Annotated in this window: 96 protein-coding genes (1 of these 96 running past the window's edge); 54 read left to right on the forward strand and 42 right to left on the reverse strand. The window is 73.0% G+C overall.

The genetic code is table 11. The annotated features are described in order from the left end of the window. From AB0F52_RS24870 to AB0F52_RS24895, 6 genes are all read right to left on the reverse strand, one after another. Positions 1-105 carry the start of a hypothetical protein gene (locus AB0F52_RS24870; RefSeq protein ID WP_360175895.1) on the reverse strand. Its footprint begins 441 nt before the window's first position, so only the first 105 of its 546 coding nucleotides appear in the window; it begins with the start codon at positions 103-105; its stop codon lies off the left edge, out of view. An 89-nt stretch (positions 106-194) separates the two neighbouring features. Next, the gene (locus AB0F52_RS24875) at positions 195-1,322 is read right to left on the reverse strand and encodes a hypothetical protein (protein WP_360175463.1); all 1,128 of its coding nucleotides are present in this window, start codon (positions 1,320-1,322) and stop codon (positions 195-197) included. Continuing rightward, entirely contained in the window at positions 1,319-1,654 is a 336-nt protein-coding gene (locus AB0F52_RS24880; RefSeq protein ID WP_360175466.1) for a hypothetical protein, read from the reverse strand. Before AB0F52_RS24880 ends, AB0F52_RS24875 begins: the two co-directional genes overlap by 4 nt. Before the next feature lie 9 nt (positions 1,655-1,663). Further along, complete coding sequence (locus AB0F52_RS24885; RefSeq protein WP_360175469.1) at positions 1,664-2,161, reverse strand: YbaB/EbfC family nucleoid-associated protein; 498 nt, start codon at positions 2,159-2,161, stop codon at positions 1,664-1,666. An 86-nt stretch (positions 2,162-2,247) separates the two neighbouring features. Beyond that, the gene (locus tag AB0F52_RS24890; protein WP_360175472.1) at positions 2,248-2,550 is read right to left on the reverse strand and encodes a DUF1905 domain-containing protein; all 303 of its coding nucleotides are present in this window, start codon (positions 2,548-2,550) and stop codon (positions 2,248-2,250) included. Positions 2,551-2,595: 45 nt separating this feature from the next. Further along, on the reverse strand, positions 2,596-3,201 hold the full coding sequence (locus AB0F52_RS24895) for a hypothetical protein (protein WP_360175475.1): 606 nt from the start codon (positions 3,199-3,201) through the stop codon (positions 2,596-2,598). Positions 3,202-3,337: 136 nt separating this feature from the next. Here AB0F52_RS24895 and AB0F52_RS24900 point away from each other — a divergent pair, with 136 nt between their 5' ends. Then, on the forward strand, positions 3,338-4,990 hold the full coding sequence (locus tag AB0F52_RS24900; protein WP_360175478.1) for a glutamate--tRNA ligase family protein: 1,653 nt from the start codon (positions 3,338-3,340) through the stop codon (positions 4,988-4,990). Between the two features lie 24 nt (positions 4,991-5,014). On the opposite strand, the gene AB0F52_RS24905 is transcribed toward AB0F52_RS24900, so the two are convergent. The 5 genes from AB0F52_RS24905 to AB0F52_RS24925 form a co-directional block, all read right to left on the reverse strand. Beyond that, positions 5,015-5,401 carry a hypothetical protein gene (locus tag AB0F52_RS24905; RefSeq protein ID WP_360175481.1) on the reverse strand — a complete coding sequence of 129 codons (387 nt, stop codon included), beginning with the start codon at positions 5,399-5,401 and terminating at the stop codon, positions 5,015-5,017. A 49-nt stretch (positions 5,402-5,450) separates the two neighbouring features. Then, positions 5,451-7,310, reverse strand: a complete 1,860-nt coding sequence (locus AB0F52_RS24910; protein WP_360175484.1) for a CheR family methyltransferase — start codon at positions 7,308-7,310, stop codon at positions 5,451-5,453. An 11-nt stretch (positions 7,311-7,321) separates the two neighbouring features. Next, the gene (locus AB0F52_RS24915) at positions 7,322-8,086 is read right to left on the reverse strand and encodes an ATP-binding protein (RefSeq protein WP_360175487.1); all 765 of its coding nucleotides are present in this window, start codon (positions 8,084-8,086) and stop codon (positions 7,322-7,324) included. Beyond that, on the reverse strand, positions 8,083-9,099 hold the full coding sequence (locus tag AB0F52_RS24920; RefSeq protein ID WP_360175490.1) for a chemotaxis protein CheB: 1,017 nt from the start codon (positions 9,097-9,099) through the stop codon (positions 8,083-8,085). Before AB0F52_RS24920 ends, AB0F52_RS24915 begins: the two co-directional genes overlap by 4 nt. 104 nt (positions 9,100-9,203) lie before the next feature. Further along, on the reverse strand, positions 9,204-9,839 hold the full coding sequence (locus AB0F52_RS24925) for a chemotaxis protein CheB (protein ID WP_360175493.1): 636 nt from the start codon (positions 9,837-9,839) through the stop codon (positions 9,204-9,206). 115 nt (positions 9,840-9,954) lie between these two features. Between AB0F52_RS24925 and AB0F52_RS24930 the strand changes: the two genes are divergently transcribed. After that, positions 9,955-10,347, forward strand: a complete 393-nt coding sequence (locus AB0F52_RS24930) for a hypothetical protein (protein ID WP_360175496.1) — start codon at positions 9,955-9,957, stop codon at positions 10,345-10,347. A gap of 43 nt (positions 10,348-10,390) precedes the next feature. Here the strand turns inward: AB0F52_RS24930 and AB0F52_RS24935 are convergent, their stop codons facing one another. After that, entirely contained in the window at positions 10,391-10,795 is a 405-nt protein-coding gene (locus AB0F52_RS24935) for a ChaB family protein (RefSeq protein ID WP_013225977.1), read from the reverse strand. A 433-nt stretch (positions 10,796-11,228) separates the two neighbouring features. On the opposite strand from AB0F52_RS24935, the gene AB0F52_RS24940 reads away from it, so the two are divergent. Further along, positions 11,229-13,211, forward strand: a complete 1,983-nt coding sequence (locus AB0F52_RS24940) for an amino acid transporter (RefSeq protein WP_360175499.1) — start codon at positions 11,229-11,231, stop codon at positions 13,209-13,211. A 525-nt stretch (positions 13,212-13,736) separates the two neighbouring features. On the opposite strand, the gene AB0F52_RS24945 is transcribed toward AB0F52_RS24940, so the two are convergent. Beyond that, complete coding sequence (locus AB0F52_RS24945; protein ID WP_360175502.1) at positions 13,737-14,102, reverse strand: hypothetical protein; 366 nt, start codon at positions 14,100-14,102, stop codon at positions 13,737-13,739. 215 nt (positions 14,103-14,317) lie between these two features. Here AB0F52_RS24945 and AB0F52_RS24950 point away from each other — a divergent pair, with 215 nt between their 5' ends. Beyond that, the gene (locus AB0F52_RS24950; RefSeq protein ID WP_360175505.1) at positions 14,318-16,354 is read left to right on the forward strand and encodes a glycosyl hydrolase family 65 protein; all 2,037 of its coding nucleotides are present in this window, start codon (positions 14,318-14,320) and stop codon (positions 16,352-16,354) included. Here the strand turns inward: AB0F52_RS24950 and AB0F52_RS24955 are convergent. Further along, complete coding sequence (locus AB0F52_RS24955; RefSeq protein WP_360175898.1) at positions 16,351-17,142, reverse strand: FkbM family methyltransferase; 792 nt, start codon at positions 17,140-17,142, stop codon at positions 16,351-16,353. The genes AB0F52_RS24950 and AB0F52_RS24955 overlap by 4 nt on opposite strands. A gap of 160 nt (positions 17,143-17,302) precedes the next feature. Then, positions 17,303-17,764, reverse strand: coding sequence for a hypothetical protein (locus tag AB0F52_RS24960; protein WP_360175508.1), 462 nt, complete (start codon positions 17,762-17,764; stop codon positions 17,303-17,305). 121 nt (positions 17,765-17,885) lie between these two features. On the opposite strand from AB0F52_RS24960, the gene AB0F52_RS24965 reads away from it, so the two are divergent. The 3 genes from AB0F52_RS24965 to AB0F52_RS24975 are packed head-to-tail and all read left to right on the forward strand — an operon-like array spanning position 17,886 to position 19,738. Next, positions 17,886-18,878 carry an SDR family oxidoreductase gene (locus AB0F52_RS24965; RefSeq protein WP_360175511.1) on the forward strand — a complete coding sequence of 331 codons (993 nt, stop codon included), beginning with the start codon at positions 17,886-17,888 and terminating at the stop codon, positions 18,876-18,878. Positions 18,879-18,914: 36 nt separating this feature from the next. Next, on the forward strand, positions 18,915-19,529 hold the full coding sequence (locus tag AB0F52_RS24970; RefSeq protein ID WP_360175514.1) for a DUF2231 domain-containing protein: 615 nt from the start codon (positions 18,915-18,917) through the stop codon (positions 19,527-19,529). 44 nt (positions 19,530-19,573) lie between these two features. Next, positions 19,574-19,738 (forward strand): hypothetical protein, encoded by a 165-nt coding sequence (locus AB0F52_RS24975; protein ID WP_158264138.1) that lies wholly within the window; start codon positions 19,574-19,576, stop codon positions 19,736-19,738. Here AB0F52_RS24975 and AB0F52_RS24980 read toward each other — a convergent pair. After that, positions 19,693-23,088: a TM0106 family RecB-like putative nuclease gene (locus AB0F52_RS24980; protein WP_360175901.1), complete on the reverse strand. Its 3,396-nt coding sequence runs from the start codon at positions 23,086-23,088 to the stop codon at positions 19,693-19,695. The two genes, AB0F52_RS24975 and AB0F52_RS24980, sit on opposite strands and share 46 nt — an antisense overlap. A 165-nt stretch (positions 23,089-23,253) precedes the next feature. Here AB0F52_RS24980 and AB0F52_RS24985 point away from each other — a divergent pair, with 165 nt between their 5' ends. The 7 genes from AB0F52_RS24985 to AB0F52_RS25015 all read left to right on the forward strand — a co-directional run bounded on the left by AB0F52_RS24985 (position 23,254) and on the right by AB0F52_RS25015 (position 31,780). Beyond that, positions 23,254-25,851 carry an alpha-glucuronidase family glycosyl hydrolase gene (locus tag AB0F52_RS24985; protein WP_360175517.1) on the forward strand — a complete coding sequence of 866 codons (2,598 nt, stop codon included), beginning with the start codon at positions 23,254-23,256 and terminating at the stop codon, positions 25,849-25,851. An 88-nt stretch (positions 25,852-25,939) separates the two neighbouring features. Further along, positions 25,940-26,881 carry an acyl-ACP desaturase gene (locus AB0F52_RS24990; RefSeq protein WP_360175520.1) on the forward strand — a complete coding sequence of 314 codons (942 nt, stop codon included), beginning with the start codon at positions 25,940-25,942 and terminating at the stop codon, positions 26,879-26,881. Positions 26,882-27,332: 451 nt separating this feature from the next. Next, positions 27,333-28,097: an IclR family transcriptional regulator gene (locus AB0F52_RS24995; RefSeq protein ID WP_360175523.1), complete on the forward strand. Its 765-nt coding sequence runs from the start codon at positions 27,333-27,335 to the stop codon at positions 28,095-28,097. 70 nt (positions 28,098-28,167) lie between these two features. Beyond that, positions 28,168-29,208, forward strand: coding sequence for an aromatic ring-hydroxylating dioxygenase subunit alpha (locus AB0F52_RS25000; RefSeq protein ID WP_360175526.1), 1,041 nt, complete (start codon positions 28,168-28,170; stop codon positions 29,206-29,208). Further along, positions 29,205-29,366, forward strand: coding sequence for a hypothetical protein (locus AB0F52_RS25005; RefSeq protein WP_103338827.1), 162 nt, complete (start codon positions 29,205-29,207; stop codon positions 29,364-29,366). Before AB0F52_RS25000 ends, AB0F52_RS25005 begins: the two co-directional genes overlap by 4 nt. After that, positions 29,363-30,280 (forward strand): PDR/VanB family oxidoreductase, encoded by a 918-nt coding sequence (locus AB0F52_RS25010; RefSeq protein WP_360175529.1) that lies wholly within the window; start codon positions 29,363-29,365, stop codon positions 30,278-30,280. Before AB0F52_RS25005 ends, AB0F52_RS25010 begins: the two co-directional genes overlap by 4 nt. Positions 30,281-30,322: 42 nt before the next feature. Then, positions 30,323-31,780 carry a phospholipase D-like domain-containing protein gene (locus tag AB0F52_RS25015; protein WP_360175532.1) on the forward strand — a complete coding sequence of 486 codons (1,458 nt, stop codon included), beginning with the start codon at positions 30,323-30,325 and terminating at the stop codon, positions 31,778-31,780. 3 nt (positions 31,781-31,783) lie between these two features. On the opposite strand, the gene AB0F52_RS25020 is transcribed toward AB0F52_RS25015, so the two are convergent. The 4 genes from AB0F52_RS25020 to AB0F52_RS25035 form a co-directional block, all read right to left on the reverse strand. After that, on the reverse strand, positions 31,784-33,358 hold the full coding sequence (locus AB0F52_RS25020) for a succinic semialdehyde dehydrogenase (RefSeq protein WP_360175535.1): 1,575 nt from the start codon (positions 33,356-33,358) through the stop codon (positions 31,784-31,786). Next, positions 33,355-34,983 carry a GMC family oxidoreductase N-terminal domain-containing protein gene (locus tag AB0F52_RS25025; RefSeq protein ID WP_360175538.1) on the reverse strand — a complete coding sequence of 543 codons (1,629 nt, stop codon included), beginning with the start codon at positions 34,981-34,983 and terminating at the stop codon, positions 33,355-33,357. The genes AB0F52_RS25020 and AB0F52_RS25025 overlap by 4 nt, the downstream gene beginning before the upstream one ends. 163 nt (positions 34,984-35,146) lie before the next feature. Then, positions 35,147-35,605 carry a dihydrofolate reductase gene (locus tag AB0F52_RS25030; protein ID WP_360175541.1) on the reverse strand — a complete coding sequence of 153 codons (459 nt, stop codon included), beginning with the start codon at positions 35,603-35,605 and terminating at the stop codon, positions 35,147-35,149. Next, positions 35,602-36,399 carry a thymidylate synthase gene (locus AB0F52_RS25035; RefSeq protein ID WP_360175544.1) on the reverse strand — a complete coding sequence of 266 codons (798 nt, stop codon included), beginning with the start codon at positions 36,397-36,399 and terminating at the stop codon, positions 35,602-35,604. The genes AB0F52_RS25030 and AB0F52_RS25035 overlap by 4 nt, the downstream gene beginning before the upstream one ends. Before the next feature lie 106 nt (positions 36,400-36,505). On the opposite strand from AB0F52_RS25035, the gene AB0F52_RS25040 reads away from it, so the two are divergent. The 3 genes from AB0F52_RS25040 (at position 36,506) to AB0F52_RS25050 (ending at position 40,172) form a co-directional block, all read left to right on the forward strand. Next, positions 36,506-36,958, forward strand: coding sequence for a Fur family transcriptional regulator (locus AB0F52_RS25040; RefSeq protein ID WP_360175547.1), 453 nt, complete (start codon positions 36,506-36,508; stop codon positions 36,956-36,958). Continuing rightward, positions 36,955-39,228: a catalase/peroxidase HPI gene (gene katG / locus AB0F52_RS25045; RefSeq protein ID WP_360175550.1), complete on the forward strand. Its 2,274-nt coding sequence runs from the start codon at positions 36,955-36,957 to the stop codon at positions 39,226-39,228. Before AB0F52_RS25040 ends, katG begins: the two co-directional genes overlap by 4 nt. Positions 39,229-39,407: 179 nt before the next feature. Continuing rightward, positions 39,408-40,172, forward strand: a complete 765-nt coding sequence (locus tag AB0F52_RS25050; RefSeq protein WP_360175553.1) for a polysaccharide lyase family 7 protein — start codon at positions 39,408-39,410, stop codon at positions 40,170-40,172. 37 nt (positions 40,173-40,209) lie between these two features. Here AB0F52_RS25050 and AB0F52_RS25055 read toward each other — a convergent pair whose 3' ends face one another. After that, entirely contained in the window at positions 40,210-41,232 is a 1,023-nt protein-coding gene (locus tag AB0F52_RS25055) for an LLM class flavin-dependent oxidoreductase (protein ID WP_360175556.1), read from the reverse strand. A gap of 128 nt (positions 41,233-41,360) precedes the next feature. Here AB0F52_RS25055 and AB0F52_RS25060 point away from each other — a divergent pair, with 128 nt between their 5' ends. Together AB0F52_RS25060 and AB0F52_RS25065 are read left to right on the forward strand one after the other, a co-directional pair. Continuing rightward, positions 41,361-41,879 carry a hypothetical protein gene (locus AB0F52_RS25060; protein ID WP_103338815.1) on the forward strand — a complete coding sequence of 173 codons (519 nt, stop codon included), beginning with the start codon at positions 41,361-41,363 and terminating at the stop codon, positions 41,877-41,879. Positions 41,880-42,001: 122 nt separating this feature from the next. Continuing rightward, on the forward strand, positions 42,002-43,702 hold the full coding sequence (locus AB0F52_RS25065) for an alpha/beta fold hydrolase (RefSeq protein WP_360175560.1): 1,701 nt from the start codon (positions 42,002-42,004) through the stop codon (positions 43,700-43,702). 78 nt (positions 43,703-43,780) lie between these two features. On the opposite strand, the gene AB0F52_RS25070 is transcribed toward AB0F52_RS25065, so the two are convergent. After that, positions 43,781-46,498 carry a SpoIIE family protein phosphatase gene (locus AB0F52_RS25070; RefSeq protein ID WP_360175563.1) on the reverse strand — a complete coding sequence of 906 codons (2,718 nt, stop codon included), beginning with the start codon at positions 46,496-46,498 and terminating at the stop codon, positions 43,781-43,783. A 146-nt stretch (positions 46,499-46,644) separates the two neighbouring features. Next, a complete protein-coding gene (locus AB0F52_RS25075) occupies positions 46,645-47,484 on the reverse strand; it encodes an NAD-dependent epimerase/dehydratase family protein (protein WP_360175566.1) in 840 nt (279 codons plus the stop codon). A gap of 192 nt (positions 47,485-47,676) precedes the next feature. On the opposite strand from AB0F52_RS25075, the gene AB0F52_RS25080 reads away from it, so the two are divergent. From AB0F52_RS25080 to AB0F52_RS25095, 4 genes are all read left to right on the forward strand, one after another. Next, on the forward strand, positions 47,677-49,089 hold the full coding sequence (locus AB0F52_RS25080) for a cellulase family glycosylhydrolase (protein ID WP_360175569.1): 1,413 nt from the start codon (positions 47,677-47,679) through the stop codon (positions 49,087-49,089). A 113-nt stretch (positions 49,090-49,202) separates the two neighbouring features. Further along, a complete protein-coding gene (locus AB0F52_RS25085; RefSeq protein ID WP_360175572.1) occupies positions 49,203-49,562 on the forward strand; it encodes a metalloregulator ArsR/SmtB family transcription factor in 360 nt (119 codons plus the stop codon). Then, complete coding sequence (locus AB0F52_RS25090) at positions 49,559-50,047, forward strand: SRPBCC family protein (protein ID WP_360175575.1); 489 nt, start codon at positions 49,559-49,561, stop codon at positions 50,045-50,047. The genes AB0F52_RS25085 and AB0F52_RS25090 overlap by 4 nt, the downstream gene beginning before the upstream one ends. A 1-nt stretch (position 50,048) precedes the next feature. Next, entirely contained in the window at positions 50,049-50,609 is a 561-nt protein-coding gene (locus tag AB0F52_RS25095; protein ID WP_360175578.1) for a maleylpyruvate isomerase family mycothiol-dependent enzyme, read from the forward strand. A 5-nt stretch (positions 50,610-50,614) separates the two neighbouring features. Here the strand turns inward: AB0F52_RS25095 and AB0F52_RS25100 are convergent, their stop codons facing one another. Continuing rightward, positions 50,615-50,995, reverse strand: coding sequence for a VOC family protein (locus AB0F52_RS25100; protein ID WP_360175581.1), 381 nt, complete (start codon positions 50,993-50,995; stop codon positions 50,615-50,617). A gap of 119 nt (positions 50,996-51,114) precedes the next feature. Here AB0F52_RS25100 and AB0F52_RS25105 point away from each other — a divergent pair, with 119 nt between their 5' ends. Further along, positions 51,115-54,144 (forward strand): discoidin domain-containing protein, encoded by a 3,030-nt coding sequence (locus AB0F52_RS25105; protein ID WP_360175584.1) that lies wholly within the window; start codon positions 51,115-51,117, stop codon positions 54,142-54,144. 119 nt (positions 54,145-54,263) lie between these two features. Then, positions 54,264-55,583: a cellulose binding domain-containing protein gene (locus tag AB0F52_RS25110; RefSeq protein WP_360175587.1), complete on the forward strand. Its 1,320-nt coding sequence runs from the start codon at positions 54,264-54,266 to the stop codon at positions 55,581-55,583. Between the two features lie 3 nt (positions 55,584-55,586). On the opposite strand, the gene AB0F52_RS25115 is transcribed toward AB0F52_RS25110, so the two are convergent. Together AB0F52_RS25115 and AB0F52_RS25120 are read right to left on the reverse strand one after the other, a co-directional pair. Then, positions 55,587-56,339, reverse strand: a complete 753-nt coding sequence (locus tag AB0F52_RS25115) for an alpha/beta fold hydrolase (protein WP_360175590.1) — start codon at positions 56,337-56,339, stop codon at positions 55,587-55,589. Beyond that, positions 56,339-56,707 (reverse strand): DUF1330 domain-containing protein, encoded by a 369-nt coding sequence (locus tag AB0F52_RS25120; RefSeq protein ID WP_360175593.1) that lies wholly within the window; start codon positions 56,705-56,707, stop codon positions 56,339-56,341. The genes AB0F52_RS25115 and AB0F52_RS25120 overlap by 1 nt, the downstream gene beginning before the upstream one ends. Before the next feature lie 79 nt (positions 56,708-56,786). On the opposite strand from AB0F52_RS25120, the gene AB0F52_RS25125 reads away from it, so the two are divergent. The 7 genes from AB0F52_RS25125 to AB0F52_RS25155 all read left to right on the forward strand — a co-directional run bounded on the left by AB0F52_RS25125 (position 56,787) and on the right by AB0F52_RS25155 (position 63,670). After that, complete coding sequence (locus AB0F52_RS25125) at positions 56,787-57,386, forward strand: TetR/AcrR family transcriptional regulator (protein ID WP_360175596.1); 600 nt, start codon at positions 56,787-56,789, stop codon at positions 57,384-57,386. A 34-nt stretch (positions 57,387-57,420) separates the two neighbouring features. Beyond that, on the forward strand, positions 57,421-58,419 hold the full coding sequence (locus tag AB0F52_RS25130) for a LacI family DNA-binding transcriptional regulator (RefSeq protein ID WP_360175599.1): 999 nt from the start codon (positions 57,421-57,423) through the stop codon (positions 58,417-58,419). 410 nt (positions 58,420-58,829) lie between these two features. After that, positions 58,830-60,176 carry an extracellular solute-binding protein gene (locus tag AB0F52_RS25135; protein WP_360175602.1) on the forward strand — a complete coding sequence of 449 codons (1,347 nt, stop codon included), beginning with the start codon at positions 58,830-58,832 and terminating at the stop codon, positions 60,174-60,176. Between the two features lie 8 nt (positions 60,177-60,184). Next, positions 60,185-61,129, forward strand: a complete 945-nt coding sequence (locus AB0F52_RS25140) for a sugar ABC transporter permease (RefSeq protein WP_360175605.1) — start codon at positions 60,185-60,187, stop codon at positions 61,127-61,129. Between the two features lie 32 nt (positions 61,130-61,161). Continuing rightward, a complete protein-coding gene (locus AB0F52_RS25145) occupies positions 61,162-61,977 on the forward strand; it encodes a carbohydrate ABC transporter permease (RefSeq protein WP_360175904.1) in 816 nt (271 codons plus the stop codon). 23 nt (positions 61,978-62,000) lie between these two features. Further along, entirely contained in the window at positions 62,001-62,906 is a 906-nt protein-coding gene (locus tag AB0F52_RS25150; protein ID WP_360175608.1) for an ABC transporter ATP-binding protein, read from the forward strand. Beyond that, positions 62,903-63,670 (forward strand): ABC transporter permease, encoded by a 768-nt coding sequence (locus AB0F52_RS25155; RefSeq protein WP_360175611.1) that lies wholly within the window; start codon positions 62,903-62,905, stop codon positions 63,668-63,670. The genes AB0F52_RS25150 and AB0F52_RS25155 overlap by 4 nt, the downstream gene beginning before the upstream one ends. Positions 63,671-63,699: 29 nt before the next feature. Here the strand turns inward: AB0F52_RS25155 and AB0F52_RS25160 are convergent, their stop codons facing one another. From AB0F52_RS25160 to AB0F52_RS25175, 4 genes are all read right to left on the reverse strand, one after another. Beyond that, entirely contained in the window at positions 63,700-64,710 is a 1,011-nt protein-coding gene (locus AB0F52_RS25160; protein WP_360175614.1) for a DUF5914 domain-containing protein, read from the reverse strand. 108 nt (positions 64,711-64,818) lie between these two features. After that, a complete protein-coding gene (locus tag AB0F52_RS25165; protein WP_360175617.1) occupies positions 64,819-65,709 on the reverse strand; it encodes a MerR family transcriptional regulator in 891 nt (296 codons plus the stop codon). 182 nt (positions 65,710-65,891) lie between these two features. Then, positions 65,892-66,779: a MerR family transcriptional regulator gene (locus tag AB0F52_RS25170; protein WP_360175620.1), complete on the reverse strand. Its 888-nt coding sequence runs from the start codon at positions 66,777-66,779 to the stop codon at positions 65,892-65,894. 122 nt (positions 66,780-66,901) lie between these two features. After that, positions 66,902-67,789 carry a YhjD/YihY/BrkB family envelope integrity protein gene (locus tag AB0F52_RS25175; protein ID WP_360175623.1) on the reverse strand — a complete coding sequence of 296 codons (888 nt, stop codon included), beginning with the start codon at positions 67,787-67,789 and terminating at the stop codon, positions 66,902-66,904. Positions 67,790-67,840: 51 nt separating this feature from the next. Between AB0F52_RS25175 and AB0F52_RS25180 the strand changes: the two genes are divergently transcribed. Continuing rightward, positions 67,841-68,476 carry a CDP-alcohol phosphatidyltransferase family protein gene (locus AB0F52_RS25180; protein WP_360175626.1) on the forward strand — a complete coding sequence of 212 codons (636 nt, stop codon included), beginning with the start codon at positions 67,841-67,843 and terminating at the stop codon, positions 68,474-68,476. Positions 68,477-68,650: 174 nt separating this feature from the next. Here AB0F52_RS25180 and crtI (AB0F52_RS25185) read toward each other — a convergent pair whose 3' ends face one another. From crtI (AB0F52_RS25185) to AB0F52_RS25195, 3 genes are read right to left on the reverse strand one after another with little or no spacing between them, the layout of a single operon-like run. Further along, positions 68,651-70,162 carry a phytoene desaturase family protein gene (crtI, locus tag AB0F52_RS25185; RefSeq protein WP_360175629.1) on the reverse strand — a complete coding sequence of 504 codons (1,512 nt, stop codon included), beginning with the start codon at positions 70,160-70,162 and terminating at the stop codon, positions 68,651-68,653. Next, a complete protein-coding gene (locus AB0F52_RS25190) occupies positions 70,159-71,259 on the reverse strand; it encodes a glycosyltransferase (RefSeq protein WP_360175632.1) in 1,101 nt (366 codons plus the stop codon). The genes crtI (AB0F52_RS25185) and AB0F52_RS25190 overlap by 4 nt, the downstream gene beginning before the upstream one ends. Next, positions 71,238-72,056 (reverse strand): carotenoid biosynthesis protein, encoded by an 819-nt coding sequence (locus AB0F52_RS25195; RefSeq protein ID WP_360175907.1) that lies wholly within the window; start codon positions 72,054-72,056, stop codon positions 71,238-71,240. Before AB0F52_RS25195 ends, AB0F52_RS25190 begins: the two co-directional genes overlap by 22 nt. A gap of 383 nt (positions 72,057-72,439) precedes the next feature. Here AB0F52_RS25195 and AB0F52_RS25200 point away from each other — a divergent pair, with 383 nt between their 5' ends. The 9 genes from AB0F52_RS25200 to AB0F52_RS25240 all read left to right on the forward strand — a co-directional run bounded on the left by AB0F52_RS25200 (position 72,440) and on the right by AB0F52_RS25240 (position 82,589). Beyond that, positions 72,440-73,540 (forward strand): polyprenyl synthetase family protein, encoded by a 1,101-nt coding sequence (locus AB0F52_RS25200; RefSeq protein WP_360175635.1) that lies wholly within the window; start codon positions 72,440-72,442, stop codon positions 73,538-73,540. Between the two features lie 250 nt (positions 73,541-73,790). Further along, entirely contained in the window at positions 73,791-75,266 is a 1,476-nt protein-coding gene (gene crtI, locus AB0F52_RS25205; protein ID WP_360175638.1) for a phytoene desaturase family protein, read from the forward strand. After that, complete coding sequence (locus tag AB0F52_RS25210) at positions 75,263-76,225, forward strand: phytoene/squalene synthase family protein (RefSeq protein WP_360175641.1); 963 nt, start codon at positions 75,263-75,265, stop codon at positions 76,223-76,225. The genes crtI (AB0F52_RS25205) and AB0F52_RS25210 overlap by 4 nt, the downstream gene beginning before the upstream one ends. 1 nt (position 76,226) lies before the next feature. Beyond that, positions 76,227-76,568 carry a lycopene cyclase domain-containing protein gene (locus tag AB0F52_RS25215; RefSeq protein WP_103342234.1) on the forward strand — a complete coding sequence of 114 codons (342 nt, stop codon included), beginning with the start codon at positions 76,227-76,229 and terminating at the stop codon, positions 76,566-76,568. Continuing rightward, the gene (locus AB0F52_RS25220) at positions 76,565-76,885 is read left to right on the forward strand and encodes a lycopene cyclase domain-containing protein (protein ID WP_360175644.1); all 321 of its coding nucleotides are present in this window, start codon (positions 76,565-76,567) and stop codon (positions 76,883-76,885) included. The genes AB0F52_RS25215 and AB0F52_RS25220 overlap by 4 nt, the downstream gene beginning before the upstream one ends. After that, positions 76,882-77,613, forward strand: a complete 732-nt coding sequence (locus AB0F52_RS25225; RefSeq protein ID WP_360175647.1) for a class I SAM-dependent methyltransferase — start codon at positions 76,882-76,884, stop codon at positions 77,611-77,613. Before AB0F52_RS25220 ends, AB0F52_RS25225 begins: the two co-directional genes overlap by 4 nt. Continuing rightward, positions 77,610-79,151: an NAD(P)/FAD-dependent oxidoreductase gene (locus tag AB0F52_RS25230; protein WP_360175650.1), complete on the forward strand. Its 1,542-nt coding sequence runs from the start codon at positions 77,610-77,612 to the stop codon at positions 79,149-79,151. Before AB0F52_RS25225 ends, AB0F52_RS25230 begins: the two co-directional genes overlap by 4 nt. A gap of 5 nt (positions 79,152-79,156) precedes the next feature. Then, positions 79,157-80,395 carry an NAD(P)/FAD-dependent oxidoreductase gene (locus AB0F52_RS25235; RefSeq protein WP_360175653.1) on the forward strand — a complete coding sequence of 413 codons (1,239 nt, stop codon included), beginning with the start codon at positions 79,157-79,159 and terminating at the stop codon, positions 80,393-80,395. A gap of 319 nt (positions 80,396-80,714) precedes the next feature. Continuing rightward, positions 80,715-82,589 carry a Calx-beta domain-containing protein gene (locus tag AB0F52_RS25240; RefSeq protein ID WP_360175656.1) on the forward strand — a complete coding sequence of 625 codons (1,875 nt, stop codon included), beginning with the start codon at positions 80,715-80,717 and terminating at the stop codon, positions 82,587-82,589. A 45-nt stretch (positions 82,590-82,634) separates the two neighbouring features. Here AB0F52_RS25240 and AB0F52_RS25245 read toward each other — a convergent pair whose 3' ends face one another. From AB0F52_RS25245 to AB0F52_RS25255, 3 genes are read right to left on the reverse strand one after another with little or no spacing between them, the layout of a single operon-like run. After that, positions 82,635-83,621 carry a 3-oxoacyl-ACP synthase gene (locus AB0F52_RS25245; protein WP_360175659.1) on the reverse strand — a complete coding sequence of 329 codons (987 nt, stop codon included), beginning with the start codon at positions 83,619-83,621 and terminating at the stop codon, positions 82,635-82,637. Beyond that, positions 83,618-89,014, reverse strand: coding sequence for a condensation domain-containing protein (locus tag AB0F52_RS25250; protein ID WP_360175662.1), 5,397 nt, complete (start codon positions 89,012-89,014; stop codon positions 83,618-83,620). Before AB0F52_RS25250 ends, AB0F52_RS25245 begins: the two co-directional genes overlap by 4 nt. Before the next feature lie 13 nt (positions 89,015-89,027). After that, complete coding sequence (locus AB0F52_RS25255) at positions 89,028-96,821, reverse strand: amino acid adenylation domain-containing protein (protein ID WP_360175665.1); 7,794 nt, start codon at positions 96,819-96,821, stop codon at positions 89,028-89,030. Between the two features lie 264 nt (positions 96,822-97,085). On the opposite strand from AB0F52_RS25255, the gene AB0F52_RS25260 reads away from it, so the two are divergent. From AB0F52_RS25260 to AB0F52_RS25275, 4 genes are read left to right on the forward strand one after another with little or no spacing between them, the layout of a single operon-like run. Then, positions 97,086-97,370 carry an acyl carrier protein gene (locus tag AB0F52_RS25260; RefSeq protein ID WP_360175668.1) on the forward strand — a complete coding sequence of 95 codons (285 nt, stop codon included), beginning with the start codon at positions 97,086-97,088 and terminating at the stop codon, positions 97,368-97,370. A gap of 5 nt (positions 97,371-97,375) precedes the next feature. After that, positions 97,376-98,470: an acyl-CoA dehydrogenase family protein gene (locus AB0F52_RS25265; protein ID WP_360175910.1), complete on the forward strand. Its 1,095-nt coding sequence runs from the start codon at positions 97,376-97,378 to the stop codon at positions 98,468-98,470. Further along, positions 98,467-99,489, forward strand: coding sequence for an HAD-IIIC family phosphatase (locus AB0F52_RS25270; RefSeq protein ID WP_360175671.1), 1,023 nt, complete (start codon positions 98,467-98,469; stop codon positions 99,487-99,489). The genes AB0F52_RS25265 and AB0F52_RS25270 overlap by 4 nt, the downstream gene beginning before the upstream one ends. After that, entirely contained in the window at positions 99,486-100,325 is an 840-nt protein-coding gene (locus AB0F52_RS25275; RefSeq protein WP_360175674.1) for a 3-hydroxyacyl-CoA dehydrogenase family protein, read from the forward strand. Before AB0F52_RS25270 ends, AB0F52_RS25275 begins: the two co-directional genes overlap by 4 nt. Here AB0F52_RS25275 and AB0F52_RS25280 read toward each other — a convergent pair. Beyond that, positions 100,310-101,146 (reverse strand): PaaX family transcriptional regulator C-terminal domain-containing protein, encoded by an 837-nt coding sequence (locus tag AB0F52_RS25280; protein WP_360175677.1) that lies wholly within the window; start codon positions 101,144-101,146, stop codon positions 100,310-100,312. The genes AB0F52_RS25275 and AB0F52_RS25280 overlap by 16 nt on opposite strands. Before the next feature lie 153 nt (positions 101,147-101,299). Here AB0F52_RS25280 and AB0F52_RS25285 point away from each other — a divergent pair, with 153 nt between their 5' ends. The 3 genes from AB0F52_RS25285 to AB0F52_RS25295 all read left to right on the forward strand — a co-directional run bounded on the left by AB0F52_RS25285 (position 101,300) and on the right by AB0F52_RS25295 (position 104,666). Next, positions 101,300-102,613, forward strand: a complete 1,314-nt coding sequence (locus AB0F52_RS25285) for an MFS transporter (RefSeq protein WP_360175680.1) — start codon at positions 101,300-101,302, stop codon at positions 102,611-102,613. Beyond that, complete coding sequence (locus tag AB0F52_RS25290; RefSeq protein WP_360175683.1) at positions 102,610-103,959, forward strand: alpha/beta hydrolase; 1,350 nt, start codon at positions 102,610-102,612, stop codon at positions 103,957-103,959. Before AB0F52_RS25285 ends, AB0F52_RS25290 begins: the two co-directional genes overlap by 4 nt. 104 nt (positions 103,960-104,063) lie before the next feature. Beyond that, complete coding sequence (locus AB0F52_RS25295) at positions 104,064-104,666, forward strand: NAD(P)H-binding protein (protein ID WP_360175686.1); 603 nt, start codon at positions 104,064-104,066, stop codon at positions 104,664-104,666. 77 nt (positions 104,667-104,743) lie between these two features. Here AB0F52_RS25295 and AB0F52_RS25300 read toward each other — a convergent pair whose 3' ends face one another. Continuing rightward, positions 104,744-105,646, reverse strand: coding sequence for a LysR family transcriptional regulator (locus tag AB0F52_RS25300; protein WP_360175689.1), 903 nt, complete (start codon positions 105,644-105,646; stop codon positions 104,744-104,746). A 34-nt stretch (positions 105,647-105,680) separates the two neighbouring features. On the opposite strand from AB0F52_RS25300, the gene AB0F52_RS25305 reads away from it, so the two are divergent. After that, a complete protein-coding gene (locus AB0F52_RS25305; RefSeq protein WP_360175692.1) occupies positions 105,681-106,460 on the forward strand; it encodes an inositol monophosphatase in 780 nt (259 codons plus the stop codon). Positions 106,461-106,470: 10 nt separating this feature from the next. Here the strand turns inward: AB0F52_RS25305 and AB0F52_RS25310 are convergent, their stop codons facing one another. Further along, positions 106,471-107,637: a serine hydrolase domain-containing protein gene (locus AB0F52_RS25310; protein ID WP_360175695.1), complete on the reverse strand. Its 1,167-nt coding sequence runs from the start codon at positions 107,635-107,637 to the stop codon at positions 106,471-106,473. A gap of 86 nt (positions 107,638-107,723) precedes the next feature. On the opposite strand from AB0F52_RS25310, the gene AB0F52_RS25315 reads away from it, so the two are divergent. After that, positions 107,724-108,380: a response regulator transcription factor gene (locus tag AB0F52_RS25315; protein WP_360175698.1), complete on the forward strand. Its 657-nt coding sequence runs from the start codon at positions 107,724-107,726 to the stop codon at positions 108,378-108,380. Then, complete coding sequence (locus tag AB0F52_RS25320) at positions 108,377-109,483, forward strand: ATP-binding protein (protein WP_360175701.1); 1,107 nt, start codon at positions 108,377-108,379, stop codon at positions 109,481-109,483. Before AB0F52_RS25315 ends, AB0F52_RS25320 begins: the two co-directional genes overlap by 4 nt. Before the next feature lie 63 nt (positions 109,484-109,546). On the opposite strand, the gene AB0F52_RS25325 is transcribed toward AB0F52_RS25320, so the two are convergent. Next, complete coding sequence (locus AB0F52_RS25325; RefSeq protein WP_360175704.1) at positions 109,547-110,485, reverse strand: PHB depolymerase family esterase; 939 nt, start codon at positions 110,483-110,485, stop codon at positions 109,547-109,549. A 198-nt stretch (positions 110,486-110,683) separates the two neighbouring features. On the opposite strand from AB0F52_RS25325, the gene AB0F52_RS25330 reads away from it, so the two are divergent. Together AB0F52_RS25330 and AB0F52_RS25335 are read left to right on the forward strand one after the other, a co-directional pair. After that, positions 110,684-111,520, forward strand: coding sequence for a PaaX family transcriptional regulator C-terminal domain-containing protein (locus AB0F52_RS25330; protein ID WP_360175707.1), 837 nt, complete (start codon positions 110,684-110,686; stop codon positions 111,518-111,520). 74 nt (positions 111,521-111,594) lie between these two features. After that, a complete protein-coding gene (locus AB0F52_RS25335; protein ID WP_360175710.1) occupies positions 111,595-113,103 on the forward strand; it encodes a hypothetical protein in 1,509 nt (502 codons plus the stop codon). Here the strand turns inward: AB0F52_RS25335 and AB0F52_RS25340 are convergent. Next, positions 113,100-113,645 (reverse strand): 2'-5' RNA ligase family protein, encoded by a 546-nt coding sequence (locus AB0F52_RS25340; protein WP_360175713.1) that lies wholly within the window; start codon positions 113,643-113,645, stop codon positions 113,100-113,102. The genes AB0F52_RS25335 and AB0F52_RS25340 overlap by 4 nt on opposite strands. A gap of 237 nt (positions 113,646-113,882) precedes the next feature. Then, positions 113,883-114,128 (reverse strand): ATP F0F1 synthase subunit C, encoded by a 246-nt coding sequence (locus AB0F52_RS25345; protein WP_086849931.1) that lies wholly within the window; start codon positions 114,126-114,128, stop codon positions 113,883-113,885. Positions 114,129-115,343: the final 1,215 nt, after the last annotated feature.

Below are 115,343 nucleotides of genomic sequence, written 5' to 3' on the forward strand. Positions count from 1 at the left end.
CCCCACGACGGTGCCGTCCCGGCGGCGGCCGGGGACGTCGTAGCCCACGTCGGTGTCGCCGAAGTGCAGCACGATGACCGGTTCGCGCCACCGGTCCCGCGTCAGCGCCTCGACCCGCTCCCGGAACCCGGGCCGGACCCGGGTCTCCTGCGACCAGCTTTCGACGCGGTCGTGGAATTCGGCCGCGCGGACGTCTAGATGTCGAGATCCTTGCGCGTCTCCTCGGGGCTCCGGTCCCCGCCGATCTCGCTCTTGTCGAACCACGGTTCGTCCCCCTCGGGTGTGACGGCTTCCTTGCCTTCGGCGAAAGCACCCTTGCCCGCTCCGATGCCGGCCTTCACGCCCGCGCCGGCGAGGAACGGCTTGACGCCGGCCGAAGTGCCGAACATCGTCGTGAGCGCCCGGTTGCTCGGCTGCCAGCCCTCGGCGACCGCGCCGAAGCCGAACTTCGTCTCGCCGGGCATCACGCCGATGCGCAGCTTGCGGGTGAACACCTCGAGCTTCCCGGAGTACTTGACCAGGAACTCCATGAACTTGTCGAGCAGCTTGCCGAACTTGCCGAGGTAGCGCGTCACCTTCTGCAGCACGCTGGCCGCCTTGGCGATGGACGCGGTCATCGCGGCCGCGACCGAGCCGCCGAAGCTGATCACCGACGCGGCCAGCGCGGGCAGCCACAGCGTGATCAGCCAGGACACCAGCTCGGTGATGATCCCCTTGATCACCTCTTCGATGACCACCATGACCATCGACCACATCTGCAGCACCTCGGCCACCGAACCGGCGGCCGAGCCGATGCCGCGGATGCCGGAGGAGAAGTCGCCGAGGGCTTCCTTCGCCGCGTTGCCCGCCTCGTCCACCCACTCCGCCAGCGCGGTGTCGCCGGTGCGCTCGAAGTCGTCGGCGAGCGCGACGAAGCCCTGGGCGATCGTGACGAAGTTTTCCGAGGCGTGGCCGATGGCCGGGCCGTCGCCGGTGACCTGGTGCAGCGCGTCCTGCAGCGGCTGGACCAGCTCGAGCAGCATGTTCAGGCCGTGGCTGACCAGCCAGCCGATCGGGTCCATGGCGAAGGTGACCATGTCGCCGGCGGCGGCGCCGACGAACGCCGCGCCGTCGCCGACCAGCGCGGCCCCCGCGGACGCCAGCTCGCCCGGGCCGTCGGCCTCCGCGGCCTGCCGGGCGTGCTCGCCGATCTTCTTGCCGGCCTTGTAGGCGGTGCCGGCCACCGGCACGTACCCGGCGGCGCGGTCGAGGTTGGCGCCCGTGCTCTCGTCGTAGGCTTCGACGTTCAGCGCGTCGGCGATGCTCTTCTTCGGCTCGGTCATTCGCCCTGCCCGATCGCGTCGATTTCCGCTTCGTACCGCCCGAAGGCGACCTTGCCGGCGTCTTCGGTGCCCTGGTACATCTCCGCGGCCTTGGTGAGCTTGGTGGTGAACCCGTCCACGCCGTCCTTGAGGTCGGTCAGCAGCGAGCGCAGCTCGGCGAGGCGGTCGGTGTAGCCCTGCTTGGCGAAGAGGCCGACGAGCCCCCACGCTTCGTTCGTGACGTCGGCGGCGTCGATCTTCGCGCCGAACTTGTCCGCCTCCTGCTCGTAGAACGGCAGCTGCTTGGCGTAGGCGGAGATCGCGCCGACGTTCGTCTGGATTCCTTCTGTCATCGCGGGTTCCTAGGATCGGCGGAGGATGGGGCCCTGGTCGAAGTCGTCGTCGTCCGGTCGCCGGCTTGCCCGGCGGACGGGCCGCGACGGCTGCCGCGGCTCCTGCTCCGACGCGGGCTCGGCCGCCGCGGTTCCGAACGCCGCCGCCTGGGCTTCGCGCACCTGCGCCGAGACGTCCACGCCGAACGCGTCGCCGAAGGTCTCGTCCACGATGCCGGCCTGCTGCTGCGCGGCCCCGGCCGCCGCCCGGCGGATGGTCTGCATGATCGTCGCGGTCAGCTGGCCGGCCTCGACCCGGGTGGCCCCGGCCGTGAGCCGCAGGTCGGTGATGGTGCCGCCGGCGCCCGCGGTGACGGTCACGGTCCCGTCGGGCGAGGTGACGGTGGTCTCCAGCCGGGCGATCCGCTCCTGCATGTCGCCGACGCCGGCGAAGCGGGCCTCGGCCTGCCGCACCTTGCTCTGGAAGTGCTGGAACTGGGCGATCAGCTCGTCCATCTGGGCGGACATCGTGTCTCCCTTGCGCGGTTCGGGGCCTGTGTCCGCATCATGACAGATCCGTTCCGCGGCCGATCACGTTTCGCCGGATCGCCCGCTCAGAAGTCGACGAGCTCCACGGTCACGGTGCCGGTGTCCCCCACGCCGAGGCCTTCGGCGTCCCGGACCGCCCGTTTGAGGGGCAGGACGTAGGCCTCGCGCGAACCGTCCGGGAAGATCGAGGTCTGCCAGCTCGTGGCGCCGATCGTCACCCGGACGCGCACCGAACCGAAGCCGCGCCGCGGCTCGGCGGAGAGCTCGCGGATGTCCTCCGACGCGTCGGCGGGCAGGCTGACGAAGACCCAGCTGTCGGCGCGCCGGGCATCCCATTCCCACAGCTCGGCTTCGAAGACGATGATCACGCCCGCAGTGTCACACAGGGCACCGACAGTTTCCGCCGGCTCCCGTCAGAGGCAGGGCGGCCGGTAGCCGTCGATGCGCAGGCCACGGAACTCCAGCTCGTTCGGCGTCTTCCCGACGAACACCAGCCCCCGCGCCTCCCGCAGCGCCGAAGCGAACGAGTACGAGGGCGTCCCCAGCTCCGGCAGGGACGTCCACCGGCGCGGCGAGAAGCTGAAGAACCTCGTCACCAGCCGGCCGCCGGTCGACGGGACCGGCGTGAGCCACTTGTCGCCGCCGCTCCAGTGGGACGCCGGGCGCAGCTGGACGTACAGGTCGTCGGTCGCGCGGTAGGTCAGCAGGAATCCCGCCGACCGGGACAGGTCGGCCTGCGCTTCGAACCGGTTGCCCAGCCACACCACGGCCACGTGCCATTCCGCGTTCAGGAACGTCACCTCGGCCGCGTACCCGCGCCCCGCGGGCACGAGCAGGCTCCCGGTGGCCGGGACCGTCGTCCCTTCGCCGCTGGCCAGCCACTGCTGCAGCCGGTCGATCGACGGTGTGGCGCACTCGCGGCCCGGCGACGCGGAGGCCGCGGCCGGAGCGATCAGCGGGAGCACCAGCAGGGCCGCCAAGGCCGAAAGCGTTCTGGCGAAAGGAAACCGACCGCGCATTCCCGGCAAGTTAGCACCGCGGCCCGCCGAGCACCACCTGCCCGGGCGGGCCGGCGGGCCGCACGGCTAGGCTCGTCGTCGGCGAAAACGACCATTTTCGCCGAAGCAAGCGCACCACGACGCGGGAGAACAACCCATGCTGGACCGAGCGGTCATCGACGCACTCTTCCCTGCCGACCTGCCCGAACCCGAGCACTGGGAGCAGCAGTACCCCGCCCGCGACCTCCCCGAGGGCGCGCTGGTCACGCGCCTGGGCCCGTCGCCGACCGGGTTCGTGCACATCGGCGGCATCTACGTCGGCACCATCGACCAGGACGTCGCCCGCCGCTCCGGCGGCCGCTACCTCGTCCGGATCGAGGACACCGACCAGTCCCGCGAGGTCGAAGGCGCCCTCGAGCAGTTCGAGCGCGGCTTCCGCTACTTCCGCCTCGCCGCCGACGAAGACATCGACCGCGGCGGGGACTACGGCCCCTACCGGCAGTCGGCCCGGGAGCGCATCTACCTCACCTACGTCCGTGACCTGCTCCGCCAGGACAAGGCGTACCTCGACTTCGCCACCAAGGAAGAACTGGCCGCCATCACCCAGCGGCAGCAGGCCACCAAGCTGCCGACCGGCTACTACGGCAGCTGGGCCATCTGGCGTGACGCCGACCCGGCCGACGTCCAGGCCAAGCTCGACGCCGGCGCCCCGTACGTCGTGCGGTTCCGCGCCCCGGACGACACGGGTGCCCGCGCCCGCTTCACCGACGCGATCCGCGGGCCGCTGGAAGCCGAGGCCAACCGCAACGACGTCGTCATCCTCAAGAGCTCCGACCAGAGCCCCCGGCTGCCGACCTACCACTTCGCGCACGCCGTCGACGACCACCTCATGCGGGTGAACCTGGTGATCCGCGGCGACGAGTGGATCTCGTCGGTGCCGGTGCACCAGCAGCTGTTCGACGCGCTCGGCTTCGAGCCGATCACCTACGCGCACATCGCGCCGCTGATGAAGCAGGAGGGCGGCAGCAAGCGCAAGCTGTCCAAGCGCAAGGACCCGGAAGCGTCCGTCGACTTCTTCATCGAGGCCGGCTACCCCGCCGAGGCCGTCCTGTACTACCTGCGCGGCCTCGCCAACGGCCGGCTCGCGGAGATGCCGCTCGCGCAGGCCCTCACCGAGCCGATCAACCTCGACGAGTGCGGGGTCGCCGGCCCGCTGGTGGACCTGGTCAAGCTCGACGACATCGCCGCGGATCACATCGCCACCCTCCCCGGCGCCGAGATCCTCGACGCCGTCCGCGCCTGGGCCGAGCGGTTCGACCCCGAGCTGCGCCGGGTCCTCGACGAAGAGGCCGACCTCGCCCTGCGCGCGCTGGCCGTGGAGCGCGATGGTGCCGAGAACCCGCGCAAGGACCTGAAGAAGTGGAGCGAGTTCCGCGCGGTCTACGGCTTCTTCTTCCCGCAGCTCCACGCGGCCGTCACCGGGCCCGACGACGAGCGCATCGCGGCACTGGGCGTCGATCGCGCGGTCGTGCAGGCCGTGGCCCGCGACTTCGCCGCCGACTACCGCCAGCTCGACGACGGCCAGGAGTGGTTCGACCAGATCCGCGCGGTCGCGGCCAAGCACGGCTTCGCCCGCAACGCCAAGGAGTTCAAGAAGAACCCCGAGGGCTTCCCCGGTTCCATCCGCGAGGCCTCGCAGATCATCCGCATCGCCCTCACCGGCTCGACGCGCAGCCCCGACCTGCACGCGATCACGCAGGCGCTGGGTCAGGACGAGGTCCTCGCCCGGATCGCCGCGCTCACCAAGTAGCGCCGCGGGGCTCCGGCGGCCGCGTCAGCCGCCGGAGCCCTCGTCACCGTCCTCGAAGGGGCGGAAGGCGAAGCGCACCGCGCTCGCCGGCCCGGCCTTGGCCCCGCTGGCGGGCACGGCGGCGATCAGCCCGGCCGCGTCCTCGCGGTCCAGCCGGGCCAGGAGGCGGGCCAGCGCTTCCGGCGCCCCGACCGGTTCCGCCGGCGTCTGGATCAGCGTGCGGTGGAGGATACCGACGTCCCAGCCGTCCGCGCGGCCGCTGCCCGCCGGCACCCGGAGGGTGGCGTCGAGCAGCCAGCGCGGTGGTTTGCCGGTCAGCGCCGGTGTCGCGTGCGCCGTCAGGCCGACGACCTGGTCGGCGCGGACGAGACCGTCGCTGAGCGTCGCGATCCACACGTTCGTCAACCCCATGGATCAACGGATAACAGCCGCGCGCCGATGCCGCAATCCCCCGGCGGGTTCACTCGGCTTGGCCGGCCTTCGTCTCTTCCATCATCAGCAGCGCGCCGTGGCTTTCGCCGTTCGAGCTGCGCAGGGCACCGCAGAGCAGCCGGACGACCGTGGTCCGGCCGCGCCGGTTGACCGCTTCGAACATCTGCTCGGCGTAGTACCCGGCATCGGCCAGGGCCTCGCGCACCACGGGACGCAGGTCCCCGACCGGCAGGCCGATGTCCAGGTTCAGCAGGTGGGTGCCTTCGGCCTCTTCCCGCCGCACCCCCCACAGGTCCTCGGCACCGCGGTTCCACGCCTTGATCCGCATCTCGGAGTCGATCACGACGATCCCGGCGTGGATCGAAGTGAGCACCGATTCGAGGAACTCGTTCACCTCGTCGAGATCGAGACTGCGCTCACGCAGCGCGTCGTTGATCGTCTGCAGCTCGTCGTTGGTGGACTGCAGCTCCTCGTTCATCGTCTCCAGTTCCTCGTTGGTGGACTGGAGCTCCTCGTTGGTCGTCTCCAGTTCCTCCACAGTGGACTGGAGTTCCTCGTTGGTGGTCTCGAGTTCCTCGTTGGTCGACTGGAGTTCCTCGTAGGCGGACTCCAGTTGCCGGTTCGTGTGCTCGAGCTCGGTGAGCAGCTGGCGCGCCCAGCTCACGTCGTGGAACACCACCGAGACGCCGAGCAGCGTCTTGTCCTTGTTCACCAGCGGGTTGACGTGCACCTCGTACCACACGGTCTCGCCGGCCCGGCGCCACTCGACGTCCTTGATCCGCAGCGACCGGCGTTCCAGGCGGGCCTGCTCGACGTACGCGCGCAGCGCCACCGGCCGGTAGGAGACGTCCAGGTCGCGCAGCGGCCGGCCGATGTCGCGTTCGGACAACCCGAACGCCACCTCCGCCGGGGAGTTGATCAGGGCCGTCGTCTCTGCTTCGGTGACCACGATCTGGGCGACCGGGCTCGCCGAAAACGCGTGCTCGCGCAGTTCTTCCAGCCCGGAGATGTCCGGCGTGCGCCGCTGCGGGAAGCCGTGGGAAACCAAGTGGGCGAAACTTACGGGCCCGTTGACCGCCTTGTGGAAGACCCGGCGCTTGAGGTCCAGCGGCTCGAAGATCCGGGCGTGCGACAGCAGCATCTCGGCCTTGCCGAGGAACAGCACCCCGCGGGGCGCGAGGGCGAAGTGGAACCGCTCGAGGATCTTGGTCTGCGTCTCGGCGTTGAAGTACATCAACGTGTTGCGGCAGACGAGCAGGTCGATCCGGGAGATCGGCGCGTCCTGCACCAGGTCGTTGCGCCCGAAGATGATCGACCGGCGCAGGTCCTTGCGGAAGCAGTAGCGGCTGCCCGCCAGCTCGAAGTACTGCTCCAGCTGCGCCTCGGTGAGTCCTTCGACCTCCGCCGGGCTGTAGGCCGCGTGGCGGGCCTGCGCCAGTGCCTCGTCGTCGACGTCGGTGGCGTAGATCTTCACCCGCTGCCGGAACGCCTCGACGCCGAGCGCCTCGGCGAGCAGCATCGCCAGGCTGTAGGCCTCCTGGCCGGCCGCGCAGCCGGCGCTCCACACCCGGATCGGCTCTTCCGGCGTACGCTCGGCGAGCAGCGCGGGGAGTACCTCGTCCCGGAGGTAGTCCCACGCGTCCGGATCGCGGAAGAACCCCGTCACGTTGATCAGGATGGTGTTGAACAGCGCCACGAACTCGTCGGCGTTGACCTGCAGCTGGTCGATGTAGTCCGCGTAGCTGTCGATCTCCACCTGGCTCATCCGGCGGCGGACCCGCCGCATCAGGCTGCTCCGCTTGTACCCGGTGAAGTCGAAACCCCGCGACTCCTTCAAGTAGGCCAGCACCGACTCGAACTCGCCGTTGGGTTCCTTGGGCTGGGTCACGGTCCGACACGCTACTCGGCGGAACGGTGACCGACCGTGCGGGGACGGTGGACGAGAACGGCCCAGACGACCTTCCCGCCCGCCCACGACCGGCTGCAGCCCCACACCCGGGCGATCTGCGCGACCAGCTTCAGCCCCAGGCCGGGCTCGAACGGGGTCAGCCGTTCGAGCAGCATGGCCGGGCGCGTGTCCTGGTCGGCCACGGCCACCGTGCACACGCCACGGCGCAGGTCGAGCCGCAGCCGTGGCTCCGAAGTGGTGTGCTTCAGCACGTTCTCGACCAGTTCGGTGGCGATGTAGCGGGCGTCTTCGGCGAGGTCGGGCACCTCCCACTCGGCCAGCTTGCCGGTGACGAAGTGCCGGGCGCGGGCCGAAGCTCCGTCGAAGCGCGCGAAGGTGCGTTCGGCCCGCCGGCGCACCGGCTGGTCCAGTGCCGCGGTCGCCGCCGCCAGGTCGGCGCGGATCGGGACGTAGCGGTCGACGACGTGGCGGCCCAGCAGCAGCTGGTGCACGGGCGCGGCGGTCACGATCGTGAACGGGATCCCCGGCCAGTCGCCGATCCGCATGGCGACCAGGGGGAAGACGCTCACCAGCGACGAGTCGTCGATCACCAGCCCGCTGATGTCGGCCACCAGGCCGTCCGGGGCATCCGTCGCGATCTTGAGCAAGCCGTCGCGCAGGGAGGGGTACGAAACGAGGTTCAGGTCGCCGGTGACCGTGACGACGGTCGCCTTCTCGAGGCGGGCGATGGCGAGGTGGACCGGGTCGGTGTTCACCCCGACGCCGGCTCGGACGCGGCCTCGCGGTTCGCGTCGAGCAGGAATCGCCGCAGGGTCTCGGCGGCGTCGGCGGCTTCCCGGGCCGAGGCGGCGTAACGCTCCGCCAGCCCGCGCGGCTTCGTGGTGCCGGTCTGCGCGGCCAGTTTCCGGACGAGCGCCGCCTTTTCGTCCAGCGCGCGCAGCGCCTTCATCAGCGCGAGCTGGAACTCTCCGCTGTGGGCTTCGAGCAGGGCCGGAGCCGACCAGGCGTGCCCGATCCGGCACCGGTAGCGGCCCGGGTCGACTTCGGTGAGCGAACCCTGGCAGTCCGGGCAGGTGTAGCCCGACCCCGGGCTTCGTTCGGCGGGCGTGAGCGCGCCGAACCGCACCGGCTCACGGGCGATGCGGTCCTCCAGCAGCAGGGCGTCCGAAGGCGGCGGTACTTCGAAGGGCTCCACCGGCATCCGGACCAGCTTGTCGAGCACGGCGCCGATCTCGACGGCCCGCGCCACGTACTCGGTGTCCACGACGGACAGCGCGCTTTCCGGCATGCCGCTGTACAGCGCGTCGGCCGGGTCCTGGACCACGGCCAATCCGCCCCGGTCCACGATCGCCCGCAGCCCGGCGGCCCCGTCGTCCAGCGCGCCCGAAAGGACGACGCCGATGACGCGCGGCCCGCCGGTCAGCGCGGCCGACCGGAAGGTCGCGTTGACCGCCGGCCGATGCCCGTTCTCCGTCGGTCCCTGCGTCAGGACCAGCGTTCCGTCTTCGGTCAGCAGGTGGCGGTCGGGGGGCGCGACCTGCACCGTCCCCGGTTCGATGGCCGCTCCGTGGCGAGCGGTCGTGACCGGCAGCGGGCCCACGCGGTCGAGGATCCGGGCCAGCGCGCTGCGCGTCCCGGCGCCCAGGTGCATGGTGACCACGACGGTGGCCGGGAAGTCGGCGGGCAGCCCGGAGACCAGGGCCCGCAGGGCCTCGACCCCGCCGGCCGAGGCACCGACGACCACGAGGTCACGCCGGAAAGGCGGCACGGCGTCCACCTCCTCACCTTCGGCTCAACGGTAGCCGAGGCCGTCTGTCACGACGAGTAGCCCCCTTCGCGCGGGGTTAAACTCCGCCCGGCCGCCGGAGGGCCTCAGGCGTACCGGGCGACGTGGTCCAGGATGGCCGCGCCGATCCCGGACAGCGGGAGCACGGCGTGGACGAGCCCGGTGCCGATCGCGGCGCCCGGCATGCCGAAGTGCGCGGACGTCCCCTCGTCCTGGGCGAACACCGTGCCTCCGCAGTGCGCGATCGCCCGGATCCCGGCCTGGGCGTCGGTGCCCTTGCCGGTCAGGACGACCGCGAGCGCCCGGGGACCGCAGGTGACGGCGAGCGTGGCCAGCAGCAGGTCCGCCGACGGTCTCGCCGGCGGCAGATCACCGGTGTCCAGCAGCCCGATCCGCGCCGCCGAGGTGACCAGCAGATGCCGCCCGGCGGGGACGACCAGCGCCGCACCGGCCACGAGCACGTCTCCGTCCGCGGCCTCGCCGACCCGCAGCGCGGTGCGGGCGGCGAGGATTTCGGTGAGGTGGCTCGTCCGGGCCGGGTCAAGGTGCTGCGCGACGAGCACCGCCGCGGGGAAGTCCGCGGGCAACGGGGCGAGCACCCGGGTGAGCGCCTCGATGCCACCGGCCGACGTGACCAGGGCGACGACCGGGAACCGCAGCGGGAAATCCGGCGTCACCGGCTCCCCTCGCCGCCGGTCGCGGACTTCTCGGCGGCCGCGCATGAACGGCATCCTGTCACCGATCCGGCCGGGTCACCAGCCGGTCCTCGGTGCCGGCGCCGGGGCGGACGTGAGATGCTCGTCCGCGCAGGCAGGCCGAATGCGGGAGGCGTAGCGGGTGACCACCTGGATCGACGTGATCAACTTTGTCCGGACGCGGTACGAGGTCCTCGAGGAGTCGGAGGGCTGGCTGCGGTTCCGGCTGGAGGGCCCGCGGGACCGGTCCCAGCAGGTGACGGTGCACCACCTCGCCGAGCTCGACGGCGGCTCGTGGATCGAGATCTCCTCGCCGGTGGGCTGGGCCGACAAGGTCGACCTCCGGCGGCTGCTCGAGCTGGCCGGCGGCTCGGCCGTCGGCGGCGCGGCGGTGGTGGACGGCGTCGCGCTGCTCAAGCACACGGTGCCCTTGGAGGACCTCAGCATCCAGGAGGAGTTCGAGCGCCCGCTCAAGGCGGTCGTCGCCCGCGCGGACGCCTTCGAGCACGAACTCACCGACGCCGACGAGTTCTGACCGGCCAGACCGGCGGAACCGCCGACAGTCCACACCGGACGGTTCAACCGGACCGCCGGGCCCGGTCGGTCCGGCGCCGGTTCTCCTTCTCCAGCGCGGTGACGAGCTCCTCTTTGGACATTCGCGACCGCCCGGGGATGCCGAGCTGCTTGGCGCGCTCGTAGAGGTGCTGCCGGCTCGCGGTGGCGTTGACGCCGCCGCGGGTCGGCTTTTCGGGCTGCCCGGCTCCCCCGGCGGCCTGCTCGTCCGACGGGCCCGGTTCGGGCTTGGGTTCCCAGTGGTCGCCGACCTTCTCGAAGGTGTGCTTCAGGGCCGAGTAGGCGGTCTGCTGCGCCCGCCGGCCGGGGCCATAGGTGTTCAGCGCGGAGTCGTGCGCGGCGACCCACGTGTCCTGGGCTTTGCGCGGCGACCGCAGCAGGGTGCTGGGCAAGTCTTCGCGTCCGGGCATGTCGCCCCGGTTACCCGGGGCCGCGGGTGGTGAAACGGGCGGCGTGGAGCCGGCCCGGTCGGCTCGGTTGGTTCGGCGCCCCGCGCATGGCACGGCGGTACCGCAGGCCTGGAGGGACGACACGCGTACCTGGACGGACGACTCGCGTGCCCAGACGGACGACTTGCGCACCTAGAAGGTCGGCTGGCGTACCTCGACGGTCGACTCGCGTGACTGGAGGGTCGACTCGCGTGCTTGGAGGGACGACACGCGTACCTGGACGGACGACTCGCGTATCCGGAGAGTCGGCCGGAGGGGTGGGGCGCGGCAGCGGGCGGCCGGCGGCGTCCGAAGAGGACCGGAGCGGGCGGGTGGAACCTCCTGTGCGGCCGCACTCCCGGATCGGGCATGCTGATGACCGGTGTTGTCCGGGGCAGAGGGGACGAGAGGCAATATGGGTGCTTCACCCGATTTGACCATTCCGGCGAGCGTCGACAGCCCGGCGCCGCCGCAGGCGCCCGCCTCGCCCGTGGCGCGGTGGCTGCTGGAGCACCGGGTCGCGCCCGTCGGACGCGCCGGCGGCGAGGACCACGGCACGCCGCAGGCCTGGTGGAAGGTCATGTGCCTGACCGGCGTCGACTACTTCTCCACCCTCTCCTACCTGCCCGGCATCGCCGCGCTCGCCGCCGGGGCGCTCTCGCCGCTGGCGACCCTGCTGATCGTCGCGCTGACGCTGCTCGGGATGCTGCCCATGTACCGCCGGGTGGCCCGGGAAAGCCCGCACGGCCAGGGCTCGGTCGCGATGCTGGAGAACCTGCTGCCGTTCTGGCGCGGCAAGCTGTTCGTCCTCACCCTGCTCGGGTTCGTCGCCACGTCGTGGATCATCACGATCACGCTGTCCTCGGCGGACGCCACCGTGCACATGCTGGAGAACCCGTACCTGCCGGGCTTCCTGCACGGCCACGCGGTGCTGATCACCGTCGTGCTGCTGCTGATCCTCGGCGGGGTCTTCCTGCTCGGCTTCAGCGAGGCCGTCGGGGTCGCCATCCCGCTCGTCGCCGTCTTCCTCGTGCTCAACGCCGTGGTGACGGTCGCCGGGGTGATCGACCTGCTCGGCGATTCCGCCGCCCTCTCCCGCTGGACCGACGCGCTGACCGCGGGCGGTGGCGGGTTCACCGGCGTGATCGGCCCGGCCGTCCTCGCGTTCCCGCTGCTGGTACTGGGCCTTTCCGGGTTCGAGACGGGCGTCAGCATGATGCCGCTGGTCGCCGCCGAGGGGAAGACCGCCGAGGAGAAGCTGGAGTCCCGGATCCGCAACACGCGGAAGCTGCTCACCGCCGCCGCGCTCATCATGTCGGTGTTCCTGATCGCGACCAGCTTCGTCACCACGGTGCTGATCCCCGCCGACGCGTTCAAGGACGGCGGCGAGGCCAACGGCCGCGCCATGGCCTACCTCGCCCACCGCGAACTCGGGGAGATCTTCGGGACCGCCTACGACATCAGCAGCGTGCTGATCCTGTGGTTCGCCGGTGCCTCGGCGATGGCCGGGCTGATCAACATCGTCCCGCGGTACCTGCCGTCCTACGGCATGGCGCCGGAGTGGGGCCGCGCCGTCCGGCCGGTCGTCATCGTCTACACGGTGATCAGCATCCTCATCACGATCGCGTTCGGCGCCGACGTCAACGCCCAGGCCGGCGCCTACGCGACCGGCATCCTGGCGATGATGGTGTCCGGCGCGGTCGCGGTCAGCATCTCGGCGATCCGGCGGCGTCAGCGCGGCGCGGCCGCGGGCTTCGTCGTCCTCACGCTCGTCCTGTTGTACGCGCTCGTCGAGAACGTCATCGAAAAGCCCGACGGGATCGCCATTTCGGCCCTGTTCATCCTCGGGATCATCGTCGTCTCGCTGGTGTCCCGGGTTTCGCGGACGACGGAGCTGCGCGCCGACCGCATCGAGTTCGACGACGAGGCCCGCCGGTTCATCGCCGATTCGCTGACCCACGACGGCGCCCTGAACATCGTCGCCAACAAGCGGCAGGGCGGCGACGAGGCCGAGTACTCCGCGAAGGAAGCCGAACAGCGCGGGATGAACCCGGTGCCCGGCGCCGCCGACATCCTGTTCCTCGAGATCGACGTCGTGGACCCGTCGGAGTTCAGCAACGTGCTCCAGGTGCGCGGCGTGGAGATCGCCGGCTACCGGATCCTCCGCGCGAACAGCCCCGCGGCGCCCAACGCGATCGCCACGATCCTGCTCACCCTGCGCGATGTGACGGGTGTCCGGCCCCGCTGCTACTTCGAGTGGTCCGAAGGCAACCCGCTCGGGCACCTGTTCCGCTACCTGCTCCTCGGCCGCGGCGACACGGCACCGGTCGTCCGGGAGATCATCCGCAGCAGCGAGAAGGACCCGGCCCGCCGCCCGGGCATCCACGTCGGCGGCTGAGGGACCGGCCGGACTCCGCGCCGGCGGGTGTCCTCGAAGGACGACTGCCTCGGCGCGGAGCGGCCGGCGAACTCCGGGAAGGCCACGAGGCAGGCGGCGGTGCACCTGCCCGCGGCCCACCTGGTTCGGCCCGCCGGAGCACGGATTCCTGCCGCCCTCGGCGGCCGGTCCGGCCGGTGTGAGGTCACCCCACGGCGGGCAACGGGGCCTTCACTGTTCCGCGGGCAACTGAGCCTTCACCGCACGACGGGCATCCGGGACCTCCACCGATCCGCGGGCAGCCAGGCCTTCAGCGCACGGCGGGCAACCGGCCTTCACCGCTCCGCGGGCAGCAGCCAAGCCTTCACCGCACGGCGAGCAACCGGCCTTCACCGATCGGCGGGCAACCGGGCCTTCAGCACCCCACGAGCAAGCGGGCCTTCACCGATCCGCAGACAGCCAAGCCTTCACCGCACGGCGGGCAGCCAGCCCTTCGCCAATCCGCGGGCAGCCGGGCCTTCAGCACCCCGGGGGGCAACCGAACCTTCAGCGCCCCGCGGGCGGCGGACCCGCCCGCCGGACCGGGGCACGAGCCGGGCCGCGGCCGTCCTGGGGGCGGGGTGCCCGAGCCGGCGCCCGGGCCGGTGCTCGCGCGGGTCCGCGGGGCGGCGGCGGAGCCGCCGGGCGGGCCGGGCGAGCCGGCCGGTCCGACCGGGGAACCGGGCGGGGCCGGTTGACCCAGGAGTCGAACAAGAGGATCAAGCCCGCGAACACGGCGAAGCCGATGCCGAGCGCGATGTGGACGAGCGCGCCGAGAATCCCGGCGACGAGCAGGACCGGCAACACCGCCAACAGGCAGAACGGGTCGATCCGGCCGAATTTCGGGCGTCGGGTCTCGTCACGGGGACTCACCGTGCGGTCTCCGGGTTCCTGCGCGCCATTCCAGCAGTATGCAACGGCGGTGTCCGGCCCTGCCACCTGGATGGCGCAAGACCGGTTTTCGCCGGTCACCGGCGGTCACGACGCCGGACGCCCCGTGGTGGACAGAAACGGACAGGATCCGGGCGTATCCGGAGAAAGACCACCGTTTCCGTGATGCAATGGCCGGCGCCGAAAGGGGTACGCGCATGAGGAACGGCTTCCCGCAGCGGATCGGTTATGCGGTTCTCGCCCTGGTGACAGCGTGCGGCACCCTCGCCGGTGCCGCCCCGGCGACGGCGAGCCCGGCACCGCCGTCCCTCGAATTCGCCAACCCGGACAGTCAAGCCCTGTTCGGCAGCGCCTACGCCGCCGCTCTGCAGAACCTGTTGCACACCAACACGATCGGCTACGACGCGCGCTACGACCGGAGTGGCCTGCTGGATCCGGCGACCGGCATCGTCCGCGCGGGCGGCGGCTACGCCCAGCCGTGGACGCGCGACGCGTCGATCAACAGCTGGAACGCCACCAGCCTGCTCGACCCGGCCCTGGCGGAGAACACGCTCTGGGCGGTGGTCGACAAGGACGCCGGCGGCGCCCTGCGCGTGCAGCAGGACGACCAGCAGTGGGACCAGGTGGTCTGGGTCACGTCCGCCTGGCACCACTACCTCGTCACGGGCGACCGGGAGTTCCTCCAGAACGCCTACCGCACAGCGACGACCACGCTGACGATCCGCGAACACGCCACCACGGCCGGCTTCAACGCGACCTACGGCCTGTTCACCGGCGCTTCCTTCTTCAACGACGGCATCGCCGGCTACCCCGCGCCACCGGCCGACGCGACCGAGTCGGTCAGCACCGGGAGCATGCCCTGGCCCGGGGTGGCGAGCGGGATGTACCTCAGCACGAACGAGCTCTATTACGCCGCCTACGTCAACGCCGCGAACATGGCCGGGAAGCTGGGCCGTCCGGCCGCGGAGACCGCCGGGTACCGGGACAAGGCCGCCGCGCTGCGGGCCGCGATCAACCAGCGCTTCTGGAACCCCGCCACCGGCCGGTACGACTACCAACTCCTCGCCGACGGCTCCCGCGGCGCCTTCCAGGAAGGCACCGGGCTGGCGTTCGCGCTGATCTTCGGCGTCGCGAACCCGGCGCAGGCGCGGTCGATCGTCGACCACGCCCGGGAGCTGCCCTGGGGCATGCCCGACACCTTCCCGAACTGGGCGCGCTACAGCGACGCGCAGCCCGGTCGACACAACGCCATCGTCTGGCCGCTCGTCCTGGGTCTGTGGGCGAAAGCGCTGGCCGGGCAGGGCGAGCAGAACGCGTTCGCCGCGGAAACCGCGCGCCTGGCCAAGCTGGCCGGCAACAACAGCGGCTTCTGGGAGATCCACAACGGGACCACCGGGGTCGTCGACGGCGGCTGGCAGCGGCTGGGCGACACCGTGAAGTTCCACTGGGGTTCCGAACCCGACCAGACGTGGTCGGCCACCGCGTTCCTCGACATGGTCCACACCGGCCTGTTCGGGCTGACGTTCACCGATCGCGGGCTGTCCTTCGCACCCCACCTCCCGGCGGGCTGGGGTGACGTCACGCTCCGGCACCTGCGCTACCGCGGCGCGAACCTCACCATCGCCCTGCACGGCGCCGGCGCCGCGATCCGGTCGTTCCAGGTCGACGGCCGGGCGGCCCCGGCCGCGATCCCGGACACGCTCACCGGCGACCACACGATCGACATCACCCTCACCGGGGCACCCGCCGGCGATCGGGACGGCGACGGCGTGGCCGACGCCCAGGACCGCTGCGCGGACACCGCGGGCGCCGCCGCCCTGAGCGGCTGCCCCGACCCGGCGCACCTCGAGGCCGAGGACGCCCGCAACACCGGCGGCGTGAAGACGAACGTGAACCACACGGGCTATTCGGGCCGCGCGTTCCTCGACGGCCTCTGGGCGCAGGGCGCGTCGTCGTCCTTCACCGTGCACCGCACCACGACGGCGCCGGAACGCGCGGCCTTCACCGTGCGGTACGCCAACGCCAACGCCGACAGCCGGACGATGACCCTCTCGGTGGACGGGCAGCCGGTGCGGCAGGTCGCCTTCCCGAAGGTCTCCGACAGCTGGGACGCCTGGGACACCACGACCTTCGCCGACATCCCGCTCACCGGCCGGGACCCGGTGGTGACCCTCTCCTACGCGCCGGGCGACACCGGCGCGATCAACCTCGACTGGCTCGAATACCGCCGTTAGCGGACCGCGAACACCATCCCGATGTCGGCGGCCTCCTGGACCGGGTCCTGCACGGCCTCGACCGTGAAGCCGCGCGCGGCGAAGACCTCGCGCACGGTGTCGCGGTGGCGCCGCCACCCTTCGACCTCGACGACGGCCTGCCGGACCAGCGGCCAGTGCCGGTCTTCGAGCCCGCGCAGCACGTCGAGCTCGGCGCCTTCGACGTCGACCTTCAGCAGGTCGACGTGCTCGATGCCCTGCTCGTCGAGCACCGCCGACAACGGCCGGACCCGGACCCGGTGGGTTTCGAGCTCCCGCATCACCTTCAGCTTGCGCCCGACGATCCCCCGCAGGATCGGCGCGGGCACCCGGCGGAGCCCGGCGCCCAGCCCGCCGCGGCGGATCATCTCGACCACGCTGGCCGTGACCCGCCGCCGCTCGTCCTCGACGTTCTCCTCGTCGCGCCACGACGAGGAGAAGATGGTCGCCGCCGGGAAGTAGCTGAAGTCGAGCTCGTCTTCGCCGGCCGCCAGCCCGTAGGGCAGCGCGGTCAGCCGGCCGCCGAAGAAGTCGCGGCCGTTGCGCTCCAGCGTCGCGTGCAGCGGCGGGAGCGGCTCGAACGCGTAGATCCGCACGTCGCCGTCCAGCCGCTCGTACACGGCCGCGGAGAAGACGCCGACGTTGGCGCCGACGTCGAGGACGGTCGCCCCGGGGGCGAGTTCGACGCCGTGGGTGAAGTAGGCGCCGACCTCCTCGCGCAGGAAGGACACCTCCCACGGGTTGATGCTGTGCAGGTCGATCGTGTCCATGGTCACGCGCAGAGTGTTATCAGCATCGGGCGGCGCGGGGCACCCCCGTTCGGCGGCTACTCCGGATGTGCCGGTCCACGACGGCGAGCAGCACACCCGGCGGCGAGAGGTTCAGGCCGGCGCGGCGGCGCCGAGCAGAGCGCCGGCCCGGGGTGGCGGCTCAGCGTTCTTCTTCGACGTGCAAGGCGGCCTGCTCCGGTCCGGCGGCCACGGCCGAACCCGCGTCCACGGCCACCTCGTCCGCCTCCCGGTCGACCGGCGGGCCGTCGCCCTCGACCGGTTCGAGCTGGATCGGCTGCTCCGGCTCCGCGCCCGTGTCCGGGTCCTCCGGCGCGCCCACGCGGGAGTCGATGCCCGCCGGGATCTCGGCCGCCGGGTCCGGGACCTCCTCGCCGATGCGGTCCCCCAGTCCGCGCGGGTGGGCCTGCTCCCACGGGGTCATCCCGTACTTCGTCACGCCCGACCAGTGTTCCGGGGGATCCATGCCCTCCTCGAGCGGGTCGGCGCGGATCCGGTCCTCGTCGAGGTCCTCGGCGCTGTTCAGCGCGGCCGGGTCCGTCTCGACGGCGTCGGGCGCGCCGGTGTCCTGCGGCGGGTCGTAGCTCTGGTCGGGTTCGGTCATGTTCCCCGGGCTTCCCGCTGACGCGACGGCGAAACACCGCCCGGCGGCGGCCATCCCGCGTTTGTCCGCCGGCCGCGGCGGTATCCCGGGGCTTCCGGAACCCCGAACACGAGGAGGCGTCATGCCCCGACCGGTGGCCGGCCAGGTGGTCGTGCTCATGGGCGCGTCGAGCGGGATCGGCCGCGCGACGGCACTCGCCTTCGCCGCCCGGGGAGCGCGTGTCGTGTGCGCCGGGCGTACCGCGCGGGCGCTCGACACGCTGGTCGAACAGATCGCGAGCGCGGGCGGGACGGCCGTGGCCGTGCCCACCGACATCGCCGATCCGGACGCCGTGCGCGCGCTGGTGAGCACCGCCGAGGCGAAGTTCGGGCGGATCGACACCTGGGTGAACCTCGCCGGCGTTTCGGTGTTCGGCCGCGTCGAAGACATCACCGACGAAGAGTTCGAGCGCGTCCTGCGGGTGAACTTCCTGGGGCACGTCCACGGCGTGCGGGCGGTGCTGCCCGCCTTGCGCCGCGCGGGTGGCGGCTCGGTGATCGGCGTGGCCTCGGTCGAGGGCGTGCGGGCGGTGCCGCTGCACGCGCCCTACACCGCCAGCAAGTTCGCGCTGCGCGGCTTTTACGACTGCCTCCGCATCGAGCTCGCCCAGGAAGGCGCCCCGATCGCCGTCACCACCGTGCTCCCCGGCGCCATCGACACCCCGTTCTTCGAACACGCGCGCAGCAAGCTCGGCGCGCTGCCGAAGCCCCCGCCGCCGGTGTACGCGCCCGAGACGGTCGCCGACACCATCGTGTTCGCCTCGACGCACCCCCGCCGTGAGATCCCCGTCGGCGGCGCCGCGGCCGGGTTCTTCCTCGGGCAGCGGCTCTCCCCGGCGCTGACCGACGCCCTGCTTTCGCTGCGCCGGGTCGGTTCGCGCAGCTTCCGCAACACCTTGCCGGACAACGGAACCGACAACGTGGACTCCGCGGTGGACGAACCGGGCCGGGTCCACGGCAGCCACCCCGGCAAGGTGCTCCGGGGCAGCGCGTTCACCCGGCTGGCCGCCGCGCTGCCCCGGCCGGGCGACCTGCTCACCGCGGCGGTGTCCCGGCGGCACCGCACGACCGGCTGAGGGTTGACCGGCGCGCGGCGGGGTAGCCGCAGCGGTATGGATCCCTCGCGCGACGGTCACGCCCGGTCGAAGCCCGCGTGGGCGCACCGGATGCTGAGGAAAACCGAGGACGCCCAGGTGCTCGACACTCCGGCCACCGGGCTCAAGCGGTGGGTGGCCGGCTTCGCCGAAGGCGGCGTGGCGCGGCAGCTGCGCGGCCAGGGGCTCGGTCACCCGCTGCACCCGCTCGCGGTGACGGTTCCCCTCGGCGCCTGGCTGTGCTCGGCGGTGTTCGACGTGCTCCCGGACGGCCGTGACGCGGCGCGGCGCCTGATCGCGATCGGCCTGCTGGCCGCCCCGGCGGCGATGGTGCCGGGCCTGGCCGACTACTCGGGCCTGGACGTGCGGCAACGCCGGGTCGGCCTGGTGCACGCGGCCGCCAACGCCGCGGCGACGGCGCTGTTCGGCGCGTTCTACCTGGTCCGCCGCGGTGGCCACGACGGACGGCTCCTCAGCGCGCTGGGCCTGGCCGTGACGGGCGTGGGTGGCGCGCTCGGCGGGCACCTGGCCTACGCCCAGGGCGCCGGGGTGTTCCGCTGGGAGCCTCTGGACGACCTGGCCCCCGCCGAATTCGCGGGCGAAGACCCGGCCGCACCCCGCAACCCCGCCTGAGCGCACCGGGCTTCGACCACCGCCCGCCGGGGTAACCGCCTGCCATGAGCGAATCCGAGAACCGCCCCCTGACCCCCGACGCGCCGGCCCCGCCCGGCACCCCCGAGCTCGACCTCGACGTGGAAATCCCCGAAGCCGACCGGCGGCGGAAGCAGCCCGGCTCTCAGGACGTCGACGAAGACGCCGGCGAAATCGAACCACCCAGCTGACCCGCCGGCCACGGCCGCGCCGCCGTCATCAGGCCGATCATGCCCGCGACCAGGCGCAGCTGGTCCACCGTCCGGATGTCCGCCTCGACGAGCCGGGGTGAACACACCAGGACGGCCAGCGCCTGCGCCCGCGACAACGCCACGTTCAACCGGTTGCGCGACAACAGGAAGTCGAGGCCGCGCGGCAGGTCGACCGCCGACGACGACGTCATCGTCGCGATCACCACCGGTGCCTCCTGGCCCTGGAAGCGGTCGACCGTGCCCACCCGGACCCCCGGGAACCCGGCCTCCTCCAGCGCCCGGGTCACGGTCCGGGCCTGGAGGTTGTAGGGCGCGACGACGAGGATGTCGTGGTCGCCCAGTGGCCGCGCGGGCCCGTGGTCGGTCCACAAGCGACCGTGCACTTCGGACACGAGCCGCACCACCTCGGCGGCTTCGGCCACCGAGCGGGTCGTGTTGCCCTGGTGCTCCACCTCGGCCAGGTACAGCCCCGCCGCGACGCCGGCCAAGGCGCGGTCCGCGGCCGAGGGGTGGGCGTGCAGCCGGCCGGCGTAGGACAGGTTCGACACCGGTTCGCAGACGGCCGGGTGCATGCGCCGCGTCTCGTCGAGGAAGTACCCGAGCGACGCCGGCATGATGTCGGCATCCCCGATCAGGTGGCCCAGCGCCGACGCCTCGGCACCCGCCGGGTGCGTGCCCTGCACCACCTGGGGCAGCTGCTGCGGATCACCGAGCAGCAGGACGTTCTTCGCGCACATCGACACCGCGAGCGCGTCGGCGAGGGCGAACTGGCCGGCCTCGTCGATGATCAGCAGGTCGAAGGGCTCCTCGCGGACCGCGGCGTTGGCGAACGTCCACGCCGTCCCGCCGACCAGATGCCCGGTGTCGTGCTCTTCGCGCCACTTCACCAGCGCCGGGTTGCTCTTCGGCTGGTCCCAGGGCGCGGCCGGGTCCGGCGTCCTCTTCGCACGCTTGGCGCACGGCAGCTCCGGCGCGCTCTTCTTGGCCGCGCTCAGCACGTTCTCCACGGCCTTGTGGCTGGTCGAGGTGACCGCGACGGTCCGCCCGGCCCGCACGAGCCGGGCGATGAGCCGGCCGGCGAGGTAGGTCTTGCCCGCCCCCGGCGGCCCCTGGACGGCGAGCGCCGAACCGTCGAGCGCGTCGACCGCCTCGATCACCGTGGCGACCAGGTCCTCCCCCGGCCCGGGCAGCGCCGCGCCACCACGCAGCCGCGGCGGGGTGCGCCGGAGCAGGTCGACGCCGGGGTGCCGCGGCAGCTCCGGGAGCGTGTCGACGACCAGCCGCGCGAGGTCGGCGACCGCTTCGTCCTTGGGTGACGGCCGCACCGGGCTGCCCGGCAGCACCGCGCTCGGCCGGTCGTTCGTGGTCGCGTCCGGCGGGCTGCTCTCCTCCAGCGTCAGCTCGACGGCGGACGCGGCGACGACCTTCGCGTCGCGGGCGGTGTCGCCGTAACGCAGCCGCACGTCGTCGCCGGGGGCGAACGGGTGCGGCCGGTCGGGGTCGCACGCGAGCAGCAGCGTCCGCTTCGCGGTGCGCGCCCGCCCGGCCGGGGGCACCCACTCCCCCGCTTCCAGCGAGACCGGCACGGCGCAGGCGGTGTCCACTTCGAGGTCGCCGAGCGGGGCGGCGAGCTGGCGGAAGTACTCCCACCACGCCGGGTTCGTCTCGCGGCGGTGGTAGCCGACGGACGCCGCCAGCAGCGCGCGGGCCCGCTCGTCGGCGGTGAACCGGCCCGGGTCGTCCGGCAGCCCGTCGAGCAGGGGGTCGACCAATGCGGCCAGCTGGGCGGCCCGTTCGGCGCGCCGCTCGGCGGCGACGTCCTCCTCGGCCGCCCGCAGCAGCGCGTCTTCGGCGGATTCCTCGGCCGGCTCCGGGACGTCGATGCCCGCCTCGGCGCGGACCCGGTGCAGGAACTCGAACAGCCGCTGCGCGGAGACGCAGTCGTCCTCGGTGTTCTCGCCGATGCGGCGCAGGACCTCGTCGGCGCGTTGCGGCTCGCCGGACTGCGCCAGCGCCAGGTACTCCTCGTACGCCTCGACGTCGGACACGGCGGTCTTCCCGCGGGCGCCGGGCTGGTAGAGCGGCTCGAGGTGGCGGATCGAGTACGACCGCTGCGAGACCCGCAGCGCCTTGCGCACGACCGCGTGCAGGTCCACCACCGCGCCGCTGCGCAGCAGGTGGTCGACGGTCTCCTCGCGGGTGCCGTGCACCGCCGCGAGCCGCTTGATCGCGGTGACCTCGTACGGCGCGTAGTGGTAGACGTGCGAGCCCGGGTGTTCGGCGACGCGCGCCGCGGCGAAGTCGACGAATTCCTCGAACGCCCGCCGTTCCTGGGCTCGGCTGTGCGCCCAGAACGGCGTGAACTCCCGGTCGCCGACCGCGCCGAACAGGTACTCGAGGCCCTCGCCGGCGAGGGCGTGCGGATCGCCGGCCAGGTCGACGAACACGTCGCCCGGGGCGGGGGCCGGCAGGGCGGCCAGCTCGTCGGGGTCGACGACCTCGTAGGCGACCTCGCCGGTGGTGTCCTGCCGGACCTGCAGCGCGGCCTGGGCGCGCAGGGTCGCGAACGCCGTCACGGACAGGTCCCGCGGCCGGTCGGCCGGGCCGGCCGCGGCCAGTGCGTCGATCGAGCCGAGCCCGGCGGCGACCAGCTTGCGGCGCTGGTCGCCGCGCATCCCGGCCACCAGCGAGAGGTCCCGATCGGCTTCCCGCGCGGCCGCGCAGTGCCGGGCGAACCCGCAACCGGCGCAGGCCGGGCGTTCGTCGGCCCACAGCGGCACCGGCAGCCGCGGCGGCCGGCCGGCCAGCCGCGTCCGCAGCCGGTCCACCAGCGGCCGGAAGTCCTCGACGCGCAGCGTCCGGGTGCCGCCGTCGGTCAGCCGGAGGTGCAGGTGCGGCCCGGCGGGCCAGCCGGCGCGGGTGATCGCGTCGGCGCACGCCGTCAGCCGGACCACCGCGGCCGGCGTCGCCTGCCGGACCGGCGTCGCGTCGTAGACCTCGTAGCGGCCTTCGCCGTCCTGGACCAGGAAGTCCGCCTGCGCCGAGAACTCGCCGTCGAGGAAGACGGCCCGGTGGAGCACCGGGACCCCGGACCGCAACGCCTCTTCCGTCGCCTTCGCGGCGAGCGCGGTGTCCTGGACGTCGATCTCGGCGACCTCGCGCCCGCCGGCGCGGAATCCGGCGAGCATCGCCGTCGTGTGCCCGCGCCGCGGGTCCGGTTCGGCGGGCGCGGGCCGCGGCGCTCCCGGCAGGTCCGCGGCCAGGGCCTGGAGGAGGACGCTGCGGTGCTCACAATCGAGCAGGTCGGCGAGATCGGCTGGGGTGAGCATCGCCGCGAAGTCTGACACGGCCGCTCATCGGGGCCGGAGCACGCTGCCCCCGACACGCCGAAACTTTCGAGATTCCCTGGTATACAGCCAATTCTTGACAGCGTGGGACCCGCCCGCAATAGTGCGAGAACCGAACTGAATACTCGTGCACACGATGGGGGCACGGTGTCTCTCAGCGACGAGAACGAGCAGAGCCGGCTGCGCCGGCGTTCCTTCCTGATCGGCAGCGGAGCTGCCGTGGCCACCTCGATGCTCGGTGCCGCTCCGGCACAAGCGGCTCCGCCGGGCGCCTTCCCGGGCGATTACGACGGCTCGGACCTGTGGCTGCGCTACGAGCGGGTCGCCGATCCCGGCCTCCTCGCCCGGTACCGGGCCACGCTCGGCGCGATCGTCGTGGAGAACGCCGAGCACACCTTGGTCCACCGCCACACGGCGAACCTGAGCATGGCCCCCGGCTCCACCGAGCACCTGGTGCGGAGCACCTTGGCCGCGGCACGGGACGAGCTCGCCCGGGGCCTCGGCGGGCTGCTGGGGCGGCCGGTACCGGTGCAGGGCGGGTTCCCCGACCGCGCCGTGGTCGTCGGCACCCCGGAGAGCTCGCCCCTCGTGCGCCGGCTCGTTCCCCCGCGCGACCTGGCGCCCCTCGGCACCGACGGGTACCTCATCCGCTCGCTGTCGCGGGGCGGGCACCGGGCCGTCGTCATCGCCGGCAACACCGAGGTCGCCGCGCTCTACGGGACGTTCGCCTTCCTCCGGCGGCTCCAGGCACAGCAACCGATCATCGGCCTGGACCTCTCGTCGGTCCCCCGGATCAACCACCGGTACCTGAACTACTGGGAGACCGAACGCCTCTACGCCGGGAACAACCCGGCCGGCACCGGCGGGCTGAACGGCGAGAACGGGGCGATCTTCGACTTCACCGCCACCGGCGCCTCCGCCGGGCTGAACCTGCCGGTGATCCTCGACCGGTACCTGGTGGCGGCGCGGGCGATGGCTTCCGTCGGCATCAACGGCATCACGATCAACAACGTCAACGCCAACAGCTTCTACCTCACCTCGGCCGCCATCGAGCAGGAAGCCGCACTGGCGGACGCGCTGCGCCCGTACGGGATCAAGCTGGCCGTCTCCATCAACTACGCGGCCCCGACCGACGCCCGGTTCGCGCCGGACACCCTCACGCGGGAACAGCTGGATCCCTACAGCGCGGAGTTCCAGGGCTGGTGGACCCGCCGGGCGCGGCAGCTGCAGGCGGCGATCCCCGACTTCATGGGGTTCACCGTGAAGGCGAACTCCGAGGGCCAGCCGGGGCCCCAGGACCTGGGCTACGACCACGGCGACGGCGCCAACGGGATGGCGGCGGCGGTGGCGCCGCTCGGGATGCGGATCTTCTGGCGGACCTTCGTCTACAACGCCGACGTGGACGCGGACCGGCTGAAGCGCGCCTACCTGGAGTTCGGCCCGATCGACGAAGAGGTCCAGCCCGACGGCACGAAGGGCCGGTTCGCCGCGAACGTGTTCCTGCAGACCAAGAACGGCCCGCTCGACTACCAGGCCCGGGAGCCGGCCAACCCGCTCTTCGGCCGGATGGAACACACCAACCAGGCCATCGAACTGCAGGTCACCCAGGAGTACACCGGGCAGAACACGATGCTGTGCTACCTCGGCCCGCTCTGGGAAGAGGTCCTCAAGTCCGACACGTTCGCCACCGACGAGCACGGCCGGCTGCTGGCGAAGCGCCTGGTGGGGCACGTGGTGGACGGCACGGCCCAGGGCCACCCCGACAGCGCCATCGTCGGCGTGGCCAACTTCGGCAACGCCGACGACCTGACCGGGCACCACTTCGCGCAGGCGAACCTGTACGCCTTCGGCAGGCTGGCGTGGGACTGGACCCTGGACGCCCGCGGCATCGCCGAAGACTGGGTCCGGCTGACGTGGGGCAACCGCGACTTCGCCGTCCGGACCATCGTGACGATGATGATGGGCTCGCGGGAAGCGCTGGTGAGCTACCAGACCCCGCTCGGCGTCGCGCACCAGTTCCGCTCCAGCGACCACTACGGCCCCAACCCCGCCGAACGGCTGGCGCGGGACGACTGGAGCCCGGTGTACTACAACCGGGCCGACCGCACCGGGCTCGGCTACGACCGCTCCCCCACCGGCAGCGGCTTCACCGCGCAGTACTTCCCGGTGCTCGCGGCCCGGTACGCCGACATCGAGACCGTCCCCGAAAACCTGCTGATGTGGTTCCACCACGTGCCGTGGGACCGGCGGCTGCGCAACGGCCGGATCTTCTGGGACGAGCTGGTGTACCGCTACCAGACGGGCGTCCACTACGTGTCGTGGATGCGCCGGGCGTGGGACTCGCTCGAACCCCACGTCGACGCCCGGCGCTTCGCCGAGGTGCGGGCCAAGCTCGCCGCCCACGAGGCCGACGCGGGCACCTGGCGCGACACCTGCGTGCGCTACTGGCAGGAGTTCAATGGCCTGCCGGTCCCGACGGCCGGGCCGCTCTCGATCGCGATCGTGCTCGGCGGCCGGACGATCGGCGGCTTCGACGCCGGCGCGGCGTCCTACACCATCCCGGTGGCGGCCGGTACGTCCCCGAAAATCACGAAGGTGGTGCCGGCCGATCCGGCCGCGAAGTGCGAGATCATCGGCCAGGCTCGCGGGGTTCCCGGGCGCGCTGTGGTGCGAATCACCGGGAACAGTTTCTTCGGGCCCCTCCTCAAGGACTACGTCTTCGACCTGGTGCCCGCTGCGCATTGAGCTCCGGGAACCACCCGGCGCCAGCGTCCGTTGTCGTATCCTACGACACCGTAAGTTACGGTTGCGTAGGTACGGAAGGACGTTCCCTATGCCGGTCCCCGAAACGACCCGCTTGCTGCACGAACTGGAAGGCACGGTCGAAGAGAACCTGAACCGGCACCTCGCCGCCGCCCAGGAGTGGATGCCGCACGAGTACGTCCCCTGGAGCCAGGGGCGCGACTTCGCCGAGCTCGGCGGGGAGGCGTGGGACCCGGAGCAGTCCCGGGTGACCCCGATCGCGCGCACGGCCCTCGAGGTCAACCTCCTCACCGAGGACAACCTGCCCAGCTACCACCGCGAGATCGAGCGCGCGTTCGGCCGCGACGGCGCGTGGGGCACCTGGGTCCACCGGTGGACGGCCGAAGAGGGCCGCCACGGCATCTGCATCCGCGACTACCTGCTGGTCACCCGCGCCGTCGACCCCGTCGAGCTGGAGCGGATGCGGATGGAGACCATGCAGGCGGGGTACGACACCGGCGACAAGCCGCTGCTGAACGTCTGCGCGTACGTCTCGTTCCAGGAGCTGGCGACCCGGCTTTCGCACCGCAACACCGGCCGCTACACCCAGGACCCCCTGGCCGAGCGGCTGCTGGCCCGGGTGTCCACCGACGAGAACCTCCACATGGTCTTCTACCGCAACCTCGTCAAGGCGGCGCTGGAGATCTCGCCCGACGCGATGATGCGCGCGATCACCGACGAGGTGGTGAACTTCGCGATGCCGGGCGCGGTGATCCCGAGCTTCCAGCGCAAGGCGGCGCTGATGGCCAAGGCCGGCATCTACGACCTGCGCATCCACCACGACGACGTCGTCCAGCCGCTGCTGCGGTATTGGAAGGTCTTCGACCTGACCGGCCTCGGCGCGGTCGGCGAGGCCGCGCGGGAGGAACTGGCCACGTTCATCAAGGGCCTCGACAGCCAGGCGTCCCGGTTCGAGGAACGCCGCGACGCCACCGCCGCGCGCCGGGCGGCGCGGGGCATCGTGGACCTCTGAGCCGTCGCCGCCGGAGGTCGCTGTGCCGGTCTGGGCCGGTGCTGGCGCGGTGCGGATTCCGGTGGGGTTCTCGCAGACCGGCCGGCTTTGGGGCTGGGGGCGGTCGCGGTTCCCGCTCAGCGGGTCACTCCTACGCAGTGAATGACTCATTCCTGGCGTCAGACGCCAGGAATGAGTCATTCACTGCACGTCAGCCTGCCGTCACCGGGCCTGGTGCCACCGGGGCCTGAACCAGGGCGCGCGCAACCGGCCCTGGAGACCCTCTCGGCAGCCCGGCGGGACCTCCGGACTCAGCGAGATCGCACCCAGCGCCACCGGGACCAGTACCAGGGCGCACTGCGAGCCCTGAGGCGTTCTCCCCCGGCCAGCCAGGCGGGGCGGCCGAGCGAGATCGTGCACCGGCGCCGCGCGGGGCATAGTGGACGCCCGAACCCATCCGCCGGAGGTCGCCGTGCCGCACCGAGGTCGTCTGCCCGGAGCCACCGGGCCGGTGCTGGGGCGCGCGCTGCGAGTGCTCGAGGCGTTCTCGCCCGACCGGCCGGCGCTGCGGCTGAGCGAGGTCGCGCGCCGGACCGGGCTGCCGGCCGCGACCGCGCACCGGCTGCTGCGGGAATTCTGCGAGTGGGGTGCGCTGGAGCGCGACGAGACCGGCGTCTACCGGGTCGGGCTGCGGCTGTGGGAGCTGGGCTCGCTCGCGCCGCGAGGCCTCGGCCTGCGGGAACTCGCGTTGCCGTTCCTGGAGGACCTCTCCCAGATCACGCGCGAGAACGTCCAGCTGGCCGTCCGCGAAGGCACCGAGGTGGTGTACATCGAGCGGATCGCCGGGACCGGGGCGGTGCCGGTGCTGACCCGCGTCGGCGGCCGGTTCGCGCTGACCGCGACCGGCGTCGGGCTCGTCCTGCTCGCGCACGCCCCCGCCGAGGTGCAGGAGGACGTGCTCGGCCGCCCGATCGACCGGTACACCAGCGAGACCGTGACCGACCCCGACCGGGTGCGGCACATGCTGGCCGACGTGCGGACGCACGGGTTCTCCATCAGCGAGCGCCAGGTGACCCTCGACGCGCTGTCGGTCGGCGCGCCGATCCACGACGCGCGGGGCCAGGTCGTCGCGGCGGTGTCGCTCGTCGTGCGGTACGGGAGCGTGTCGCCGCACGCGCTGGCTCCGCTGGTCATGACCAGCGCCCGGGCGATTTCACGCGCTCTTTCCATCTTATGAAATAGCCCTTCGTGGTGCCGGGGCCGTTCCCCCAGGCTGTGACCCGGCCCACCACGAAAGGACGTCCCCGATGAGCGCCATTCCCCGCGACCAGTGGTACGTCGCCGCCTACGGCTCCGAGATCGGCCAGGAACTCTTCGGCCGCACCATCTGCGGCGAGCCCATCCTGTTCTGGCGGACCCGCGACGGGAGCGTCACCGCGATGGCCGACCGGTGCGTCCACCGGCGGTTCCCGTTGTCACAGGCGCCTTCGCGGCTGGTCGACGACCAGGTCGTCTGCGGCTACCACGGCTTCACCTACGGCGTGGACGGCAAGTGCGTGGCCGTGCCCGGGCAGACCCGGGTGCCGCGGACCGCACGGCTGACGCACTACCCGCTGGTGGAGCAGGACTCCTTCGTCTGGGTGTTCATCGGCGACCCGTCGAAGGCCGACGCGGCCGCGATTCCGCGGGCGCCCTGGCTCGCCTCGCCGGACTACACCACGGTCTGCGGGCTGGAGCCGCTGAAGGCGCGGTACTCGCTGCTGGTGGACAACCTGCTGGACCTGTCCCACGAGACCTACCTGCACGGCGGCTACATCGGCACGCCGGAGGTCGCCGAAACCCCGATCACGACCGAGGTCGACGAGGAGGCCGGCGTCGTCTACGTCTCGCGGCACATGGCCGACGCGGCGTGCCCGCCCTTCTACGCCAAGTCGACCGGCCTGGAGGGCCGCATCACGCGCTGGCAGGACATCGAGTACACCCCGCCGTGCCTGTACAAGCTGCACAGCCGCATCGCGCCGGTCGGGTCCGTGCCGAACCCGGACGGCAGCGACCCGGACGCCTTCCACGTCGAGGTCGTCTACGCGATCACGCCCGAGACCGAGCACTCCACGCACGACTTCTGGGCGGTGGCCCGGGACTTCGCGCTCGACGACGAAGGCGTGTCGGCGTTCCTCGCGGAGAACAACCGCACGGTGGTGCTGCAGGACGTCGAAGCCCTCGACGTCCTGGAGCGGGTGATCGCCACCGAACCGGACGGGTACCAGGAGCTGTCGATCAACATCGACACCGGCGGCCTGGCGGCCCGCCGGATGCTGCAGCGGATGACTGCGCCGGTCACGTCGTGAACCGCCCGATGCTCGCCGGGGACCGCGTCCACCGGATCCACTGGGTGCTCGGCACCGACCGGCTGCGCGCGGTCTGCCACTGCGGCGCCGAGCGCGAGTTCGAAGACCCCGTGCAGCTGTGGGACTGGCTGCTCGCCCACCCCGAAGGACACTCATGACCCTCGAACTCCTGGTGGACCGCAAGGAAAAGCTCGCCGACGGCGTCGTCCGGCTGACGCTCCGCGCGCCGGGCTCCGAGCAGCTGCCGCCGTGGGAGCCCGGGGCGCACATCGACCTCGTCCTGCCCGGCTCGGTGCGGCAGTATTCCCTGTGCGGCCGCCCCGAGGACAGGTCGGCGTACCAGGTGGCGGTGCTGCGGGAGCCCGACGGCCGCGGCGGCTCGGCGTACGTGCACGACTCGCTGCTCGCCGGGGATCTTCTCCAGGCGGACGGGCCACGCAACCACTTCGCGCTGGTGGACGCCGAGCGCTACCTGTTCATCGCGGGCGGCATCGGCATCACGCCGATCCTGCCGATGCTCGACCGGGTCACCGCGGCCTGCCGCGACTGGCAGCTGGTCTACGGCGGCCGGACTCGCGGATCGATGGCGTTCACCGAAGAACTCTCGCGCCACGGCGGCCGGGTGTCGTTCCGGCCCCAGGACGAACACGGCCTGCTGGACCTGCCGACGCTGCTGGCCGCGGCCCAGCCCGGCACGGCGGTGTACTGCTGCGGCCCGGAACCGCTGCTGGCCGCGGTGGAGGCGCTCGGCCCGGCGAATCTGCACGTCGAACGCTTCACCGCACGGCTGGACGAAAGCCCGCGGACGGCGTTCGAGGTGGAGCTGGCCGGGTCGGGGCGGGTGCTGCCGGTGCCCGCGGACCGGTCGATCCTCGAGGTGGTCGAGGAAGCCGGGGTGACGGTGCTGTCGTCGTGCCGGGAGGGCACGTGCGGCACCTGCGAGACGGGCGTGCTCGGCGGGACACCGGACCACCGGGACTCGGTGCTGACCGCGGATGAGCGGCTGGAGAACGAGGTGATGATGCTTTGTGTGTCACGATCCTGCTCGCCGCGGCTGGTGCTCGACCTCTGACGGAGCGTCACTGCACGGCGGGCCGGGCCGATCTGTAGTGATATGGGACGGGTGAAGACGTTTCTGGACAAGGTGGACGAACGGCTGGGCGACGGGCTCGAGAGTGTCCTGTGCGCCCACCACCGGCGGCGGCTGCACCGGCTCGGCTGGGGTGCTGTCCTCGAACCCGGCGGGGCGCAAGACCCGCTCGGCGGCCGGGCGCCGGTCCGGGAGGGCAACCGCGTCGAGGTGCTGATCGACGGTGAGGAGTCGCTGCCCGCCGTCGCCGAGGCCATCCGGTCGGCCAAGTCGCACATTCACATCGCCAACTGGCACGCCAGCGCCGACTTCCGGCTGACGCGGGAGCCCGGCTCGCCCACCCTGCGCACGCTGCTCGCCGAGGCCGCCGGGCGGGGGGTCGAGGTGCGGGTGCTGCTGTGGGCCGGTCCGCCGTTCCCCGCGTTCCAGCCGTCGCGGAAGCTGGCGCGGTCCGAACGGCGGAAGTTCACCGAGGGCACCGACGTGCGCTGCGTGCTGGACGCCCGCGAGCGGACGATGCACTGCCACCACGAGAAGCTGGTGATCGTCGACGACGCCGTCGCGTTCGTCGGCGGGGTGGACCTCACCGCGCTGGAAGGCGACCGGCACGACAGCCCGGACCACCCGCCGCGGCCGATCGGGTGGCACGACCTGATGGCGCGGCTCGACGGCCCGGTCGTCGCCGATGTCGCCGACCACTTCCGGCGGCGGTGGACCGAGGTGGCGGGCGAGGACCTGCCGCAGCCGGCGGTCCCGGAGCCGGTGGGCGGCAGCCGCGTCCAGCTGCTGCGGACGGTGCCGAACGACACCTACGGCTTCCTGCCGAAGGGCGAGTTCACCGTCCTCGACGGCTACCTGCGCGCGCTGCGCTCGGCGCGGCGGCTGATCTACCTGGAGAACCAGTTCCTGTGGTCGCCGGAGATCGCCGAGGTGCTGCTCGACAAGCTGCGGAACCCGCCGGACGAGGCGTTTCGCGTGGTCCTGCTGCTGCCGCGCAAGCCGAGCAACGGCTCGGACACCACCCGCGGCCAGCTGGGCCGGCTGCTCGACGCCGACGACGGCCACCGCCGCCTGCTGGCCACGACGATCAGCGCCCACGACGGCGACTCGGCGGCGCCGGTGTACGTCCACGCGAAGCTCGGCATCGTGGACGACTCGTGGCTCACCGTGGGCTCGGCGAACCTGAACGAGCATTCGCTGTTCAACGACACCGAGGTGAACATCGCGACCGACGACCCGGAGGTGGTCCGGGCCACCCGGCTGCGGTTGTGGGCCGAGCACCTCGGACGGCCGGTCTCCGAGCTGCAGGACCGGGAACCGGCGGACATCGTGGACCACCTGTGGCGGCCGCTGGCCGAAGAGCAGGCCGAGCGCGAACGCCGGGGTGAGCAGCGGACCCACCGGCTGGTACTGCTGCCGGGCGCCTCGCGCCGCGCGGCCCGGCTGCAGGGGCCGCTGCGGGGACTGCTCGTGGACGGCTGAGCGCTACCGGATCCGCAGCTTCCGCATCAGCTTCAGCCCGGAAAGCATGCTCTCGACGTACTTCTCGTACCCCTGCCCCGGCCGGGGCCCCATCACCTGCTTCTTCAGCACGGCCAGGTTCTGCACGTCGGTGTACTTCAGCAGCCCCTGATCGCCGTGCCGGGCGCCGACGCCGGAGTTCTTCACCCCGCCCGACGGCGTTCCCTTGGCCGCGTACGCGGTCGCGAGGACGTCGTTCACGTTCACGTTGCCGGACTCGATCCGGGCCGCCACCGCGCGCGCCGCGGTGACGTCGGTGCTCCACACCGACGCGTTCAGGCCGTAGTCCGTGTCGTTGGCCAGCGCCACGGCTTCGTCGACGGTGCGGTACTTGTGCAGCGCCACCACCGGGCCGAACGTTTCGGTGACGCCACAAAGCATCTCCGACGTGACGCCCTCGAGGATCGTCGGCTCGAAGAACGCCGGGCCGAGGTCCGGGCGGGGCTTGCCGCCGCACAACACCGTGGCGCCCTTGGCGACCGCATCGTCCACATGGGACTTGACGCGGCGCATGTGGTCGACCGAGACCAGCGAGCCCATGTCGGGACCGAAGTCGTACGCCGCGCGGACGTCGAGGGCCGAGGCCGCCGCCACGAACGCCGTCTTGAACTCCTCGTACCGGGATTCCGGCAGGTAGATCCGCTCGATGTGCATGCAGATCTGGCCCGTGTTGCCGAACGCGCCGAAGATCGCGCCCGGAACGGCCTCGGAAAGATCGGCATCCTCCAGCACGATCATCGGGTTCTTGCCGCCGAGCTCGAGGCAGCAGCCGATGAGGTTGCGGCCCGCCCGCTCGCCGATCACCCGGCCGGTCGCCGTCGAACCGGTGAACATCACGTAGCCGGCGCGGTCGATCAGCGTGGGGCCGACGTCCGGGCCCTCGCCGCACACCACCTGGAACAGCCCCTCGGGCAAGCCGGCTTCCTCGAGCAGCCGGACGCCGTAGAGCGGCGACAGCGCGGTCTTGTTGTCGGGCTTCAGCACCACCGCGTTGCCGGCCATCAGGGCCGGGATCGCGTCGGAAACCCCGGTGGCGAACGGGAAGTTCCACGGCGCGATGATCCCGACGACCCCCTTGGGCAGCCGGACCTCGGTCGACGTCGTGAGCATCGGGACCGGGCCGCCGCGCTTCGTCGGCGCCAGCAGCTTCGCGGCCCGCTTCAGGTAGTGGCTCATCACCATCGGCGGGTCGCAGGTCTCCTCGATCGCCATCCGCCGGTTCTTGCCGCTCTCGACCTGGATGAGGTCGGCGACGGTCCGCGCGTGCTCGACGAACAGCGCGTGCGCCCGCCGGAACACCGCCAGCCGCTGCTTGACCGGCGTGGCGGCCCACTTCCGCTGGGCCTCGCGCGCGACGGCGAACGCCCGCTCGATGTCCTCCGGTGTGGATTGCGGCAGCTCGACGAGCACGTCGCCGGTGTAGACCTCGGTGAGCTTCCAGGTCGCGCCGGACGAGCCGGGCACCCGGGCCACGAGCTGCTGCAGGAACGCGTCGGTGACCGACGCCGGACGGGCGAGTTCGAGCGGCGTGACGGTCATGACTTGCTCCCGAGGACGAGCTGGGCGCCCATTTCCCCGATCATGATGCAGGGCGCGTTGGTGTTGCCGCCAGTGATCGACGGCATGATCGAAGCGTCGCAGACCCGCAGGCCCTCGACCCCGCGCACGCGCAGGTCGGGGCCGACGACGGCGAGTTCGTCGACGCCCATCCGGCAGGTCCCGACGCCGTGGTAGACCGAGGTCGCGCGGTTGAGGATCGCGTCGCGCAGGGCCTGGCCCTTCAGGTCCTTGCCCGGGTGGATCTCTTCCTTGACCGCGCCCTTGAACGCCTTGGACGCGAAGATCTCGCGCACCATCTCCGAGCCTTCGCCGAGCAGCTCGAGGTCGGCCGGGTCGGACAGGTACCGGAAGTCGATGTCCGGTGCCGCGGCGGGATCGGCCGAGGTGAGGCGCAGCGTGCCGCGGCTCTTCGGGTAGATGAGCGTCGTCAGCACGGTGAGCGCGGGGCGCTTGTCGACGTCGTGCCGGATCGGCGCGTCCTGATTGGGCGAGACGTATGCCCACGGCAGGAGGTGCAGCTGCAGGTCGGGGATCGCCCCGGCCTGCGAAGTCCGCAGGAACGCGACCGCCTCGAAGACCGAGTTCGCCAGGAACGTCGTGCCGGGGCGCAGCAGCTCCCGGGCCAGGCCGCGGGCGAAGTACGGCGCCGTGCCCTTGTTCTTGCTGGTGGTCACGTGGAACGTCAGGGCGTGGAACATGTGGTCGTGCATGTTGTCGCCGACGGGCAGGTCGGCGACGACGCCGATGCCGTGTTCCTTCAGGTGCTCGGCGTGGCCGATGCCGGACAGCATGAGCAGCTGCGCGGAGCCGATGACGCCGGCGGAGAGGATGACCTCCTTGGCGGCCCGGATCGTGCGCCGCCGGCCGCGGTCGAGGACCTCGACGCCGACGGCGCGGCCGTTCTCGATGAGCACCTTCTCGACCAGCACCCGGGACTGCAGCTCCAGCGTCGGGGACGCGAGGTTGTGGAGGTAGCCGCGCGAGGCGCTGTAGCGCAGGCCGTCGGCGGCGTTCTGCTGCATCCGGCTGACGCCTTCTTGGGACTCGGCGTTGTAGTCGTCGAGGATCTTGCAGCCGAGCGCGTCGGCGGTGGCGTCGACGAACTGCAGCGAGCCCTCTTGGGGGTTCTTCGCGCGGGTGACCCGGATCGGCCCGCCCGCGCCGCGGAAGGCGTTCTCGCCGTCTTCGAAGTCCTCCATGCGTTTGTAGGCCGCGTTGACGCTGTCGGCGTCCCAGCCGGTGTTGCCCTCGGCGGCCCAGGAGTCGAAGTTGGCGCGGTTGCCGCGGACGTAGACCATGCCGTTGATCGAGCTGGAGCCGCCGACGACCCGGCCGCGTGGCACCGGCATCCGGCGATCGAGAACGTGTTTCTGCGGAATGCCGTAATAGCCCCAGTCGAGCGGCTTCTTGAGCTGCGGCACGGCGTGCATCGGCCCGACGAGCCCGGGTTTCTTGATGAGCAGCTGCTCGTCGCTCTTCCCGGCTTCGAGGACGATCACGCTGGCCCCGGCCTGGGCGAGGCGTCCCGCGATCGTCGCGCCCGAGCTCCCCGACCCGACGACGACGTAGTCGGCCTCGTCGCCGCGCGCCGCCCTGTTCGCCATGTCCGCTCCTCGCTACGACCGGCCACTAGAATTGTAACGTGTTCTAGTTCGCGCCAACCGTATAGCGCGGCGGTCCGCCTCGGCAAGTACAGTGAATGACTCATTCCTGGCGTCGGATGCCAGGAATGAGTCATTCACTGCGGCCGAACCGGCGGAGCGGGCCTCAGCCCCAGGTCAGGAAGCGGTAGTGCAGCCCGGTCGAGGACGCCAGCCACTCCCCCGCGGAGTCCGCCGGCCGCCCCACCTCCGGCGCGTACGTGTCGCCCTCGAAGGACTCCCGGAGCTCCGTGACCACGATCCGGTCCGCGATCGGCAACGCGGCCCGGTACACCGCCGCGCCGCCGATCACCCACAGGTCACCGGTCACCGCGGCGAGCGCGGACGGCAGGTCCGCGAACGTCTCGACGCCCTCCTGCGGGGTCGCCGACAGCACCAGGTTGCGCCGCCCCGGCAGCGGCCGGAACCGCGGCGGCAGCGACGCCCAGGTGCGGCGGCCCATCAGCACGGCCGCCCCCGCGGTCAGCTCCTTGAAGTGCCGCAGATCCTCCGGCAGGTGCCACGGCAGCTCGCCGTCCCGCCCGATGACCCCGTTCGCCGCCTGCGCCCAGACCAGCCCGATCACACCGCCACCGGCGCCTTGATGCCCGGGTGCGGGTCGTACCCCTCGACCGAGAAGTGCTCGTAGGTGTACTCGAACAGGCTGTCCGCCGGCTTCAGCTCCAGCGTCGGGAAGGGCCGCGCGTCCCGGGCCAGCTGCGTGCGCACCTGCTCGACGTGGTTGTCGTAGATGTGGCAGTCGCCGCCGGTCCAGATGAAGTCGCCGACGCCGAGCCCGACCTGCGCGGCGATCATGTGCGTCAGCAGCGCGTAGCTCGCGATGTTGAACGGCACGCCGAGGAACAGGTCCGCGCTGCGCTGGTACAGCTGGCAGGACAGCTTGCCGTCGGCGACGTGGAACTGGAAGAACGCGTGGCACGGCGGCAGCGCCATGCGCGGGATGTCGGCGACGTTCCACGCGGACACGATGATCCGCCGCGAGTCCGGGTTCTCACGCAGCGTGCGCAGAACGTCGGCGATCTGGTCGATGTGTCCGCCGTCCGGGGTCGGCCACGAGCGCCACTGCACGCCGTAGACCGGGCCCAGATCACCGTCTTCGGCCGCCCACTCGTCCCAGATCGTGACGCCGTGCTCGCGCAGCCACGAGACGTTCGCGTCGCCGCGCAGGAACCACAGCAGCTCGTAGGCGATCGAGCGGAAGTGGACTTTCTTCGTGGTGATCAGCGGAAAGCCCTCGGACAGGCGGTAGCGCAGCTGATGCCCGAAGATCGACCGCGTGCCCGTGCCGGTACGGTCGCCCTTGCGGGTGCCCGTGTCGAGGACGTGGCGGAGGAGGTCTTCGTACTGCGTGTCCGGCATGCCCGGAGCCTAGCCATGCCGCTGACTCAGCGTGAACCCCGGATGGCCCAATCCCGCCGCCGCCATAACTTGACTCATTCCAGAAAGCACCCTAGGGTCGGCGGCGATGTCAGACTTCGAAGCGCAGCTGCGGGCGGTCTCGCTGCGGGTCACCCGGCCCCGGCTGGCCGTGCTGGCCGCGCTGCGCGACCATCCCCACGTCGACACCGAGACGGTGATCGATCTGGTGCGGGCCGGGCACCCGGCGGTGTCGCACCAGACGATCTACGACGTGCTGCGGGCGCTCACCGACACCGGGCTCATCCGGCGCATCCAGCCGGCCGGGGCGAACGCCCGCTACGAGACCCGGGTGGGTGACAACCACCACCACGTCGTGTGCCGTTCGTGCGGGGCGATAGCCGACGTCGATTGCGCCGTCGGCCACACCCCCTGTCTCACCGCCTCGGACGACCACGGTTACGTGATCGACCAGGCGGAGGTCGTCTACTGGGGCACCTGCCCCGAGTGCGCGGCCGGACGCCCCCGAAATGATTCGCCGCTCCCGGAAGGAAGTAAATGAGCTCCACCCAGGACAACCCGTCCAGCGCGCAGGGCGTGGACAAGAAGGCGGCGGCCGGTTGCCCGGTCGCGCACGACTCGGTGACCGCGCACGGCAGCGAGAGCGAAAACCCGGCGATCGACTCCCCGACGCCGAAGACGGGCGGCCGTCCGCGCACGAACAAGGACTGGTGGCCCAACCAGCTCGACCTGTCGGTGCTGCACGCCCACTCCGCGAAGGGCAACCCGCTCGGCGAGAACTTCAGCTACGCCAAGGAGTTCGCGAAGCTCGACGTCGAAGCCCTCAAGCGTGACGTCACCGAGGTGCTCACCACCTCGCAGGACTGGTGGCCGGCCGACTTCGGGCACTACGGCGGCCTGATGATCCGCCTGAGCTGGCACGCCGCGGGCACCTACCGCATCCACGACGGTCGCGGCGGTGCCGGTGACGGCAACCAGCGCTTCGCCCCGCTCAACAGCTGGCCCGACAACGCCAACCTCGACAAGGCGCGCCGCCTGCTGTGGCCGGTCAAGCAGAAGTACGGCCAGAAGATCTCGTGGGCCGACCTGCTCGTGCTCGCCGGCAACGTCGCCCTCGAGTCGATGGGCTTCAAGACCTTCGGCTTCGGCTTCGGCCGGGTGGACGTCTGGGAGCCCGAGGAGATCATCTGGGGCCCGGAGGACGACTGGCTGGGCGACGAGCGCTACGTCAGCGACTCGGAGATGGCGCCCGAGGTCGGCGCGACCGAGATGGGGCTCATCTACGTCAACCCCGAGGGGCCCCGCGGCAGCGCGGACTTCGAGGCGGCGGCGCACTTCATCCGCGAGACCTTCGCCCGGATGGCGATGAACGACGAGGAGACCGTCGCCCTCATCGCCGGCGGCCACACCTTCGGCAAGACCCACGGCGCCGCGGTCGCCGACGACCACGTCGGCCCGGAGCCCGAAGGTGCCCCGCTGGAGTCGCAGGGCCTCGGCTGGCTGAGCACCCACGGCAGCGGCAAGGGTCCGGACGCGATCACCAGCGGTCTCGAGGTGACCTGGACCGACAAGCCGACCGAGTGGAGCAACCGCTTCTTCGAGATCCTCTTCGGCTTCGAGTGGGAGCTCACCACGAGCCCCGGCGGCGGCAAGCAGTACGTCGCCAAGGACGCCCCGGAGATCATCCCGGACCCGTACGACCCGAACAAGAAGCACAAGCCGACGATGCTCACGACGGACCTGTCGCTGCGCTTCGACCCGGTCTACGGCCCGATCTCGCGCCGCTTCCTGGAGAACCCGGACGAGTTCGCGCTGGCCTTCGCCAAGGCCTGGTACAAGCTGCTGCACCGTGACATGGGCCCGGTCAGCCGCTTCCTGGGCCCGTGGGTCGCCGAGCCGCAGCTCTGGCAGGACCCGGTGCCCGCCGCCGAGGGCGACCTCGTGGGCGACGCCGACATCACCGCGCTCAAGGCGAAGGTGCTGGACTCCGGCCTTTCGGTTTCCGAGCTGGTTTCGACCGCGTGGGCGTCGGCCGCGAGCTTCCGCTCCACCGACAAGCGCGGTGGCGCGAACGGCGCCCGGATCCGCCTGGAGCCGCAGCGCAACTGGGAGGTCAACCAGCCCGAGCAGCTCGGCAAGGTCCTGGAGACCCTCGAGGGCATCCAGCGCGAGTTCAACGAGGCGGGCGGCGCGAAGATCTCGCTCGCCGACCTCATCGTGCTGGCCGGCTCGGCCGCCGTCGAGAAGGCGGCGCGCGACGCCGGCGTCGAGACGACCGTGCCGTTCCACCCGGGCCGCACCGACGCCTCCCAGGAGCAGACCGACGCCGACTCGTTCGAGCCGCTCGAGCCGCGCGCCGACGGGTTCCGCAACTACCTGCGGGCCGGCGAGAAGCTGCAGCCGGAGGTGCTGCTCGTCGAGCGCGCCTACATGCTCGGCCTGTCCGCGCCCGAGATGACCGCCCTCGTCGGCGGCCTGCGCTCCCTCGGGACGAACCACGGCGGTGCCGCGCACGGCGTCCTCACCGACCAGCCGGGCGTGCTCACCAACGACTTCTTCGCCAACCTGCTCGCGCCGGGCACCCGGTGGAAGGCGTCGGAGTCGACGGAGAACGTCTACGAGATCCGCGACGTGACGACCGACGAGGTGAAGTGGACCGCCACCGCGGTCGACCTCATCTTCGGTTCGAACTCGCAGCTGCGGGCGCTGGCCGAGGTCTACGCCAGCGATGACGCCCGCGAGAAGTTCGTGGCCGACTTCATCGCGGCGTGGACGAAGGTCATGGAGCTCGACCGCTTCGACCTCGCCTGATCCACCACCGCACGGGCCCGGCCGATCCCCGCGATCGGCCGGGCCCGTCCGTGTGCGCGGCGATCTTGACACCGGGGCGATCGCCGACCTACCGTGAGTCCACGCCGCCGGGTTGTCCAGACCATTTATTTCACGTCCGTGAACGAATGGTGCGTTCCACCGCGAAAGGACACCCCACGATGCGTGTGCGTGCTTTCCTCGTCCTCCTGGCGATCCCGGCGCTGGCCGTGGCCGCCGCGTCCCCCGCACTGGCGGCGGATCCGTCCGTGGCCCCGGGCGGCAACTTCGACCTCTCGGTCTGGCAGCTGCAGGAGCCGGTCGGCTCGCCGGGCAGTCCGACGACCATCTCCTCGTCCCGGCTGCAGGGCCCGGACGGCTTCCAAGACAGCTACTTCTACACCGACACCCGTGACGGCGCGATGACCTTCTGGGCACCGGAAAAGGGCGTCACGACGCCGAATTCGAACTACGCGCGCTCGGAGCTGCGCGAGATGAACCGCGACGGCTCCGCCGCGAACTGGTCGCTGAGCGGGTCGCACAAGCTGAGCGCGACGCTGCGCGTGGTTTCGGTGACGTCGAACGTGTGCGTCGGCCAGGTGCACCTCGGCACCGGCGGCTCGTCGACGAAACCGCTGCTGGAGCTGTACTACCGGGCCAGTGGGGACATCGTGCTCGGCACCGAGAACTCCCCCGACGGCGGCCAGACGGCCCACACCGTCGGCCACGTCGCGGTCGGCAAGACGTGGACCTACACGATCGGGATTTCCGGCGGCACCACGATCGACCTGACGGTCAACGGGAGCACCACGCACTACGGCATCCCGTCGTCGTTCAAGGCGTACAAGCAGTACTTCAAGGCCGGCTCGTACAACCAGTCCTCTTCGAGCAGCACGACCAAGGGAGCGCGGGTCGCGTTCTACGGCCTGAACGTCAGCCACGGCTGAGCAAGAGCGGCCCGGCCGCCACCGGGCCGCCCGTTCCTCAGCGCCAGCCCAGCTCCGGGGCGACGTGGGTGAGGATGCTCTCCAGCACGTGCGCGTTGTAGTCGACGCCGAGCTGGTTCGGGATGGTGAGCAGCAGCGTGTCCGCGGCCTGGACGGCCTCGTCCTCCTTGAGCTGCCGCACGAGCTCGTCAGGCTCCCCGGCGTAGGAGCGGCCGAAGATCGCCCGGGTCTTCTCGTCGATCATGCCGACCTGGTCGCGCGAGTGGCGGTCGCGGCCGAAGTAGGCGCGGTCCTGGTCGTTCGTCAGCGCGAAGATGCTGCGGCTGACCGAAACCCGCGGCTCCCGCTCGTGCCCGGCTTCCGTCCAGGCCTCGCGGTAGGCCTCGATCTGCTTGCGCTGCTGGACGTGCAGCGGCTCGCCGGTCTCGTCGTCCTTGAGCGTCGAGCTCTGCAGGTTCATGCCCAGCTTCGCCGCCCAGACGCTCGTCGCGTTGGAGCTGGAGCCCCACCAGATGCGGTCGCGCAGGCCCTCGGAGTGCGGCTCGAGCCGCAGCAGGCCCGGCGGGTTGGCGAACATCGGCCGCGGGTTCGGCTGGGCGAAGCCCTCGCCGTCGAGCAGCTTGAGGAACACCTCGGTGTGCTGCCGGGCCATGTCGGCGTCCGTCTCGCCCTCGCCGGGGGCGTAGCCGAAGTAGCGCCAGCCTTCGATCACCTGCTCGGGGGATCCCCGGCTGATGCCGAGCTGGAGCCGGCCGCCGGAGATGAGGTCCGCCGCGCCCGCGTCTTCGATCATGTAGAGCGGGTTCTCGTAGCGCATGTCGATCACGCCGGTGCCGATCTCGATCTTCGACGTCCGCGCGCCGATCGCCGCGAGCAGGGGGAACGGGCTCGCCGCCTGCTGCGCGAAGTGGTGCACGCGGAAGTAGGCGCCGTCCACGCCGAGCTCCTCGGCGGCCACCGCCAGGTCGATCGACTGGTGCAGGAAGTCGGCGGCCGACCGGGTCTCGGAGTGCGCGCTCGCCGACCAGTGGCCGAACGAGAGGAAGCCAATCTTCTTCACACGACCTCAGACGTCCGGCGGCCGGGATTGATTCCCGGTGTGAGCGGACCGACTCCTCGCTCGTTCCGGTGAACCGCCGGCCGCCACCGGCCCGGCCGGGTACCCCGCCGGAAACGAGGAGGAGACGCATGCCCGACAACGACCTCACCGGGTTCCTGATCATCGGCCTGGTCTTCGTGGTGGCCGACGGCCAAGTGCTCTACCGCGGTGGCCGGCGCTACCTCAGCGGGCCGGACGGCGGGGAGGGGACCGGTTCGCTGGCGTGGATGGTGGTGACCGTCTTCCACCTCGTGTCCTTCGGCGTGCTCGCCCTGCTCTCCGTCGTCGGGCCGCAGTGGTCGGGGTCGACGGCCGCCCTGGTCGGCCGGCTCGGCATCTTCCTGCTGCTGATGGCCGTGGCCCACGTGCTCACGCTGGCCGTGCTCGCCCAGCGCCGGCAGGACCGGATCGTGGAGAACCACTTCCAGGACCGCGACGGCGAGCCGCGCGGCACCGAAACCTACGTCCGGCCGGCCACCGAGGTGGTCGTGGAGCCGGCCTCGACGGACCCGGCGTGGCGCCCCGCCGTCACCCCGGTGCCCGGCCAGGACGGCCCGCACCCGCGGATCAGCCCCGATCTCGGGAACCACGGCCCGTACCGCACCTGACCCGCCCGGCCGCGTTCACCGGATCGAGCGTTCCCTGGCGCGATCCGCGCTCTTCGTGCTGCTTCTCCCCCACCGGGCGTGCTTGGATCTTCACGGCTGGTGCGTGAGGAAGGAAAACTGCGGTGCGAACGTCCCGAGCAGGGCTGGCGGTGGCCGTCTCGGTCCTGGTGGCGGCCACGGCGCCCGCCGCCGCGACCACGCCCGACCCGCTCGCGCCGTACCGGGGGCAGGAGGTCTCCTGGGGCGCGTGCCCGTTCAAGCAGCGGACAGGCCCGTCCCCGGCAGCGCAGTGCGCGCGGATCACCGTCCCGCGGGACTGGGCGGCTCCGTCGGCCGGCACCGACCTGCAGGTCGCGATCAGCCGGGTGCCGGCGACCGGCAGCCGGCAGGGCGCGATCCTGGTGAACCCGGGTGGCCCCGGCGGCCGGGGCACTTCGCTCGCGGGCGCGCTGGCCGGCCTGGAACCGAAGGTGAACGAGCACTACGACATCGTCGGGATGGACCCCCGGGGCACCGGCCAGGAAGGCGGCACGGACTCCGGATACGTGTGCCGGGTGCCGCTGGGGCGGCTGCCGCAGGACGACGACGACCTCGACGCCCGCGACCGCTCGGCGACCAGCATCGCGCTGCACCAGCGGACGCCGCGCGTGCTGGCCGAGGCGTGCCAGAGCGACGCGCTCGCGCCGTTCATCACCACCTGGCAGACCGCGCACGACATGGACCTGGTCCGCGCGCTGCTCAACGACGAGAAGCTGAACTACCTCGGCTTCTCCTACGGCACCTGGCTCGGCGCGAAGTACGCGTCGCTGTTCCCCGAGCAGGCCGGAAAGATGGTCCTCGACTCCAGCGTGAACTTCGAAGGCCGTCTCCAAGCCGCGTTCGAAGCGTTCCCGAAGATCGACCAGCGCCAGTTCGACCGCGTCTACGCGCCGTGGCTGGCCCGGCGGTTCCCGGAGCAGCTCGGCAAGACCGCCGCGGAAGTCCGCGTCAAGTGGGAACGGCTGCGGACCTTCTTCAAGGCCAAGGGCGTGCCACCCGACGTCTTCGACTCGGTCTTCGTCGGCAACGGCAGCCCCCGGCAGTGGCTGACCGGCGCGCTGGTCCTCACCAAGGGCGCGGCCGCGCTCGACGGCGCGGCCGCCGCCCCCGCGCCCGCCGCGCTGCGGACCGACCTCGACCGGGCCTCCCGGGCCGTCTTCGGCCGTCCGGCCGACCGGCTGACCGCGGCCGACGTGGCGGCGGACCCGCCGGAACCCGACTACGCCGACGTCCCGGGTACCCGGCTGGCGGTGGCGTGCGGCGACCAGCCGACGCGGACCGCGAGCTGGTACAAGCTGCTCAGCGACCTGCAGGGGCCGGCCTACCCGCTGTTCGGCTGGGCGTACGGCCTCAGCGAGGCGTGCGGCTTCTGGTCCGACGCGCCCCAGCACGAGCTGCCGACGCTCTCGCCGCGAGCCGCGAAGAACATCCTGGTCGTCCAGGGCGAGTTCGATCCCCAGACCGGCTACGAGCAGGCGGAGGCGGCGGCGCGCGCGGCCGGGATCCCGATGATCTCGGTGGCGGAGTCACCCTTCCACGGCCAGTACGCGGTCAGCGGCAATTCCTGTGTGGACGATCTGGTGAACGGCTTCTACCTCGGCACCGGCCGGCCCGCGGCCACCATCTGCCCCGGCGTCCCGCTGCCCGGAGAGCACCAGGTGTTCCCGGTGCCGGGCCCGGCGGGCGAGCCCTCCCGGCCGGCGGCACCCGCACCGCGGGACGCCGGTTCGAATGTCCGTGAACGGCTTCAGGACGACATCAGCGCGGTCAACCGGGGCCGCTGATCAGGACGCCACCCCGGCGGGCTTCGCCGGCCCCGGTGGCCACGGCAAGGTCATCCCCATGCGACCGAAGTGTCACCGTTACGGCGCAACGCTTTCGACCACGAACGCTCCGGACGGCGCCCCCATCAGGCCCGCGAGCTCGAGGATGCGCAGCGGCGCGGAAGCCTCGCTCGCCCGGGTGGTGACGGCCAGGCCACGGCGCCGGGCCACCGCCGCGACGTCGAGCAGCAGGGCGATGCCGCAGCTGCTCAAGTAGCGCAGTCCGGTCAGGTCGACGACCACGGACTCGACGGCCGTGGCTTCGACGCTGGCCAGGACGGCCGCCCGGACCTCGCCGATCGTGGCCAGGTCGAGGTCGCCGGTCAGCTTCAGGGCCAGGGGGCCCGGGCCGCCTTCGTCCACCGACACCGTGGCCGGGACCACGATTTCCGGTGGCACGGGCGGGCTTTCCGGCGCGGCGCCCGGCTCCGGCGCGATGCGGAACCGGACGGCGGTGCCCTCGCCGCCGTGGTCGATGCCGAATTCCTCGGACAGCGCCTTGATGATCCCGATGCCCCGGCCGCGGTGGCTGTTGTCCGCCGGTTCGCGGCGCCAGCGGCCGTCGTCGCGGACGAGCGCCTCGAGGCGGCCGTCCGCCGTGCGGGTCACCGAGTACGCCACCTCGCCCGGCTTCTCCGGGAAGGCGTGCTCGACGGAGTTCGCCACGGCCTCCCCCAGCGCGAGGCTCAGGTCCTGGTGGAGTTCCGCGGGCAGCCCGGCGAGCGCCGACCAGCGCGCGAGGTCCTCGCGCAGGCACCGCAGCACGTCGGGTTCGGCGGCCGCGGAGCGCCGCAGCGGCGGGGGCACCAAGCGGATCGCCAGCAGGGCGACGTCGTCCTCCTGCCCGCTGTCGAGCAGGGCCGCGCCGATCGCGGTGACCAGCCGCTCCGGCTCGGCGGCGTGCGCGCGGGCGGCGGCTTCGCACAGCCGCCGCAGTCCTTCGTCGATCGGCTCGTCGCGCCGCTCGACGAGGCCGTCGGTGTACAGGAGCACCGAGGCGCCGGGCGCCAGCGTCACGGCGTTCTCGCGGTGGTGCGCCCGGTCCGGGCCGCCGAGCACGGCGCCGCCGCCGGACAGCAGCCGGGCGCCGCCCTCCTCGACGACCACCGGCGGCGGGTGCCCGGCCACGGCCCAGCGCAGTTCGCCGGTCTCCCAGTCGAGTGTGAGACACGCGCAGGTCGTACCGGCCGCCCCCGCCGTGCGCGCCGCGAAGGCGTCGAGGCGGTCGAGGGCGGCGGCCGGGCCGTGGCCGTCGAGCAGGCTGCCGGCCAGCGCGCTGCGCAGCTGGCCCATCACCGCCGCCGCCTGCGGTCCCTTGCCCACGACGTCGCCGACGGACAGCGCGACGCGGGTCGGCCCCACGACCACCAGCTCGTACCAGTCGCCGCCGGTCTGGGCGTGCACGGCGGCCGGCTGGTAGCGGGCCGCGGCCGCGATCCGGGCCAGGGCGGGCAGTTCACGTGGCAGGAGGCTGCGCTGCAGCGTCTCGGCGATCTCGTGCTCACGCTGCAGCAGGAGCTCGCGCTCGGCTTCGCGCCGCCGGCGCTCGGTGACGTCGCGCCCGATCGCCTGCACGCCCGAGGGGGTGGCCTGGATGCTCAGCTCCAGCGCCGTTTCCGTGCCGTCGGCCCGGCGCACGTGGTCGACTTCGCTGGTCTCCCGGACATCGCCCGGCCGGGCGATCAGCTGCCGCCACCGTTCGCTCCCGGCCTCGTCGAGCAGGTCGGTGATCGGCGTGCCGATCAGGTCCTCGCGCGCGTACCCGAGCAGTTCGCAGGCCGCGGGGTTGATCTCGGCGAACCGCAGGTCGCGGTCGAGCACCCAGATCGCGTCGGTGGCGCGTTCCACCAGCAGCCGGTGCCGTTGTTCGCTGTCCCGCAGGGCGCGGCCGGCGTGCGTGCGCTGGATGGACTCCCAGCACCGGCTCACGATGAGCTCGACCAGCTCGACCTCCGCGTCCGTCCACTCCCGGACCGTGGCCTGGTGCACGGCCATCGCCGCGACGAACCGGCCGCCGCGCAGCAGCGGTACGCAGATGACGGCGCGGATGCCGGTCACGCGGTAGGCGGCCAGGTCCGCCGGCTCGAGGCGCTCGTCGTGGCGGCTGTCGGCGACCACCCACGAGCGCCCCGCCCGCATCGCGCGCATGCAGCCGTCCCCGAACGCCGACATGGCGAAGCGGCCGGGCAGCGGCGGCAGGCCGGTGGCGTGGTCCCCGCTCATCAGGAAGTGGTCTTCGTCGTCTTCCGCTTCGGCGTAGGCGCAGCGGTCCGCCCCGAGGTGTTCGCCGAGGCTGCGGGCCGCGTAGGCCATGACGTCCTCGGCGTCGTCGAGTTCCTGCAGGCCCCGTTCGAACTCCGCGAGGAACCGCTGCCGCTCCGCTTCGGACCGCCGTCCCGAGGCGTCCAGCAGCACGCCGCCGATCGCCTCGCCGCCCGGCCGCACCCGCCCGATTTCGTGGAGCCACACCACCCGGCCGTCGGCGGTCAGGGCACGGTAGGTGACTTCGTAGCCGCCCTGGGCCCGGCCCGCCTCCCGGGCCCGCGCGCAGTGGTCGCGGTCCTGCGGGTGCACCACGGAGAGGGCGAACCCGGGATCGGCCGCCCACGACTCGGGCGGGTGGCCCAGGAGAGTGCGCGAGGCATCGGAGACGAACGAGAAGGCGCCGCTGCGGGCGTCGGCCTCCCACACGACGACGGGCAGGCCGTCGACGAGATCCCGCCACTCCTCCGGCTGCATGCTCCCCGGCTTTCCCACGAACGTCGACCCGCCCCCCGGCTGGGCACACCATACGGAGCAGACGGCCGGTACGCGACTCACGGCCGAAATCCCTGGTGACGGGGTCAGACATCCGGGGCCTGGGCACGCCGCAACGGCCCGCCGGTGCTACCCCCGGCGGCCGCTCAGCCGCCGGCGAGCACCCGCACCGGATCCGGGTACCACGGCTCCCAGCCCAGCTCCCGCCGCGCCTTGGCCGGGGTGAACTCCTGGTCGAGGGCGAAGGCGTCGGCGACCGGGCCCATCTCGGCCCGCGCCTGCTCCAGCGTGATCGACGTCGTCTTCCCGGCCAGGCCGGCCGCGTGCGCGCACGCCTCGGCAACCTCCTTCGCGGCCGGGTTCACCCCGCCCACCCCGACGTAGACCGACCCCGGTTCGGCCGACAACGCCGCCACGTACAACCGGGCGAGGTCGTCGACGTGGACCAGTGCCCAGTGGTTGACCCCTTCGCCGATGTACGGGATCGCCCCGCGTTTCCGGCCCGGCTCGACGAAGAACGCGTCGATCAGGCGGTTTTCGCCGCCGTACAGCAGCCCGGGCCGCACGATCACCGGGTGGACCGCCCGCGCCAGCACCGCGTCCTCCACCGGCTTGCGCCAGGCCACCACGGCCGGCGGGTTCCACGGCGCGGTTTCGTCCCGCAGCCCGCCGGTGTCGCCGTACACCCACGTGCCGCCGGTGTGCACGTACGGGCCGCCGCCGCCCATCGCCGTCGCCGCGTCGAGGTCCTCCGCCCCCGAGGTCGCCTGGGCGAGGTGGATCACCGCCTCCGCCCGGGCGGCGCCGCCGGCGAGGACGTCGAGATCGGCGAGCCCGCCGCGGACGGCGGTGGCCCCGGCCGCCGTGACGGCCGCCTCGGCGCGGTCGCTGCGGGCGAGCGCCTCGACGGCGTGCCCCGCCCGCACCAGCTCCGCGATCGTGGCCCGGCCGATGTAGCCGGACCCGCCGGTCAGAAAGACCTTCATCCCTGCTCCTTTCGAATGCTTCCCCACTCTCCCGCCGCCGGGAGGGCCACGTCCAAGACCTCTTCCGGCGCCTGTGATACCCGCAGGGCATCAGGGCGGGAAGTCTTGACGTATACCGGCGCCGAATGTTCTCATTCCTGGGAGCGCTCCCAGCCTGGTGAAATCTTCGAACACCGGACCCAAGGGAGTTCAATGAAGCGCTCCATCACCGCGCTGGCGGCCGCCGGCGCGACGGTTCTCGGCGGCACCGCCGTGCTGGCCATGCCCCAGGCCTCGGCCGCCGCGCAAGGCTGCCGCGTCGACTACACCATCACCAACCAGTGGCAAGGCGGCTTCCAGGCCGGGGTCAAGGTCACCAACCTGGGCGACGCGATCACCGGCTGGCTGCTCCGGTTCACCTTCCCCGACGGCGGCCAGAAGGTCGCCCAGGGCTGGAACGCCACCTGGGCGCAGTCCGGCGCGACCGCCACCGCGGCCAACCCCGACTGGAACCGGACCCTCGCCACGGGTGCCACCACCGATCTCGGCTTCACCGGCACCACGACCGGCGCCAACCCGGTTCCGACTTCCTTCACCCTGAACGGCGTCACCTGCACCGGGTCGACGACGACGACCACCACGCCCGCCACGCCCACGACCACCACGCCCACGACGACCACCACCACGCCCTCCCCCGGTGGCACGCCGCTCGCCGCCAACGGGCAGCTGCACGTCTGCGGTGTCCACCTGTGCAACGAGGCGAACCGCGCGATCCAGCTGCGCGGCATGAGCACGCACGGCCTCCAGTGGTTCGACTCCTGCTACAACGACGCGTCCCTGAACGCGCTCGCGAACGACTGGCACGCCGACCTGCTCCGCATCGCCATGTACGTGCAGGAAAAGGGCTACGAGACCAACCCGGCCTGGTTCACCGACCGGGTCAACAGCCTCGTCGGCGAAGCCGAGGAACGCGGCATGTACGCGATCGTCGACTTCCACACCCTCACGCCGGGCGATCCGAACTACAACCTCGACCGCGCCAAGACGTTCTTCGCGGCGGTGGCCGCGCGCAACGCGACCAGGAAGAACGTGATCTACGAGATCGCCAACGAACCCAACGGCGTCAGCTGGGGCGCCATCAAGAGCTACGCCGAACAGGTCATCCCGGTGATCCGCGCCGCCGACCCGGACGCCGTCGTGATCGTCGGCACCCGCGGGTGGTCGTCGCTCGGCGTCTCCGACGGCTCCAGCGAAACCGAGATCGTCAACAACCCGGTCAACGCCGCGAACATCATGTACACGTTCCACTTCTACGCCGCCAGCCACAAGGACAACTACCGCGCCACGGTGAGCCGGGCGGCGGCGAAGCTGCCGCTGTTCGTCACCGAGTTCGGCACGGTGACCGCCACCGGCGGCGGCACCCTGGACCAGTCCAGCACCACGGCCTGGCTGGATCTGCTCGACCAGCTGCAGATCAGCTACGCGAACTGGACGTACTCCGACGCGGACGAAAGCAGTGCCGCGCTGCAACCGGGCACCTGCGCGGGCAGCGACTACGGCACCGGCCGGCTGACCGCGTCCGGCGCCCTGGTCCGGAGCCGCATCGACACGCCCGACCACTTCTGAGCCACCCGGCCGGGGCTCCGCACGTGGAGCCCCGGCCTTTCTCAACCATCAGGTTGACAACATCCCGGAGAGCCCCTACCGTCCTGCTCAACCGAAGAGTTGAGGACGAACCGGTGGACGAAGACAGCGAACGGCTCAACCGGGTGTTCGCGGCACTGGCCGACCCGACGCGGCGCGACCTGGTGGCGCGGCTGGCCGGCGCGGACGCGACCGTGGGCGAGCTGGCCGAGCCGTACGACATGAGCCTCCAAGCGGTCTCCAAGCACGTGAAGGTGCTGGAGGAAGCCGGGCTGGTCACGCGCAGCAAGGACGCCCAGCGCCGTCCGGTCCACCTGGATGCCGAGGTGTTCGACCTGATGACCAAGTGGATCGAGCGGTACCGGCGGCAGGCCGAGGAGCGCTACCGGCGCCTCGACGCCCTGCTGGGCCGCATGGCCGGCGAAGAAGCCCGGCCGCGAAAGGACGCGTCATGACCGTGCCAACGCCCGAAACCGAGATCCTGGCCGACGACAAGGTCCCGACGATCCGGCTCGTCCGGGACTTCGACGCCGCACCCGAGCAGGTGTTCCGCGCGCACATCGACCCCGAGCTGTACGCGCAGTGGGTCGGACCGCACTCGGTCACCACGAGGATCACGCGGTGGGACGCGCGCTCGGGCGGCGAGTGGGCCTTCGCCAACGACCGCGGCGGCGAGGAGATCGCCGCTTTCCACGGCAGCTTCCACGAAGTGCGGCCGAACGAGCGGATCGTGTGGACGTTCACCTACGACGGCGAGCCCGACGGCGTGGCCCTGGAAACGCTGACCCTGGAAGAAATCGAGGGCGGCCGCACCCGGCTGCGGGTGCTGAGCGTGGTACCGGACTTCGCGACCCGGGACGGCATGCTGGCCAGCGGCATGGATGTCGGGGTCAACGAGGGGTACGCCAAGCTCGACGAACTGCTCGCCAAGGAGGCGTGAAATGACATCCACGGGACCCGCGCAGCGGCACGCGCAGGAAGCCGCCCGCTTCACGGAGCTGGCGGAATCGGCCTCGGCCGGTGATTGGACGCGCCCCAGCCCGGTCGCGGAGTGGACCGCGCTCGACGTGGTGCGGCACCTGGTCGAATGGCCGCGCGGATTCCTGCGGGGCGCCGGGATCGAACTCCCGGCGCTGACCGTCGACGCCGACCCGGCCGGCGCCTGGAAGCAGCACGTCGCCGACATCCAGGCCATCCTCGACGACCCGGCCGGGCGGGTGCTCAGCAACCCGCACACCGGCGACCGGCCGGTGGACGAGGCGATCGACCAGTTCTACACCAACGACGTCTGGATGCACTCCTGGGATCTCGCCAAGGCGCTGGGCCGCGAGCCGGACCTCGGTGAGGAGCGCTGCGCCGCCACGCTGGCCGGGATGCGGCCGATGGAGTCCTTGCTGCGCGACAGCGGGCAGTTCGGGCCGGCGGTACCGGTCGCCGACGACGCTCCGGCGCAGGACCGGCTGATGGGCTTCCTCGGCCGCGACCCGGCCTGGCGGCCCTGAGTCCGTCACGGCCAGGCGCGGGCGAGCTTTTCGAACGTCTCCGGATCACTGTGCACGGGGACCACGCACAGCAGGTGCCCACCGGGCGCGCGCAGGGTGTGGCACTCCAGCCAGCGGGAGACCGGTTCCGCGCCCAAAGCGGTCAGGCGGGCGACCTCCGCCGCCACGTCGTCGGTCTCGATGTCGACGTGGTAGCGGGGTTCGCCGTCGATCGCCTGGACGTCCAGGATCAAGCCGGGCAGGGCGCCGTCGAGCGCGGTGAACTGTTCTTCGCCCGCCACCGGACGGGCCCGCGCCCCGAGCGCGGCGGACCAGAACGTCGCGGCCGCCCCGGCCTCGGCGGTGGGCGTGTCGATGAAGATCCCGAACAACCGGCTGCGGTGCACGATCCGAGGCTACCCACCCGCAGAACCGGATACAACGTTGTAAAGCAGTATTTACAACGTTGTATCCGACCGGCTACCGTCTCCGTGCCGGGTCCCCGAGGAGCATGAGGAGCGTCAGCATGCGCTCGCTTCGACGTCTGTGCACGGTCCTGACCACCACTGTCCTCGCGCTGTCCGCGGCCGTGGTCCCCGCCGCGGCCGGCCAGGCGACCCCGCCGCCGATGTACCCCGATCCCGGGCCCGGAACGCACCTGCTCGACCACACCGCGAAGCTCGCCGGCTTCGGCGATCCCGGGTGGTACGAGGCCAACATCCCGTTCATCGACCTGCCGGACAAGGCGATCGAAGACACCTACTACTACCGGTGGCGCACCTACAAGGAAGCCCTCAAGTACACCGGCCCGGAGGACGGCTGGATCGTCTCCGAATTCCTCGGCCCGGTCGGGTACTCCGCTCCCGGCGGCGGGATCGACGCCGCCGCCGGGCACCACCTCTACGAAGGGCGGTGGCTGCGCGACCACCGGTACCTCGACGACTACGTCGACTACTGGCTGCGCGGCAGCGGCGCGGGCGCCAAGCCGGCGACCGACGGCCTCAACGAGAACACCACCGACTGGGCGCACGAATACTCGTTCTGGGCCGCCGACGCCGTGCTCGCCCGGGCCGCCGTCGACGGCCGGTGGGACTTCGCCGTCGACCGGCTCCCCGAACTGCAACGGCAGTGGGCGGCCTGGTCACCCCAGTTCGACGCGCAGCTCGGCCTCTACTGGCAGGTTCCGGTCTGGGACGCCATGGAGTACACCGCGAGTTCCTACCAGAGCCCGGATCCCTACCACGGCGGCGCCGGGTTCCGCCCGACGCTCAACGCCTACCAGTACGGTGACGCGCTCGCCATCGCGAGCCTGCTGCGCCGGCGCGGCGCGCCCGGCGACCGGCAGCTCGCCGACCGGTACGAGCGGGATGCCCGCTCCCTGCAGGCGAACCAGGACCGCGTCCTGTGGGACGGCGGCGACCAGTTCTACAAGCACGTCATGCGGGACGGCAACCCCGCGCGCACCAAGATCGCGGACCGGGAAGAAACGGGGTACGTGCCCTGGTACTTCCACATGGCCCCGGCCGGTGCCTCGGCCGCGTGGGCGCAGGTGACCGACCCGGCGGGCTTCGCGGCCCCCTTCGGGCCCACCACCGTCGAACGGCGCAGCCCGTGGTTCATGCACGACGTGCAGCACGGGTGCTGCCGCTGGTCGGGTCCGAGCTGGCCCTACGCGACGAGCCAAACCCTCACCGCCCTGGCGAACCTGCTCACCGACTATCCCCCGCAGCCCTACGTCTCCACGCAGGACTACTACGCCCTGCTGCGCGGGTACGCCCTCACCCAGCGGAAGAACGGCGTGCCCTACGTCGCCGAAGCGCATTACCCCGACGAAGACCGCTGGCTCTACGACTCCCCCGGGCACAGCGACGACTACAACCACTCGACGTTCGACGACCTCGTGCTGTCCGGGCTGCTCGGCATCCGGCCCCAGCAGGGCGACCACGTGCGGCTCGCGCCGCTCGTTCCGTCCACTTGGGACCACTTCGCCGTCGAGAACGTGCCCTACCACGGCCGGAACCTGACCGTCGCCTGGGACCGTGACGGCCACGTCTACCGGCAGGGAGCGGGCTTGAGCGTCTGGCTGGACGGCAAGCTCGTCCTCCGCCAGAGCGGCCTGACGCCGGTCGACGTGCCGGTGCGCCCGGGCAAGCCGGCCGGCACCGCCCGCGTCGTCGACGACCTGGCGAACCCCGCGCGCACCGGCTACCCGGCGGCGTCCGCGTCCTCCACCTGGCACGGGGACAGCCCGGCGAACGCGATCGACGGCCAGGACTTCGCCCTCGACGTCCCGTCGACGCGCTGGACGAACTACGGCAGCCCGAACCGCGGCGACTGGCTGGCCGTCGACCTCGGTGCGGCCACCGATGTCTCCGACGTCCGCCTGTCCTTCTACGACGACGGTGGCGGCGTCCGCACGCCGGACTCCTACGCCCTGCAGTACCGCGCGGCGGATGGCTCGTGGGCCGATCTCCCCGGCCAGCAAAGAGATCCCGGCACACCGGTGCGGGGCAAGCCGAACCGCGTCGTCGTCCAGCCGCCGGTCCGCACCGACGGGCTCCGCGTCCTGCCGTCCAGAGTGGACGGTGGTGCGGTCGGGATCACGGCGGTGCAGGCGTGGCGCGCCGAGGACGAGCGGCTCGACGTCCGGCTCCCCGACGGCCCGGTGAGCGTGCGGCCCGGGCAGCCGGTCGAAATCAGCGGCACGGCCGTCAGCTCGCAGGCGACGACGGTCCGGCCCGCACTCACCCTGCCGCGGGGGTGGACGGCCGAGCCGATCGGCCCGGCCGGCGACCTCCGGCTCGCCCCGGGCCGGCCCGTCCAGCTGCGGTGGCGCGTGACGGCCCCCGCCGACACGCCGGTCGGCACCCGGGCCCCGGTGCGGCTGCTGGTCAGCACGCTCGACCACGGCACCCCGGTGCGCAGCACCGCGGACCTCGTGCGGGCGGAGGTCGTCTTCGATCCGGCCGACTTCGGCACCCCGGTCTGGGACGACGACTTCAGCGGAAGCCAGCTGAAGCCGTACCGGGTCGGCGCGCGGTTCGGGGAACCGGTGCCCGAACTGAGCCAGGCCGACGGCGCTCTGACCGCGTCCGCGAGCCGGCAGTCTTCCGCCGTGCTCGTGGCGCCGGTGGCCGCCCCGGCCGGCGACTTCGCGGTGCTCCTCGAACCCCGCGCCTTCGCCGGGAGCGCACCGGAGGACAGCGTGCTCCTCGGCCGCGCCGACGGGCCCGACGATCTCGCCCTGGCCTGGTACAACAACCACTTCGGCACGTCCGGCGCGGACGTGCGCGCGGGCGGGCGCGACTACGGCGACGACGTCACCGGCGGGTGCTGCACCGCGGTCACCTGGGTGCCGGGCGACCGGTTCGCCGTCGTGGCCGACCGCCGGGGCGGCCTGACGAGCTGGCTGGGCCACCAGGGCCGGTGGCAGCTGCTGCGCACGATCCCGGCCGGCTCGATCCTTGCCGGCTGGTCGCCGGCGATCGGGCTGCGGCTGACCACCGGCCGGCTCACCCTCGACCGGCTGACCGTCGTGGCGCGCGGGCCCGCGTAACGGCGAGGAGGCGATTGACAAACGGCGGGTGCGCGAGGGACTCTGGGAGCGCTTCCAGACATCGCCGCCCGGGGCCGCTCGCCCGCCGGTCGCGGTGACCGAAGGCGGAAGGAGAGTCCATGGGATCCGCCTCCCGCCGGATGGCCGCGCGCCCGGGTGTGCTCGCCGTGATCGCCGTCCTCGTCGTGACTGTTTCCCTGCTGTGGCCGTGGAAATCGGGCGCCGCACCGGCCGCCCCCAGCACCGGCAACGCCACCCACTTCGACGCGCTCGGCGCCCCCTACGGCGGCTGCGGCCTGCCGCAGGACGTGCTCGATTCGCCCGATTTCGTCGCCCTCAACGTCTACAACACCCCCGGCGACTACAGCTTCTACCCGCGGCCGATCCCGCCGTCCCAGGCCGCGAAGATCGGCCTGTGGGACAACGGCCGCAACTGCGGGCGGTTCGTGCAGGTCACCATCGGCGACTACTGCACCGGCGTCAACGACGGCGCGCCGGGACAACCGTTCTGCCGCAACGGGTCCTGGGTGACCGACGGCTACGCCGGCGCCCAGCTGACCATGGTCGTGGCCGACAGCTGCGGCGACTCGAACGCCTGGTGCCGCGACGATCCCGGGCACCTCGACCTGTCGACCGCGTCGCTCAACCGGTTCGTGAAGAACGGCGTCCCGGTCGGCGACATGAACCCCGCGCACTGGAACAACCGGCGGGTTTCGTGGTCCTACGTGGCCGCCCCGAGCTACACCGGCGACCTGAAGCTCGGCTTCCTCCAAGGCGCGCAGCGGTATTGGACGGCCATCGCCGTGTCGCACCTGCCCAACGGCGTCCACGGCGTGGAGTTCCTCGGCGCGGACGGCAGCTGGCAGCAGGCGCAGCCGGACAGCGACCTGGGGCAGGCCTTCATCATCGGCCCGACCGCCACGGCGGGCACCGCGTACGCGATCCGGGTCCGGGACGCGAGTGACGCGCTCGTCAACGACGGCCGTGTCTACCGCTTCACACTGCCGGACCAATGCCTTTCGGGCTGCGCGGCCGCCTACACCGGCATCAGCTACACGACCGGGACCAGCACCGCCACCACGACTCCGACGACGCCGACCACCCCGACGACGCCCACCACGCCGACCACTCCGGCCGGGGCGTCGTGCACGGCGACCTCCGCGGTGACGTCTTCGTGGAACGGCGGCCACCAACTGGAGTTCACCGTCAAGAACACCGGCTCCACCGCGCTGTCCGGCTGGACCACGGCGTTCTCGTTCGCCGGCACCCAGCAGGTGACCAACTCGTGGAACGCCGTGCCCACCCAGACCGGCCAGCAGGTGCGGGCGGCCAACGCGACCTACAACGGGACGCTCGCCGCCGGCGCGACGACGACCTGGGGCGCCGTCGTCACCGGCACGTCCCAGCCGCTGACCGGGCTGACCTGCACCGCCCGCTGATCCTCAGCGGACCGCCGCCCAGAACCCGGTCAGCGCCACAGCGGCGCTGGCCGGCTCGCGGGTCATCCACCAGTGACCCAGCCCGTCAAGGACGGCGACCCGGGCACCGGCGCGGGCGGCCGCCCGGCGGCGTTGCGCCTCGGTGCCGACGACGTGGTCGGCCGTGGCCAGGATCGCGAGCCCCGGCCGGGCCGCCGCGTTCTCCAGCGGCAGCCCGAGACCGTGCGCACCCGTTGCGGCGGCGGCCCGGTACAGGGTCAGCACCGCCCGGCCCATCGCCTCGTTCTGCCCCGCCGCGACGCGGGCCGCGACCCCCTGCGCCATCCCGCGTTCCACCAGCACCGCCGTGCGCTCTTCGACCGCGGCACCGAACCGCGCCGCGACGTCGGCCTCACCGACCCCCGGGGTCTGCCAGCGGCGGGCGAGTTCGTGCCACTCGTAGTCCGGGTCGAAGGCGCCGAGCGTGTCGCTGACCCAGCTGCGGACCAGGTGCGGGTGGCTCAGCACGACGTTGACGACGTGCGTGCCACCGAAGTCGTGGCCCACCAGGTCCACCGGCTCACCGAAGGCCGCCAGCTCACCGGCCAGCCAGTCCCGGTAGCCGGCCGGGGTGGCCTCGAACCCGTCGGGCAGGGGCGCGCCGAAGCCGGGCGGCGACAGGCAGACCAGATCGGACCGCGACGGCGCGAGCTCGGCCAGCAGCAGGTCCCAGACCGCCGCCGTCTCCGGGTTGCCGTGGACGAACACCGCGGGCATCAGCCCGCCACCGGCGTGGTCGGCTGCAGCACCGATTCCACCAGCGCCTCGGTGCGCAGGTGGGTGATCGCCTGGTACTCGGGGTCGCGGACCATGGCCGCGAACGCCCGCCGGTCCGGGTAGCGCACCAGGACCACCATGTCCCAGGCCTGCCCGTCCTCGGCGACCAGTGCCGGATCGCCGTTGCCGAGGTAGATCACCTGCAGGCCGTAGCGGGGGTTGAGTTCGGCACCGACGGCTTCGGCGTAGCGCTGGTAGCTTTCGCGGCCGCCGTCCGGACGGAACCGCAGCAGGTTGAGCATCACGACCGGGCCGCCGGGGTCGTCGGCGAGCAGGGTGTCGAGGGCGCGGTCTTCGATTTCGATCATCAGAACCTCCTGGGGTCTTCGCCGCCACCCTACACATACTTGTCGGACGACACGCAAGTTAGTTTGCTAGGCTGCGTTCATGCCCACCGCACGCCGCACCCAGCAGGAACGCCGTGACCAGGCCGAAGCCGCGCTCCTGACCGCCGCCGCCGAGCTCGTCGTCGAGCAGGGCGTGCGTTCGCTGACCCTCGCCCGCGTCGGCGAACGCGCCGGGTACAGCCGTGGCATCGTCACCCACCACTTCGGCGGGAAGCAGGCACTGGTCGAACGGCTGGCGCGGGCCACGCAGGCCGGGTTCGTCCCAGGCCTCGAAAACCTGCCGCCCGGTCTCGACCGCCTGCTGCGGCTGATCGACGGCTACCTCGGCGAGCTCGGCCGGATCGGCGTGTTCAACCAGGCTTTCCTACTGCTGTGGGCGGAAGCCGCCACGCAGCCGGAGCTGGCTCCGATCTTCCGAGAGCGGGACGCCGCCTTCCGCGCCGACCTGCGGGAAGACGTCGAAGCCGGCATCGCGGACGGCAGCATCGACCCGGACGTCGGCGCGGGCGAGGTCGCGACCGCCGTGGTCGGGCAGCTGCGCGGGATCGCACTGCAGCGGCTGCTCGACCCGGGCAGTGCCGACACCGAGGCGCTGCGCCGGAGCGTCACCGCCCAGTGGCGCCGGGCCCTGACCCCTTAGGCTCGGCGTCTGAGGCGCGGAGGGAGGTGACGGCGTGACGGAACGCGGGCGGCTGCCGCGCGTCAAGCGCGTGACGATCGAGGACGTGGCCCGGGAAGCCGGTGTGGGGCGGCAGACGGTTTCGCGTGCCCTGCGCGATCTGCCGGAGATCGCCCCGGACACCCGCGAGCGCGTACTGGCGGCGGCGACCCGGCTGGGCTACCGGCCGAGCGCGCTGGCGAAGGGGATGCGCACCCAGCGGTCGGACGTCATCGCCCTGATCGTCTCCGACATCGCGAACCCGTTCTACCCGGCCGTGGCACGCGGAGTGTACGACGCGGCGGAGGCGGCCGGCTGCAGCGTCGTGCTGTACAACACCGACGCCGACCCGGGCCGCGAACGCGACGCCATCGAGGACGCGCTGGCCCGCTCCGCACGCGGCGTCGTCGGCTTCTTCTACGGCACACCCGACGACGTCCTGGCCGACTACGCGCGCTCGGTCCCGCTGGTGGTGGCCGACCGGGAGCTGCCGACGGAGATGGCGGCCTCGGTGAGCAACGACTTCGCGACCGGCACCGCGGCCGCCGTCGAGCTGCTCGCCCGCAGGCCGCACGCGTGCCTCGGCATGCTGGACAGCTCGGTCGGCGTCGCGGTCGACGAGCGGCGGCTGGCGTTCGTCACGGCGTGCGCGGCGCTGGGCTTCGGCGACGTCTCGGCCCGGATCATCCAGGGACCGCCGACCATCCCGGGCGGCACGGAAGCGACCCGCCGGCTGCTTTCGGAGTGGCCGGAGGTCAACGGCATCTTCGCGTTCAACGACCTGATGGGCATCGGGGCGGTCCAGGCGGTCCTCGCCCGCGGGGGTACGGTGCCCCGGGACTGCGCGGTGGTCGGCTTCGACGACCTGGAGATGTCGGCGTACCTGAACCCGCCGCTGAGCACGGTCCGGATCCACAAGTACGACCACGGCCAAGCCCTGGTCCGGGCCCTGCTGGCGGACACCGCCGACCGGATTTCGCTGCCGGTTTCGTTGATCACCCGCGCGACCGCCTGAGTCGAATCCGTCGAGTTGTGCCCCTTGACGGGGTCCCGCCGAGGTGCGCATACTCCCCGGGAGCAGCGGCCGGGAACATTCCCGGGAACGTTCCCGACGCACTTTGGCACCGCAGCGGAGAGGAGTCAGCGGCATGGGCGCAGGCACGCAGAAGACGCTGGGTCCACCCCTGTCGCCGACCCGCCCTGCGCCGGGTAGGCGCCTCGTCGCGGCCGCCTGGGCGGACGTCGCGAACGACTCATTCGGGACCTCGGACGTCCCGAATGAGTCATTCGCGACACCGGCGAGAGCCTCAACGCCCGTCGGCCACCCACGAAGGGCCAGCCAGCGATCGACGCCGGCCCCAGCTCCCCTGCTCACCACGCCGGGCCTCGGCTGAAGCCGCCGCCACCTCGAAAGGACCGAACGCAATGGTGCGTACCTCTCCCCCGACGAAACGGCTCCGCCGGCTGGGCGCCGCCGTGGCCGTGCTCGCCCTGGTGACCTCCGGCTGCGGCTCCGCCGACTCCGCCGCCCCGGCCGCCGCGGCCTGTGCGCCTTCGGGCGGCAAGGTCGAGCTGTCGTTCTGGTCCTGGCTGCCCGGTATCGACCAGGCCGTCGCCCTCTGGAACCAGGGGCACCCCGACATCCACGTCACCGTCGAACAGACGCCGCAGGGCAACCAGGGCACGTACAACAAGATGTTCACCGCGCTGAAGGCGAACCAGGCGCCGGACCTGGGGCAGGTCGAGTTCGACTCCCTGCCCGGTTTCCGCGTGCAGCAGGGCCTGCGGGACATCTCGGCCTGCCCGGGCGTCGCGGACGCCAAGCCGAAGTTCGTGGACTGGACCTGGGCGCAGGCCTCGGTGGGGGGCGACGGCGTCTTCGCCATCCCGCAGGACACCGGTCCGATGGGCCTGTTCTACCGCAAGGACCTCTTCGAGAAGTACCACGTGCCGGTGCCGGCGACCTGGGACGAGTACGCCGAGGCCGCGAAGACCCTGCACGCCGCGGACCCCGGCCTCACGATCACGCACTTCCCGCAGAAGGACGTCAACTGGTTCGCCGGTCTCGTCTGGCAGGCCGGCGGGCACTGGTTCACCCAAGACGGCCGGCAGTGGAAGGTGAACCTGACCGACCCCGCGTCCACCAAGGTCGCCGGCTACTGGCAGAACCTGCTTTCCCAGGGCCTGGTCTCGAACTACCAGGGCTTCTCCGAATCCTGGAACAAGGCGCTCGACTCCGGGCAGATCGCCACCTGGACCGGGGCCGTCTGGGGCGTCGGGACGATCGCGAAGGCCGCGCCTTCGACCGCCGGGAAGTGGGCCGTGGCGCCGCTGCCGCAGTGGACCAAGGGGGCGCAGCGCTCCGGCAACTGGGGTGGCTCGACCACCGCGGTGTTCGCCGGGACCAAGCACCCGGCTGAAGCGGCGCAGTTCGCGCTGTGGCTCGACAGCGACCCGCAGGCCCTGGCCATCCTGACCGCCCAGGGCGGCATCTACCCCGCCACCGTCGCCGCCCAGGAGTCGGCGAAGGCGTCGCCGGAGAACACGCAGTTCTTCGGCGGCCAGGACGTCGACGCGGTGTTCCGCGACGCGGGCAAGGGCGTCAGCCAGGACTTCACCTGGGGACCGTCGATGGAGCAGACCTACGCCCACGTCCGTGACGGCTTCGGCGCCGCGCTGTCCGGTTCCGGGACGCTCGGCAAGGCGCTCTCCGATGCCGGCGCGGCGACGATCACCGACCTGCAACGCCAGTCCATCCCCGTGGCGAAGTAGGGCAGGCGATGGTTGTCGCAGCGTCCCGGACCGGCGCCGGCGCGCCACCCCGCCCCCGGGTGCCGCGCCGGCGGCGGGCGAGCAGCAGCGCCCGCGCCGCCTGGCTGCTGCTCGCCCCGTTCCTGCTCGGGTTCGCGGTGTTCTACGTGGCCCCGATCGTCGTGGCTCTGGTCAAGAGCTTCACCGCTGTCACCCGGACCTCCACCTACGGCCGTCCCGTCGAGGTGTTCGCCGGCCTGGGCAACTACGCCGCGGCCCTGGGCGACGCCGGGTTCGTCGGCTCGGTCGGGCGGGTCCTGCTGTTCGGCGTCGTCCAGATCCCGGTCATGCTCGGCCTCGCGCTGCTCCTGGCGCTGGCGCTGGACTCGGCGGTCGTGCGGCTGCGGCGGTTCTTCCGGCTGGCGTTCTTCCTGCCGTACGCGGTGCCCGGCGTGATCGCCGCGGTGATGTGGGGCTTCTTCTACGCCCCCAACCTTTCGCCGGTCAACCAGCTGCTCGACCCGATCGGGATCCACCCGGACCTGTTGTCCGGCACCGTGATCCTCTACTCGATCGCGAACATCGTCACGTGGACGTTCACCGGCTACAACATGCTGATCCTCTATTCGTCGCTGCAGGCGATCCCGCCCCAGCTCTACGAAGCGGCCCGGCTCGACGGCGCGTCCGGCTGGGCGATCGCGTGGCGGATCAAGGTGCCGATCATCGCGCCGTCGCTGGTGCTGACCGGGGTCTTCTCCATCATCGGCACGTTCCAGCTGTTCACCGAACCCCAGGTGATGGCCGGAGTTTCGAGCGCGGTCTCGTCGTCCTACACCCCGTCGATGGCCGCCTACGCCCAGATTTCCGCCCAGAACTACGGCCTCGGCGCCGCGATGAGCGTGCTCGTCACGCTGCTCATCGCGGTCCTGTCGTGGCTGTTCTTCCGGATCACCCGCGCGAGGGCCGCCCTGTGACCACCCGTCCGACGACCCGGAGCTCCTCGGTCGTGGTGACCACGGCGATGTTCGTCGCCGCGGTCTACTTCCTGCTGCCGGTGGTCTGGCTGGCGATCTCCGCCACGAAGTCCGCCTCTGGCCTCTCGACGACGTTCGGCCTCTGGTTCTCCGGCAACCACCTCGGCCGCAACCTGCACGACACGGTGACCTTCGGCGACGGCCTCTACCTGCGATGGCTGGCCAACAGCGCGCTGTACTCGGTGGTGGGTGCGGCGGCGGCCACGCTGCTGTCGGCGATGGCCGGCTACGCCCTCGCCAAGTTCACCTTCCGCGGGCGGGCGGTCACGTTCTCCGCCATCCTCGCCGGGGTGCTCGTGCCGCCGACCGCGCTCGCCGTCCCGCTGTTCCTCATGCTCGCCGGGGCCGGGATGACGAACACGGTGTGGTCGGTGCTGCTGCCGAGCACGATCAGCCCGTTCGGGGTCTACCTGGCCCGCGTCTACGCGGCGGCGTCGGTCCCGGACGAGCTGCTCGAAGCCGGCCGGATCGACGGAGCCGGCGACGTGCGCATGTTCTACACGGTCAGCCTGCGCCTGATGGCCCCGGCGCTGATCACGATCTTCCTGTTCCAGTTCGTGGCGATCTGGAACAACTTCCTGCTCCCGCTGGTGATGCTGACCAGCGACCGGCTGTACCCGGTGACCCTCGGGCTGTACACCCTGAACACCCAGATCACCCGCGACCCCGACCTGAAGGCCATCGTGGTCACCGGCTCGCTGCTGTCCATCATCCCGTTGATCCTGGCTTTCCTGGCGCTGCAGCGCTTCTGGCGGACCGGGCTCGCCGCGGGCGCGGTCAAGGACTGAGGCAGCGTCCTACACTGGGCCGGGTGACGATCGACGCGGTCGGCCTGACCAAGCGGTACCGCGACGTCCTGGCGGTCGACGACGTCTCGTTCCGGGTCGCCCCCGGGGAGATCGCCGCGCTGCTCGGGCTCAACGGCGCGGGCAAGACGACGACCATCCGGATGCTGCTCGGGATGGTCCGGCCGACCCGCGGATCCGTTTCCCTGTTCGGCCGGCCGGTCCGGCCCGGTGCCCGCGCGGTCTGGGCCCGGGTCGGCCACCTCGTCGAGACCCCGGCCGCCTACCCGGAGCTCACGGTCCGGGAGAACGTCGGGCTGGCGGCCCGGTGGTACGGGCCGGCCGACGGGCGGGCGGTCGACGCGGTCATCCGCCGTCTGGGGCTGGAAAAGCACGCCGGCCACCGCGCCCGCACGCTGTCCCACGGCAACGCGCAGCGGCTCGGGCTGGCGAAAGCGCTCGTCCACCGGCCGGACCTGCTGGTCCTGGACGAGCCGGCCAACGGCCTCGATCCCGCGGGCGTCGCCGAAATCCGGCAGCTGCTGCACGAGCTGGCCGACGTCGACGGCGTGACCGTGCTGCTGTCGAGCCACCTGCTCACCGAGGTGGCGCGCCTGGCCACCCGGATCGCGGTGCTGGCCACCGGACGGCTCGTCTGGGACGGCACCGCCGCCGGCCTGCTGGCGCAGGCCCGCCCCCGCCTCGCCATCGCGGTCCGCGACCGCGAGCGGGCGGCGATCGCGTTGCGCGCCGGTGGGCACATCTGCGAGGAGGACGGCACCGGCGGCCTCACCCTCACCGGCGAACGCGCGATCGCCCGGCCCGACGAGATCGCCACGCTGCTCGTCACCGCCGGCTGCCCACCCACCCGGCTCGTCGTCGAACAAGACGACCTCGAAACCGGCTTCCTCCGCCTCGCGGGCGCGAAGTGAACGCCGCGCTGGCCGCCGAACTGCTGAAGACCCGGCGCTCCCGGCTGCCCGCGGCCACCCTGCTGGCCTTCACGATCGCCGCCGGCTTCGCCGCGCTGGTCATGTTCATCCTGCAGGACGTGCGCCGGGCCCGGGAGCTCGGCCTGCTCGGGGCCAAGGCGGCGCTCACCGGCGGTGCCGCGGACTGGGTCACCTACTTCGCCCTGCTCGCCCAGCTGGTCGCGGTCGGGGGCACGGTGCTGTTCGGCGTCGTCGTGGTGTGGACGTTCGGGCGGGAATTCGGGCAAAACACGGTGAAGGACCTGCTCGCGCTGCCGGTCAGCCGCAGCTCGATCGTCGGCGCCAAGTTCGCCGTCACCGCCGGCTGGTGCCTGCTGCTCACCCTCCACACGTTCCTGGCCGGCCTGGCGCTCGGCGCCGCCGTCGGGCTCGGGGGCTGGTCCGCCGGCGTCGTGGTCGCGGGGCTCGGGAAGCTGGTCCTCACCGCGATCATGACCATCGCGCTCACCACGCCCTTCGCGCTGGCGGCCAGCGCCGGTCGCGGCTACCTCGCCGGGATCGCCGCCCTGTTCGCGGCTGTCTTCTCGGCGCAGGTCGTCGCTTTGCTCGGGTACGGTGCTTTCTTCCCCTGGTCCGTCCCCGCCCTCTACGCCGGGCTCGCCGATCCGCCGGGTGTCCCCGGGTTCGTGCTGGTGGCCGCGGTCGGGGTCATCGGCCCGGTGGCGACGGCGCTGTGGTGGGAACGCGCCGACCACGATCGCTGACCGGCGGAAACCCGGGCACCGCCGACGGATCAGCGATGATCCTCGCGCAACGCGTAACGCCGCTCGGCGTACGCGAGGTCGTCCCGCCACAACCGGGCGGCGGCACGGCGCATGAGCGGCCGCAGCACCGGCGCCATGCGAGCCGCCCTGGCGAAACCCGGCCGGCCGGAAGCGGCGATCGTCGCCTCGATCACCGCCGTGCGCGGGCGGCCGTCGGGGGCGGGGCCGAGCGGGGTTGCGTGCGTTTCCACCACGCTGCCCGTGCCTTCACCGTCCACAATGGTCATCAGCACGGTCCGGGGGCCCGGGCAGGTGAACTCGGCGACCACCGGGACGCCGATCTTCCCCGCGAGCCGGAACGTCACCTCGACGACGAACCGGTCTTCGGCCTCGGCGACGTCGACGCCCTCCGGCGCCGACAGCACCCGCAGCTTCGCGAACGAGTACGGGTGGAACCACGCGCCGTGCCACGGGTCGAGGCGGTTGGCGACGACGTCTTCGGGCTCGCAGACCCCGGCCAGCGTCGCCACGGCGTCGACCGTCGTTCCGGGCGGGCGGACCGGCACGATCGGCCGTTCCGTGGGCTGCTCGCCACCGAGGCGGTCGAGGCGGACCCACGCCAGCACGCCGTCGTCGTAGGCCGGCAGGGCCGTCCACCCGGGACGGTCCGCGCCCACGCGCAGCCCGTGCCAGCGGCAGACCAGCTCGCCGCCGTGCACGCGCGCCTGCTCCAGCGGCGCGCCGAGGTGCGGGCACGCGCCCGGGCCGACGAGCAGCGCGCCGTCCGGCCCGCGCCACGCGACCAGCTCGCGGCCGCCCACGCGCACCCCGAACGGCCGGTCGGCGCGGATTTCGCGGCCGGCGGCGAAGACGAACCAGTTGCCCGACGGCCGGGCACCCGCCCGCTTGACCGCGGCCTCGATCAGCGCGGGGCTGCAGCCGGCGTAGGTGGGCTCCTGCCGGGCCCAGGCCGGCTCCCGGAACGGCTGCACCGGCCACCGCGCCGGCCAGCGCTCGATCACCTGCCGCTTGAGGTCCACCGGACACGCTCCCGCCCGCCACGGCCGGCCGAAGCGACCGGCACGCGAGTCATCCTCGGCCATCTGGAGCGATTGCGCAACGCTTTCGCCGGGTCCCCGGGCGGGGGTTCACGCCTTCAGGCGTTCGGTGGCCAGCTCGAGGGCGGCGGCCAGGTCGTTGACCCAGGGGACGTCCTGCTCGGTGAAGTTCGCCCAGCCCGGGCCCGCCGTGGCGATGTCGAAACCGCGTCGCCGCAGCCGCTGGACGAGCAGGTCGTCGACGGTGTTGGCGGACATCGACCACAGGAACACCACGACCGGGTCGAGCTTGGCGGCGATCGCGCTCGTCGTCTCGGCGGGCACCATCTGGCCCAGGTGGACCGCCGGGATGCCGACCTCGACCATGGCGGCCCGCAGCACCTCCATCGGCAGGCTGTGCCGCTCCTCCGGGCAGCAGGCCAGCAGCACCACCCGGCCGGGCGGGGTGTTCGCGAACCCGGCGCTGTAGCGCTGCAGCGCCAGGGAGATTTCGCCGGTCAGCGCCCATTCGGACTCGAAGCAGACGTCGCCGCTCAGCCAGCGGCCGCCGAGGTGGCGCAGCACGGGGACGAGCACCTCGGTCCACGCCGAGGCCGGGCCGAGCGCGTCCAGCGTTTCGTCGAGCAGCGCGGCCAGCGAGGCGAATTCGAGGTCCTCCGCGGCGCGCTCGAGCTCTTCGATGTGCCGGTCGACGGACACCTCGGGGACCGCTTCGCCGGCACCCGAAAACGCCGCCGCGGCGGCTTCCCTGGCCCGCATGCCGCGGTCGATGAGCCGCTGCATGTACTGCAGCCGGCGGACGTCGGCGTCGGAGTACCGCCGGTGCCGCCCGTCGTCACGCAGCGTCGGGCCGACGCCGTAGCGCGCGGCCCAGGTGCGCAGCGTCACCGGCGAGACGCCGAGCAGCTCGGCGACCTTGCCGGGCGTCCACGAACCCCCGGCCCGGGGCCCGTCCCGGCCACTCACCGCGTCGACGTCCATCAACACCACGTTCCCACACGCCGGGGACGTCCGCCGGTGCGGCCACCACGCGGTGGCGCCCCGGCGGAACAGCCTGCGACCGGCTGTGTCCGCTTCAACGGATACGGCATCCGGCGCCCGGCCGACACTCCCGGCGCCGCGGAAGCACCCCGTGAAGGGCTCTTTGTGACCCAAGTCACAGTTTATTCAGCCAGCTCCCGCCCGGCGTGCGCGGAAACCACCCGCAGCGCGACCGGCAGCCCGTTGACCACCGGGCCGGCGGGGCCGCCGACCGGGTGCCAGCCCGGCCCGGCCGCGCGCACCGGCACGTCCCGGCGGGCGAGTTCGGCCAGCAGCGGGGCGTCGGCGGTGTAGGGCGTCATCGACCAGAGCAGCACCAGCGCCGGGTCGAGCCGGACCGCGGTCCGCACGACCACGCCGGCTGCCACCATCTCGCCGAGGAACACCACCGGGACGCCGGCTTCCCGCAGCACCGTGGCCAGCACCCGCATCGGGAGGGAGTGCCGCTCGGCCGCGCAACAGGCCAGCAGCACCGGCCGGTCACGCGGCGGCGGCGAGGCCCGGGCCGCCTGGCGTTCGAGCGCCGCCGACACCGCCCCGGTCAGGGCCCATTCGGCCGCGAAGGCGCTTTCCCCGGCCCGCCACCGCTCGCCCTGCCGGCGCAGCACCGGTGCCAGCACGTCGGTCCAGGCCGCGATCGTGCCGTGCCCGGCCAGCAGTTCGTCGAGCAAGCCGGCCAGCGCGTGGAGGTCGACGGCCGCCGCGGCGTGGTCGATCTCGCCGGCCCGGAGGCGGGACCGCGCGGGGGTGACGGCTTCGGAGAGGACCAGGCCGGCCGCGGTCCCGGCCCGGATCCCCTGGTTCACCAGGACGCTCATCCGCCGCAGCCGGTGCAGCTCCCGCGGCCCGTAAAGCCGCTGGCCGCCCGGCCCGCGACGGGCGGGCCCGAGGCCGTACCGGCTGTCCCACGCGCGCAGGAGGACGGGCGACACCCCCAGCGCGGTGGCGATCTGTCCCGTCGTCCACCACGAGGCCCGGTCGGCGACCTCCGGTTCCGGTCTGGTCGTCACTCGCCCCACCCCTGGTCACGCCCGCACCGGCCCCGGGTCAGGCAGCGGTACCACCGATGATGGCCCAATCGAATCGCTTGTGCAACGCTTTGGGGTGACAGTGCCCGGTCGAATCGAGCGGCTCAGCCGGATCTGCGGGAGTATCCCGGCGGCTCGCTTGCTTTTGCATCGATTTCGAGTGCGGCGGCTCCGAGGCGGGTGCGCTCGGCGCTGAGGGTCACCCGGTACCCGAGCAGGAGCAGCACGTGGAGCAGGTAGAGCCACAGGACCAACGCCGACACCGCCCCGACGGCCCCGAGGCCGCCGAACGGCACGCTCCAGTCCAGCGGGATGGCCAGGAACAGGAGGAACCCGTGGAAGAACCCGGCGAGCACGGCGGCCACGGCGAAGGCGCCCACCACCAGCGGCCCGCGGCGCACGCCGCGCGGGGCACCGCCGGCGAACACGATCGCGGTCACCGCGGCGATGATCAGCCAGTCGATGTGGAACGACAGCGTGATGCCCCAGAACGTCGCCCAGCCGCCGCGGGTGTAGAAGCCGGCCACCGGGTCGGCGGTGGCCAGCGGCGCGATCGCCAGGGTCGGGCTGAGGACGAGGACGGGCACGAACATCAGGCGCCCGCGCCAGCCGACGAGGGCCCCGGCGGGCTGCCCGGCGACCTGGACCAGGCCGCGCAGCAGGCCTTCGCCGTAGAAGGTGGCCGGCAGCAGGGTCACGAGGAGCGTGGTCCACGACGTGCCGAGGGCGGCCGTGGCGAGGGCTTCGAGCGCGGGACCCGGTCCGTGGCCGGGCGGCAGCGCGTCGGCCCAGCGCGAAACGCCGTGCCGGACGAACCCCGGCGACCCGAGGAACGCGGCACCCCGCAGGGCGACGAGCGCCAGCGGAACGACGGCCAGCACGGCGAAGAACGTGACGCCGGCCGCCCACAGGGACAGGTCCCGGCCGCGGAGTTCCCGGCCGGCGTCCCGCAGGACGACACCCGCGCGGCGGGCCGCTTCCCGGGCGCTCACGTCGACGCACCGGCGCGCGAGGAGGACGACGGGGTCGCCGGCTGGTCCCGGGTGCACGAGCACGACGTGTCGGGCAGCGCACTCGCCGTCGGCTGGCTGCGGGCGATCCACCTGCTGGCCCGGCCGGTGCTGGGCGTGCCGCCGGACGTGCTCACGGGCTGCGGGGTGCTGAGCGCGCTGGCGGCGCTCTGGCCGGCCTCGCTCGGGGGTGACGCGCTGTGGTTCGCCCTGGCGGCGATCGTGGCCACGGGGGTGTTCGACGGCCTGGACGGCGCGGTGGCGCTGCGCACCGGCCGCGCCCGCCCGCTCGGCGCGGTCCTCGACGCGGCTGCGGACCGCCTGACGGAACTGGCGTTCGTGGCGGTGTTGCTGGTGCTCGGCGCACCGGCCGCCTGGTGCGCGGCGATGGCGGCGCTGCTCCTGCTGCACGAGTACACCCGCGCCCGAGCCCAGGCGGCGGGCCTGCGCGGCGCGGGGGCGATCACGGTGGCCGAGCGCCCGACGCGGCTGATCGTGCCGGCGGTCGCGGTCACCGGGGCGGCACTGGCGCCGGGCGGGACGCCGTGGACGGGCTGGCCGTGGGGCACGACCTGCGCGGTGCTGGGGACCGGACTGTCACTCATCGGGTTGGCCCATCTGTGGGTGGGTGTCGCGCGGGCGTTCGGGCGGAGTGAGGAGCGCGGCTGACATCAGGCCGCCGGCTGGTCTTCGATCGGCCAGGCCCCGCTCTCGCCGGTGTCGCGAATGACTCATTCGGGACGCCTGAGGTCCCGAATGAGTCATTCGCGACGTGGGAACCCGCTGCCGCACCTGGCCCGCGCCGGGTTGAGGGGGCTGCTCGCGGGCCGTCCACCCGCGCACTCATCGGCACGGCTCGCCGTCTCCTGCGTGTCGGTCGGCCGGCCCGATCAGCCCCGCGACGATCTCCGCCGACATCGCCACCAACGGCAGCCCTCCCCCGGGATGCGCCGACCCGCCGGCCAGGTACAGCCCCGGCACCGGCGTCGCGTTCGCCGGGCGGAGGAGGGCCGCGCGCGGGCCGTTCGACGATGAGCCGTAGATCGCGCCGCCCGGTGCGCCCGTGGTGCGTTCCATGTCCGCCGGCGTGCGGATCTCGCGCCACAGCACGCGGTCGCGCACGTCCAGGCCGCGTACGGCGAGGACCTCGAGCACCCGGTCCGCGTACCGCTCCGCCCGCCCCGGCGCACTCCAGTCGACGCCGGCCGCCGGGTCGTGGCGGGGAGCGTTCACCAGCACGAACCACCCTTCGCAGCCCGGGGGGTGCAGCTGCGGGTCCGGCGGCGCGCAGACGTAGACCGTCGGGTCGTCGACCGGCCGGGGGACGCGGCCGAAGAGCGCGTCGAATTCGGCGTCGTAGGCGGCCGGGAACAACACCCGGTGGTGGCCGGGATCCGGTGTCGTGCCGCGCAATGCGAGCAGCAGCACGAATCCGGCCGACGACGGCTGCGTCCGCCGCAGGGCTCGGCGCGGCCGCCGGGTGCGGGCGTCGTCGAGCAGGTCGTCGTACACGTGCGTCGCGTCCGCGTTGGCCACCACGACCGAGGCCGCGAGCCGCTCGCCGTCCGCCAGGCGGACGCCGCGGACGCCGGCCGGCCCGGTCTCGATCGCGGTGACCTCCGCGCCCGTCCGGACTTCGACGCCCAGCGCGGCGAGCCGGTCCAGCAGGGCGTCCCCCAGCCGGCGCAGGCCGCCGCGGACGTGCCAGGCGCCGAATTCCTGCTCCACGAACGGGACGACGCTCAGCACGGCGGGCAGCCGCCGCGGGTCCGAGCCGGTGTAGGTCGCGTAGCGGTCCAGCAGCATCCGGGGGCGGGGATCGCTCAGGCGGCGGCCGATCCCGCGCAGGGTGCGCCACGGGGCGATCGCCATCAGGTCCCGGACGCTCCCGGCGTGCTTGAGCAGGTCCCGGGTGCCGTTCAGCGGGCGGCGCAGGACCGGCTCCCCGACCAGGCCCCAAAGCCGCTCCGCGTCGCGCATCAGCCCGCGCCACTCATCGCCGGCGCCGCCGCCGAAGGCCGCCTCGAGCGCGTCGGGGACCGCCGCCCGCTCGTGGGGGACGGCCAGTTCGGTGCCGTCGGCGAACCGGTAGCGGCAGGCGGGGTCGACCGGGACGATGTCGACCAGCTCGTCCAGGTCGGCGCCGGTGGCCGCGAAGAGTTCGCGGTAGACCGAGGGCAGGGTGAGCAGCGAGGGTCCGGTGTCGAAGGTGAACCCGTCCCGGGTGAACGTGGCGAGCTTGCCCCCGCACGACGCCGAGCGCTCCAGCACGGTGACCCGGTGCCCGGCCGCGGCGAGCCGGGCCGCGGCCGCGAGGCCGCCCATGCCGCCGCCCACCACGACGACGGCGCTCATACCGGACGGCCTTTCCACACCAGCCGGCCCGCGATCCGCGCCCGCCACGACCGGCCGATCAGCCCGGCCAGCGCGAGCACCGACACGGGGTGGGCCAGGCTGTCCGGCCACACGCGGCCCCCGGTGCGCCGAGCCGTCACGACCCGCCCGGCGACGCCCGCCGCGTAGCCCACCAGGCCCGCCCGCGAGCCGGCCAAGGCCGCCACGGCGGGGAGCACCCACACCACCAGCAGCAGCCCGGTGATCGCCACCGCCGCCGGGGCCGGCCCGGTCGCCGACCACAGGGACTTCGTGTAGCCCTCCCGCAGCTGCGGCCACGTCGCGTACATCCGGCACTCCGCGACCCGGCTGCCGTCCGCGACCACCCCGCGGCCGCCCGCGCGCTTCACCGCGCGCATCAGCGCGATGTCGTCCAGCACCTCGCCGGCGACCGCGGTGAACCCGCCGCACTTGCGCAGCATCGCGGCGTCGATGACGAAGAACTGGCCGTTGGCCGCGGAAAGCGATGGCCGCGGCGACGTCTCGGCGAGCCGCAGCGGCAGCAGCACCAGCCACGACCACTGCAGCAACGGCTGCACCAACCGGGCCCCGAGCCCCTCCGCGCGCTGGCGCGGAAACGGCGACACCGCGTCGAGATCCGCCTCGCGCAGCAGGGAAACCGCGGCCGCGACGGCGTGGGGAGCCAGCACGACGTCCGCGTCGACGCAGACCAGCACGCTCCCCCGCGCCCGCTGGGCCAGCTGGTGGCACGCGTGCGGTTTGCCCAGCATCCCCGGCGGTGGCTCGGTGCCGGTCAGCAGCGTCACCCGCGGCCCGGCGACCCGGCGGACGACGTCCGCCGTCCCATCACGGGAACAGTCGTCCAGCACCAGGATTTCGGCGTCGTCGAGGCCGCGCTGCGCCAGCAGGGACCGCAGCGCCGGGGTGACACGGTCGGCTTCGTCGCGCAGCGGCAGCAGGATCGACACGGCTTCGCGGCACCGGGCCGGCCCCTCGCGCGGCGCCCGGACGATCCGCGCGTTGTACGCCGCGTGCGCGGCACCGGCCACCGCGGCGCAGGCGGCGGCGCGCACGATCACGCGGACACGCGAGCCCATCGGAATCCCCTCCCCAGCCGGATCGCGAACGGCACGGCGACCGCGCCCATGAGCACGCCGCCGGCGACGGCCACCCACGGCCTGCCGAAGAACGCGAAGTGCGCCCACACCGACGAAAACCACGTCCAGAGGTACAACGCGGGCGCCGGACCGGCGGCCGGGCCCGGGATCGGGTCCGGCGGCCGGGGCACCCAGCGGTGCAGCCCGGCCTGGATGAGGACGGCGACCAGCAGCCAGCCGGCGAAGTTGGTGGCCGGGATGCCGGCCACCAGCGGCAACGACGGCTCGGGCGACGACCAGATCCAGTACCCCTCGTCCACCATCTGCGGGTCGAGGAAGACGTCCCACGCCGCCAGCGCGCACGCGGCCACCGCGACCACGCCGGCCGGCTTCACGGCCAGTGCCCGGCCGGCCAGCAGCGCCGGCCACGCCATCATCAGCCAGGCGAGCGGGACGATGCCCGGCACGCCGGCGACGGGCCAGCCGAGCAGGTCGGTGTAGGCGTAGCGCCCGAACGGAACTCCCGTGTGCAGGCCCGTCACCTCGGCCAGCAAGCCGCCGCCGCCCGCGACGACCGCCAGCGTGACCGCCGCCCGGGCGCCGCAGCGGGACCACGCGTCGGCGAGGGACGCCGCCGCGAAGCACAGCACCGTGAGCACGGTGAGCGGTGTGCGGCCGCCCGGGTCGGTCACCGAGTAGAGGATCTGGCAGAGCACCGTCGCCGCGGCGCAGAGCCAGGCGGCCAGTGCGGGCGGGGTGGGGCGTAGACGGGTGAATGCGGCGGTCCGCGAAACCATCACGGGAGCAGAATAGCCCCGCAGCGAAAGGCCTGAACCTCGTGGACTCGATTTCTCCGGCCGCATCGATAATCGATGTTTGAATGGATGACAAATGGGCATGACAATGCACGACGAGCACCCGGCGACGCCCAGGTGTGGGCGAGCGCCGCCGGGTGCGGGGCCCGCGACCGAGGGATGGCACGGCGGGCCCGCCGGGACTGCGTGTGGCATCGCCGCCCCGGCCTCAGAGAGGTCCCGCCCGATGCAACACCGATGCAGATCGCCGGGCAACGTTCGGTGATCACGCGGTTTTACTGGTGTTCGTCGGGTTCAAGTAGACAAGCTACACCACATGTGAAACGGTTGCGAATCGAATAGGCCGAGAGTGGGAGGGGCGCCGGATGACCGCGACCATGACGACGGGGGTGGCCCGCGCGGGCGACGCGCCCGCCGATCGGCTGGACGCACTGGGCCGCCGCTGCCTCGCCGCGGCGCACGGATTCGTGAGCGAACGAGCGACGGAACATTTCGCCGGACGCAGCGAGGGAGCGCTCGCGAAAACCGCGGTTCCGGAGTTCGTCGCGGGCGGGAAATGCCTCCGCCCGCTTTTCGCCTACGTCGGGTGGCGGTGCGGGCAACCGGAATCCGACGCCGCCGTCCGCGCGGCCGCCGCGCTGGAGCTGCTGCACTGCTTCGCCCTCGTCCAGGACGACGTGATGGACGGCTCGGCGCTGCGCCGCGGCCGCACCGCGCTGCACGTCCGGTTCGCCCGCTGGCACGAGGAGCAGGGCTGGGCGGGCTCGGCGCCGCGGTTCGGCGAGTCCGCCGCGATCCTGTTCGGCGACCTGTTCCTGGTGTGGTCCGAGCAGATGCTGCGGGAGAGCGGGCTGACGCCGGAGCAGCTGGCGCGGGGCTGGGCGCACTACGACGCGATGCGGGCCGAGCTGGCCGTCGGCCAGCTCGCCGACCTGGTGAACGACGCGCGGGCGCTGCCCAGCTGGGACACCCTGCTCGACGTCCTGCGCCGCAAATCCGGCAACTACACGGTCCGGCGGCCGCTGGAGTTCGGGGCGGCGCTCGCCGGCTGCGGCCCGGAGCTGATGGCCGGGCTGGGCGAGTTCGGCGGCCTGGTGGGCGAGGCGTTCCAGCTCCGCGACGACCTGCTGGGCGTGTTCGGCGACCCGGTCGTCACGGGCAAGCCGGCCGGGCAGGACCTGCGCGAGCGCAAGGCGTCCAGCGTGGTGGTGCTCGCGGCGGCGATGGCCGACCGGCGCCGGCAGACCGAGTTCGCCGAGCTGCTGGAGCTGGAAACGGTGGACGACGAAGCGGTTTCGCGCTGGCGGGAGCTCATCGTGGCCACCGGCGCGCGGGAGCGCATGGGCGAGCTGATCCGCGAACGCGCCGACAAGGCGCTGGCGGCGATCGACCCGGCGGTGGTCCCCCGGCACGCCGGTGACCTGCTCGCCGCGCTGGCGGCCCGCTGCACGGAGCGAGAACGATGACGGGCGCGCCAATCCCCGCAACGGCCGACTCCGCATCACCCCGGCGACCTGCTCGCGGCCCGCTGTCCGGAGCGCGACCGATGCCAAGCCGGCCGAACCCCGCAACCGCCAACCCCGCACCACACCAGCGGCCCACTGGCCACCCGTCGCACGGAGCGCGACCGACGACAAGCCAACCGATCCGCAGCCGAGCAGGCCAAGCACCCGCGGCGACCATCCCCGCCACCCTCCCAGCCACGGAGCGAGAGCGATGAAAACCGTTCCGGGACCGGCGAACCGCGTCGTCGTCGTGGGCGCCGGGCTGGCCGGCCTCGCGGCCGCCCTGCACCTGGCCGGCCGCGGGCGGGAAGTGACCGTCCTCGAACGCGATCCCGGGCCCGGCGGCCGCGCGGGACGCGTCGAACGGCACGGCTACCTGCTCGACACCGGCCCCACCGTGCTGACCATGCCGTCGATCCTCGCCGACACCTTCGCCGCCGTCGGAGCCGAGCTCGGCACCGAACTGCCGCTGACGCGGCTCGACCCGGCGTACGTCGCCCGGTTCGCCGACGGCAGCACGCTGCCCGTGCACACCGACGCGGCCGCGATGACCGACGCGGTCCGCGACTTCGCCGGCCCCGCCGAAGCCGCGGGCTACACCCGGCTGCGCGACTGGCTGACCCGGCTCTACCAAGCCGAATTCGGCCGGTTCATCGACGCGAACATCGACTCCCCGCTCGGCATGCTCCGGCCGGAACTGGCCCGGCTCGTGGCCCTGGGCGGGTTCCGGCGGCTCGACGGCCGGATCGGGGAGTTCCTGAGCGACGAGCGGCTGAAGCGGGTTTTCACCTTCCAGGCGCTCTACGCGGGTGAATCCCCGATGCGGGCACTGGCCCTGTACGCGGTGATCTCGTACATGGACACCGTCGGCGGGGTGTACTTCCCGCCCGGCGGCATCGCGGCCCTGCCCCAGGCGCTCGCCCGCGTCGCGGCCGACGCCGGGGTCAAGTTCGGCTACGGCGACGCCGTGGCCGAACTCGAACGTGCCGGGTCCCGCGTCACCGCGGTCCGGACCGCTTCCGGGGTCCGCTACCCGTGCGACGCCGTCGTCCTCACCACCGAACTGCCCGAGAGCTACCGGCTGCTCGGCCGGCAGCCGCGGCGGCCGGTCCCGCTGCGGGCCGCGCCGTCCGCGCTCGTCGTGCACGTCGGCGGCCCCGCCACGCACCCCGCGCTCGCGCACCACACCATCTCCTTCGGGCACGGGTGGCGGTCGACCTTCGACGAACTCATCACCCAGGGCCGGCGGATGAGCGATCCCTCGCTGCTGATCACCCGGCCGACCGCCACCGATCCCGGGCTCGCCCCGCCCGGGCGCCAGCTCTACTCCGTGCTCGCCCCGGTGCCCAACCTCGACCGCGGCCCCGCGGACTGGGCGGCCGAAACGGACTCCTACGCGGAAGAGGTCCTCGACGTGGCCCGGGCCCGGCTGCTCCCCGGCTTCACCCCGGACTTCACGCACGTCATCGGGCCGGCCGAGTGGGCGGACCGGGGCCTGGTCGCCGGGACGCCGTTCAGCTACGCCCACTCGTTCGGCCAGACCGGGCCGTTCCGGCCGCGGAACTTCCCCCGCGGGACCGAGAACGTCGTCCTGGCCGGCGGCGCCACGGTGCCCGGCGTCGGGGTGCCGACCGTGCTCATCTCCGGCAGACTGGCTGCCGACCGGATCACCGGAGGGACGCGATGACCCGACGCGAACTCGACGCCGCCGGCATCCGCGAGCCCGGGCTGCGCGCGGCCTACACGTGGTGCCGCGAGCTCAACGCCCGGCACGGCCGCACGTACTTCCTCGCGACGCGGCTGCTGACCCCGGCGCAGCGGCCGGCGATCCACGCGCTCTACGGCTTCGCCCGCTGGCTCGACGACATCGTCGACGAACCGGACGACGACGCCACGCCCGCAACCCTCGACGCCCGGCTGCAGGAGGTCGAGAAGCGCTTCCTCGCCGACCTCGACGCCGGCGCGAGTGACGACCCGCTGCTCACCGCGGTGATCGACACGGCGGCCCGGTACACGCTCGCCAAGGCGTACTTCGAAGCCTTCTTCACCTCGATGCGGATGGACCTCACCGTCACCGGCTACGCCACCCGGGAGGAACTCGACACGTACGTGCACGGCTCGGCCGAGGTGATCGGGCTGCAGGTGCTGCCGGTGCTCGGCACCGTCGCCCCGCGCGAAGAGGCCGCGCCGAGGGCCGCCGCGCTCGGGAAAGCCTTCCAGCTCACCAACTTCCTGCGCGACGTCGCCGAGGACCTGGAACGCGGCCGCGTCTACCTGCCGGCCGACGAGCTGGCCGTGCACGGCGTCGACCGCGCCCGGCTGCACTGGTGCGCCGCCCGGGGACGGGCCGATCAGCCGGTCCGGGCCGCGATCCGCAACCAGATCGCCGTCACCCGCGACATCTACGCCGAAGCCTGGCCGGGCATCGCCATGCTGCACCCGGTCTCCCGCCCGTGCGTGGCCACGGCGGCGCGGCTGTACGGGGGCATCCTCGACCGCATCGAGGACGCCGGCCACGACGTCTTCGCCGGGCGCGCGGCGGTTTCGCGCGGGCAGCGGCTGGCGGTGGCGTGCGGGGCGGTCGCGCGGACGCAGTGGGCCCGGCGGCGCCACCCGGCACCGGCGCTCCCGGTGGCGGTGGGCTGAAGTGGGCAAGGCCGAATACCTCGTCGTGCTGGCCGCCTGCGTCCTGGTCACCCTGCCGCTGGAGATCGCGGGCGCGCGGGTCTACCGGCAGCCCCGGCGGCTGGCGCGCGCGGTGCTGCCGGTCGCGCTGGTGTTCCTCGTCTGGGACGCGCTGGCGATCGCCGGCGGCGTCTGGGACTACGCGCCCGAGCACGTCACCGGCCTCCGCGCCCCCTTCGCCGTGCCGCTGGAGGAAATCCTGTTCTTCGTGGTGATCCCGATCTGCGGGGTGCTGACCTACGAGATCGTCCAGCTCACCCTCGCGGTGCTCCGGCGGTTCGGCAGGCAGGAGGCCCGCCGGTGATCCCGTGGGGCTACACCGTGCCCGCCGTCGCCGCCGTGGCCGCGGTCGTGCTGGCCGAGCTCTTCCTGCTGCGCACGGGGTTGTTCCGCCGGCCCGCCTACTGGATCACGATCGCCATCGTGACCGCCTTCCAGATCCCGGTGGACGGCTGGCTGACCAAGCTTTCCGACCCGATCGTGCGCTACGCCCCGCAGCACATCACGAACTGGCGGGTGCCCTGGGACATCCCGGTCGAAGACTTCCTCTTCGGCTTCGCCCTCGTCACCGCCGTGCTGCTGGTGTGGGAACGAGCCGACCCCCGACGGGAGCGAGCATGAACGCGATGGCGAAGGACGGTCTCCCCCGCGGCGCGGTGCCGTCGGCCTTCGACACCGAAGCGCGGTGGTACGACCGGCTGGTCGGCGCCAATCCGGGCTACCACGAGCACCTCCGGCTCTCGGCCCAGCGGCTGGAGCTGCCGTCGGACGGAACCGGCCTGCGGCTGCTGGACGCCGGCTGCGGCACCGGCGCGTCGACGGCGGCGCTGGTGTCCGTCGCGCCCGGCGCCGAGGTCACCGCGTTCGACGCCTCCGGCGAGATGCTCGCGCGGGCCCAGGCGAAGGCCTGGCCGGACGGCGTCACCTTCGTCCACACGCCGGTCGAGGACCTCGACGGCATCTCCGGCCCGTTCGACGCGATCCTCGCGGCGTACCTGCTGCGCAACCTCGAGGAACCGACCCGGCAGCTGCGGCGGCTGCGCGGGCTGCTGCGTCCCGGCGGCCGCATCGCGGTCCACGAGTACTCCGTCCACGACTCCCGGCGTGCCCGGTGGGTGTGGAACGCGGTCTGCGCGGGCGTGATCATCCCGCTCGGGAAAGTCACCACCGGCGACGCGACCCTCTACCGCCACCTGCGCCGCAGCGTGTGCGAGTTCGACGGCATCGCCGCGCTCGCCGGCCGGCTCACCGACGCCGGCTTCACCGACGTCCGCACCGCCACGATGCCGGGCTGGCAGGACGGCATCGTCCACACCGTTCTCGGCACCAACCCGCAGGAGCACCCGTGACCCGCCCCCTCGGCACCGACCGCCGGATCGAGACGCGCCCGGCCCCGCCCGGCCTGGCCGACGCCGGGCTGCTCGGCCGGCGCCCCACGGCGGCGGTCGTCGGCGGCGGCATCGCGGGCCTCACCGCGGCCACCGGGCTGGCCGAGCGAGGCGTCACGGTGACGCTCTTCGAGCGCGACGGCCACCTCGGCGGGCGGGTCGGCGGCTGGGCCGACCGGCTGCCGGACGGCACCCCGGTGACGATGAGCCGGGGCTTCCACGCCTTCTTCCGCCAGTACTACAACCTGCGGTCGCTGCTCATGCGCACCGATCCCCGGCTCGACCGGCTGACCCCGCTGGCCGACTACCCGCTGCTGGACGCGCAGGGCCGCACGGACACCTTCGCGGGTCTCCCCCGGACGCCGCCGTGGAACGCGCTGGCGTTCGCCTGGCGCAGCCCGACGTTCACCCCGCGGGACCTGGTACGCATCAACGGCCGCGGCGCCCTGCCGCTGGCGACGGTCAGCGTCCCGGAGACCTACCACCGGCTCGACGGGACCGACGCCGCGAGCTTCCTCGACGCGATCAACTTCCCGGAAGCGGCCAAGCACCTGGCGTTCGAGGTGTTCTCGCGCAGCTTCTTCGCCGATCCCCGCGAACTGTCCGCGGCGGAACTGGCGACCATGTTCCACCTGTACTTCCTGGGCTCCAGCGAAGGTCTCGTGTTCGACGTGCCCACCGAGCCGTTTCCGCAGGCGCTGTGGGACCCCCTGGCCGGCTACCTGGCCGACCGCCGGGTGACCATCCGGACGGGCACCCCGGTGGCTTCGCTCGACCGCACGTCCGAGGGGTTCGCGGTCACCACGGCGGAGGGCACCACGCAGTTCGACGCCGTGGTGCTCGCCTGCGACGTGCGAGGACTGCGCGAGATCGTCGCCGCTTCACCGAGCCTCGCCACGCCGGAGTGGCGGGCGGCCGTGGCCGGACTGCGCACGGCACCGCCGTTCCTCGTCCGCCGGCTCTGGCTCGACCGGCCCGTCGAGGCCACCCGGCCGCCCTTCCTGGGCACCGGGAGCGTGCCGCCGCTGGACAACATCAGCCTGCTCGACCGCTACGAGGGCGAGGCACGGCGGTGGGCGGCGCGCACCGGCGGCTCGGTCGTGGAGCTGCACGCGTACGCGGCCACGACCGACGACCGCGAGACGCTGGCGAAGGCCGTGGACGACCGGCTGCACGCGATCTACCCCGAGACGCTCGGCGCGCGGGTGACGGCGTCGATTTCCTTGTGGCGGGAGGATTGCCCGCTGTTCGGGCTCGGCGGCTTCGCGCGGCGTCCGACGGTCGGGACCCCGGACCCGGCACTGGCGCTGGCCGGCGACGGCGTGCGGATCGACCTCCCGGTCGCGCTGATGGAACGCGCGGCCACCACCGGCTGGGCCGCGGCCACCACGCTCCTGGCGGGCTGGGGCCTCGCCGGGCACCCCCTGCGCTCGGTGCCCAACCGCGGCCGCATCGGCCTGCTGATCCGGCTCGCCGCGACGAAGTACTTCGGCGGGTGAGCGGGATGCCGGACCACGAAGTCGTCATCGTCGGCGCCGGGCTCGCCGGGCTGGCCGCCGCCATCACGCTGCACCGGGCCGGGGTTCCGTGCGCGGTGCTGGAGGCCGCGGACGACGTCGGCGGCCGCGTGCGCACCGACGTCGTCGACGGCTTCCGCCTCGACCGCGGGTTCCAGATCCTCAACCCGGCCTACCCGGCGATCCGGCGGCTGGTGGACGTCGGCGCTCTGCGCCTCGGCCGGTTCTGGCGCGCGGTCCGGGTGGCCGACGACGACCGCGTCTCGCTGCTCGGCCACCCGCTCGACACGCCCAAGGCGATCCGGGACATCGCGGCCCGGCGTTACCTGTCGGCGAAGGACCTGGCCGCGCTCGGCACGCTGTCCGCCCGCGTCGCCGCGGGGCCGGCCCAGTCCATCATCGACCGCGCCGACCGCACGACGCTCGACGAACTGCGCCGCGCCGGCGTGTCGGCGCGGGCGGTGGAAACCGTGTTCCGGCCGTTCCTGTCCGGGGTGTTCCTGGAGCGCGAACTGACCACATCGGCCCGGTTCTTCCAGCTGGTGTGGCGCAGTTTCCTGCGGTCGGCGCCGTCGTTGCCGGCGCTGGGCATGGGTGAGCTTCCGCGGCAGCTCGCCCGGGTGCTGCCGACGTCGGCGGTCCACCTGGGCACGCCCGTCGAGGAGGTCCGGCCGGGCCGGGTCCGCACGGCGGGCGGCGAGGTGTGGACGGCCCGCGCGGTCGTCGTCGCGACCGACGGTTCCACGGCCGCCCGGCTCACCGGGGTCGCGGAGCCGCGGTGGAACAGCGGGACGACGTGGTACTTCGCGCCGCCGCGCTCGCCGTTGCGCGAGCCGGTCATCGTGATCGACGCGCGCGGCGGGCCGATCACCAACACCAGCGTGGTCAGCGAGGTGTGCCCCACCTACGCCCCGCCGGGGGCGGCGCTGGTGAGCGCCTCGGCGTTGACGACGCTGCCCGAACCCGAGGTGCGCCGGGCGCTGGGCCGGGTGTACCGCACGGACGCGACGCTCTGGCCGCTGGTCGCCCGGTACGAGATCGCCCACGGGCTCCCGGCGATGCCACCACCGCACGAGCTCCGGCGGGACGTCCGCCTGGGCGAAGGCCGGTACGTGTGCGGCGACCACCGGGACACGAGTTCCCTCCAAGGCGCCCTGGCGTCCGGCACCCGGGCCGCCCGCGCCGTGCTCACCGACCTCGGCCGACCGGGCCGGGCGGAGCGCTGACCGCGACCCGCACTACGGCATCCGGGCGGAAACTCGCTCCCCGCTCGGCGAAAACCGCCCGGATCCCGCCGTTCGGCCACCACCGATCGTGTGGTTTCCCCGGGCTTCGTCGCTGGATGGAGTGAAAACCACTTCGTGATCTTCGGTGTTCCGGCCCAGTGCACCCGTGGTTTACGTACGCCGGATCCGGTGCCGTGCCCCGTTGAGCCCCTTGACACAGGGCGCTCCGGGTGACGTCTTCCCGTCCTGCTAACGAAATCCGGCGTTCTCCGTCTTCCCGAGGCAACCCGCAGTAATCCCGGCCTTCGGAAGGAAGTCCATGTCGCGGAGATCATTGTTCGTCGCGTTGATCACGGTCAGCGCCTTGCTCACCCCGGCCGCGGTGGCGGCCGCGGCGCCACCCGGGGTCGATCCGGCCACCGTCGACCTCACGCTCTCCGCCGGGCAGAGCACCACCGTCACCAAGCACGTCACCACCTCCGCCGTCCCCCCGAACCCCGACCTCGTCCTGCTCGCCGACACCACCGGCAGCATGGCCGGCGCGATCACCAACGTCCGCACCAACGCCGGTGCCATCACCGGGGACGTGCTCGCCGCGCAGCCGACCGCCCAGTTCGGCGTCGCCGAGTACAAGGACTTCAGCGACTCCGTGCCCTTCAAGGTCAACCAGGGCATCACCGGCGACACCGCCGCGGTGCAGGCCGGGATCAACCAGTGGGCCGCGTCCGGCGGCGGTGACCTCCCGGAAGCCGACCTCAACGCGCTCTACGAACTGGCCTCCGGCGCGGTCACCTTCCGCCCGGACGGCACCCGCATCATCGCCTGGTTCGGCGACGCGCCGTCGCACGACCCCAGCGGCGGGCACACCCTGGCCCAGACCATCGACGCGCTCAAGGCGGCGAACATCCGCGTGGTCGCGGTCAACGTCGGCGCGCTGGACGCCGACGGCCAGGCGAGCGCGATCGCCACGGCCACCGGCGGCGTGCTGCTGAACAACGTGCCGTCGAACCAGGTGTCGCAGGCCATCCTCGCCGGCATCAAGTCCATCGAGGTCACGGTGACCCCGAAGGTCACCACCTGCGACCCGCAGCTGACGCTCGCCAACGCCCCGGCGAGCGTCAAGGTGCCCAGCGGGGACGTCGCCACGTTCACCGAGACCGTCACCGCCAAGGCCGACGCCGCGCCCGGCACCTACCACTGCACGGTCGACTACCTGGTCGACGGCGTGTCACGCGGGTTCGTCGAGACGACGACCGTGCGGGTGCTCGGCCTGAGCATCAACGACGTCACGGTGACCGAGGGCTCCGGCGGCGCGCCGGTGCCGGCCACCTTCACCGTGTCCCTGCTCGGCGGGGCCGCCCCGAACCCGGTGTCGGTGCACTACGCCACCGGGAACGGCACGGCGACCGCACCGGCCGACTACCAGGCGGCGAGCGGTGAGGTGACCTTCGCACCCGGCGAAACGACCAAGCCGGTGACCGTCCTGGTCAACCCGGACACCGTCGACGAGCCGGACGAGACGTTCACCGTCACCCTGTCGGCGCCGTCCGGCGCCGGGCTGGTCGACCCGACCGGCGTCGGCACGATCGTCGACGACGACCGCGACGGCGTCTTCTCCTGCACCGGCACCGCCGCGAACGTCATCGGCATCACCGCGGCCGTGGCGAACCCGGCGAACCTGCCCTGCGCCGACGACAGCAAGACCGTCCTCGACGCGACGCTCAACGCGGGCCTGATCAAGGTCCAGACCCACGCGCTGACGTCCTCGACCGACCTGGCCCCCGACAACCAGTCGGCGGCTCCGGCGGCCGGTGACCACGCGCAGGCGTCGGCCAAGATCGACAAGACGGTGATCAGCACGGTCGGGCTGACCATCGAGCTGGGCGTGATCCAGTCCCAGGCCGCGGCGACGTGCCAGCCGGCTCCGGGCGGCCTCGCCCCGGCGCTGACCGGCAGCTCGAGCGTCGCCTCGCTGAAGATCAACGGCGTCTCGGTCACGGTGGGCACGGCCCCGGTGACCATCGCGCTGGTCATCGGCTCGCTGAAGCTGAACGGCCAGACCATCGCGAACGGCGTCGTGAAGCAGCAGGCCGTCGCGCTGGAAACCCCGCTGGCGAAGATCGTGCTGGCGGAGTCCCAGGCCGACGTGCACGGCACCGCCGCGCACCCGGCGGGCAATCCCTGCACGCGCTGATCCGGTGAACCACCCGGGGCGGGCGGCCGCCGCCCGCCCCGGGGCTCACAGCTCGTGGGCCGTCGTGTCGCCGGTGGTCACCAGCAGCGCGCTCCAGGCCGCGGCCGGGCTGATGTTGAGCAGCACCGCGCGGCCGTCGAACTCCCCGGTTTCCCGGGCGCTCGACAGGTTGAAGAACACGTCGTTGGGCCCGAGGTGGCCGTAGCGGGCCAGGTTGCCGAAGCACGCTTTCGCGATCGGTACGCCGATGGCCTCCGACCAGTTCCGGAACGCCGCCGTGGACAGGTTCTGGGTGAGCCAGCACGGGACGTCGGCGGGGCTCAGGCCGTTGCGGCCGAGCAGGCGGGTCACCAGCGCCCGCAGCCGGTTGCGGGTCTCCACGGCCAGCCGGAACGAATAGGCCGCCGGGTCGGTGCACTCTTCCCGCCACCGCGCGAACTCCTCGTCGCGGTACTCGACGCGGAACAGGTCCGCGTAGGCGCCGTTCGTCTCCAGCAGGATGTCCCGGATCCGGAGATTTCCCCGACGGCGCAGCAGAAGCGCGCCACCGCTGTCGCCGTTGACCGTGACGGGGTGGCGGTAGCGCCCGGGGGTGGCGGGCTTGCTCCCGTGCAGGACGAGCACGTTCGCCAGGTCCGGGTCGGCGCGCAGCAGCCCGCTTGCCGCGAGCAGGGCCGGGGTGAGCGACGCACAACCGAGCCCACCGACCGAAAACGCCATCGCCCGCCCGGCGCCGAGCATCGCCTGCAGCCGGGTGGCTTCCGAGCTGACCAGCGTCTGCGGGGCCCGCGGCTCCACCGTCAGGACGACGTCGACGTCGCCGCTGTCGAGGCCCGCGGTCGCGAGCACCCGCCGGCCCGCCCGGGCGGCCAGCTCGGCCGCGGTGAGCGTGTCGTCGGCGGGCACCCGGTCGATGCCCAGTGCGGCGCAGGTCGCGCGCTCGACGTCGGACAGCGTGGCCAGCTCCGGCAGCTCGGCGACGGCGAGCGCGGTGTCCGGCAGGTACCAGGCCGACGCGGCGAGCGCGATCACGGGAGTTCGGTGAAGGCGCCGAGGATTTCGTCGGCGAGCGCGTCCAGCCGCTCCTGGCCGACGCCGCCGGCCACGGCCAGCCGCAGCGCGCCGTCGCGCACCGCACTGGTGACCACCAGCGGGAACCAGGACGCGACCGCGCGCTTGAGGTTCACCGAAAGGTCCCAGCGGGTCCGCAGGAGCCGGACGCCGGAATCGAACGCCGAAGTGTCGCTCGGCCCGTGCAGCACCAGGACCTCCGGTTCCGGCAGGGCGCGCAGCCGCGCGGTGCCCGGCGAGTCCGGGGAGACGTGGCGCAGCATGCCGTAGCCGACGCCGTCGTTCGGCACCGACCGCGCGCGGTCGGTGATCTCCGGCAGGCAGTCGCGGGCCGCGGTGCCCGGCCCGACCGGCAGCACCAGCGGGTGCAGCGTGGTGAACCAGCCCACCGACGGGCCGCGCCCGGCCAGCCGGAACGGGTTGGGGGTGGCCTCCCCTTCGGTCATCACGAACGCGCTCGGCGCGTCCTGCCACCGGGCCAGGCCGCAGGACACCGCGCACAGCGCCGCCTCCCGGCCCTGCGCGCCCCCGGCGGACAGCAGCGTCGCGACCGCGGGGTCGTCCAGGGTGCGGGCGGTGATGCCGTCGCCGGGCGAGCCGCCGATGGTCCCGGCGGCGCCACCGGCCCGCAGCGTCGCCGTCCAGTAGGTCAGTTCCGCCGAGAGGTCGTCCGAAGCGGCCATCGCCCGCAGGTGCTCGGCCCACTCCCGCCACCGCGGCGGGCGGGGTGCCAAGGCCGGGGTGCGGCCCGCCGCGAGGTCGGCCAGCAGCACGTCCAGGTCGTCGAGAACGACCACTGTGGACATGTTGTCGAAGACGAAGTGGTTGACCAGCAACACGAGCAGCCCGCCACGGGCGCGGCCGCGGTCGTAGTGGCGGACGCGGAACAGCGGCCCGCGCGCGGGGTCCATCTCCGCCTTCATCGCCAGGCAGTCGTCGGCGACGATCCCGAGCTCCTCGTCGGTGGTCAGCGGCGGGAGCACCATCGTGTCGAACACGTCCGCCGCGGTGACGTCGGCGACCTCGAGCCGGGCCCCCAGTGCGTTGCGCCGCAACCGGTAGCGCAGCGGTTCGTGCAGCGTCAAGAGGTGCCCGATCGCCGTCCGGATCGCGGCCGCGCCGATCCCGGGCGTGGTTTCCACCGTGTGCACGTCGACGAAGTCCCCGACGTCGTCCGGCATCCGGTGCAGGAAGCTGAGCATGATCGGGGTGGGCGGGATCGGGGTGGGTGGGATCACTCTCAGCGGCTCGGGCGTCGCGGCGGCGACCGGCGCCGCGGCGGGCACGGGGTCCGGGCCGTCGACGACGGCGGCGCGGGCCAGCTCGCCGAGCGTGCGGCACTGCAGCAGCTGCTGCGGGGTGAAGTGGACGCCGTCCTTCGCCGCCCGCGCGGCCACCCGGACGCCGAGGACCGAATCGCCGCCGAGGTCGAAGAAGTTGTCCTTCGGGGAGACCGGACCGGCGGTCAGCAGGTCCGCGCAGATCGCGGCGAGGACCCGTTCGGCGTGGGTGACGGCGTCATTGTCCACAAAGGAAGGTGCGGCCATGGCGGGCTCCCGGTGGCTGGTGGCGGGGACCGGCTCGCCGTCGACGGCCGGCAATGCGTCGAGCGGGCAGCCGGGTTCGCGCAGCACGGCGTCGAGCAGGCCGGGCAGCAGGCGGGCGAGCGCGTCGGCCGTCTCGCGGTCGAACAGGGCGGTCGCGTACTCGAAGTAGCCGTCCATCGGCCCGTCCTGCTGGTCGATGACGCCGACCGTCAGGTCGAACTTCGCGGTGCCCGGCGCGATGCCGGCGACCGTGCCGCTGTCGGAGAAGCGCGAGCAGCCGAGGCCGCCCAGCTCGGCGGTGTCCTGTGGGACGTTCTGGTAGGTGTAGGCGACGTCGAACAGCGGCTGGCGGCCGGGTTCGCGCGGCCCGCACACCGCCGAGACGATCTTCTCCAGGGGGATCTCCTCGTGGTCGAGGACCTGCGCGACGGTGTCCGCGCAGCGCCGGACCAGCTCGGTGAACGACAGCGATCCCTCGACCCGGGTGCGGAACGGCGGCAGGTTGTTGAAGTACCCCATGAGGTCGTGCGTCGCCGGGTGCGTCCGGCCGGAGGTGGCCACGCCGACGACGACGTCGGTGAACCCGGCCCAGCGGTGCAGCAGGGCGTCGACCAGCGCGAGCATCGTGACGAACGTCGTCACGCCGTGTTCGCGGCTGAACTTGCGGGCGGCTTCGGCCGCCGGTTCGGCGACGGTGAACTCCACGAGGTCGCCGTCGAAGGTCTGGACCGCCGGGCGCGGCCGGTCCAGCGGCAGCTGCGCGGTGGGCAGTCCGGCCAGTGCGGCGCGCCAGAACCGCAGGCCGCGCTCGAGCGTCTCCCCCGTCAGCCGCTTCCGCTGCCAGGCCGCGAAATCGGCGAACTGGAACGGCAAGCCGGGGAGGTCCGGCGTCCGGCCGGCCAGCCGTGCCTGGTACAGCTCGGTGAAGTCGCGGAAGAAGATCGTCGGCGACCAGCCGTCGAAGACGATGTGGTGGTAGGTCCACAGCAGGACGTGGTCGTCTTCGGCCAGGCGCACCAGGGTGATCCGGACCAGCGGGCCGGTGGCCAGGTCGAACGGGCGGACGGCTTCCCCCTCGGCCAGTTCGTGCGCCGCGGCGTCCCGCTCCGCTCCGGGCCGGGTGCTCAGGTCGTGCACGACGAGCCGGGGCCCGGGTTCGGCGAGCCGGGTGAACGGCACGCCGTCGTCGTCGGGGATGCAGGTGCGCAGCACTTCGTGCCGGGCGAGCAGGTCGTCCACCGCGCCGGCGAGCGCGGCTTCGTCGAGGGGGCCGGCCAGCCGGAGGTCGTGCGGGATGTTGTAGAGCGCGCTGCCGGGGTTCAGCCGGTCGAGGTACCACAGTTGTTCCTGACCCGCCGACAGCGGCAGCGGGCCGCCGCGCGGCAGGACCGTGATGGCGGGGAGGTCTTCGGACGGGCCGCGCTCGGCCCGCACGGCCTCGATGCGGGCGGCGAAGGCCCGCACGGTCGGGTGGCCGTACAGGTCGGCGAAGGTCAGCTCGACGCCGAAGTCGCGTTCCATGGTCCGCAGCGCGGTGATCGCCGCGATCGACGTCCCGCCGAGGGCGAAGTAGTCCGATGTCCCGGTGAGCCCGTCCTCGCCCAGGGCCCGCGCCCAGATCTCGGCGACCCGGCGCTCGGTGTCCACATCGGACACCGGAGCCGGCGGAGGTTCCGGAGCGCGGGTGCGCACGGCCGGGGCGCCCGGCCGGCGGCACCAGCAGCGGACGCTTTCGAGCGGGTACGCCGGGGCTTCGATCCGCGGTGCGGGCGCACCGGCGTAGTGGCGGTCCCAGTCCAGCCGGACACCGAGCCGGTAGAGCGACGCCAGCTGCCGCAGCACCGCCCGGCGGCCGGCCCCGGCGATCAGCTCGACGCAGCCGAGCTCGGGGGCCAGGCGGCGCATCGTCCGCGACAGCACGCCGCCGGTACCCAGTTCGACCAGCACCGCGCCGTCGCGGACGAACCCGCGGACCGCCTCGGCCAGCCGGGCCGAGTCGAGCGCGGCCCCGACGGCCCGGTCCGCCGCGGCCGCCAGGCCGTCCTCGAGGGACAGTTCGCCGCGCGCGATCCGCACCGACAGGTTGCCGGCGCCCGAACCGACGAGGTGGGTGTCGGGGATGCCCAGCGACCGGGCCAGCCGGTGGAGCGCGTGGTGGACGGCGACCAGCCGGGGGCCCGGCTCGGCGGGCAGCGGGTCGTCGCCGAGGACCGGCCAGGCCGCGCACAGGTCCGCCCAGAGCTCGGGTTCGACGCCGCCGTCGCCGGAGAAGAGCAGCACCACCGGCGGGTCGTCCGCGGCGGGTGCCTCCGGGACGGCGGCCGACCGCAGCGCCGCCGCGAGGCCGGCGGGTTCGTCGGCGACCACGGCGATCCGGAACGGGTGGTCGTCGCGGCCGCGGTTCATGGCGTGGCCGATGGGGAGCACGCCGTGCCCGCTCTCCCCGGCGAACGCGGCGAGGCGGTCGCGATAGGTGGCGAGGGCGGCCGCCGACTTCGCCGACACCGTGACCAGGTGGCTCGTCTCCGCCGGTTCGGCGGGCACCGCGGGCGGTGGGGGCTCCTCGACGATGGCGTGCACGTTGGTCCCGGTGAGCCCGAACGAGCTCAGGCCCGCGCGCCGCGGGCGGCCTTCGTCCCACGGGCCGAAGGCGGGGTTGACCCGCACCGGGCCGCCGAAGTCGATCAGCGGGTTGGGCGTCTCGAAGTGCGCGGTCGGGTACCGGACGCCGCGCCGCACGCTGAGCAGCACCTTGACCAGCCCGGCGACCCCGGCGGCGTTGTCCAGGTGGCCGATGTTGCCCTTGATCGAGCCGATCGCGCAGGACGGGGTCGTCACCCCGGCGTCGAGGAACGCCTGCCGCAGGGCCTCGACCTCGACGACGTCGCCGAGCGGGGTCGCCGAGCCGTGGCACTCGACGTACCCGACGGTGGCCGGGTCGACGCCGGCGTCGCGCCAGGCCGCGGTGATCACCTCGGTCTGCGCCGCCCGGCTCGGCGCGCTCATGCTGGCCATCCGGTAGCCGTTGTGGTTGACCGCGATGCCCTTCAGCACGGCGTGCACGTGGTCGCCGTCGGCGAGCGCGGCGGCCAGCGGCTTGAGCACGACGATGCCGCCGCCTTCGCCGCCGACCGCGCCGGTGGCCTTCTCGTCGAACGGGCGGCACCGGCCCTCGGGCGACTCGACGCCGCGGACCGGGACGTGCCCGGCCACCCGGATCGGCACCGGCCGCACGCTGACGCCGCCCGCCAGGGCCAGCTCCGCGGCCCCGCTGCGCAGCAGGGCGACGGCGTGGGCGACCGCGACCAGGCTGCCGCTGCACGCGGTGTCGAGGACGAGCGCGGGCCCGGTGAAGTCGTGGCGGTAGCTGATCCGCGCCGCGAGTGCCGCCCCGATGATGCCGAGGATCTGCTGCGGATCCTCCTCTTCGAAAAGGTCTTCGTAGTCACTGCGCGAGCTCCCGAGCACGACCGCGGTGCGCGATCCCCGCAGGGCCTGCGGTGCGTAACACGCGTTCTCGAGGGCTTCGTGGGCCAGCTGCAGGATCAGCCGCTGGTGCGGGTCCATCCAGGCGGCCTCGGCCGGCGGCACGCCGAAGAAGCGGTGGTCGAAGCGGTCGATCCGATCGAGGTAGCCCATCGGCAGGTAGCCGGGCCCGGCCGCGAAGCCGTTCTCCCGCAACCGTTCCGCGCCGGGCTGCCCGACCACGTCCCGGCCTTCGGCGAGCAGGTCGTGCACGGCGTCCGGCCCGTGGGCGCCCGGGAGCAGGGCGGCCACCCCGATGATCGCCACGTCGTCGTTGCGCACCGGCTCCGACCTCCTAGAGCTCGTAGTCCTTCGGCGGGTTCAGGCCGCGGTCCACCGCCCGGCCCAGTGCTTCGAGCGTGGGGTGCTCGAGCATCAGGGCCAGCGCCCCGACGGTGGGGTTGTCGAACAGCGCCCGCGGCGGCAGCGCCGTGCCGAAGTCCGCGCGCAGGCGGGCGGTGACCCGCAAGCACAGCAGCGAATCGCCGCCGAGGGCGAAGAAGTCGTCGTCGACGCCGACCCGCTCGACCGCGAGCACGTCGGCCCAGATCCGGCTCAGCGCCCGCTCGGTGGCGGTGCGGGGCGCGAGGTAGGCCGGGTCGTGGCCGGCCGGTCGTTCCGGAACCGGCCGCGCCGGCGGGCGATCGGGCGGCGGTGCGGTCTTCCCGGCCGGTTCGCGCAGGAGGCCCACGAGTTCGCCGGTGAGGGCCTCGGCCGTGCCGGCGTCGAACAACGCGGGGTCGTAGCCGAGCCGCAGGCTCAGCGGTTCGTCGTCGCGCGCGCTGCCGTGGGCCACGAGGACCAGGGGGTAGTTGGTGATCTCGACGGCGGTCAGCTCCGCCACGTGCAGCCCGCGTTCGGCCAGGGCGCCGGAGTCGAACGGGTAGTTCTCGAAGACGATGATGCTCTCGAAGAGGGCTGCCCGGGCGGGCAGGCCGCTCCAGCGGCGCAGCGCGGCCAGGGAGACGTGCCCGAACCGGCGCGTCTCGGCCTGGTCGGCCTGCAGGCGCCGGAACCAGCCCGGCCGGTCTTCCGCCTCCGCGACGGTGACGCGGACCGGCACGGTGTTGACGAACATGCCGACGATGGTGTCCACGCCGGGCAGCTCGGGCGGGCGGCCCGACACGACCGCGCCGAAGCAGACGTCCGGCTCGCCGCCGTGCCGGGCGAGCAGCCGTGCCCAGCAGCCCTGCACCACGGCGTTGACGGTCACCCGGTGCCGCCGCGCGAAAGCGGCCAGCCGTCCGGAATCCACAGCGGACAGTTCGCGTTCCACTGTGGACGTCGAGCGGGTGCGGTGCGCCCGGCCGGGTGGCCGGTCGTAGGGCAGCCGGGTGGGCGTGAGTCCGGAAAGGACCTTCCGCCAATGGGCTTCGGCCGCTGCCGCGTCCTGCCGGGCCAGCCAGGCGAGGTGGTCGGCGAACGGGCGGCGCCGCTTGGCGGGCAGTCCCGAGAGGTGCGCGAGGACGTCGGTGAGCACCTCGAAGACGCTCCAGCCGTCGAGGAGGACGTGGTGGAAGGTCCAGAGCGTCCGGATCCGGGTGTCGTCCAGCCGGATCAGGGTGACCCGCATCAGCGGCGGCACGGCCGGGTCGAGCCCGGCTTCACGGTCGGCGGCGAGCAGCTCGGCTTCGCCGGGTGCGTTCCCGTCGTACACGGTCACCGGCAGGGTCACGGCCCGGTGCACCACCTGGACCGGCTCGCGGACACCGGTCCAGCGGATGGCGGTGCGCAGCGCGGGGATCTCGTCGACGGCCCGTCGCCAGGCGCGTTCCAGTGCGGCCGGGTCACCGGCGCCGGTGAGGGTGAAGCAGATCTGCTCGAGGTAGGTGCCGGGTTCGGACAGGCTGTGGAACAGCATCCCGGCCTGCATCGGCGTGAGGGGGTAGACGTCTTCGACGTGGCGGCCGTCGCCGAGGAGCCGGTCGAGCTCCGGCTGGGTGGCGGCGGCGAGCGGGAAGTCGGAGGGGGTGCGCCCGCCGGCCCCCGGTTCGGCGCAGTGGGCGGCGATTTCGCGAAGCGCGGCGAGCACCTCGGCGGCGAGGCGGGTGACGGTGTTGGGGTCGTGCGCGCCCGGGGAGTAGGTCCATTCGAACTCGAGTTCGCCGCCGGCGGTGACGGCCGCGGTGACGTCGAGCCGGGCGGTGCCGGTGACGTGCGGTGCGCGGCTCAGCCCGATGGCGGAGGGAGCGCCCCGGAACAACTCGGTCCCGGCGGCACCATCCGGCCCCGCCCCGCCAAGACCCGCCCCGGCGCTTTCGGGCTGCTCGGCGTCGGCCAGGTCGAAGCGGCCGAGGTAGTTGAACGCCGCCACCGGCCGGGGGGCCGGCAGCTCTGCCTTCCCCAAGTACCGCAAAGCGCCGTACCCCAAGCCGCGGTCCGGGGTCGCGCGCAGGCACTCCTTCACCGACTTCAGCACCGCGCCCCAGCCGCCCTCCCGCGGGATCTCCACCGGGCACGGGTACAACGTCGTGAACCACCCCACGGTCCGGGACAGGTCCACGTCGCCGAAGATCTCCTCGCGGCCGTGGCCCTCCAGTTCCAGCAGCACCCGGTCCTGCCCCAGCCACCCGGCCAGGACGCGGCCGAGCGCGCTCACCAGCACGTCGTCGATCCGGGTGCGGTACGCGGCCGGGGTGTCGCGCAGCAACGCCGCCGTCTCCGCCGGGTCGAGCCGGACCGTCACCGCGCGGGGCGGCCGCGGGTCGCCGCCGGGCGATGCCCCCGGCGCCGGCCGCCGCCAGTGCGGGAGCTGGTCGTCGAAGCCGCCCGCCGCCACGTGCCCGGCCAGGCGCCGCGACCAGTCGCCGAACGACGTGGTCCGGGGCGGCAGCTCCGGCGGCCGTCCGGTGCGGGCCGTGCGGTAGGCCGTGCGCAGGTCGGCGAGGAGGATCCGCCACGAGACGCCGTCGACGATCAGGTGGTGGGCCGCCAGCAGCAGCCGCGAGCCGTCCAGCACCGCGGTGAACAACGCGCCGCCGTCAAGCTTGAAGAAGTCCATAGTGGACACTGTTCCGACGCGGAACACGGTGGTGGGAACGGTTTCCGCGTACTCCTGCCGCCAGGAGCCGCCGAGCCGGCGGAACCGCAGCCGGAGGGCGTCGTGGTGGCTGACCAGCGCCGCGATCGCGGTTTGCAGCGCCGGGTGGTCGACGTCGGCGGCGAGTTCGGCCGACACCCACTGGGTGAAGTGCCCGCGGTGCTCGGTGACCGTCTCGAAGAACCAGTGCTGGATCGGCGACAGCGGCACCGCGCCGGACGGCCGGGGCGCCTCGCGTGCCGCCGGTTCCTCCCACACCCCCGCCGCGGCCAGCTCGGCCGGGGTCTGCCGGAGGAAGACGTCCTTGGCGCTCAGGCGCAGCCCGAGCTGCCGGGCCCGGGCCACGACCTGGATGCCGAGGATCGAGTCCCCGCCCAGCTCGAAGAAGTTGTCCCGCGACCCGACGCGCTCGACGCCGAGCACCTCGGCCCACACGCGGGTCAGCAGCTCCTCGGCCGGACCGCGGGGCGCGGTGCGGGTCCCCGCGGCCCGCGGCCGCGGCGCCGGCAGCGCCCGGCGGTCGAGCTTGCCCTGCGGCGTCAGCGGGAACCGGTCCAGCAGCACCAGCGCGCCGGGGACGAGGTGGCCCGGCAGGCTCTTCCCCAGGAACTCCCGCAGCGCACCGGGCTCCACCGGACGGCGTGGCACGACGTACCCGGCCAGCCGCTTGTGGCCGGGGGTGTCCTCCCGCGCCAGCACGGCGGCCTCGGCGACGTCCGGGTGCCGCCGCAGCGCCGCCTCGACCTCGCCCACCTCGATCCGGAAGCCGCGGATCTTGACCTGGTCGTCGGACCGGCCGAGGAAGTCGAGCACCCAGTCCGCGCCGGCGCGCCAGCGCACGACGTCCCCGGTGCGGTACAGCCGGGTGCCGTGGCCGAACGGGTCGGCGACGAACCGGTCGGCGGTCAGCCCCGGCCGGTCCAGGTAGCCGCGGGCCAGGCCGCTCCCGCCGACGTACAGCTCGCCGGGCACCCCGGCCGGCACCGGGTCGAGGTGGCGGTCGAGCACCAGGCAGCGGGTCCCGGTGATCGGCCGCCCGATCGGCACCGGCCGGTCGCCGTCGCCGGCCCGGACCCGGTGGCAGGCGGTGAACGTGGTGTTCTCCGTGGGCCCGTACCCGTTGACCAGCTCCAGGTCCGGCCACCGGCGCAGGGCCGCCGCGCACTGCCGCGGCGAAAGGACGTCGCCACCGGAAACCAGCCGCCGCAGCCCCGCGAACACCCCGGGGTCGGCCGCCGCCACCTCGTGGAACATCCCGGCGGTCAGCCACAGCGCGGTGACGCCCTCGGCACGGACGAAGGCGCCGAGGGCGTCGACCGACGGGACGTCGTCGGGGTCGATCGCGAGCCGCGCCCCGGACAGCAGCGCGCCCCAGATTTCCAGCGTCGAGGCGTCGAACGACAGCGGCGCGTACTGCGTCGCGACGTCGTCCGGGGTGAGCCGGGCGTACGGGTCGGCGCACAGCCGGGTCACCGACCGGTGCTCGATCAGCACGCCCTTCGGCCGGCCCGACGAACCCGAGGTGTAGAGGACGCAGGCCAGGTTTTCCGGCCGGCCCCGGCCGGGCGGGGCGCTGCCGGGCGTCCCATCGACGTCCGAGATCAGCACGCGGGCCCCGCGAGGGACCCGGTCGCGTACCGCGTGCGTGGTGACCACGGTCGTGGCCCCGGAATCCGCCAGCAGCAACGCCAGCCGCTCGTCCGGGTAGCGCGGGTCGAGCGGGACGTAGGCGCCGCCGGCCTTCAGGATGGCCAGCATGCCGACGACCGCGTCGATCCCCCGTGGCACGCACAGCCCGATCCGGACGTCCGGCCCGGCGCCGTCCGCGATCAGGCCGGGCACGAGCCGGTTCGCGCGCGCGTCCAGCTCCCGGTAGGTCAACGCCGTGCCGGCGCAGGTCACCGCGAGGGCGTCCGGGCACTCGCGGACGCGCTCGGCGAAGACGTCGAGCACGGTCAGCCCGGGTCCGTCCGCCGTCGAACGGCCCACCGCCAGCAGCTCGCGTCGTTGCGCGGGCGCCGGGAACGGCAGCCGGGACAACCGGCGGCCGGGATCAGCGGCGATGCCGGTGAGCAGGGTGAGCAGGTTTTCGGCCAGCCGCCGGATCGTGCCGGCGTCGAACAGCTCGGTGCTGTACTCGGCGGTGGCCCGCAGGCCGCCGTCCCGCGGCTCGAACTCGAGCGTGAGGTCGAACTGCGCCGAGCGCCGGGGCAGGTCGAGCTCCTCGACCGCCAGCCCGCTGAGCTCGGGGACCGCCGAGGGCGCGTTCTGCAGCACCACCATGGTGTTGATCAGCGGCGAGCGGCTCGCGTCGCGATCCGGGGCGAGCAGCTCGACCAGGCGGCCGAACGGGACGTCGTCGTGGCCCATCGCGTCGAGCACCGTCGAGCGGACGCCGGTCAGGAAGTCGGCGAAGGATGGATCTCCATCGAATCGGGAGCGGAGCACCACGGTGTTGACGAAGAAGCCGACGAGGTCCGCCAGCTCGTCCCAGGACCGGCCGGCGGTCACCGTGCCGATCGCGATGTCGCGCTGGCCGGTGTAGCGCGCGAAGAGGACCTGCGTCGCCGCGATCAGGGTCATGAAGAGCGTGGCGCCGCGCTCCCGGCCGAGCTCGGCCAGCCGGGCCGTCACGGCCGCGGGCACGGTGAACCGGTGCGTCGCGCCCGCCGTTCCCCGCACGGCGGGCCGCGGCCGGTCGGTCGGCAGTTCGAGCGCCGGCACCCCGGCCAGCTGCCGTTCCCAGTAGGCGATCCGGTCGTCCAGCTCGGGACCGGCGAGCCGGTCGCGTTGCCAGGCGGCGAAGTCGGCGTAGCGCAACGGCAGCGCGGGCAGCTCGGCCGCCGGGTCCGAGTACAGCCGGCCGAGCTCGCCGGCGAGCACGCCCATCGACCAGCCGTCGGTGACGATGTGGTGCAGCACCAGCAGGAGCAGGTGGTCGTCGTCGCCCAGCTCGAACACCGTCGCCCGCAACAGCGGGCCGCGGGCGAGGTCGAACGGCCGCTGCACCTCGGCGAGCAGCTCCCGCTCGAGGTCTCCGGCGGCACGGACGTCCGGCCGGATCTCCGGTGGCGGCCCGACGACCTGGACGCCTCGCCCCCGCACGGTGGGGAACGTCGTCCGCAGCGATTCGTGGCGTCCGGCCAGCGCGGTCAGCGCCCTGGCCAGCGCGTCGACCGAGAGCGGCCCGCGCAGCCGGAACCCCGCGGCGGTGTTGTATTCGGCGCCGCCCGGGGCGAGCTGGTCGAGGAACCAGAGCCGCTCCTGCCCGGAGGACAGCGGCAGCGCGGTGCCCGGCGCCGCCGGCACCGGCGCGTGGCCGGCGTGCGCGGCCGGCAGGGCCGCCGCGAGCCCGGCGACCGTCCGGTGCCCGAACACGGCCTGGGCGGGCAGCGCCGTGCCCAGGCGCCGGTTGAGCGTGCCGGCCACCCGCATGGCGAGGATCGAGTCGCCACCCAGCTCGACGAAGTCGTCATCCGCTCCGACGCGGTCCAGGCCCAGTGCCTCGCACCAGACGCCGGCGACCAGCTCTTCCGCCGGGTTCCGGGGCGCGGCGCCGTCGCCGCCGGGGCGGCCGGGCTCGGGCAGGGCGCGGCGGTCGACCTTGCCGCTGCCGGTCAGCGGCAGGGCGGCCAGCTCGACGAACCGGGCGGGCACCAGGTGCTCCGGGACGCGGCCGCGCAGGTAGGCCCGCAGCCCGGTCACGGACGCGGCCTTCGGCACGACGTAGGCGACGAGCTGATCGGCGTCGCGGCCGTCCCGTCTCGCCACGACGGCCGCGGCGGCCAGTCCGGGGTGGCCCAGCAGGGCCGCTTCGGCCTCGGCGGGGTCGACGCGGATGCCGCGGATCTTGACCTGCCCGTCGGCTCGGCCGAGGAAGTCCAGCAGGCCGTCGTCCCGGCGGCGTACGCGGTCGCCGGTGCGGTACATCCGCGAGCCGGGCGGCCCGGCCGGGTCGGCGACGAAGGCGGCGGCGGTCGCCCCGGGCCGGCCGAGGTAGCCGCGCGTCAGGCCGGGCCCGGCCAGGTGGAGCTCCCCCTCCGCGGCCGGCCGCAGCCCGGCGTCCAGCACCTGGACGCGGGTGCCCGCGACCGGACGGCCGAGCACCGCGCGGCCTTCGGGAACGATGTCGCAGACCAGACTGTCCACTGTGGTCTCGGTGGTGCCGTAGGCGTTCCGGACCACCACCCCGGCGGCCGTCAGTGCGGCACCGAGGTCCGCGCCGACGGGCTCGCCCCCGGTGACGACCACCCGCGGCCGCGCCGGACCGTCCAGGAGGCCGGCGAGCAGGAGCATCCGGACGTGGGAGGGCGTCGCGTCGAGCACGTCGGCGCGCGCGGCGGCCAGCGCGGCGACGGTCGCCCGCGGATCGGCCCGCTCCAGCACGTGCAGCTCGTGCCCGGCGAGCATCCACAGGAGCGGAACCCAGGAGGCGTCGAAGGACAGGGCGGCGGTGTGGGCCACCCGCAGCCGCTCGCCCGCGGTGGCGGTGGCGGTGGCGAAGATCCCGGCGTGGTGGGCGGCGAAGAGGGCGAGGAGCCCGCGGTGGGTGCCGAGCACGCCCCGGGGCCGCCCGGTCGAGCCGGAGGTGTAGAGGACGTAGGCGAGGTTGTCGGGCCGGATCCGCGGGAAGGCGACGACCGGGTGGTGGCCGCCGCCCGCCACGAACACCGGCACGCACCCCGGTGGCAGGCTTCCGGCCGGCTCCGGCTGGGTCACCACCAGCACGGCCCCCGCGTCGGCGAGCAGGGCGGCCCGGTGCCGGGCCGGGTGCGCCGGGTCCAGCGGGACGTACGCCGCCCCCGCCTTCAGCACGCCGAACACCGCCACCACCATGTCCACGCCGCGCTCGGTCAAGAGCCCGACCCGGGTCTCCGGGCCGGCCCCGTGCGCGGCCAGCCGCGCGGCCACTTCGTCGCTGCGGGCGGCCAGTTCCGCGTAGCTCAGCCGGGTCCGGCCGCACACCACCGCGGTTTCCGCGGGGGTGCGGTCCACCCGGTGGGCCAGCAGGTCGCCCACGCTGTTCAATGGTCCGGTCGTGGTAGTCATCCCCAGAATTCCCATGCACGATGCCGGAATTCCGGCGGTGCCGAACTCCGGATACTTCCAGCGGCTTCGCGCCCCCGGCAAGCCGCCGATCGAGGGACCGGCCGTCACTGTCCATAATTGCCGCCGACCACAAGGGAAATTGATCGTCCAAGATGGACACTGTGGACACTCCGAATTCCGGGAAGGCGATTACGCCGTTCGGCGCCGCCGGTGCGCCGCGGACCGTGTTAGCTTCGGACGGGGGAATTCGTCGAGGGAGGGCGCGTGGCAGGCCACCAGCCGGTGCACACCGGCGTCACCGCCGAGGAGATCTTGGCCGAATTGACGGGCTTCTTCGCCGCCGCGACGGCCGGGAACACCCCGGGCCCCGACGAGGACTACTTCACGCTGGGGCTGGTGAATTCCCTGCTGGCGCTCGAGCTCGTGGCACACGTCGAACGCCGGTTCGGCATCGAAGTCGCGGTGGCGGACCTCGACCTCGACAATTTCCGGACCATGAACCGCGTCACCGCCTTCGTGCTCCGGAAACGATCGGCCGGAACTCCGTGACCACAATGGACTCCGCCGCGTTCGCCGCCGGACTGCGGACGGAGGCCGCGGAGTGGGACGTTCGCGGTGCCCTGCCCGCCGAAGTCGTCAAAACCGTGGCGCACGCCGGTTTCCTGGCCGCCGACCTGCCCGCCGCCGCCGGTGGCGCCGGGTGCACGCAGCCCGAGCTCGGCGCGCTCTGCGCCGACTTCGGCGGGGTGTGCAGTGCCTTGCGAGCCCTGCTCACGGTGCAGGGCATGGTCGCCGCGGCCGTCCTGCGCTGGGGCACCGCCGAACAACGCGCCCGCTGGCTGCCCGCCCTCGCGCGCGGCGACGTCGTCGCCGGGTTCGCGGCCACCGAAGCCGGCGCCGGCACCGAGCTGTCCGCGGTGACGACGTCCGCCGAGCGCGCGGGCGGGCAGGTGCGCCTGCGGGGCCGCAAGCGGTGGGTCACCTTCGGGCAGCTCGCCGACGTCTTCCTCGTGCTCGCCACCTGTGCGGGCCGGCTCGTCACCGTGCTCGTCGAGGCCGACCGGCCGGGGATCACGGCCGAGCCGGTGCGGGGCCAGCTGGGGATGCGCGCGGCGCAGCTCGCCCACCTCGGGTTCGACGGCGTGCTCGTGCCCGCCGAAAACCTGCTCGCCCCACCGGGATTCGGCCTGTCGCACGTCACGGCGACGGCGTTGGACCACGGCCGGTTCACCGTCGCCTGGGGCTGCGTCGGCATGGCGGAAGCGTGCCTGCGCGCCGCCGCGGCACACGCCGCCGGCCGCGTGCAGGGTGGCGTCCGGCTGGCCGGGCACCAGACCGTGCGCGCACTGCTCGGCCGCAGCCTGGCCGACACGAGTGCCGCGCGCGAGCTGTGCGCCCGCGCCGCGGCCCTGCGGGAGAACGGCGATCCGGACGCCGTCGCCGGGACCGTGCTGGCCAAGTACGCCGCCGCCCGGTCGGCCGCCGCGGTCGCCGACCGGGCCGGGCAGGTGCTCGGGGCGGCCGGCTGCACGGAAGACAGCCTGGTGGGCCGGTTCTTCCGCGACGCCAAGGTCATGCGGATCATCGAAGGCTCCGACGAAGTCGCCGAACAGCAGCTCGGCGAGTACGCCTTGCGGTGGCGGCCGTGAGCACCGTCAAGTGCCTGGTCTGGGACCTCGACGACACCCTTTGGGACGGCGTCGTGCTCGAAGGCGACCGGCCGCAGCCGTTCCCCGCCGCGATCGAGGCGCTGCACACGCTGGACCGGCGCGGCATCCTGCACGCCGTGGCGGGCCGCGGCGAGCTCGCCCGCGCCACCGGGCACCTGGCCGAACACGGCTTGGCGGAGCTGTTCTGCGCGGTCGAAGTCGGCTGGGGCGAGAAGTCGGCGGCGATCCGCCGCATCGCCGCGGAGCTGAACATCGGCCTGGACACCATCGCCTTCGCCGACAACGACCCGGCCGAACGCGCCGAGGTCGCCGCCGCGCTGCCGATGGTGCGCTGCTACCCCGCCGAGCGCGTCGGCGAGCTGCCCGGCCTGGCGGAGTTCCGGCCGGCGCTGGTGACCGGCGAGTCGCGCCGGCGCCGCCACCGGTACCTCGCCGAACGCTCGCGGGCCGCGGCCGAGCGCGCGTTCCCCGGTTCCCCGCCCGAATTCCTCGCCTCGCTGGACCTCACGATGACCGTGCGCGCCGCCACCGAAGCGGACTTCGACCGCGCGCACGAGCTCACCCTCCGGACCCACCAGCTCAACACCACCGGCCGCACCCTCGACTCGGCCGAGCTGCGCGCCCTGTGCGCGACCGCCGGCCACGAGGTGCTCGTCGCGGACGTGACCGACCGGTTCGGCGCACACGGCACCGTCGGGCTCGCCGTGCTCCGCCACGACGGCGCCGACGTCGTCCTCGAGCTGCTCCTGACGTCGTGCCGGGTGCTCAACCGCGGGATCGGCACCGTCCTGCTCGGCCACCTCGTGCGGGACGTCCTCGCGCGCGGACGGCGTCCGGTCGCCCGCTTCGTCCCCACGGCGGCCAACCGGATCATGCTGGTGACGCTGCGGTTCGCCGGGTTCGAGCCGGCCGGCCCCGACGTGCTGGCCTTCGACCCGCGGCGGCCGCCACCGCCGCTGCCCGGGCACGTCCGCATCCTCGACGGGAGGAACCGGTGAAGATCGGGATCGTGGGAGCCGGGGTGATGGGCACCGGGGTCGCGCAGTGCTTCGCCGCGGCCGGGCACGACGTCGTCGTCGCCGACGCCGACCCGCGAGCACTGGACCGGGGCCCGGACCGGATCCGGGCCGGCCTGCGGATGGCGGCGCTGCTCGGCGACCGCCCGCCGGCCACGGTCCCGGACCGCATCCGCTGGACCGGCCGGCTCGAGGAGCTGAGCGGCAGCGAATTCGTCGTCGAATGCGCGGCGGAACGGCTGGCGGTGAAGGAAACGCTGTTCGCCGAACTGGACCGGCTCTGTCCCGCCGCGACGATCCTCGCCTCGTGCACGTCCGCCGTCCCGATCGGCCGCCTGGCCGCGGCCACCGCCCGCGCGGACCGCGTCATCGGCACCCACTTCATGAACCCGGCCCCGCTGAAGGACACCGTCGAGGTGGTCCGCGCGGCGGCGACCGGCGGGGAAACCCTGTGCGCCACCACGGATCTGCTGGCCGGCCTCGGCAAACGCGCGATCGTGGTCGCCGACGGCCCCGGTTTCGTCGCCAACCGCGTGCTGATGGCGACGATCAACGAGGCGATCGCGACGGTCGGGGACGGCATCGCCGACGCCGTCACGGTCGACCAGGTCTTCGAGAAGTGCTTCGGCCACGCCATGGGCCCGCTGCGCACCGCCGACCTCATCGGGCTCGACGTCATCCTGGACACCTTGGTGGTGCTGCTCGAGTGCACCGGACAACCGATGTACCGCCCGTGCCCGCTGCTGACCGAGCTCGTCGGCACGGGCCGGCTGGGCCGCAAGACCGGCCGGGGCCTGCACGCCTACCCGGCGGGCTGATCCGCGGCCGGCATCAGTTCGAGCGTCTCGTCCGCCAGCCGGTCCGCGCCCTCGCGGAAGTCTTCGTCGAGCTTGCGGAACAGCGTCTCGGCCTGGAAGGCGGGCCAGTCGCGGGGCAGGTGCCCGGCCGGCAGGTGCGGATCCCGGCGGACGACGTGCAGCCAGTCCGAATGCAGCATCAACCGGCGCGTCAGGTCGTCCGGGAACGCCGGCTTCCCGCCGTCCCACTTCTCCATGAAGTCGTGGTAGCGCGCGGCGATCGTCGCCGTGTCGAAGGCTTTGCGGACGAGCTCGGCCGCTTCCGTCGGCTTCGCCGGGTGGGCCGTGAAGACGGTGACGTGCCCGTCGAGGCCGAGCTGTTCGACGATGGCCGTGACGTCCCGGACGCCGGGGGCGACCCACAAACCGTTCTGCAGCAGGCCGAAGCCGGCCCAGGTCAGCTGCCGGCGCAGGTCGTGCCGGTCGCCGCGGCGGGTGTCGGGCAGGGAGAAGCCGACCAGGGTCCAGCCGCCGTCCTCGGCCCGGTTGACCGCGCCCGTCTCCCAGATCCGCCGCCTGCCGTCCTCGAGGACGGCGGCGAGGCGCTCGCTGAGACCGAAGTAGACCTTCCGCCCGTGCCGGTGGCGGGTCAGCAACCCGCTGCCCGCCATGCGGGTCAGCGTCGAGCGGACCGCTTCCTCCGAGACGCCGACGCGGCCGAACACGTCGATCACGCTGCCCGAGTAGATCGCGCTCGCCCGGCCGAGCAGGTGGATGCCCAGGAACGTGAGCATGACGGACTTCGGGCGGGGCCCGGAGCCGGTCTCGGCGGGAAGCGTCACGAAAGCAGCCTAACCCGGCCATTTGATGTTGGGCAGATTGTTGACGGCCGTCATGCCTCTGACTAACGTTGGGGCCCGCTCCCCCGTCGTCCGCACCCGGACGAACCCGCCCCTCCGCAGTGCCCAGCCCCCAAAGACGAGGGTGACCTCCCCATGAGCACTCAGCTCCGCAGAGCGGTCGCGTCCAGCTTCCTCGGCAGTCTCATCGAGTACTACGACTTCCTCCTCTACGCCACGGCGAGCGCGGTGGTCTTCGGCAAGGTCTTCTTCGCCGACCTCGATCCGGCACTGGCCACGGTCGCCAGCTTCGGGACGTTCACCACCGGCTACCTCGCCCGCCCGCTCGGCGGCCTGATCTTCGGCCACTTCGGCGACCGCCTGGGCCGCAAGCGGATGCTCGTGCTGACCATGACCCTGATGGGCGTCGCGAGCTTCCTCATCGGCCTGCTGCCCGGCTACGACCAGATCGGCCCGGTCGCCCCGCTCGGCCTGGTCCTGCTCCGCGTCGTCCAGGGCATCGCGGTCGGCGGCGAATGGGGCGGCGCCGTGCTGATGTCGGCCGAACACGCGCGGTCCCGCCGCGGCCTGTGGGCCGGCTTCACCAACGCCGGCGCGCCGAGCGGCATGGTCGTTTCGACGCTCGTCATGTCCGCCACCGCCGGGCTCACCTCCGAAGCGGACTTCCTCGCCTGGGGCTGGCGGATCCCGTTCCTGCTCAGCATCGTGCTGCTCGCCATCGGCCTGTTCGTGCGCTCCCGCGTCGACGAGACGCCCGCGTTCCTGGCCGCCCGCAAGGAAGAACGCCGCCGGCTCCCGGTCGTCGCCGTGCTGCGGGACCACCCGCGGGTGCTGCTGCTGAGCGTCGGCGTCGGGCTCGCCGCGTTCGTCGTCCAGGCCACGCTCACCACCTTCGTGCTCGCCTACGGCGTCCAGCACGGGCACCCGCGCCAAGAGGTGCTCAACGCGCTCACCCTGTCGTCGGCCTGCGCGGTGGCCGGGATCCTGCTGTGGTCGGCGCTGTCCGACCGGATCGGCCGCCGCCCGGTCGTGCTGGCCGGGGTGGCCGCCATGGCGGTCTTCGGGTTCCTGCTGTTCCCGATGGTCCGCAGCGGCAGCGGCCTTTTGCTGGTGCTGGCGCTGGTGATCGGCCAGGGCGTGATCCACCCGATGATGTACGGCCCGCTGGCCGCGCTCTACTCCGAGCTGTTCGCCACCGAAAACCGGTACACCGGGGCGTCGCTGGGCTACCAGCTCGCCGGGCTCGGCGCCGGGTTCGCCCCGCTGATCTTCGCCGAGCTCCAGCGCGCCAACGGCGGCGGTTCGACCACGCCGGTGTCGTGGACCATCGCCGCGTTCTGCGTCCTGTCCGCCGGCTGCGTGCTGGCGCTGCGGGAGACCCACCGCCGTGATCTCACGCCGGAGCCGGCCGTCCCCGCGGCTACCCGACGAGAAGGGACTCGAGGATGAGCAAGTGGCTCCGCCGGATCGGCGCCCTCGCCGTCACGACGCTGACCGCGTTCGGCCTCACCACGGGGAGCACGGCGCAGGCCGCCACCCCCGCGCACTACACCGGCGTGCTGCCGGACGGCGCGAGCTGGGTGGCGGACGTGCCGGGCGCCTGGAACGGGACCGTCATCCTCTACAGCCACGGCTTCGGCCCCCTGCAAGCGCGCGACGCCCCGGACGAGCCGACCGGGCAGGCCCTGCTCGCGGCCGGCTACGCGCTCGTCGGCTCGTCCTACAGCGGGCCGTCGCTCTGGGCGCTCGCCTCCGCACCGCGCGACCAGTTCGCCTCGCTCGACGCGCTCGTGCGGAAGATCGGCGAGCCCCGGCGCACCATCGCGTGGGGCACGTCGATGGGCGGGCTGGTCAGCGCGCTGGAAGCCGAGTCCGGCGACCGGCGGCTCGACGGCGCGCTGACCACGTGCGGCCTGGTCGCCGGCGCGCTGAACCTGAACGACTACCAGCTCGACGGCGAATACGCGCTGTCCCGCCTGCTCGCGCCGGCGCAGCCGGTGAAGCTCGTCCGCTACGCGAGCGCCGAGGAAGCGAGCGAGGCGGGCGCGGCGCTGACGAAGATCGTCACCGACGGCCAGGGCACCGCGGCCGGCCGGGCGCGGATCGCCCTCGGCGCCGCCCTGATGAACATGCCGCCGTGGCTGACCGGTGACACGCCGCCCGGGCCCGCCGACTACGCGGGCCAGGAGCAGCAACAGCAGCAGGCCCTCGCGCAGTTCGTGCTCGGGTTCGTGGTGCCCGGGCGGTACCAGATCGAACTGGCGGCCGGCGGGAACAGCGCGTTCAACGCCGGCGTCGACTACCGCGCGCTGCTGTCCGGCAGCCCGCTGGCGCGGCAGGTCCGGGCGCTGTACCGCACCGCGGGCCTCGACCTCGACGCCGACCTGGCCGAGCTGACCCGCCACGCGGACGTCACGCCCGACCGGCAAGCCGTCGGCACCCTGGCCCGCACGTCCACGGCGACCGGGCGGCTCCGCGTTCCGGAGCTCACCATCCACACCACCGCGGATCACCTGGTCCCGGTCGAGCAGGAAAACTGGTACGCCCACCGGGTCCGCACGGCCGGGCGGGAACCGCTGCTGCGCCAGGCCTACGTCGGCGCGGCCGGGCACTGCGCGTTCCGGCCGTCGGAGACCCTGGCGGCCCTGCACGCCCTGGAATCCCGCATCGAAACGGGGCACTGGCCCGACCTCCGCCCGGAACGCCTCAACGCGGCCGCGGCCGCGCTCGGCGACCCGGGCCGCTACCTCCGCTACACGCCGGCGCCGCTCACCGGCCGCTTCGACCACCGCTGAGGCACGGGGCGGCCGTCCTCGCGGCCGCCCCTTGCGTCACGGTAAATCATGCCTTTCGGAACTTGCATTTGATGTTAACCCGCTGGGTCCCTAGCGTGGTCGGCATGAACCTCACCGTCCTCGCGGCGTCCGGCCGGACCGGCCTCGCGCTCACCCGGGAAGCCCTCCGGCGTGGCCACACCGTCACCGCGATCGCCCGGGATCCCGATCGGATCGCCGTTCCCGGCTCGCCGCACCTGCGCAAGGTGGCGGGCGACGTCGACGACCCGGCGAGCCTCGCCGTCGCCGCCGGTTCGACCGTCCTTTCCGGACTCGGCACGGACCGGGCGGGTGTCCTGCTGGCGGGCGCGAAGGCGGTGGTCGCCGCCGGGCCGCAGCGGATCATCTGGCTCGGCGCGTACGGCACGGGGAAGTCGGCCGAGGTGGCCGGTGAAGCCGCCGGCCACCTCGGGACGATGCTGGGCGACCGGCTCGGCGACAAGGTCGACGCCGATGGGACGATCCTCGCCGCGGGCGGCACGGTGTTCCACGCCGGACTCCTCACCGACGGGCCGGAAAGCCCCGGGCGGCGGACGGTCGGCCTGGACGCCGGGCCGCCCCTCGACTTCGCCGCGGTGATCAGCCGGGCGACCGTCGCCGCGGCGATGCTCGACGAGGCCGAAACCCCGCGGTTCGCGGGCACGATCGCACTGCCGCTGCCCGAGTAGCACTAGCCCCGAGGTGGCCTTGGGTGCGTTGCACGCAAAGACACAAAGACACATCGGGGCGGCCGGGGACGCGGGCCTCAGCCGTCGCCGGTGAGTTGTCCGAGGACCGCCCGCACCTCGGTGCGGAGCCAGAGGTGGGCCGGGTCCGAGTCGTAACGCTGGTGCCACGTGCAGCAGATCTCCGCGGCCGGGGATTCGGCCGGCAACGGGCGGGTGATCAGCCCGAACGCGTCGATCAGCGAGCGGCCGAGCAGATCCGTGCAGCTGACCAGCGCGTCGCTGTGCACCGCCAGCTGCAACGCCGTCGCGAGGGTGGCCACCGAAGCGATCACCCGGCGGCGGAGGCCTTCCGCGGCCAGCACGTCGTCGATCGGGGCGGTGAGCCGGCCGCGGCGGGAGACCAGGACGTGCGGGTGTGCCGCGAACTCGCGCAGGTCGAGACCTCCGGCCGCCGGGTGGCCCGGGCGCATCGCCACGACCAGGTGGTCGCGGCCAAGCACTTCGGACCGGAACTCGGGCAGGTGCGGCCGGCCCCCGCCGATCTCCAGGTCGACGCGGCCGTGCCGGAGGTCGTCGGTGTCCGCGGAGTGCTCGGCCAGCACGCGCAGCTGCACGCCGGGCGCCTGCTCCTGGAGCTGCCCGGCCAGCACCGGGACCACCGACATCGCGAGCGCGTCGTGGCACTGGATCGTGAACGTGCGGTCCAGTTCGGACAGGTTCAGCTCGCGGGCCGGCAGGAGCACCTCGCGGGCCCGCCGGACCAGCTGGTGCACGTCCTCGCGGATCGCCGTCGCGTACGGCGTGGGCACCATCGTGTGGCCGGTGCGGACCAGGATGTCGTCGCCGGTCACCGCCCGCAGCCGGCCGAGGGTGCGGCTGACCGCGGGTGAGGACAGGTGCAGCCGCTCGGCCGCGCCCATCACGCTGCTCTCTTCGAGCAGCGCGTCGAGCACCGTGAGCAAGTTCAAGTCGAGTTGCACGAACCCAAGACAACCACAGGAGATGGGACGAACCATGAGCCAGGACCTGCTCACCGCCACCGCCGCCGCCGTCCGCGAGGCGGGGGCCCGGATGCTGGAGCGCTACTCCCCCACGTCCCGCCCGTCCGGGCTGACCGAACTGCTGGCGGGCCTGCACGCCAACGACACCGCCGTCACCGACGTGCTGCGGCCGGCGTTGACCGCGATCCGGCCGCAGGCGCAGTGGCTCGACGACGAACACGGCTCCGGGCCGATGCCCGCGGGCGAGTGGTGGCTCATCGATCCCATGGGCGGCAACATGAACGCCGTGCAGGGCATGCCCGACTGGAACATCGGCGTGAGCCTCGTCCGCGACGGGCGTCCCGTGCTGGCCGTGCTCTTCTTCCCGGTGCTCGACGAACTGTTCACCGCCCGCGAAGGCGGCGGGGCCCACCTCGACGGCGAGCGCCTGCGGGTCTCCGCCAAGACGTCGCTGGACGGCGCGCTGGCGGGTACCGGCCAGGCCCAGGCCGGTCAGGACGCCGAGCTCCTCGCCCGGATGGGCGCCTCGTTCACCGCGATGTCGGAGGCGGCGCTGTACGTGCGGATCTCCGTCCCGGTGACCCACCAGCTCGCCCAGGTCGCCGCGGGCCGGATGGACCTGCACTGGCAGTTCGACAACGTCCGCTCCCACGCCGCCGGCGTGCTCGTGGTCCAGGAAGCCGGCGGCGTCGTCACCGACCTCGACGGCGGGCCGTGGGACCTGACGAGCCGGGCGTACCTGGCCGCCGCGCCCGGGGTGCACGCCGCCGCGCTGAAGGTCCTCACCGCCTGACGGCACCGGGTCACGCGGTGATGAGGTCGCGCGCCTTCTTCACGACCGGCGGGGGCCCGCCATCGTAGTCGTAGTTGCTCAGGATCACCGTCACCCAGTCGGTGTCGGGGTACATCTGGAAGTCGGTCGACGTGCCGGGGGCGCCGCCACCGTGGCCGGTCACCCACTGGCCGCCGACCAGCAGCGTCACCGGGCCGTAGCACTGGAAGGCGACGTGCGGAGCCCCGGGCGTCCCGCCGGGCGGCGGGCCGGGCTGCGGCGGAGGTGGCACCTTGCCGCTCAGCGTGATGCCGGTGAAGGCGCGGTCGAGCAGCTTCGAACCCCGCAATGCTGCTGCGAAGCGCGCCAGGTCGGCGCACGTCGTGAAGGCGTCGCCGGCCGGAGTGCCGATGTACAGCCGCTGGTCGATGGTGTCGGCTCGGCCGCCGGACGGTTGTTTCGCGTAGGGGTGCGCGATGCGGGGGTCCGTGTGCCACTGCGGCCTGGTGTAGAAGTCCGTCGTGGTCATGCCGGCCGGGCGGAACACGTGCGCGCGCACGTAGTCGTAGTAGGACTTCCCGGACACCTGGGCCACGATCGCGCCGAGCAGGTGGTAGGCCGCGTTGCTGTAGCGGGATCCGGCTCCCGGCGCGAACTCCAGCGCGGTGCGCCGGATGTAGTCCGTCGTGCCGGTCATCACCTGGTCGGCGTCGGTCCAGGCGAGCGCTTCCGCCAGGTACCCGGGCATCGTGAAGGTGTCGCCGAAGCCGGAGGTGTGGGTGAGGAGGTGGTGGACCTGCACGGTGCCGGCGATCTCGGCGGGGAAACCGCTCAGGAACGTGTCCAGCGTGCTGGTGTACGCGATCTTGCCGGCCTGCGCGAGCTGGGCGATGGCCACCGCCGTGAAGAGCTTCGTCACCGAGGCCATGGCGAACAGGGTGTCCGGGCCGTTGGGAGCGGCGTCGTTGGCCCGGCCGTAGGACCTGGCCAGCACGGGACGTCCCCGGTGGACCAGCAGCAGGCTGCCGGAGAACGCGTCCATGGCCGCCTGTTCCCCGACGAACCGGTCGAACGCGCGCACGTCGACGGAGGTGGGGCCGAGGGCGGTGCCGGAGGCTGCTCCGGCGAGAGCACCGGTGGCGAACATCGCCCCGGAGGCGCCGAGCACACCCAGGACGGATCGTCGTGTCGTGGTCATGGCCGAAGGTCTACCGGGCACGGCCGATCGGGGACCGATGGCCGGCCCATACGTGATCCATATGCCGCGCGCGGGACACTGGCCGGGTGCGAGTGCTGCTGGTCGAGGACGAGCAACCATTGGCCAAGTACGTCGCGGCCGGCCTGCGCAAGCACGGGTTCGCCGTCGACGTCGCCTTCGACGGGCGCACCGCGCTCGACAAGTGCGGGGTCACGCCCTACGACGTGGTCGTCCTGGACCGGGACCTGCCCGTGGTGCACGGGGACACGGTGTGCCGCGAGCTCGCCGGGCACGGCGCGGCGCGGATCCTCATGCTCACCGCGTCCGGCACGGTCGAGGACCGGGTCGAGGGGCTCACGCTGGGCGCCGACGACTACCTCGGCAAGCCGTTCGCCTTCTCCGAGCTCGTCGCCAGGGTGCGGGCCCTGTCCCGCCGCAGCGCGCCCGCGATACCGCCGGTCCTGCGGGCCGGCGACGTGGTGCTCGACCCCGCGCGGCGCACCGCGGAGCGCGCGGGCCGGCTCCTGCAGCTGACACCCAAGGAGTTCGGCGTGCTCGAGCACCTGCTCGCCGCCGGTGGCGCGGTGCTGAGCGCGGAAAGGTTGCTGGACAAGGTGTGGGACGAGCACGCCGACCCGTTCACCAACGCGGTCCGGATCACCGTCGGCACGTTGCGGCGCAAGCTCGGCGACCCGCCGCCCATCGAGACGGTGCCGAGTGCGGGCTACCGGATCGTCCCATGAACGCCCGCGCCCGGCTCACGATCCTTTACGCCGCACTGGTCCTCGCCGCCGGCACCCTGTTGACCACGCTCACCTCCCTGCTGATGCGCGGGAACGGCGGCCATCGGATATCGGTCATCACGCTCGGCCCGTCGCCGGGGCCGGACGGGATACCGCCGTTGCCGCCCTCGATCCAGGCGGTCACCCTCGCCGATTTCGTCACCCAGGCCGCGATCGCCCTCGCGGTGGTGACGGCGCTCGCCGCGGCCGTGGGGTGGCTGGTGGCCGGGCGGGTCCTGCGGCCCATCCGCACGATTTCCGCCACCGCACAACGCCTCTCGGCGGAAAACCTGTCCGAGCGGGTGCCGGTCACCCGGCCCCTCGACGAGCTCGCCACCCTGGCCGGCACCGTCAACGGGATGCTGGACCGCATCTCCGACGGGGTCGCCGAACGCGACCGGGTGCTCGCGAGCCAGCGCATGTTCACCGCCAACGCCGCCCACGAGCTGCGCACCCCGCTGACCACCATGCGCACCGCCATCGACGTCACCCTCGACAGCCGGCCCGGTACCGAAGAACTGCTGGCCATGACCGCCGACGTCCGGACCGCCGTCGAGCAGAGCCGGCGCACCCTCGACGGGCTGCTGGCGCTGGCCCACAGCCAGGCCGGCGCCGGTGTCCGGCACCGCGTCGACCTCGCCGAGGTCGTGGCGGACAGCCTCGACGGGGTGGGCCTCACGGTGCGAGCCGACCTGCGGCCCGCGCCGGTCCGCGGTGACCCGGTCCTGCTGGAACGCCTGTGCGGCAACCTGGTCGACAACGCTGTTCGCCACAACCGTGCCGGAGGCCAGGTCGAGGTCGCCACCGGCGGCACGGACGGGCGGGCGTTCCTGCGCATCGGGAACAGCGGCGTGCCGATCGCGCCGGAGGCCGTCGACCGGCTCCGGGAGCCGTTCGTCCGCGGCGACGGCACCCGGATCCACACCGGCCGCGGCACCGGCCTGGGACTGTCCATCGTGGACGCCATCGTCGCCGCGCACCGGGGCGAGCTCACCATCACCGCTCGCCCGGCCGGCGGGCTGGACGTCGTCGTCCGCCTCCCGGCCGGCGAAGACCTCGGCTGAACCGGTCCGCTTCGGCGCCGGCGGGGGTGCGGCCCCCGCCGGCGCGCTTGCGTGCGAGAGCAGTCAGCCACCGAGCCCGAAGAAGGCGATGGCGACCGCGGCCATCCCGCCCGCGGGCAGGCTGTGCCCGGCACCCTGGATGCTGTAGGCCTCCACCCGGACCGTGCCGGAGCCGTCGGCGTAGCGGCGGCGGTTCCAGCCGGCCTGCGGGGTGTCGGCGGACGTCGGCGTCTGGCTCAGGCCGAACACGTTGGTCCACTGCTCGATCTCCTCCTGCAGCAGCGCATACGGCACGAGCGTGTCGGCGGTGCCGTGCCACAGCTGGACGCGCGGGCGCGGACCGGTGTAGCCGGGGTAGGCCTGCCGCACCGCGTCGCCCCACTGCTGAGGCGTGCGGTTCGCCCCGCCGTTCCCGGTGCACTTGCTGCTCCACGGCGGGAAGTCCGCCGCGTTCGCGAAGCAGTTGAAGGGGACGCCCATGAACGCCGCGCCCGCCTTGAACACATCCGGGTAGAGGGCGAGCATCTCGTTGGTCATCATGCCGCCGGACGACGAGCCGGTGGCGAAGACGCGGTTCGGGTCACCGCCGTAGTGCTGTTCGGCGTAGGTCACCATCGAGACGATCGAAACCGGGTCGCTGCCGCCGCCCCGGCGCTTCGCCGCGTCCGACCAGGTGTCGAAGCAGTTCCCGAAGCCCGCCTGCTGCTGGGCGCTGGGGTAGATGACGACGAATCCGTAGCGGTTGGCCAGCGAAGCGAATTCGCTGCCGGAGTAGAACCCCGGCCCCGAACCGCCGCAGCCGTGCATGGCGACCACGATCGCGGGGTTGGCCGGCCGAGCGTCCGGCACGTAGACGTGCATGCGCATCCCGCCCGGGTTGTTCCCGAAGCCGGTCACTTCCACCAGAGAAGCGGCCGACGCCGGGGCCGGGACCACGGCCGTGGTGACGGCCAGCAGCAGGGCACTGGCGATGGTCACGAACGCCGTTCTGAATCCACTCATCGGTGACCTCCGGTCGGCGATCCCCCTCGCGACTGAGGTTAGGCAGATCGACGACGACCGTCAACAATTCATCAACCATTTCCACGAACCGAAAGTTTCGAACTCGGTGATGGCCGAGAAATACCGGACAAATCAATGATGATCGTCGTGGAAACAGCGAACAATTCGGCGCGGTAGGTTGGACGCCGGAGGTGGCGCATGCTCGAAGCGGCCGGGTGGGCGGAGGACGACGGCGTGCCTGGCGTGCGGCCCGAGGCCCTGCTGCTGACGCTGTTCGGCGACCACGTGCTCGACCGCGGGATCGCCGTGTCGACCGGCGGGGTCATCGCCGCGCTCGACCGCCTCGGCGTCGGCGAACACGCGACGCGGGCGACGCTGAGCCGGATGAGCCGCCGCGAACTGCTCCGCACCGTCCGCCGGGGGCGGCGGGCGTTCCTCGGCCTGACCGCGCACGGCACCGCGGTGCTGCGCGACGGCCAGCGCAAGCTCGACGGCGACGTCGTCGACCGGCACTGGGACGGCCGGTGGACGCTGCTGACGTTCTCGGTGCCGGAAACCCGGCGCGCGGACCGGTACGCCCTGCGCACCCGGCTGGGCTGGTTCGGGTTCGGCCCGCTGCGCAGCGGGCTGTGGGTCTCTGCGTCGGCCGCCGACATCGCGCCGGCGCTGGCCGAGCTCGACCTCCTCGCCCACGCCGAGGTGTTCCGCGCGGAGCCGTTCATGTGGACCGACCCGGTGCGCATCGCCCGCGAAGCCTGGGACCTGCCCCGGATCGCGGCCGGCTACGAGCAGTTCCTCCGCCGCTGGAGCGGCAGCGCACCCGGCGAGCTCGGCGACGAGCTGTCCCGCCGCATCCGGCTGGGCGCGGAATGGCTCCTGCTGATCCGCCGCGACCCGGTCCTGCCGCCGGCGCTGCTGCCCCCGGACTGGCCGGGCACGCGAGCCGCAGCACTGTTCCGCACCCTGCGTCACGAATGGACGCGCCCGGCCGAGGAGCTGGCGGGCGGCCTGCTCGAGTCCCTCGTCGAGGAATGAGGCCCGACGGCGGTTGCCACGTTGCATGCCACGTTGCAAACTGAGGGCCCCGTTCCCCATCACGGAGGTCAAAGGTGACCGACTTCGATCGACGCGACGTGCTGCGTGCCCTCACCGCGCTGGGGGTCACCGGCGTGACCGCGAGCCTCTTCGGCGGCACCGCCGAGGCGGCCGTGTCGCTCGGGGCTCCGCCCCGGGCCGGGGGCTTCGCCACCCGGACCCCCGAAAAGGTGGCCACCGGCACCGGCCCGCTGGACCTGAAGTTCGCCGTCACCGAGGAGTTCCGGCCGTTCGACCTGATCGCGCCGAAGTTCGTCCAGCTCGACTCCCCCGCCCGGCCCGGCGCGCTCGTCAAGACCGGCATCCGGCCGAAGGCGCCGTACGGGACGGTGACCGTGCAGGTGCTCGACGACCGCGCACCGGTCGTCGCCGGGCTGGCCGGGGCCGGGATTTCGGTGCTCGGCACCTACGACGCCACCGCGGGCCAGGCGGCCATCGAGATCACCACGGCCGGCGGCACCACCGTGGTCAAGACCGCGCCGGCGGACCTGCGGGCGCCGTTCGGCTTCGCCGTGGTGCTCAACGAAAACGCGGTCACGGTCCTGGCCGACCGGGGCACCGGCTGGCGGCCGCTGCTGACCGAGCGCGACCAGGTCCGCGCGCGCATCGACCTGCGCGACCCGGCCGTGCTGGGCCGGCTGGGCTACGCCTACGGCACCCGCGGGCCGGCGCGGCTCGGCCGGGTCCGGGCCGGGTACTACGGCCAGGCCGGCGTCCGAGACCCCCACGTCGTGCAGTACGCCGACGGCCGCCCCTACATCCGCCACGGCAAGCTCTACCTGACGATGACCAACGCCGGCCTCGGGTTCTTCCAGCAGGCGCACTGGGCCGTGTGGACGCTCGACCTGGCCGATCCGACGAAGCTGGAGCAGGTGGCAACCCTGTTCTTCGCACGCGACGGCGTCGTGCTCGGCGACCACGCGGGCCAGATCGTCCTCGACGGCGACCGCTTCATCCTGCTGATGAGCTCCTGGGGCGACTTCTCGTTCAACGGCGTCCACGTGCGCCACACGGTCACCCGCGCCGACGTGCTTTCGGGGGTGCACGTCCTGCCCACCGAGCAGTTGCCGCTGCCCACGACGGTCAGTTCGTGGGACCCGGCGCTGACGAAGATCGACGGCCGCTGGCACATCGCGTTCGTCGAAAGTCCCGCCCAGCAGCCGGCTTTCGTGTTCCACCCGGCCCTGGCGGCGGCCCCGCGCGGCGCGGACTACGACCAGGGGCTGACGCTGCTGGGCGCCGACGTGTCGGTCGGCCAGACCGAAGGCACGATCCTGCAGCGGGTGGGCGGCCGCTGGTACCTGTTCGCCAGCGACGGCGACGCCCGCGAATACCCGGTGTACGACCTGAGCCTGCGCAAGCTCGGCACGCTGAACGCCCCGTACGGCACCAACATCCCCCACCCGATGCTGGTCCGGATCGGCAACCGCTGGTGGCTGCCGACGTTCGACGGGACGCAGTACGCCGAAGACGTCCTCGGCTACGGCGGCCACGGGGACTTCATCCTGATGCAGTCGAGCTAGCCCGCCGCCAAGGCGAACTCGGCGACCGTGCGCCACGAACCCGGGGCCGTACTCCCGGCGATCAACCGCACCCGGTCGATCCCGGCCCGGATCGGCAGCATCGCCCGGACGTCGGCGGCCGCCTGTTCCAGCGCGGCCGTGCCGGCCCGGCGGGTGCTCCCGATCGTCAGGTGCGGCACCACCTCGGCGTGGGCGCCGCCGTACGGGGGGCACTCGGGGAAGCGGCGCCACACCCGCTCGGTCAGCGCGCGGAACGGGCCGGGCGGTTCGGGAGCCAGCCAGACCACTTCCCGCCCGAACCACGCGACCCGGAAGAACACGCACTCGAACGCACCGGTCGCGGTCAGCACCTCACCCAGGCCGTCGACGACCGCGGCGGTGATCCGCTCGGGCGGCAGGAACGGGTAGAGGACCGTGACGTGGGCCGGGACGCCCCACACCGCCGAGTGGTCCAGCGCCCGCCGGTAGGTGCCCACCACCGCGTCCGCCGCCGGGACCGGCACGATCACCGCCGTTTCGATCGCGCCCGCCAGGTTCTCCACCACCGCATGGTGGCACAACGCCGCACCTCCGGTGGAGCTTTCCCTGCCGGGCACCCGCGCGCGGCCGTGCCGTCGGGGCCGCCGGGATGGCCCAGCCCGATCAGCGCCCGGCTCGCGTCGATCGAGCTGTGCACCGGACCGAAGATCTCCTCGCGCAGCAGAGGGTTGCCGGGCGCACCCGGTCCGGACGGACCGCCGCCCACGCGCGGCCGAGGGGCCGGGCGCGGGCGGCGGTATTCACCGGTTGGACGCGATGAAATACACCACGACCCCGATCAACGCGAGCACTTCGCTCAGCACGAACGTCGAGTAGCCCAGCGTCTGCAGTTTTCCGCGCGCTTCCGGCTGCCGTGCGGTACCATTGATGACGGCGGCGAAGATCAGGCCGACACCGATTCCCGGGCCGATCGCCCCCAATCCGTATCCGATGGCGGCGAGGCCGGGGTTGATGTTGACGGCCTGGGCCAGAACTGTGTCACTCATGGGCATTCCCCTTCACATCGGTCCACGCGCACGCTCGCGTGGAACAGCGGGTTCGTGCGTCACACCGGACGGGATCAGGGCTGGGGCGAAGGGCCGGAAATCGGAGACGGTCGTCGAATCGAGGCAGATCTCGCGGGCGGGCGGGATTGTCGGTAATCGAGTGGTCCGATCACCATCAGGATATCACGGGAAATCGGAACTCGCCGCCGCCGAAAGCGGCCGGCTGATCCTCACCGGGGCGGCAATGTCCATTGTGGTCGGTCCGGCGCGACGCGGCCCGGGTCGGCCGGACCGGGAAGTGGGATCGCCCGGCGGCCCACCCCGAACACACCCGACTCGAGGCGGCCGGACCGAAAAGAGAGACCGCCCGGCGGCCCACCCCGAACGCACCCGGCCCGAGGCGACCGGACCGGAAAGCGGGGCCGTCCGACAGTCCGCCCTGAGCGCACTCGGCCCGGCGCATGCCACCGCCCGGCGAAGTGCACACTCAGCGTGATCGAGCCGTCATACCTCCGGCCCGGCCGCCCGGTGACCGACTCCCCCGCCTCACCCTCACCCTCGACCAGCCGCCGACGCGAGGACACGCGCCGGGCACACGTCCGCGAGCCCCGGAGACTCGCTTCGGCAGGACACCGCCGTGCCGCCGCCTTCGAATCCCGGCGGCCGATCGGGTGAGGCCGGGGACCGCCTTCGGAGGACAGTTCGCGAAGCCGGTGCCGGGGCCTTTGCCGGGTCAAGTCCGAGCGACGCTTCCGAGCCCGGCTTTGTTTCGAAACTCGGTGTACACCGTTCACTGACGTAAAACCCCCGACAAAGCCGGACGCCTCCCGAACCCGCCCGCCGAGGGCGCCGATTTTATTAGCCGGGCGGAAAGTCCGAATGATGTTTGCGCTCCCATTGCGGTCGCCTCCGCCACCCGCCTGCCAGGCGTCCGCGGCGCACCCCCCGCGCCCGGGGCCCCGCCGGTCCGGACCACCCCCGCCAGGCCGACGACCGCACGGTCAGCGGGGGTTTCTCGACGTAATGACCCTCGTGCCGCCCGTGCAAGGAGCCGAGGTGCCGGCACCGCTCATAAAGAGCCTACCAGCGAAGATCGGCAGCGACTCCCGGAGTGCTGACACCACCATTAATGGTGGTGCTAACACCACCACCCAGGGGTATGTCCGAATACATCCCGAGCCGAACTGTCCACCAGGTGATACTACTGACGAGTTA

It is taken from the genome of Amycolatopsis sp. NPDC024027 (assembly GCF_040638975.1).
Taxonomy (GTDB): domain Bacteria; phylum Actinomycetota; class Actinomycetes; order Mycobacteriales; family Pseudonocardiaceae; genus Amycolatopsis.

What these genes read in the sequence shown, in the direction of transcription:
- AB0F52_RS24955 (WP_360175898.1), bottom strand. Translation starts at nt 17,142, where the DNA reads ATGGACACGATCGACCTGCACAGCATCAACCCGTGGGAGGTGTCCTTC.
- AB0F52_RS25285 (WP_360175680.1), top strand. Translation starts at nt 101,300, where the DNA reads ATGAGCACTCAGCTCCGCAGAGCGGTCGCGTCCAGCTTCCTCGGCAGT.
- AB0F52_RS25095 (WP_360175578.1), top strand. Translation starts at nt 50,049, where the DNA reads ATGACATCCACGGGACCCGCGCAGCGGCACGCGCAGGAAGCCGCCCGC.
- AB0F52_RS25190 (WP_360175632.1), bottom strand. Translation starts at nt 71,259, where the DNA reads ATGGGCTCGCGTGTCCGCGTGATCGTGCGCGCCGCCGCCTGCGCCGCG.
- AB0F52_RS24990 (WP_360175520.1), top strand. Translation starts at nt 25,940, where the DNA reads ATGCCGGTCCCCGAAACGACCCGCTTGCTGCACGAACTGGAAGGCACG.
- AB0F52_RS25295 (WP_360175686.1), top strand. Translation starts at nt 104,064, where the DNA reads ATGAACCTCACCGTCCTCGCGGCGTCCGGCCGGACCGGCCTCGCGCTC.
- AB0F52_RS25105 (WP_360175584.1), top strand. Translation starts at nt 51,115, where the DNA reads ATGCGCTCGCTTCGACGTCTGTGCACGGTCCTGACCACCACTGTCCTC.
- AB0F52_RS25060 (WP_103338815.1), top strand. Translation starts at nt 41,361, where the DNA reads ATGCCCGACAACGACCTCACCGGGTTCCTGATCATCGGCCTGGTCTTC.
- AB0F52_RS24935 (WP_013225977.1), bottom strand. Translation starts at nt 10,795, where the DNA reads ATGCCCGGACGCGAAGACTTGCCCAGCACCCTGCTGCGGTCGCCGCGC.
- AB0F52_RS25035 (WP_360175544.1), bottom strand. Translation starts at nt 36,399, where the DNA reads ATGCCGGACACGCAGTACGAAGACCTCCTCCGCCACGTCCTCGACACG.
- AB0F52_RS25305 (WP_360175692.1), top strand. Translation starts at nt 105,681, where the DNA reads ATGAGCCAGGACCTGCTCACCGCCACCGCCGCCGCCGTCCGCGAGGCG.
- AB0F52_RS25090 (WP_360175575.1), top strand. Translation starts at nt 49,559, where the DNA reads ATGACCGTGCCAACGCCCGAAACCGAGATCCTGGCCGACGACAAGGTC.
- AB0F52_RS25210 (WP_360175641.1), top strand. Translation starts at nt 75,263, where the DNA reads ATGACCCGACGCGAACTCGACGCCGCCGGCATCCGCGAGCCCGGGCTG.
- AB0F52_RS25025 (WP_360175538.1), bottom strand. Translation starts at nt 34,983, where the DNA reads ATGGCGAACAGGGCGGCGCGCGGCGACGAGGCCGACTACGTCGTCGTC.
- AB0F52_RS24960 (WP_360175508.1), bottom strand. Translation starts at nt 17,764, where the DNA reads ATGACCGAACCCGACCAGAGCTACGACCCGCCGCAGGACACCGGCGCG.
- AB0F52_RS24950 (WP_360175505.1), top strand. Translation starts at nt 14,318, where the DNA reads ATGAGGAACGGCTTCCCGCAGCGGATCGGTTATGCGGTTCTCGCCCTG.
- AB0F52_RS24925 (WP_360175493.1), bottom strand. Translation starts at nt 9,839, where the DNA reads ATGCGCGGCCGCCGAGAAGTCCGCGACCGGCGGCGAGGGGAGCCGGTG.
- AB0F52_RS25165 (WP_360175617.1), bottom strand. Translation starts at nt 65,709, where the DNA reads ATGGACGTCGACGCGGTGAGTGGCCGGGACGGGCCCCGGGCCGGGGGT.
- AB0F52_RS25115 (WP_360175590.1), bottom strand. Translation starts at nt 56,339, where the DNA reads ATGCCCGCGGTGTTCGTCCACGGCAACCCGGAGACGGCGGCGGTCTGG.
- AB0F52_RS25195 (WP_360175907.1), bottom strand. Translation starts at nt 72,056, where the DNA reads ATGGTTTCGCGGACCGCCGCATTCACCCGTCTACGCCCCACCCCGCCC.
- AB0F52_RS25255 (WP_360175665.1), bottom strand. Translation starts at nt 96,821, where the DNA reads ATGACTACCACGACCGGACCATTGAACAGCGTGGGCGACCTGCTGGCC.
- AB0F52_RS25120 (WP_360175593.1), bottom strand. Translation starts at nt 56,707, where the DNA reads ATGATCGAAATCGAAGACCGCGCCCTCGACACCCTGCTCGCCGACGAC.
- AB0F52_RS25320 (WP_360175701.1), top strand. Translation starts at nt 108,377, where the DNA reads ATGAACGCCCGCGCCCGGCTCACGATCCTTTACGCCGCACTGGTCCTC.
- AB0F52_RS24905 (WP_360175481.1), bottom strand. Translation starts at nt 5,401, where the DNA reads ATGGGGTTGACGAACGTGTGGATCGCGACGCTCAGCGACGGTCTCGTC.
- AB0F52_RS25015 (WP_360175532.1), top strand. Translation starts at nt 30,323, where the DNA reads ATGGGACGGGTGAAGACGTTTCTGGACAAGGTGGACGAACGGCTGGGC.
- AB0F52_RS24980 (WP_360175901.1), bottom strand. Translation starts at nt 23,088, where the DNA reads ATGCTCACCCCAGCCGATCTCGCCGACCTGCTCGATTGTGAGCACCGC.
- AB0F52_RS24875 (WP_360175463.1), bottom strand. Translation starts at nt 1,322, where the DNA reads ATGACCGAGCCGAAGAAGAGCATCGCCGACGCGCTGAACGTCGAAGCC.
- AB0F52_RS25000 (WP_360175526.1), top strand. Translation starts at nt 28,168, where the DNA reads ATGAGCGCCATTCCCCGCGACCAGTGGTACGTCGCCGCCTACGGCTCC.
- AB0F52_RS24900 (WP_360175478.1), top strand. Translation starts at nt 3,338, where the DNA reads ATGCTGGACCGAGCGGTCATCGACGCACTCTTCCCTGCCGACCTGCCC.
- AB0F52_RS25330 (WP_360175707.1), top strand. Translation starts at nt 110,684, where the DNA reads ATGCTCGAAGCGGCCGGGTGGGCGGAGGACGACGGCGTGCCTGGCGTG.
- AB0F52_RS25325 (WP_360175704.1), bottom strand. Translation starts at nt 110,485, where the DNA reads ATGAGTGGATTCAGAACGGCGTTCGTGACCATCGCCAGTGCCCTGCTG.
- AB0F52_RS24970 (WP_360175514.1), top strand. Translation starts at nt 18,915, where the DNA reads ATGGATCCCTCGCGCGACGGTCACGCCCGGTCGAAGCCCGCGTGGGCG.
- katG (WP_360175550.1), top strand. Translation starts at nt 36,955, where the DNA reads ATGAGCTCCACCCAGGACAACCCGTCCAGCGCGCAGGGCGTGGACAAG.
- AB0F52_RS24885 (WP_360175469.1), bottom strand. Translation starts at nt 2,161, where the DNA reads ATGTCCGCCCAGATGGACGAGCTGATCGCCCAGTTCCAGCACTTCCAG.
- AB0F52_RS25235 (WP_360175653.1), top strand. Translation starts at nt 79,157, where the DNA reads ATGCCGGACCACGAAGTCGTCATCGTCGGCGCCGGGCTCGCCGGGCTG.
- AB0F52_RS25345 (WP_086849931.1), bottom strand. Translation starts at nt 114,128, where the DNA reads ATGAGTGACACAGTTCTGGCCCAGGCCGTCAACATCAACCCCGGCCTC.
- AB0F52_RS25040 (WP_360175547.1), top strand. Translation starts at nt 36,506, where the DNA reads ATGTCAGACTTCGAAGCGCAGCTGCGGGCGGTCTCGCTGCGGGTCACC.
- AB0F52_RS25110 (WP_360175587.1), top strand. Translation starts at nt 54,264, where the DNA reads ATGGGATCCGCCTCCCGCCGGATGGCCGCGCGCCCGGGTGTGCTCGCC.
- AB0F52_RS24940 (WP_360175499.1), top strand. Translation starts at nt 11,229, where the DNA reads ATGGGTGCTTCACCCGATTTGACCATTCCGGCGAGCGTCGACAGCCCG.
- AB0F52_RS25020 (WP_360175535.1), bottom strand. Translation starts at nt 33,358, where the DNA reads ATGACCGTCACGCCGCTCGAACTCGCCCGTCCGGCGTCGGTCACCGAC.
- AB0F52_RS25225 (WP_360175647.1), top strand. Translation starts at nt 76,882, where the DNA reads ATGAACGCGATGGCGAAGGACGGTCTCCCCCGCGGCGCGGTGCCGTCG.
- AB0F52_RS25075 (WP_360175566.1), bottom strand. Translation starts at nt 47,484, where the DNA reads ATGAAGGTCTTTCTGACCGGCGGGTCCGGCTACATCGGCCGGGCCACG.
- AB0F52_RS25290 (WP_360175683.1), top strand. Translation starts at nt 102,610, where the DNA reads ATGAGCAAGTGGCTCCGCCGGATCGGCGCCCTCGCCGTCACGACGCTG.
- AB0F52_RS25240 (WP_360175656.1), top strand. Translation starts at nt 80,715, where the DNA reads ATGTCGCGGAGATCATTGTTCGTCGCGTTGATCACGGTCAGCGCCTTG.
- AB0F52_RS24965 (WP_360175511.1), top strand. Translation starts at nt 17,886, where the DNA reads ATGCCCCGACCGGTGGCCGGCCAGGTGGTCGTGCTCATGGGCGCGTCG.
- AB0F52_RS25310 (WP_360175695.1), bottom strand. Translation starts at nt 107,637, where the DNA reads ATGACCACGACACGACGATCCGTCCTGGGTGTGCTCGGCGCCTCCGGG.
- AB0F52_RS24880 (WP_360175466.1), bottom strand. Translation starts at nt 1,654, where the DNA reads ATGACAGAAGGAATCCAGACGAACGTCGGCGCGATCTCCGCCTACGCC.
- AB0F52_RS25200 (WP_360175635.1), top strand. Translation starts at nt 72,440, where the DNA reads ATGACCGCGACCATGACGACGGGGGTGGCCCGCGCGGGCGACGCGCCC.
- AB0F52_RS25080 (WP_360175569.1), top strand. Translation starts at nt 47,677, where the DNA reads ATGAAGCGCTCCATCACCGCGCTGGCGGCCGCCGGCGCGACGGTTCTC.
- AB0F52_RS24895 (WP_360175475.1), bottom strand. Translation starts at nt 3,201, where the DNA reads ATGCGCGGTCGGTTTCCTTTCGCCAGAACGCTTTCGGCCTTGGCGGCC.
- AB0F52_RS25135 (WP_360175602.1), top strand. Translation starts at nt 58,830, where the DNA reads ATGGTGCGTACCTCTCCCCCGACGAAACGGCTCCGCCGGCTGGGCGCC.
- AB0F52_RS25140 (WP_360175605.1), top strand. Translation starts at nt 60,185, where the DNA reads ATGGTTGTCGCAGCGTCCCGGACCGGCGCCGGCGCGCCACCCCGCCCC.
- AB0F52_RS25265 (WP_360175910.1), top strand. Translation starts at nt 97,376, where the DNA reads ATGGACTCCGCCGCGTTCGCCGCCGGACTGCGGACGGAGGCCGCGGAG.
- crtI (WP_360175638.1), top strand. Translation starts at nt 73,791, where the DNA reads ATGAAAACCGTTCCGGGACCGGCGAACCGCGTCGTCGTCGTGGGCGCC.
- AB0F52_RS25125 (WP_360175596.1), top strand. Translation starts at nt 56,787, where the DNA reads ATGCCCACCGCACGCCGCACCCAGCAGGAACGCCGTGACCAGGCCGAA.
- AB0F52_RS24975 (WP_158264138.1), top strand. Translation starts at nt 19,574, where the DNA reads ATGAGCGAATCCGAGAACCGCCCCCTGACCCCCGACGCGCCGGCCCCG.
- crtI (WP_360175629.1), bottom strand. Translation starts at nt 70,162, where the DNA reads ATGAGCGCCGTCGTCGTGGTGGGCGGCGGCATGGGCGGCCTCGCGGCC.
- AB0F52_RS25050 (WP_360175553.1), top strand. Translation starts at nt 39,408, where the DNA reads ATGCGTGTGCGTGCTTTCCTCGTCCTCCTGGCGATCCCGGCGCTGGCC.
- AB0F52_RS25010 (WP_360175529.1), top strand. Translation starts at nt 29,363, where the DNA reads ATGACCCTCGAACTCCTGGTGGACCGCAAGGAAAAGCTCGCCGACGGC.